General features: G+C 58.8%; 102 protein-coding genes and 1 pseudogene (1 of these 103 running past the window's edge). 47 read left to right on the forward strand and 56 right to left on the reverse strand.

The features are described 5' to 3' along the window. From QZ511_RS00530 to QZ511_RS00600, 15 genes are all read left to right on the forward strand, one after another. Nucleotides 1–252 (forward strand): hypothetical protein (locus QZ511_RS00530; RefSeq protein WP_295797384.1); only part of this gene is annotated, 252 nt, incomplete at its 5' end. An 11-nt stretch (nt 253–263) separates the two neighbouring features. After that, nucleotides 264–734 (forward strand): hypothetical protein, encoded by a 471-nt coding sequence (locus tag QZ511_RS00535; protein ID WP_295797386.1) that lies wholly within the window; start codon nt 264–266, stop codon nt 732–734. After that, a complete protein-coding gene (locus QZ511_RS00540; protein WP_295797390.1) occupies nt 718–1,365 on the forward strand; it encodes a hypothetical protein in 648 nt (215 codons plus the stop codon). The genes QZ511_RS00535 and QZ511_RS00540 overlap by 17 nt, the downstream gene beginning before the upstream one ends. A 133-nt stretch (nt 1,366–1,498) precedes the next feature. Then, complete coding sequence (locus tag QZ511_RS00545; RefSeq protein ID WP_295797393.1) at nt 1,499–1,675, forward strand: hypothetical protein; 177 nt, start codon at nt 1,499–1,501, stop codon at nt 1,673–1,675. After that, nucleotides 1,675–2,490: a major capsid protein P2 gene (locus QZ511_RS00550; protein WP_295797396.1), complete on the forward strand. Its 816-nt coding sequence runs from the start codon at nt 1,675–1,677 to the stop codon at nt 2,488–2,490. Before QZ511_RS00545 ends, QZ511_RS00550 begins: the two co-directional genes overlap by 1 nt. A gap of 11 nt (nt 2,491–2,501) precedes the next feature. Next, entirely contained in the window at nt 2,502–2,810 is a 309-nt protein-coding gene (locus QZ511_RS00555) for a hypothetical protein (protein WP_295797399.1), read from the forward strand. A gap of 3 nt (nt 2,811–2,813) precedes the next feature. Further along, nucleotides 2,814–3,029: a hypothetical protein gene (locus QZ511_RS00560; RefSeq protein WP_295797405.1), complete on the forward strand. Its 216-nt coding sequence runs from the start codon at nt 2,814–2,816 to the stop codon at nt 3,027–3,029. After that, nucleotides 3,017–3,370, forward strand: coding sequence for a hypothetical protein (locus tag QZ511_RS00565; RefSeq protein ID WP_295797408.1), 354 nt, complete (start codon nt 3,017–3,019; stop codon nt 3,368–3,370). The genes QZ511_RS00560 and QZ511_RS00565 overlap by 13 nt, the downstream gene beginning before the upstream one ends. Beyond that, a complete protein-coding gene (locus QZ511_RS00570) occupies nt 3,370–3,885 on the forward strand; it encodes a hypothetical protein (protein ID WP_295797409.1) in 516 nt (171 codons plus the stop codon). The genes QZ511_RS00565 and QZ511_RS00570 overlap by 1 nt, the downstream gene beginning before the upstream one ends. Next, nucleotides 3,885–4,112: a hypothetical protein gene (locus tag QZ511_RS00575; RefSeq protein ID WP_295797411.1), complete on the forward strand. Its 228-nt coding sequence runs from the start codon at nt 3,885–3,887 to the stop codon at nt 4,110–4,112. Before QZ511_RS00570 ends, QZ511_RS00575 begins: the two co-directional genes overlap by 1 nt. Further along, nucleotides 4,109–5,476 carry a hypothetical protein gene (locus QZ511_RS00580; RefSeq protein WP_295797412.1) on the forward strand — a complete coding sequence of 456 codons (1,368 nt, stop codon included), beginning with the start codon at nt 4,109–4,111 and terminating at the stop codon, nt 5,474–5,476. The genes QZ511_RS00575 and QZ511_RS00580 overlap by 4 nt, the downstream gene beginning before the upstream one ends. Beyond that, nucleotides 5,476–6,057, forward strand: coding sequence for a hypothetical protein (locus QZ511_RS00585; RefSeq protein WP_295797415.1), 582 nt, complete (start codon nt 5,476–5,478; stop codon nt 6,055–6,057). The genes QZ511_RS00580 and QZ511_RS00585 overlap by 1 nt, the downstream gene beginning before the upstream one ends. Further along, complete coding sequence (locus QZ511_RS00590; protein WP_295797418.1) at nt 6,048–6,365, forward strand: hypothetical protein; 318 nt, start codon at nt 6,048–6,050, stop codon at nt 6,363–6,365. The genes QZ511_RS00585 and QZ511_RS00590 overlap by 10 nt, the downstream gene beginning before the upstream one ends. A 76-nt stretch (nt 6,366–6,441) precedes the next feature. Further along, nucleotides 6,442–6,762 (forward strand): hypothetical protein, encoded by a 321-nt coding sequence (locus QZ511_RS00595; RefSeq protein WP_295797421.1) that lies wholly within the window; start codon nt 6,442–6,444, stop codon nt 6,760–6,762. Then, entirely contained in the window at nt 6,762–6,908 is a 147-nt protein-coding gene (locus QZ511_RS00600) for a hypothetical protein (RefSeq protein WP_295797424.1), read from the forward strand. Before QZ511_RS00595 ends, QZ511_RS00600 begins: the two co-directional genes overlap by 1 nt. On the opposite strand, the gene QZ511_RS00605 is transcribed toward QZ511_RS00600, so the two are convergent. The 4 genes and pseudogenes from QZ511_RS00605 to QZ511_RS00620 all read right to left on the reverse strand — a co-directional run bounded on the left by QZ511_RS00605 (nt 6,905) and on the right by QZ511_RS00620 (nt 10,200). Further along, entirely contained in the window at nt 6,905–7,393 is a 489-nt protein-coding gene (locus QZ511_RS00605) for a hypothetical protein (protein ID WP_295797426.1), read from the reverse strand. The two genes, QZ511_RS00600 and QZ511_RS00605, sit on opposite strands and share 4 nt — an antisense overlap. 617 nt (nt 7,394–8,010) lie before the next feature. Continuing rightward, nucleotides 8,011–8,421: pseudogene (locus tag QZ511_RS00610) on the reverse strand (DUF1097 family protein); the annotation flags it as partial. Between the two features lie 415 nt (nt 8,422–8,836). Then, entirely contained in the window at nt 8,837–9,316 is a 480-nt protein-coding gene (locus tag QZ511_RS00615) for a DoxX family protein (RefSeq protein ID WP_295797428.1), read from the reverse strand. A 161-nt stretch (nt 9,317–9,477) separates the two neighbouring features. Continuing rightward, nucleotides 9,478–10,200: a pirin-like bicupin family protein gene (locus tag QZ511_RS00620; protein WP_295797432.1), complete on the reverse strand. Its 723-nt coding sequence runs from the start codon at nt 10,198–10,200 to the stop codon at nt 9,478–9,480. 338 nt (nt 10,201–10,538) lie between these two features. Between QZ511_RS00620 and QZ511_RS00625 the strand changes: the two genes are divergently transcribed. Further along, entirely contained in the window at nt 10,539–11,132 is a 594-nt protein-coding gene (locus QZ511_RS00625) for an FMN-dependent NADH-azoreductase (RefSeq protein ID WP_295797435.1), read from the forward strand. Between the two features lie 81 nt (nt 11,133–11,213). On the opposite strand, the gene QZ511_RS00630 is transcribed toward QZ511_RS00625, so the two are convergent. Continuing rightward, nucleotides 11,214–13,373 (reverse strand): transporter substrate-binding domain-containing protein, encoded by a 2,160-nt coding sequence (locus tag QZ511_RS00630; protein ID WP_295797436.1) that lies wholly within the window; start codon nt 13,371–13,373, stop codon nt 11,214–11,216. A gap of 577 nt (nt 13,374–13,950) precedes the next feature. On the opposite strand from QZ511_RS00630, the gene QZ511_RS00635 reads away from it, so the two are divergent. The 4 genes from QZ511_RS00635 to QZ511_RS00650 all read left to right on the forward strand — a co-directional run bounded on the left by QZ511_RS00635 (nt 13,951) and on the right by QZ511_RS00650 (nt 19,837). Further along, entirely contained in the window at nt 13,951–15,714 is a 1,764-nt protein-coding gene (locus QZ511_RS00635; protein ID WP_295797439.1) for an amidohydrolase, read from the forward strand. Between the two features lie 95 nt (nt 15,715–15,809). Continuing rightward, a complete protein-coding gene (ycaC, locus tag QZ511_RS00640; RefSeq protein WP_295797443.1) occupies nt 15,810–16,430 on the forward strand; it encodes an isochorismate family cysteine hydrolase YcaC in 621 nt (206 codons plus the stop codon). 135 nt (nt 16,431–16,565) lie between these two features. Next, nucleotides 16,566–18,224: an MFS transporter gene (locus QZ511_RS00645; RefSeq protein WP_295797446.1), complete on the forward strand. Its 1,659-nt coding sequence runs from the start codon at nt 16,566–16,568 to the stop codon at nt 18,222–18,224. Between the two features lie 275 nt (nt 18,225–18,499). Next, nucleotides 18,500–19,837, forward strand: coding sequence for an alginate export family protein (locus QZ511_RS00650; protein WP_295797449.1), 1,338 nt, complete (start codon nt 18,500–18,502; stop codon nt 19,835–19,837). A gap of 96 nt (nt 19,838–19,933) precedes the next feature. On the opposite strand, the gene QZ511_RS00655 is transcribed toward QZ511_RS00650, so the two are convergent. After that, the gene (locus tag QZ511_RS00655; RefSeq protein WP_295797452.1) at nt 19,934–20,716 is read right to left on the reverse strand and encodes an OmpW family outer membrane protein; all 783 of its coding nucleotides are present in this window, start codon (nt 20,714–20,716) and stop codon (nt 19,934–19,936) included. 337 nt (nt 20,717–21,053) lie between these two features. Between QZ511_RS00655 and QZ511_RS00660 the strand changes: the two genes are divergently transcribed. The 5 genes from QZ511_RS00660 (at nt 21,054) to QZ511_RS00675 (ending at nt 25,788) form a co-directional block, all read left to right on the forward strand. Beyond that, a complete protein-coding gene (locus QZ511_RS00660; protein ID WP_295797454.1) occupies nt 21,054–22,853 on the forward strand; it encodes a copper resistance system multicopper oxidase in 1,800 nt (599 codons plus the stop codon). A gap of 8 nt (nt 22,854–22,861) precedes the next feature. After that, the gene (locus QZ511_RS00665; RefSeq protein ID WP_295797457.1) at nt 22,862–23,728 is read left to right on the forward strand and encodes a copper resistance protein B; all 867 of its coding nucleotides are present in this window, start codon (nt 22,862–22,864) and stop codon (nt 23,726–23,728) included. Nucleotides 23,729–23,825: 97 nt separating this feature from the next. Continuing rightward, nucleotides 23,826–24,824: a type I glyceraldehyde-3-phosphate dehydrogenase gene (gene gap, locus QZ511_RS00670; protein ID WP_295797460.1), complete on the forward strand. Its 999-nt coding sequence runs from the start codon at nt 23,826–23,828 to the stop codon at nt 24,822–24,824. Between the two features lie 48 nt (nt 24,825–24,872). After that, entirely contained in the window at nt 24,873–25,091 is a 219-nt protein-coding gene (locus QZ511_RS16655) for a PfkB family carbohydrate kinase (protein ID WP_366935611.1), read from the forward strand. Then, nucleotides 25,030–25,788 carry a PfkB family carbohydrate kinase gene (locus tag QZ511_RS00675; RefSeq protein ID WP_295797462.1) on the forward strand — a complete coding sequence of 253 codons (759 nt, stop codon included), beginning with the start codon at nt 25,030–25,032 and terminating at the stop codon, nt 25,786–25,788. The genes QZ511_RS16655 and QZ511_RS00675 overlap by 62 nt, the downstream gene beginning before the upstream one ends. A 30-nt stretch (nt 25,789–25,818) precedes the next feature. Here the strand turns inward: QZ511_RS00675 and hypE are convergent, their stop codons facing one another. From hypE to QZ511_RS00730, 11 genes are read right to left on the reverse strand one after another with little or no spacing between them, the layout of a single operon-like run. Then, on the reverse strand, nt 25,819–26,889 hold the full coding sequence (gene hypE / locus QZ511_RS00680) for a hydrogenase expression/formation protein HypE (protein WP_295797465.1): 1,071 nt from the start codon (nt 26,887–26,889) through the stop codon (nt 25,819–25,821). After that, complete coding sequence (gene hypD, locus QZ511_RS00685; protein ID WP_295797468.1) at nt 26,879–27,982, reverse strand: hydrogenase formation protein HypD; 1,104 nt, start codon at nt 27,980–27,982, stop codon at nt 26,879–26,881. The genes hypE and hypD overlap by 11 nt, the downstream gene beginning before the upstream one ends. After that, nucleotides 27,979–28,218, reverse strand: a complete 240-nt coding sequence (locus tag QZ511_RS00690) for a HypC/HybG/HupF family hydrogenase formation chaperone (RefSeq protein ID WP_295797470.1) — start codon at nt 28,216–28,218, stop codon at nt 27,979–27,981. Before QZ511_RS00690 ends, hypD begins: the two co-directional genes overlap by 4 nt. Next, nucleotides 28,209–30,545 (reverse strand): carbamoyltransferase HypF, encoded by a 2,337-nt coding sequence (gene hypF, locus QZ511_RS00695; RefSeq protein WP_295797473.1) that lies wholly within the window; start codon nt 30,543–30,545, stop codon nt 28,209–28,211. The genes QZ511_RS00690 and hypF overlap by 10 nt, the downstream gene beginning before the upstream one ends. Next, on the reverse strand, nt 30,545–30,820 hold the full coding sequence (locus QZ511_RS00700) for a hydrogenase/urease maturation nickel metallochaperone HypA (protein ID WP_295797476.1): 276 nt from the start codon (nt 30,818–30,820) through the stop codon (nt 30,545–30,547). The genes hypF and QZ511_RS00700 overlap by 1 nt, the downstream gene beginning before the upstream one ends. Then, a complete protein-coding gene (locus QZ511_RS00705) occupies nt 30,802–31,302 on the reverse strand; it encodes a hydrogenase maturation protease (RefSeq protein WP_295797479.1) in 501 nt (166 codons plus the stop codon). Before QZ511_RS00705 ends, QZ511_RS00700 begins: the two co-directional genes overlap by 19 nt. Further along, nucleotides 31,292–32,620 (reverse strand): Ni/Fe hydrogenase subunit alpha, encoded by a 1,329-nt coding sequence (locus tag QZ511_RS00710; RefSeq protein ID WP_295797482.1) that lies wholly within the window; start codon nt 32,618–32,620, stop codon nt 31,292–31,294. Before QZ511_RS00710 ends, QZ511_RS00705 begins: the two co-directional genes overlap by 11 nt. Further along, entirely contained in the window at nt 32,607–33,374 is a 768-nt protein-coding gene (locus QZ511_RS00715; protein WP_295797485.1) for an oxidoreductase, read from the reverse strand. Before QZ511_RS00715 ends, QZ511_RS00710 begins: the two co-directional genes overlap by 14 nt. 32 nt (nt 33,375–33,406) lie before the next feature. Further along, nucleotides 33,407–34,222: an FAD/NAD(P)-binding protein gene (locus QZ511_RS00720; protein WP_295797489.1), complete on the reverse strand. Its 816-nt coding sequence runs from the start codon at nt 34,220–34,222 to the stop codon at nt 33,407–33,409. After that, the gene (locus QZ511_RS00725) at nt 34,219–34,701 is read right to left on the reverse strand and encodes a cyclic nucleotide-binding domain-containing protein (RefSeq protein ID WP_295797492.1); all 483 of its coding nucleotides are present in this window, start codon (nt 34,699–34,701) and stop codon (nt 34,219–34,221) included. The genes QZ511_RS00720 and QZ511_RS00725 overlap by 4 nt, the downstream gene beginning before the upstream one ends. After that, entirely contained in the window at nt 34,698–35,822 is a 1,125-nt protein-coding gene (locus QZ511_RS00730; RefSeq protein WP_295797494.1) for a 4Fe-4S dicluster domain-containing protein, read from the reverse strand. Before QZ511_RS00730 ends, QZ511_RS00725 begins: the two co-directional genes overlap by 4 nt. A 132-nt stretch (nt 35,823–35,954) precedes the next feature. Here QZ511_RS00730 and QZ511_RS00735 point away from each other — a divergent pair, with 132 nt between their 5' ends. Next, the gene (locus QZ511_RS00735) at nt 35,955–36,509 is read left to right on the forward strand and encodes a GNAT family N-acetyltransferase (RefSeq protein WP_295797496.1); all 555 of its coding nucleotides are present in this window, start codon (nt 35,955–35,957) and stop codon (nt 36,507–36,509) included. Between the two features lie 39 nt (nt 36,510–36,548). Here the strand turns inward: QZ511_RS00735 and QZ511_RS00740 are convergent, their stop codons facing one another. Both QZ511_RS00740 and QZ511_RS00745 read right to left on the reverse strand, forming a co-directional pair. Next, entirely contained in the window at nt 36,549–45,179 is an 8,631-nt protein-coding gene (locus QZ511_RS00740) for a glucoamylase family protein (RefSeq protein WP_295797497.1), read from the reverse strand. Then, nucleotides 45,176–46,165 (reverse strand): universal stress protein, encoded by a 990-nt coding sequence (locus tag QZ511_RS00745; protein ID WP_295797499.1) that lies wholly within the window; start codon nt 46,163–46,165, stop codon nt 45,176–45,178. The genes QZ511_RS00740 and QZ511_RS00745 overlap by 4 nt, the downstream gene beginning before the upstream one ends. Before the next feature lie 235 nt (nt 46,166–46,400). On the opposite strand from QZ511_RS00745, the gene ppsA reads away from it, so the two are divergent. Then, on the forward strand, nt 46,401–48,830 hold the full coding sequence (gene ppsA / locus QZ511_RS00750; protein ID WP_295797502.1) for a phosphoenolpyruvate synthase: 2,430 nt from the start codon (nt 46,401–46,403) through the stop codon (nt 48,828–48,830). A gap of 37 nt (nt 48,831–48,867) precedes the next feature. On the opposite strand, the gene QZ511_RS00755 is transcribed toward ppsA, so the two are convergent. Next, nucleotides 48,868–51,597 carry an HAD-IC family P-type ATPase gene (locus tag QZ511_RS00755; protein WP_295797507.1) on the reverse strand — a complete coding sequence of 910 codons (2,730 nt, stop codon included), beginning with the start codon at nt 51,595–51,597 and terminating at the stop codon, nt 48,868–48,870. Between the two features lie 131 nt (nt 51,598–51,728). Here QZ511_RS00755 and acsA point away from each other — a divergent pair, with 131 nt between their 5' ends. From acsA to QZ511_RS00785, 6 genes are read left to right on the forward strand one after another with little or no spacing between them, the layout of a single operon-like run. Beyond that, nucleotides 51,729–53,507 (forward strand): acetate--CoA ligase, encoded by a 1,779-nt coding sequence (acsA, locus tag QZ511_RS00760; protein WP_295797510.1) that lies wholly within the window; start codon nt 51,729–51,731, stop codon nt 53,505–53,507. Continuing rightward, entirely contained in the window at nt 53,504–54,487 is a 984-nt protein-coding gene (gene pdhA / locus QZ511_RS00765; RefSeq protein ID WP_295797513.1) for a pyruvate dehydrogenase (acetyl-transferring) E1 component subunit alpha, read from the forward strand. The genes acsA and pdhA overlap by 4 nt, the downstream gene beginning before the upstream one ends. Nucleotides 54,488–54,522: 35 nt before the next feature. Further along, nucleotides 54,523–55,500, forward strand: a complete 978-nt coding sequence (locus tag QZ511_RS00770; RefSeq protein WP_295797516.1) for an alpha-ketoacid dehydrogenase subunit beta — start codon at nt 54,523–54,525, stop codon at nt 55,498–55,500. Then, on the forward strand, nt 55,493–56,632 hold the full coding sequence (locus QZ511_RS00775) for a dihydrolipoamide acetyltransferase family protein (RefSeq protein ID WP_295797519.1): 1,140 nt from the start codon (nt 55,493–55,495) through the stop codon (nt 56,630–56,632). The genes QZ511_RS00770 and QZ511_RS00775 overlap by 8 nt, the downstream gene beginning before the upstream one ends. Further along, nucleotides 56,629–56,892, forward strand: a complete 264-nt coding sequence (locus QZ511_RS00780) for an acyl carrier protein (RefSeq protein ID WP_295797521.1) — start codon at nt 56,629–56,631, stop codon at nt 56,890–56,892. Before QZ511_RS00775 ends, QZ511_RS00780 begins: the two co-directional genes overlap by 4 nt. Next, nucleotides 56,879–58,048, forward strand: a complete 1,170-nt coding sequence (locus QZ511_RS00785; protein ID WP_295797525.1) for a glutaredoxin domain-containing protein — start codon at nt 56,879–56,881, stop codon at nt 58,046–58,048. Before QZ511_RS00780 ends, QZ511_RS00785 begins: the two co-directional genes overlap by 14 nt. A gap of 43 nt (nt 58,049–58,091) precedes the next feature. On the opposite strand, the gene QZ511_RS00790 is transcribed toward QZ511_RS00785, so the two are convergent. From QZ511_RS00790 to atpD, 8 genes are read right to left on the reverse strand one after another with little or no spacing between them, the layout of a single operon-like run. Continuing rightward, the gene (locus QZ511_RS00790; RefSeq protein WP_295797529.1) at nt 58,092–58,952 is read right to left on the reverse strand and encodes a FoF1 ATP synthase subunit gamma; all 861 of its coding nucleotides are present in this window, start codon (nt 58,950–58,952) and stop codon (nt 58,092–58,094) included. Next, nucleotides 58,949–60,436, reverse strand: a complete 1,488-nt coding sequence (locus QZ511_RS00795; protein WP_295797532.1) for a F0F1 ATP synthase subunit alpha — start codon at nt 60,434–60,436, stop codon at nt 58,949–58,951. The genes QZ511_RS00790 and QZ511_RS00795 overlap by 4 nt, the downstream gene beginning before the upstream one ends. Then, nucleotides 60,408–61,166: a F0F1 ATP synthase subunit delta gene (locus QZ511_RS00800; RefSeq protein ID WP_295797536.1), complete on the reverse strand. Its 759-nt coding sequence runs from the start codon at nt 61,164–61,166 to the stop codon at nt 60,408–60,410. Before QZ511_RS00800 ends, QZ511_RS00795 begins: the two co-directional genes overlap by 29 nt. Before the next feature lie 13 nt (nt 61,167–61,179). Then, complete coding sequence (gene atpE / locus QZ511_RS00805; protein WP_295797539.1) at nt 61,180–61,449, reverse strand: ATP synthase F0 subunit C; 270 nt, start codon at nt 61,447–61,449, stop codon at nt 61,180–61,182. Next, complete coding sequence (locus tag QZ511_RS00810; RefSeq protein ID WP_295797543.1) at nt 61,442–62,149, reverse strand: F0F1 ATP synthase subunit A; 708 nt, start codon at nt 62,147–62,149, stop codon at nt 61,442–61,444. Before QZ511_RS00810 ends, atpE begins: the two co-directional genes overlap by 8 nt. Before the next feature lie 6 nt (nt 62,150–62,155). Continuing rightward, on the reverse strand, nt 62,156–62,431 hold the full coding sequence (locus tag QZ511_RS00815; protein WP_295797545.1) for an AtpZ/AtpI family protein: 276 nt from the start codon (nt 62,429–62,431) through the stop codon (nt 62,156–62,158). Nucleotides 62,432–62,451: 20 nt separating this feature from the next. Then, the gene (locus tag QZ511_RS00820) at nt 62,452–62,904 is read right to left on the reverse strand and encodes a hypothetical protein (protein ID WP_366935612.1); all 453 of its coding nucleotides are present in this window, start codon (nt 62,902–62,904) and stop codon (nt 62,452–62,454) included. Beyond that, the gene (gene atpD / locus QZ511_RS00825; RefSeq protein ID WP_295797548.1) at nt 62,853–64,271 is read right to left on the reverse strand and encodes a F0F1 ATP synthase subunit beta; all 1,419 of its coding nucleotides are present in this window, start codon (nt 64,269–64,271) and stop codon (nt 62,853–62,855) included. Before atpD ends, QZ511_RS00820 begins: the two co-directional genes overlap by 52 nt. 137 nt (nt 64,272–64,408) lie before the next feature. On the opposite strand from atpD, the gene QZ511_RS00830 reads away from it, so the two are divergent. The 3 genes from QZ511_RS00830 to QZ511_RS00840 are packed head-to-tail and all read left to right on the forward strand — an operon-like array spanning nt 64,409 to nt 68,729. Continuing rightward, nucleotides 64,409–65,125 carry an ABC transporter ATP-binding protein gene (locus QZ511_RS00830; protein ID WP_295797551.1) on the forward strand — a complete coding sequence of 239 codons (717 nt, stop codon included), beginning with the start codon at nt 64,409–64,411 and terminating at the stop codon, nt 65,123–65,125. 5 nt (nt 65,126–65,130) lie between these two features. After that, nucleotides 65,131–67,506, forward strand: coding sequence for an FtsX-like permease family protein (locus QZ511_RS00835; protein ID WP_295797554.1), 2,376 nt, complete (start codon nt 65,131–65,133; stop codon nt 67,504–67,506). An 11-nt stretch (nt 67,507–67,517) separates the two neighbouring features. Continuing rightward, complete coding sequence (locus tag QZ511_RS00840; RefSeq protein ID WP_295797557.1) at nt 67,518–68,729, forward strand: HlyD family efflux transporter periplasmic adaptor subunit; 1,212 nt, start codon at nt 67,518–67,520, stop codon at nt 68,727–68,729. Nucleotides 68,730–68,751: 22 nt separating this feature from the next. Here the strand turns inward: QZ511_RS00840 and QZ511_RS00845 are convergent, their stop codons facing one another. After that, entirely contained in the window at nt 68,752–69,372 is a 621-nt protein-coding gene (locus tag QZ511_RS00845) for an NAD(P)H-binding protein (RefSeq protein WP_295797696.1), read from the reverse strand. A gap of 179 nt (nt 69,373–69,551) precedes the next feature. Next, nucleotides 69,552–69,872 (reverse strand): DUF202 domain-containing protein, encoded by a 321-nt coding sequence (locus tag QZ511_RS00850; RefSeq protein WP_295797559.1) that lies wholly within the window; start codon nt 69,870–69,872, stop codon nt 69,552–69,554. Between the two features lie 211 nt (nt 69,873–70,083). On the opposite strand from QZ511_RS00850, the gene QZ511_RS00855 reads away from it, so the two are divergent. Genes QZ511_RS00855 through QZ511_RS00865 form a run of 3 tightly spaced genes read left to right on the forward strand, consistent with a single transcriptional unit; the run spans nt 70,084 to nt 75,058 of the window. After that, entirely contained in the window at nt 70,084–71,775 is a 1,692-nt protein-coding gene (locus tag QZ511_RS00855) for a VRR-NUC domain-containing protein (RefSeq protein ID WP_295797562.1), read from the forward strand. Then, nucleotides 71,772–74,258: an ATP-dependent DNA helicase gene (locus tag QZ511_RS00860; RefSeq protein WP_295797565.1), complete on the forward strand. Its 2,487-nt coding sequence runs from the start codon at nt 71,772–71,774 to the stop codon at nt 74,256–74,258. Before QZ511_RS00855 ends, QZ511_RS00860 begins: the two co-directional genes overlap by 4 nt. Next, nucleotides 74,255–75,058, forward strand: coding sequence for a CLCA_X family protein (locus QZ511_RS00865; protein WP_295797566.1), 804 nt, complete (start codon nt 74,255–74,257; stop codon nt 75,056–75,058). Before QZ511_RS00860 ends, QZ511_RS00865 begins: the two co-directional genes overlap by 4 nt. A gap of 32 nt (nt 75,059–75,090) precedes the next feature. Here the strand turns inward: QZ511_RS00865 and QZ511_RS00870 are convergent, their stop codons facing one another. The 5 genes from QZ511_RS00870 to QZ511_RS00890 form a co-directional block, all read right to left on the reverse strand. Next, a complete protein-coding gene (locus QZ511_RS00870; RefSeq protein WP_295797569.1) occupies nt 75,091–75,588 on the reverse strand; it encodes an acyl-CoA thioesterase in 498 nt (165 codons plus the stop codon). Nucleotides 75,589–75,715: 127 nt separating this feature from the next. Beyond that, on the reverse strand, nt 75,716–78,889 hold the full coding sequence (locus tag QZ511_RS00875) for a CusA/CzcA family heavy metal efflux RND transporter (protein ID WP_295797571.1): 3,174 nt from the start codon (nt 78,887–78,889) through the stop codon (nt 75,716–75,718). Between the two features lie 12 nt (nt 78,890–78,901). Further along, complete coding sequence (locus QZ511_RS00880) at nt 78,902–79,819, reverse strand: efflux RND transporter periplasmic adaptor subunit (RefSeq protein ID WP_295797573.1); 918 nt, start codon at nt 79,817–79,819, stop codon at nt 78,902–78,904. A gap of 15 nt (nt 79,820–79,834) precedes the next feature. Beyond that, entirely contained in the window at nt 79,835–81,139 is a 1,305-nt protein-coding gene (locus QZ511_RS00885; protein WP_295797576.1) for a TolC family protein, read from the reverse strand. Nucleotides 81,140–81,205: 66 nt separating this feature from the next. After that, complete coding sequence (locus QZ511_RS00890; RefSeq protein WP_295797579.1) at nt 81,206–81,601, reverse strand: hypothetical protein; 396 nt, start codon at nt 81,599–81,601, stop codon at nt 81,206–81,208. A 216-nt stretch (nt 81,602–81,817) separates the two neighbouring features. Between QZ511_RS00890 and QZ511_RS00895 the strand changes: the two genes are divergently transcribed. Further along, complete coding sequence (locus QZ511_RS00895; protein ID WP_295797583.1) at nt 81,818–82,660, forward strand: mechanosensitive ion channel family protein; 843 nt, start codon at nt 81,818–81,820, stop codon at nt 82,658–82,660. A 22-nt stretch (nt 82,661–82,682) separates the two neighbouring features. On the opposite strand, the gene QZ511_RS00900 is transcribed toward QZ511_RS00895, so the two are convergent. Together QZ511_RS00900 and QZ511_RS00905 are read right to left on the reverse strand one after the other, a co-directional pair. Continuing rightward, entirely contained in the window at nt 82,683–82,916 is a 234-nt protein-coding gene (locus tag QZ511_RS00900) for a zf-HC2 domain-containing protein (RefSeq protein WP_295797586.1), read from the reverse strand. After that, a complete protein-coding gene (locus QZ511_RS00905) occupies nt 82,913–83,572 on the reverse strand; it encodes an RNA polymerase factor sigma-70 (protein ID WP_295797589.1) in 660 nt (219 codons plus the stop codon). The genes QZ511_RS00900 and QZ511_RS00905 overlap by 4 nt, the downstream gene beginning before the upstream one ends. 271 nt (nt 83,573–83,843) lie before the next feature. On the opposite strand from QZ511_RS00905, the gene modA reads away from it, so the two are divergent. From modA to modC, 3 genes are read left to right on the forward strand one after another with little or no spacing between them, the layout of a single operon-like run. After that, entirely contained in the window at nt 83,844–84,674 is an 831-nt protein-coding gene (modA, locus tag QZ511_RS00910) for a molybdate ABC transporter substrate-binding protein (protein WP_295797592.1), read from the forward strand. Next, on the forward strand, nt 84,674–85,366 hold the full coding sequence (modB, locus tag QZ511_RS00915; protein ID WP_295797698.1) for a molybdate ABC transporter permease subunit: 693 nt from the start codon (nt 84,674–84,676) through the stop codon (nt 85,364–85,366). The genes modA and modB overlap by 1 nt, the downstream gene beginning before the upstream one ends. Next, nucleotides 85,356–86,504 (forward strand): molybdenum ABC transporter ATP-binding protein, encoded by a 1,149-nt coding sequence (gene modC, locus QZ511_RS00920; RefSeq protein ID WP_295797595.1) that lies wholly within the window; start codon nt 85,356–85,358, stop codon nt 86,502–86,504. Before modB ends, modC begins: the two co-directional genes overlap by 11 nt. Before the next feature lie 8 nt (nt 86,505–86,512). Here the strand turns inward: modC and QZ511_RS00925 are convergent, their stop codons facing one another. The 3 genes from QZ511_RS00925 to QZ511_RS00935 form a co-directional block, all read right to left on the reverse strand. Further along, complete coding sequence (locus QZ511_RS00925) at nt 86,513–87,331, reverse strand: TOBE domain-containing protein (protein ID WP_295797598.1); 819 nt, start codon at nt 87,329–87,331, stop codon at nt 86,513–86,515. 156 nt (nt 87,332–87,487) lie between these two features. Then, a complete protein-coding gene (locus QZ511_RS00930; protein ID WP_295797601.1) occupies nt 87,488–90,673 on the reverse strand; it encodes an efflux RND transporter permease subunit in 3,186 nt (1,061 codons plus the stop codon). 6 nt (nt 90,674–90,679) lie between these two features. After that, on the reverse strand, nt 90,680–91,894 hold the full coding sequence (locus tag QZ511_RS00935) for an efflux RND transporter periplasmic adaptor subunit (protein ID WP_295797603.1): 1,215 nt from the start codon (nt 91,892–91,894) through the stop codon (nt 90,680–90,682). A 333-nt stretch (nt 91,895–92,227) separates the two neighbouring features. Between QZ511_RS00935 and QZ511_RS00940 the strand changes: the two genes are divergently transcribed. The 3 genes from QZ511_RS00940 (at nt 92,228) to xthA (ending at nt 96,289) form a co-directional block, all read left to right on the forward strand. Next, a complete protein-coding gene (locus tag QZ511_RS00940; protein WP_295797605.1) occupies nt 92,228–92,884 on the forward strand; it encodes a TetR family transcriptional regulator in 657 nt (218 codons plus the stop codon). A 389-nt stretch (nt 92,885–93,273) separates the two neighbouring features. Next, entirely contained in the window at nt 93,274–95,376 is a 2,103-nt protein-coding gene (locus tag QZ511_RS00945; RefSeq protein WP_295797609.1) for a carboxy terminal-processing peptidase, read from the forward strand. 97 nt (nt 95,377–95,473) lie between these two features. Continuing rightward, nucleotides 95,474–96,289 carry an exodeoxyribonuclease III gene (gene xthA, locus QZ511_RS00950; RefSeq protein WP_295797610.1) on the forward strand — a complete coding sequence of 272 codons (816 nt, stop codon included), beginning with the start codon at nt 95,474–95,476 and terminating at the stop codon, nt 96,287–96,289. Between the two features lie 198 nt (nt 96,290–96,487). Here xthA and QZ511_RS00955 read toward each other — a convergent pair whose 3' ends face one another. Continuing rightward, on the reverse strand, nt 96,488–97,288 hold the full coding sequence (locus tag QZ511_RS00955) for a S1/P1 nuclease (protein ID WP_295797613.1): 801 nt from the start codon (nt 97,286–97,288) through the stop codon (nt 96,488–96,490). 257 nt (nt 97,289–97,545) lie between these two features. On the opposite strand from QZ511_RS00955, the gene QZ511_RS00960 reads away from it, so the two are divergent. Then, nucleotides 97,546–100,686, forward strand: a complete 3,141-nt coding sequence (locus QZ511_RS00960; protein ID WP_295797616.1) for a TonB-dependent receptor — start codon at nt 97,546–97,548, stop codon at nt 100,684–100,686. Nucleotides 100,687–100,767: 81 nt separating this feature from the next. Here the strand turns inward: QZ511_RS00960 and QZ511_RS00965 are convergent, their stop codons facing one another. The 15 genes from QZ511_RS00965 to QZ511_RS01035 all read right to left on the reverse strand — a co-directional run. Continuing rightward, nucleotides 100,768–102,987 carry a hybrid sensor histidine kinase/response regulator gene (locus tag QZ511_RS00965; protein ID WP_295797618.1) on the reverse strand — a complete coding sequence of 740 codons (2,220 nt, stop codon included), beginning with the start codon at nt 102,985–102,987 and terminating at the stop codon, nt 100,768–100,770. Nucleotides 102,988–103,028: 41 nt separating this feature from the next. Next, nucleotides 103,029–103,235: a DUF2788 domain-containing protein gene (locus QZ511_RS00970; RefSeq protein ID WP_295797620.1), complete on the reverse strand. Its 207-nt coding sequence runs from the start codon at nt 103,233–103,235 to the stop codon at nt 103,029–103,031. A 289-nt stretch (nt 103,236–103,524) separates the two neighbouring features. Next, nucleotides 103,525–103,794: an acetyltransferase gene (locus QZ511_RS00975; RefSeq protein WP_295797624.1), complete on the reverse strand. Its 270-nt coding sequence runs from the start codon at nt 103,792–103,794 to the stop codon at nt 103,525–103,527. Nucleotides 103,795–104,060: 266 nt separating this feature from the next. Next, nucleotides 104,061–104,549, reverse strand: coding sequence for a type II secretion system protein M (locus QZ511_RS00980; RefSeq protein WP_295797628.1), 489 nt, complete (start codon nt 104,547–104,549; stop codon nt 104,061–104,063). A gap of 11 nt (nt 104,550–104,560) precedes the next feature. Next, nucleotides 104,561–105,904 carry a type II secretion system protein GspL gene (gene gspL / locus QZ511_RS00985; protein WP_295797629.1) on the reverse strand — a complete coding sequence of 448 codons (1,344 nt, stop codon included), beginning with the start codon at nt 105,902–105,904 and terminating at the stop codon, nt 104,561–104,563. Further along, on the reverse strand, nt 105,905–106,891 hold the full coding sequence (gspK, locus tag QZ511_RS00990) for a type II secretion system minor pseudopilin GspK (RefSeq protein ID WP_295797632.1): 987 nt from the start codon (nt 106,889–106,891) through the stop codon (nt 105,905–105,907). It abuts the gene before it with no gap. Beyond that, nucleotides 106,881–107,735 (reverse strand): type II secretion system minor pseudopilin GspJ, encoded by an 855-nt coding sequence (gene gspJ, locus QZ511_RS00995; RefSeq protein WP_295797635.1) that lies wholly within the window; start codon nt 107,733–107,735, stop codon nt 106,881–106,883. The genes gspK and gspJ overlap by 11 nt, the downstream gene beginning before the upstream one ends. Then, a complete protein-coding gene (gene gspI, locus QZ511_RS01000) occupies nt 107,732–108,100 on the reverse strand; it encodes a type II secretion system minor pseudopilin GspI (RefSeq protein WP_295797638.1) in 369 nt (122 codons plus the stop codon). Before gspI ends, gspJ begins: the two co-directional genes overlap by 4 nt. Continuing rightward, on the reverse strand, nt 108,090–108,701 hold the full coding sequence (locus QZ511_RS01005) for a type II secretion system protein (protein WP_295797640.1): 612 nt from the start codon (nt 108,699–108,701) through the stop codon (nt 108,090–108,092). Before QZ511_RS01005 ends, gspI begins: the two co-directional genes overlap by 11 nt. 21 nt (nt 108,702–108,722) lie before the next feature. Beyond that, nucleotides 108,723–109,151, reverse strand: coding sequence for a type II secretion system major pseudopilin GspG (gspG, locus tag QZ511_RS01010; RefSeq protein WP_295797643.1), 429 nt, complete (start codon nt 109,149–109,151; stop codon nt 108,723–108,725). 75 nt (nt 109,152–109,226) lie between these two features. Further along, on the reverse strand, nt 109,227–110,444 hold the full coding sequence (gene gspF / locus QZ511_RS01015) for a type II secretion system inner membrane protein GspF (RefSeq protein ID WP_295797645.1): 1,218 nt from the start codon (nt 110,442–110,444) through the stop codon (nt 109,227–109,229). 1 nt (nt 110,445) lies between these two features. Continuing rightward, nucleotides 110,446–111,924, reverse strand: coding sequence for a type II secretion system ATPase GspE (gene gspE / locus QZ511_RS01020; protein ID WP_295797649.1), 1,479 nt, complete (start codon nt 111,922–111,924; stop codon nt 110,446–110,448). After that, nucleotides 111,924–113,885: a type II secretion system secretin GspD gene (gene gspD, locus QZ511_RS01025; protein ID WP_295797652.1), complete on the reverse strand. Its 1,962-nt coding sequence runs from the start codon at nt 113,883–113,885 to the stop codon at nt 111,924–111,926. Before gspD ends, gspE begins: the two co-directional genes overlap by 1 nt. 88 nt (nt 113,886–113,973) lie before the next feature. Next, nucleotides 113,974–114,657 (reverse strand): type II secretion system protein N, encoded by a 684-nt coding sequence (locus QZ511_RS01030; protein ID WP_295797655.1) that lies wholly within the window; start codon nt 114,655–114,657, stop codon nt 113,974–113,976. Nucleotides 114,658–114,870: 213 nt separating this feature from the next. Continuing rightward, nucleotides 114,871–115,343: the 3' portion of an FAD-binding protein gene (locus tag QZ511_RS01035; RefSeq protein WP_295797657.1), read on the reverse strand. Its footprint extends 457 nt past the window's final position; only the last 473 of its 930 coding nucleotides appear in the window; its start codon lies off the right edge, out of view; the stop codon is at nt 114,871–114,873.

A 115,343-nucleotide genomic window follows, 5' to 3' on the forward strand; every position in this document is an offset into this window, starting at 1 on the left:
ATCTGGCGCGCGGCCAGTTGGAAGGGCGAGCCGCCGACGCCGCCAAGCAATATTGAGGGCGAACTGGTGGCCGGGGAGAAACCGAAACCCAAACCGACCGCCGTGCAAGATGATTGGTCGCCGGAGATGGAACAGGCGGAGCCAGCAGCGGCGCGGGCTGAGGAACCAAAAGCCAAGCCAGCGGCGGGCACAGTTTTGGCCGGGGTTGGCTTGGTGGCCGGCCTCGGTTTGATTATAAAAAGCGCAATTTAAAGGGGGCGCACATGGATCAAGTAGCAGTAGAGCAGCAGGGCGACAATATCGCCGATATAGAAGCCGTAGTGGCCGGAGCCGAAACCGGCGAGACCGAGCAGGGGCAGGAACTGCCGGAAGCACCGAAGGCGGTGGAAGTAGACCCGATGGAAAAAGCGCGCACCAAGGCGCGCAATATCGTCGGCGCGCTGCAAGGCGTGTTCGGGTTTCTGGATAAGCGCATCAAGTACCCGGAAGAGGTGTACAAAGAATCGGAGACCCGGCTGGCGCCGGCGCTGGCCAAGCACCAGCTGGAAGAGTCGGCGGTGCTGAAGTATTCCGAAGAGGCCGACGCGCTCGCCTTTGTCGGGGAACTGGTGTGGCGTTCCGCCGCCGATGTGGTGGGCCTGAAACAGGCCGACCGGGCCAAGGCCGAAGCCGAAGCGGAGCAGGCAGAGGAGACCATACAGCAGGGGGTGCGCCCGGATGGCGACGAATCCTGACCCGTCACTGCCAAACCGCAATACCATCTACCTTGCCCGAAGTGGGCAAGGTAAGTCCCAGGCGGTCAAGCAGAACAGCGAGATACCAAAGCAGGGTGCAAGGGTACTAATATTTGACCCGAACTATGACCACAAGGCGCACCGCTACCACACGCAAAAAGCGTTCGCGGCGGCGGTGCTGCGCGCGGTCAAGTCGGGCCGCGGTTTCCGCATTGCCTACTCGCCAGTATTCCAGAACGAAGAGGAACACGAGTTCTTCTGTCGGCTGGTGTGGGCGGTGCTAAACGGCAGCAAGATCACCTATGTGATCGATGAGGAGCTGACCGGCAGCGGTACCCGCAGCGGCGCGGCCGCGCCGGAGCACATGCGCCTGCTGAATCAGGGGCGCAAATTCGGACTGCGGTATCACGCGGTGGCGCAGAAACCAGAGGAGACATCAAAAACGGTGCTGAATGCCTGCGAGGTAGCCGTGATTGGCTCGATTCTCGGGGATACCTCGGTCAAGGTGGGCAAGCGCTACGGAATCCCGGGCCCTGCCATTGCCGACCAGCAGCCGCTGCAATTCTGGCGATTCGACCCGGCCAACCACCGCGAGCCGCAGCAATACCAGCTCAAATACCAAAAAAATTAACCGAATCCCGACCGAATCCAGACCTTTAGGTTAACCGGCCATTGCGCCGGTTTTTTTGTGCCTGTCGCCCGCCGAATGTGAAGCCTCCGAAAACCGACAACCCGACAAGGGGCAAATCTGAGGACTTCCAATCATGGACCCAGTGAACAAGGCCAAATCGGCCGTTCAGGACAACTTTAACGGCAGTATTGCGTTTTCCGCTGCCGTAGGTATCGCTGGCCTTATGGGCGTGGCGTTCCTGCTCAAAAAATCTGGCATTGCTCCCCTGCAAACCGCCGCGAATGTCGCCACCAAGGGAGCGAAAAAGTAATGCGCCAGACGATTCGACTCGCACCCGCCGAAGGTGTGGCCCCTGGCCAGACCGCGACAATCAAACTGCCAAAGCCGCGCACGTATCACGCGTTCGTGCTGGCAACCAATATCCCCACCAGCAAAATCAATGAAGTGCGCGTGATGGCCAACGCCAAGGCCATCATGTCGTTTTCCGGTGAAGCGTTGGACGTGATGAACGAGTTCGATGGCCTGCAAGCCGGTGACGGTTCCTTTGTTCGCATCTGCATCGACCAGACCGGCCTCAAGCGCCGCGACCTGGAAGAGTTGACCGCACTGAATATCGGCAGCCTGAACCCGAAAACCGGCCAGATTATCGACTCGCTGTCGCTGGAGGTAGATATCGACGGTACCGCCACCACTCCGGCAATTACCAACGCCTACGCAATCCAATCGCCGGTGCGCGAGGGTGGGCCGGGCATGATTCGCTCGCTGCGCCGCCTGTATGCGCAGGGCCTCGCCGGTCGCTGGGACTTTGACAAGCTGCCGAAGGGTACCCGTTCGCACCAGTGGATCAGTCGCATTTTCATCAAGGCCGCAAACATCACAGACCTTGAGATTGAGCGCGACGGTCGCACCGTCTGGGAGCGCACCACCGCCCTGAATGATTTCATGCTCGCCGATTCCGAGCGCAGCCCGCAAGCCGGTTGGGTGGTCGTGGACTTCTCCGAAGATGGCTACGGCGAGAACAAGCTGGACGTGCGCACCGCGCAGGATCTGCGACTCAAGCTGACCAGTTCCGGCGCGGAGACAGTGGAAATTCTCGCGGAGTACCTCGGCGAGCTGGAAGTGTAAGGGGGTAAATCATGGCCTCTTCAGGTTCCAATTTTCTCGACTGGGCCGGGGAGCTGTATCTGGGCAAGCTGGCGGCGGAGAACCCGACGCCGCAAGTGACCCAGGCAGCACCGCAACCCGACAACGCAAACGCTTATGTCGATGCCAGCAGCTCGCCCGCCGCCTACGCGGGCGCAGATGCGCGGCAGGTCAATGCCGGGCAAACCGCAGTCGCCAAAAATACGGTGAGTGTAGGCGGCATTGTCATGGATAAGCGGGTGCTGCAATTCACCGGGGTACTGCTGGCCGGCATGGCGGTGGTGAAACTCGCCAAGGGGTAGAACATGTTTGGTGGTTTGACATCGCTCACGGGCGGCGGCGGTCTGGATATGGGGGGCGGTGGCCCGTCCTCCGCGACAGGCGGCAGCGCAGGCGGCAGCGGCAGCGGCAATAAAACGTTCACGTTTAACAACGCGGGCGGCACTTCCGGGCTGTCAACGCAAACGCTGTTGATTGGCGGCGCGGTACTGCTGGGAGCCGTTTACCTGTGGAAGAAATAACCCGGCTACCGTGGCCACATCAGTCCGCCGCGCTCGCATTCGATGCCGCGCCCGGTGTGCTGTCGCCACTAGTGGAGCGGGAACTGGAGACCGGAGCGGCGCAGCTGTATGCAATCGGCGGCGGCGCGTCCGGTTTTTTTGTCACCAGAATCGAGGGTGAAGAGCTGGTGTTGTGTGCCTGCATCGGCACCGGACTGGTGCGGGGGCTGCGCGCGGTGAAAGCCGGGGCCCTGGGCAAATTCAAGTCGATTCGCTGTCACACAAGAGACTGGCGGATTGAGTCACTTTATCAACGCGTGGGCCTGCAATACGCGGGCAGCGTTTACCGGATGGAACTGTAATGGGCGGAGATTCCAAAAGCAGCAGCTCGCAAAGTTCGTCGCAGGTCGATCAGACGTTCAACTTTGTGGAAGGCACCGGAGACGGTGACCGTGTGAACCTCGCGCTATCCGAAGGCGCGAGCGTCGGCAATATCACAAGCACCGACTACGGCGCAATCGATGCCGCAATAAAAATGAACCAGGGCGCGCTGGACTTGGGGCTGACCGCCACAGAAGAAGCATTTGCAACCGCGCAGAATTTCGGGGCGCTGTCATTCGGTGCCCTGGAAGAAAATAACCAGTTTGCAAGCGACACACTCGCGCAGGCCATCGGCGCAATCACCAAAAGCACCGAATTTGCCAGCAAGCAGAATGTGGAAACCATAGAACGCGGTTTTGAACTGGCCATGCTGAACAGCCGCAGCGAAGGCGAAGCGGTCACCACCGAAGGCATCAAGGCGTTAAAGGTGGTTGGCGGTCTCGCCGCTGCCGGTATCGTCGTCGCCGCCGTGGTCAAAAACCGGAAGGGCAAGTGATGCGCGATTACAAAACAGCAAGCAACGGCATTCCGACCAGTATCATCTGCCCGCCTTCATCGTTCATTCTGAACAAAACCGCCGCCGCCGTGACGGTGGAGTTCGATGGCGGAAAGCTGGAATTGCTGCAAGCCGAAAAGGTCAAGCTGGATCAAAAATTCAAAACACTGCGCGCCACCTCTGCCGGTAACGTGCATTTGGTAGTTGGCAACGGGTGGATGGAATGACCGGCAACAAGCAGCAGCAGACACACACAAAAATTCTGAAAGCGGGCGTACCGCTGAATATCGATCAGCCGTGTGAATTTATTTTCATCGATCAGGGTACCGACCTTGATTTTGTAATTGGCGACTCCCGTTTGTCCGGTCGCAAGGCGGGCGACTTCGCGCGCTTTGATCGACCCGTGCAGTCCGTGCGCGTGGTCAGTCCCTACGATCAGGTGATAAAACTGGTATTGGGCTTTGGCGAGTTTTCCCGATTGATCGTATCCGGTGAGTTGAATGTTTCCGCGTATATTTCCACTCAGTCGGGCGGGGTTGCTGATGCGTTGCCAGCCGATATTACTCGTGAGGTGGGCGCGGTATCGTTGGCCACAGAGGTGATGGTGGGAGGTAATGAGGTTGTAGCATCTGGGATGGATTCGTGCTACGGGGCGACCTATAAGGATGGTAAGTTTTACGCGGTAATCAGCACCGGCGCAATCGTAGAACTGGGTTTGGATACTGTATCTGGGGTTGATTTTACCTATCCAGCAAGCGCCGGGTTTAGTTCAAGCAATATGAACAGTCTCGCAATTACAGACGGTTTCCGCGTATTTATGCGGCACATAGCCGGGGCTATATATAAGGCAGATTATCCGGGCGCGGATTTAGTGCCGATTGCTCCGGCGGGGACGCTCGGAGGTTATATAACAACAACAAGGCGCGGGCTGCATATTTGGGGTGATCGGATTTACTGCCTGCATGGTGACGGAACAAAAATCTTATCATTCGATTTTTTCGGGCAGGATGTGCGAGAGGAAATTGCAATTTCGCACGCGACGGATTCGATTATGTTGTTGGGTGCAGAGGATCGGCTATATAGCAATTTCAACTCGGTGAAAAATTTTGCCGGGTATCGGATTACGGCGAACGGTATTGTTCGTGACGAGTCTTTAGATTTTTCCTATGGAAGTGGGGTGTCTGGCGCGTCGTACTATGAAGCAATAACACCGGATACATTGCACGGTATCCGCTGGACGGGCATACAAGAGACGCGGGATATTACAACCTATGGGGAGCTTTATTCGCAGCCGGTTGGTGACGCGTCGCGGCGAGTCACACAGAAACTATTTGACCGGGTGGCAAGTTTCGACCGTTACGGCGCAACCGTAGTTTCTTTTGATTGGCTGCCGTTTGTTGTTTCCAGTGTCGGCGGAGGTACCGATTACTTGGATTATTTGACAGGGTACAAGTATGACAACGGGCGTGCAGAAATTGCCGTTAATTCCGGCACGCAAACCTTTGCGCGTCGGGGTATGTCGGTGCCGGATTTGACAGTGGTAGACGGAAGCGTTTTTGAGATTAGCATTTTGCCGGCGGCGGTAGCGTGATGCGTGGCGCGGGCGGTTTGGCGCTGGCGGCGCTGACTGCTGGCGCCGTGTTTTTGAGTGCGAGGGCGGGGCGGCAAGTGGTGGTGACCGATTCGCCGCAGAATAAAGAGCCAGAAAAAAATATAAGTATTTTAGAGGTGATGGGATTGGAAAACGTAACCGAAGCGCTGACCACTGAACCGGGGGCCAATTCCACCAAGCGTGGGATTCGCAACAATAACCCGCTGAATATCGAAAAGGGCGACGATTGGCTAGGGCTGGATGCGAGCCAGACCGACCCGCGCTTTGCGCAGTTTATCGATGCCCGCTACGGGTTCCGCGCTGCGACGCGCATCGTCGGCGGTGCCTATCGAAGCCGGGGCGTGGATACGCTCGCGGGCATTCTCGGCGCCTGGGCGCCAAAGAGTGAAAACGACCTGCGCGCGTACATCGACCATGTGTCGAACCGCTCGGGCATTCTGCCGATGCAAACCGTCACCCGGGATCTGTACCCGCAGTTATTCGAGGCAATGACCCTGCACGAAAACGGCGAGCAGCCCTACACACTGGACTTTATTCGCGAGGGCGTATCATGGGCGTAAAAGTAAAAGTTGATGGCCTAATGGTGCTGACCGCCGCGGCGATTGGCGGGGGCCTGTTCCTGTATGCCAAGCGCGGCGCAATCGGGCAGGCGCTGAACCCGACCAGTGACCAGAATATTGCCTACAAGGGTGTAAACGCGGTGGGGTCCACCGTCACGGGTGAAGATGATTTCTCGCTCGGCGTGTGGCTGTATGAGAAAACGCACCCGGAACAGATGGCAGCGGAAAAAGAGCTGTTTCAACCAACGCCGGTAGACGATATTCAGCCGTATACCGGCAGCAACTACAGCGGATGGGGGGCGATGTGAAACAGTATGCAATCACCGTCGCGGCGGGCATCACCGTCGCATTGATCGTGAAGCACATGAACAAGCGGGGCCAGCAGTGAGTGCCGCAGTCGTTACCCTGCTGACAACCATTCTCGGCTGGGGTACCAGTTTTTTTAACAATCGCCAGCAGCTCGGCAGGGCAAAAACCGAGGCAAAAATCGAACTGCAAAAAGCGGGCGCTACCGGCTGGACCGGGCGTATATTGGTGCTGTTCTGGTTCTATCCGGCAATCGCCTGTTACCTGCCGTTTATGCGTGAAAGCGCCGGGGCCGGGTTTCAGCTGCTCATGGCACAGCCGGAGTGGTATTTGGGCCTGCTGGTGACCATCACCGCAACCCTGCTCGGCATTGATAAATTTCAGAGGCTCAAACGGTAATGGAATTTTTGCAGGCATTGCAGGCCACCGGAGATATCGCCACCGTCGCGCTGGTGGTGTGCCTGTGGAAATTCGACCGCCGATTGCTGGCAGTCGAATTGAAGCACGAAGAGACCGCAAGGCTTGTCCGTGCCATTCAGAATTAGCAGCCGCTGGCGCGGTGCTTTTCTCGCTGCCGCAATCGCCATTCCCGCGCTATATGGTCGCGGCTGCGCAGTTCCCCCAGGGCGAGGCGGTGATCCTGTAATTTCTCCCGGTCTGATTCCCGCAGCAGCGGCAGCAGTGCATTGATCTGCTGCTCGGTGCGTGTAATCAGCGCCAGCGCCTCATACCAGCTGTTTTTAACCCAGTGATACGCGGCAATATCCTGTTGCCGTATTGCGTCGCAGTCGCTGCCCGTCTGTAGCGTCCCCAGGGCAAACCGCCAGTGCTCCGGCCAGCCCCCGGGCATCACCCGGCCACCGTGTACCAGTCGCACCAGTTGAATTGCCGAATAGGGCGGGCGGCTGTCGCCGTTCCACCAGCGCTGCGCCGTGCGCAGGCTGACCCGGCAGATATCCGCAACGGTCGCGGCATCGAGCGGCAGATAGAAATGACCAAAGTCCGGGTGATTATTGGTGATGGGTTCCATGCGCTTCTTTTCCTTCTTATTGGTTCACAAAAGCGCCGGGTACTATGTCACAAAAGACGAAACACGCGCCAAATCGGCAAAATTTATTCATGGTATTTTTTTATCGATAACGGCGATTTAGTGTGCAATTGCGGGGTTTGGGGCGTGTGTGGCGCTGGCGGGTATTGACTTTTTGGAAACAGGCGCAGTATTTAACATAATCTATATTATGCGCACTAATATATGGAACGGTGGCTCAATCCTGCAATGTACGCTGTCCTGCATATGGCTTTTGTGCCCCAAGGACTTTTTAACCCCGGCATCAATACCCCGGCATCGAGGTACTCGCGATGCAACCCATCTTTTACATTTGGCTTGTACTGATGTCTAACGGAAGGCCCTCGTCAGATACTACTGGTCCGGTAAAGGCTATTGCAGTAATAAATGAGACCGTGACTACGAATGCCAAGCGCCTAAACATTTTCAGTACCTCCCGGATTTTCTCTGGCGTACTCCTGGTCAAGGTTCCTCATTGTTTCGTGGGCGCGCATCAGGCCAATATCCGTTATTGTGGATCGCACAACATCAGTTAAGTGGCTGTTTAGCGATTCAATTAGCGTGTGTATTGCATTCATCTTTTAATCTCCATCCCAAAATGTTTGATAAAGAACACCCGTGGATAAAGCGATAGCGGCACCTAGGGTCGTAGCGACCGTCAGATACAGATAACTACCGATTGATATATCCAAACCTGCAATGGCAACAACTGATATGCCAATCAAGTAGCTGAGCAAATTCCGTACACCGGTAGCAATATTCATTAACCAGGCACCGCTGACAGCCAAGATTACAGAACTAAGTAAAGGCCACAATTCATATGTGGGATCCCACTGCCCTACTACAGATTGCGCCGCTATTCCGATTCCAAGCCCTGTCACTAGACAGGCATGATTATAGACCCCGTCTCTTATTGAGCTGCCGCGTGAGCAATACGATAACCATCCAGCAATTGCTACCCAGACAGGTAGCGCTATTGAAATACTTGTTGCTGCTGTTACGCCAACCTAGAGAAGAGCTTTACGCTTGAATAAATTCTTACAAAAATGCCTTAAATCTACAAAACACTTAGGAATATCTGTTTGATACACCGGAAACGTCCTCCTGAATTGAATCAGTTTTATTTCGACTTTTGCAGAGCTTCTTACCATCTGCTGATTTAGGGGGAATGCTAATCCAGGATTGACCCATGAAAAATCAGCAAAAATTTGTGAAATTGTTCGACGTTCTAGAATCAAGGTATTGGTGAGAAAAAATGGATGTTCAGTAAACGTGTAAAGAATACACGCTTTGCTATTTCTCAGATGGATTGATGTTCTGTGTTCTATGGAAATTTGGATTTAAAAAAAATGGCCCGCTGTTAAGCGGGCCATTGTGCAAAAAAACATTGGATACTACCTAACCAATCTAGGCTTCTCTAATGTCATTCGATAGCATGGAAGTAAAGTTGTCCTTCTTCGTGAAGGCGCGATCTAATGAGAACGTACCGCCTCCCTGGAATACCAATGCCGTTGTTGACATCAATAGGGCGAGCGCAAATTCGTAGCCGTTATTGCTCATAAATAAACCGTTTTCCAAATGCACCACGAATAGAGCGACCAGCATGGTAAACGCGCTTATAAGTGCGGCCGGCCGAGTCAGCAGACCTAGCACTAGCGCAATTCCGCCAAAAAACTCTGCGTTTCCTGCTAGCAAAGCCATAAGGTATCCGGGTTCCAATCCAATAGACGCCATCCACTGACCGGTACCTTCTAAACCATAGCCTCCAAATGCACCAAACAGTTTCTGTGCCCCGTGGGCAGAAAGTATAATCCCGACGGGAACCCGCAGAATAAGTGCTGCTATATTGCTATTTGTATGCAACACTCTTTCAAGATAAGTATTCATGATTTTCTCCAAATAAAAGTTAAATCCGACAGTTGTCACTGCCATCTTGATGGACGGGTCCATCCTATTTGTATTTGATTCAATATTGAATTGAAAAAAATTGTCCGTATGAACCTAAAATATTGAACGCTCTATTTTCATGATGGGCAGAAAATATACGGTTATCCAGGAAGGTCAAACCAGAGCGCCGAAAATTCGGATCTGGATTTAATAAGTAGTTTCCGTGGCCGAGCACTGCCAATTCCGTCCCCGGAACTTAGTTCGATGCTAGATATTCCGTTGTTTCCGGCTATATCTGACTCAATTTGTGCATCACCAGAAAGAATATGTAAGTACCCTTTTCTCTTTCTATCAATGCTCAATGTAAGCTCTTCATCACGATTTAGTGCCATTCGATACATGCTGGCGTTTTGATTGATACTTAGCGTGCCATGCTCTCCTTTGGGGGTTATTAAGGCTGTCAAGGCTTCGTGTTGTTCAATTTTTTTCTGGGCGTAGTTCGGTGCTATACCTTTTCTATTTGGCTGTATCCAAATTTGCAAGAATCTCAATTCTTGGTGCGTTGAAGGGTTGTACTCTGAGTGAGTGATGCCTGTGCCTGCGCTCATGCGCTGTACTTCACCTGCGGGGATCACAAAGTGGTTTCCCATGCTATCTCTGTGTTCAATCTCCCCTTTTATTACGTAGGAAATTATTTCCATATCCCTGTGTCCATGAGTGCCAAATCCAGCACCCGGGGCCACTCGGTCGTCGTTGAGAACTCGAAGGCTGGATAGGCCCATATGCTCGGAATCGAAATACGAACCGAATGAAAACGTGTGCTGGCTTTTTAGCCAACCGAAGTTCGCGCGACCGCGTTCGTCAGATAGGCGGATGTATTCCATGGTTCTCTCCAATTTAAGCGTTAGCGAAATACCCGCTACGCAACATTGGGGCAGATTCTATGCCTCTCATTTCAATCTGAATATTTGAAAAATCCGATTATGTCATTCGATTTTCATACCTGATGATATTCGAATCAATCTTTGTGGCAGGAATTCAGCGGCCGTAGATGTTAAGTTTTGGCGCTATTGAGCCGCTGTGTAGCCATTGTGCAGTAGCAGTGTGGTCGCATCCGTTCGAGTAATTAGATTGTTTTGCCCTATTTTATTCAATTCCCTATCCATCTCGTAAGTGCTTAAATTCCGCCAACTCAAAACCAACCTTGATTAAAGGTATCGATATGGCAAATTTACTCCAGATCAAAACAAGTATTTTTCAGCAAGATGGACAATCGTCGCAGCTTGTTGAAGAGATCAAAGAGAAATGGCTGTCTGCTCATCCAAATGGGACAGTGACTACCCGTGACCTGGCAGTTGATCCGGTCCCTCACTTAACCCTGCCTCGATTTCAGGCCTTCTCGACCAAATGGTCGGAGAGAACGGTGGATGAGCAGGCGGTCGTTGACTATTCGGACACTTTAATAGATGAGATCCGCAATGCAGATGTGCTGGTACTTGGGGTTCCAATGTACAACTTCAGCGTGCCTTCAAGCCTGCATTCGTATTTCGACCATGTCGCTCGTGTTGGCGAAACGTTTCAATATACACCCGAAGGCCCAGTCGGTCTTTTGACCGGAAAAAAGGCCTATGTGGTAATTACGCGCGGTGGCTTTTACGGAGAAAATCATGGGCAAACGAGCTTTATCCGTCAATTCCTGGGTTTTATCGGGATATCTGATGTTGAGTTCATACATGCAGAGGGGCTCGCTGTGAATGATGAGGCTAAAACTGATAGCTTGCTAGCAGCCAGGAATAGCATTGCTCAAATCGCGTAAGAATTCTCGTGTACCCCTGTTTGGGCGGTGTATTTGCACCGCTCTTTTTTCATATAAATGCATTGACTAACGGCTCAACAATTATTCTTGAATAACTCTTCCCTCAGAGAGGCTGGTATATGCTCTATATAGTTCTCTGATGTTTCTCACGTAGCGAACTGGCTCCGCACCGCGCACAAATCCATACCGGGCAGTGTTGTAATAGCGAGGCTCCGACAGTTTAAGCATTGCTACTTCGACGTTGTTGAACCAAATGTTTGCGTCTAATCCAAGCTTTTCGCAAAGTCGCTTCGCATCCAGAACATGTGCATATCCGGCATTGTAGGCTGCTAGGCTAAACCACAATCTTTCATCTACTGGCATTGTGGTATCAAACCGGTCTCGCACCCAGCTGAGATATTTCACTCCTGCCTGGATACCGCGATCTGGATCAAAGAGTGGTGGCGTAAAACCCATATCCTCCGCTGTGCCAGGCATAACCTGCAATAGACCCTGAGCCCCCACTGGCGAAACGGCACTCGGGTTGAAGCTGCTCTCCTGCCACATCTGAGCGACTATTAGTTTCCAATCGAAATCATAAACTTGTGATGATGATTGTACTAGAGTATCAAACGGTGAAAGGTCGCTATCCGGATCAATGCGCGCTTTCGCACGTTTTCCATACCGGCCACTGGGCTTGAAATAGGCATCGACTTTCTGTCGGTATGCGCTGGTGGTCTTGTAGTCGTTCAAAAAAACATTTACATTTTTTAGTAATACGGTGTTCTTAGGTAGAACCATCCAGGCTTGTGATCTGGGCGCGGTTAGCATGACACCGGCCTGCAGCTCCGGACGTAGCGAAGCTTCAATTTCCACTGCGTGAGAATCTCCTGCAATAGCATCCAGATCCCCTTCCGCAAGCATATTGACAAGTTGTGCAAAAGACACTGGAGCAATTTCCTGCTTTACGTCAATCCCATTTCGGCGAAGGTTCCTTATCACATCGGAGAAGCTAGAACTGTAGCGTACGGTGAGCGTGCGGCCGTCGAGATCTTGTAGCGTTTCAATTGGCCGCTGATTCCTGTTACTTAGGACTTGTCCGGATATTCTCAAGTACGGGATACTGAAAGTGGCGCCCTGCTGTTTGCGTGCCTGAGTAATTGTTGTTGAAGATCCGGCAATATCTCCGCGCCCCTGCTTGAGCCATTCAACAAGATCTTCTCCGTAGGGAACCACGACAACCTGTAGCTCCAGGTTATGGTGATCGGCAAACGCTTTGGCCAGGTCGTAATCAAAACCCATCAGTACGCCTTTCCACAGGTAGTAACTGGTTGCGGTATTGTGGGTCAGCAGGCGGATAACTCCGGAATCCTTGATATCATTCCAGTCTGATGTGCGTACTTCATGCTCTGAAACCAGTCTACGGGTCAGGTAGTTGTTCAGACGGGTACGCAGACGCAATGCGTCCTTGCGCACAGCCCATACGATGCCCTCCTTCTCGCTGACGCGAGCCCCCATCTTAAAATCATTACGGTATTCGAGGATGCCTTGCACGGTGTTGCTATCAAGAATGGTGATGGATCCTGGATGACGGTTCAGGCTATCCATAAGTTCGTCAGGGTTATCTCGTATTTCGATTTCTTTTATGGTCAAACCAGAATTCGGGTACATCTGAGTGAGCTTTTTCGCGGTATCCGAGAAAACGGTTCCACTTATGGCTAAAATGGTGGCTTTTTTAAGATCTTCTGGGTTCTGGATTTCGGGACCATCCGCAGACGTGATCAATACTTGATAGGCTTGGAATATCGCTTGTGTGGTGCCGATCAGATGATGTCGTTGTGGAGTATCCGTAAAATTGTCCGCGATAACATCTGCCAGGCCACTGCGCAATAGTTCAATGCCGTGTGCCGGAGAATTTGCCTGAATCCAAACGGGATGTAATCCTAATCTTTTGGCGAATTGCCTGGCCAAATCACGATGCCGCTGACTGACAACGGAGGCTCGTGGAAGCTGGTCGTCCAACGAGTACGTGTAGGTAGCAAAGCGAATAAACCCACGCCTTTTCAAAGATTCTAAATCGCCGACCTCCCGATAATTCATGAAATCTAGAGAGTCATTGATATCGGTTCGATCGACATCGTACCGCGACTTATCGGAAGACGAATTTTGAGAAATCTGCTGCTCACAACCCAGCACAAACAACAAAAGCGTGACGGCACCGAAAAGTTGAAAAAGCCCCCTGTTTCCTAAGCGGAAAGTCATTTCTATGCTGTATTCCTGAGTTTTAATCCATCGATTTGTTTTTAATTATGTAATTCCCCGAGCAATTCTCGAGATGCCGGACCCAGACTATCGACGTCGGTGTAGCTGACGAAAAATGGCAGAAGGCAATGCCCTCCTCGCTCCAAATTAGTGGCAACAATAGGTTATCGTCGAAGACCTTTTGAATAGAAGGCGGTTACAACCAGACATAACTGGTCCCCTCTACACACCCAATCAATAGAGGCGCACGGGTGGTGTCCAGTACCTCTTCCCACGCTAGCACCGGAATTCTCACAGCTGGTCCCTGTCCCACGAACTACAATGAAATCTTGGCATGACGTCTATTCGGCGGTATAGGTGGGAAAACGGTCTGCCAGTCTCGATCACCAGGTCGTTGATTTCTTCATCGTCGCTTCCGGTCGTGTCAGTAGAGAGGCCTACGGTGTGGCGAAATTGTGCACCATCATTACCGGCGTGCGTTCTTGTTAGAGATGTTTAGCACAAAATTGGGCAGAAAAATGCCAAGACGCCCCGACCCGCGCCGGGGCGTTTTCGGTACTGAAACGCGGAAAACAGCATGAGAGCCTTCCTCTGCTTCCTTCTTGCCGGGTGTATAGGCTGTGCCACCCCGGCGCTGGGGGCCCCGGACTTGATCGTCACAAATGCCAAAGTCACTAGTTTCCACGGTGGCGAAAACCTGACCGCATTTTCCGTCGAAGATGGCGTCTTTACCGCATTGAGTAAGGATGCTGCGAGCCTGTTGGCAGATAAAGACCCGGACACCAAAGTCATCGACGCCGGAGGCCGGCGCGTGATTCCGGGACTCAACGATTCCCATCTACACGTGGTGCGCGGCGGGCGCTTCTACAACAGTGAAACCCGCTGGGAGGGCATCGACAGCCTCGAGGAGGCATTGCACCTCGTCAGCGAACAGGCCAAGCGCACTCCCGAGGACCAGTGGGTGCGAGTGATTGGCGGCTGGTCACCCTATCAATTCAAAGAGAAGCGCATGCCCAGTGTTGACGAGCTCAACACGGCGGCACCGGATACGCCGGTATTCATACTCTTCCTCTACTCGGGTGGTCTACTCAATAATGCCGGCATGAGGGCGCTGGGGATAGACCGCAACAGTGTGGCGCCAGAGGGCAGTCGTTACGAGCGCGATGCGGATGGTAATCCTACCGGGCGCCTGATCGCGGATCCAAACCCGATGATTCTGTATCGCACCATCGGCGCCCTGCCGCCGCTTGATGCGAAGCAACAGTACAACTCCTCCATTCAGTTCTACCGGCACTTGCTGAGCCTTGGCGAAACCAGTGCGGTGGATGCCGGCGGCGGTGGTCACCAGTTCCCCAGGGACTATGCGGCCTCAACAAAGCTGGCGAAGGACGGCGAACTGCCGATACGCATATCGGCTTTCCTTTTTCCACAGAAGCCGGGTGAGGAGCGCAGGCAGTTTGAGGCGTGGATGGCCGACTATCACCATGACCAGAACTTCCACAGCGACCACGACAACGGTTATGTAATAGAGGGCGGCGGGGAGCTACTAGTGTGGTCTGCGTCCGACTATGAAAATTTCACGTCCAGCCGCCCGGACCTCAAGGCGCAAGCGGAAACGGAGCTGGAAGTGGTGGTCCGCCTGCATATTGAAAATGGCTGGCCCTTTCGTATTCACGCAACCTATGATGAATCCATCGGACGCATGCTGGATGTGCTGGAGCGGGTCAACAAGACCCAGCCTCTTGGCAAGGTGCGCTGGTCGTTCGACCACGCAGAAACGGTGTCCGATAAAAACCTGAAGCGGATCAAGGCGCTGGGCGGCGGTATCGCGGTACAGGGACGCATGGCTTTTGCCGGTGAATACTTTATTGAACGTTATGGCGAAGATGCCGCGCGCCGCGCGCCACCGATACGCAAGATGCTCGAATTGGGTATCCCCGTGGGCCTGGGAACGGACGGAACCCGTGTGTCCAGCTTCAATCCCTGGGCCACCTATTACTGGGTTGTATCTGGGCGGACAGTGGGCGGTACCAAACTGTATGATGCCGATAACCGCCTCGATCGGCTTACAGCACTGAAGCTGTTCACCATGGGTTCTGCCTGGTTCTCTGGTGAGGAGCGTAGCAAGGGCGACATAGCACCCGGTATGGTGGCGGACTTCGCTATCCTGGACCGTGACATCCTGAAGGTAAAAGAGCAGGAGCTACTAGGTACCAGCGCCGATCTCACCGTAGTCAACGGCGAAATCGAGCACGCGTCCGCTGCCTATCCGCAATATCGTAAACCGACCCTGCAAGCTATCCCCAACTGGTCGCCAGTAAATTACACAAGCAGTCCTTAGGTCGGTTTCGGTTATGTAGTTGCTAAATGCGGCTTCTAGACTGGTGGTATCCGGGGAAAATATGTCCCCACATTCAACGACAGAGGTGAGTAATCATGGGTTTTGAGTACAAGCGATTGGACAAGGACGATGTAGCCCTTTTGATGGTTGATCATCAGGCAGGGTTGCTTTCCCTCGTTCGCGATTTTTCCCCCGACGACTTCAAGAACAATGTTCTGGCGCTGGCGGATATCGCGAAGTTCTTCAACATACCCACTATCCTGACTACCAGCTTTGAGGATGGACCGAATGGTCCGATGGTGCCCGAAATTAAGGAGGCGTTTCCCGATGCGCCATACTTCGCTCGCCCTGGTCAGATAAATGCGTGGGATAACGAAGATTTCGTGAATGCTGTGAAAGCGACCGGGAAGAAGCAACTGCTTATCGCGGGGGTAGTCACTGAAGTTTGCGTTGCGTTCCCAGCTTTGTCGGCAATCGAAGAAGGCTTCGATGTTTTTGTTGTCACTGATGCCTCCGGGACTTTCAACCCGGTTACTCGTGAAGGAGCGTGGAGCCGAATGCAAGCAGCCGGTGCGCAACTAGTAAACTGGTTCGCCGTTGCGGGTGAACTGCACCGCGACTGGCGAAATGACATAGAGGGATTTGGCGGAATTTTAGCCAACCATTTACCCCACTACGCCAATCTGATGCAGAGTTACGCGTCGCAACAGCAGTAACGTGTGTGAAATGTGCCCTCTTTCGTGGAGGGCTTACTGAGGTAAAAGGATTCCGCCAGTTTCCGATCACCTAGCTCAGATGCGCTGTGACCCGCTCGCACCGCTGCCCGTGTTACACGCTCTGAGAGCTACAAGTTGAAGAAATGTAACAAGCAAGAAAATGAGACGGTCAACAAATCTGCGTGGGGCCCCTTTTCCCATCTTGCCTTCGCAGTTCTGTGGACGGCGACAGTAATATCCAATGTCGGCACATGGATGCACGATGTCGCTTCCGGCTGGTTGATGACTTCCCTTGATCCCTCACCACTGATGGTCGCGCTGGTACAGGCTGCCACCAGCGCACCGGTATTCCTGTTCGCGCTCCCCGCCGGAGCCCTGGCTGACCTGGTGAGCCGGCGCAAATTGCTGATTATCGTGATGGCGATCCTGGCAATAGTCACTGCATTTCTCGCAAGTCTCGTCTTTTCGGACAGGATTACTCCGGTGGGACTCTTACTGTTTACATTGATGTCTGGCACGGGCGCGGCATTTGTTACCCCTGCTTGGCAAGCGATTGTGCCTCAATTGGTCCCCCGTTCGGACCTCGCTTCGGCCATTGCCCTGAATAGTATGGGCATCAATATCAGCCGTGCAATTGGGCCGGCCCTCGCCGGCGCCATCATTGCATCCATCGGTATCGGCTGGCCCTATCTCATTAACGCCGCGAGTTTCCTGGTAGTTATTGCCGCCCTCCTCTGGTGGAAGCCGCCACCGACGAAGAATAGCGACCTGCCGGCGGAGCGCTTCTGGAGTGCGATGCGTACCGGCTTACGCTACGTACGCGCTAGCGGGTCTATGCATTCGGCACTGTTGCGCGCGTTATCATTTTTTCCGTTCGTCAGTGCTTTCTGGGCGCTTCTGCCACTGGTCGCCCGAACGGAGCTACAGGGAGGCCCGCAGCTGTATGGCTCGATACTCACCGCCGTCGGTATTGGCGCCGTGCTGGGAGCGGCGCTCTTACCGCGGCTAGCACGTAAGTACAGTTCCGACCGATTGGTATTTATCGGGACCCTCGGAAGCGCACTGGTTCTCGCCGCTCTGGCGCTGGTCAAACGCACAGATGTAGCTATTATCGCCTGCCTTACGGCGGGATTTTGCTGGATTACGGTGTTATCCCGACTAAACATAGCCGCACAGCTAGCCCTACCCGACTGGGTACGGGCCCGCGGCCTTTCCATTTTTATCATCATTTTCTTTGGTGCCATGACATTCGGCAGCATCCTCTGGGGGCAGGTTGCCAACTATATTGGGATATCTCTGACCCTGCTGGTTGCCGCCACCGGCGCCCTTCTGGCTGCTGTTCTCAGCTGGCGTTTTAAGCTGTTACAGGGAAAAGGTCTTGATCACACTCCCAGTGGATACTGGCCCCAACCACTGGTTGCCAGTGATATCAGCCTCGACCGGGGCCCGGTCATGGTCACGGTAGAATACCGTATTGATATTGCAGATACCGCGGACTTCCTTGCCGCCATGAACAGCCTCAAGGCCTCGCGCGAGCGACATGGCGCATTTGCCTGGGGGCTTTTCGAGGATGTGGCGGAACCGGGTCGCATGATCGAATATTTTATAGAAGACTCCTGGTTATCCCATCTGCGACACCACCAGCGTGTATCAGTACAGGACCGTGAGATTCAACAGCGCGTGGTCAAATTCCATCGCGGCGGTAAACAACCATTGGTGACACATCTACTCTCTCCCGAGCCAGGACAGGCTACCCCAGACAAAAGTATGCCCGGGCGGGGCTCTATACAGTAGCCCGACCCAATAGGTGAAACATTGATAACGGTTCGCAATGACAACCAGCGCGATCAAACAAGAGCTGACTGGCTCATCGGCCGAAACAGATTCCCTTTCGGTGGCGGTGACGATCCGCAGTCCAACGGCTTGTGTAAACTGCAAGCGACCAGCGAAGACCACGCCTTCCCCGCCACCGTGTCACTGCTTTTTGATATCACCCGATGCCATGCTTTGGGAAACGTTTGTGATAGCAGCTGTCGCTATCCTGTTCAGTATGACGGGGGTTGCACAAGATGGAGCCCCCCCCCATCAAGAAGCTGCGCTTCGACGAAGATTATTCATACCTCCGCACTGCTCCGCGCCCTCACTGCTGGCCGTATTGCTGGAAGTACCTCCCACTGAACAATAGCGCCGCCGCCTACCTCACCATCGGCGGCGAGGTGAGGCAGCGCTACGAATATACCAATAACCCGACCTATGGCCAGGATCCGCAAGACGAGCACGGTGTGTGGCTACAGCGGTACTCCGTGCTCGGTGACTTTCACTGGAGTCGCCATCTGCGTATTTTCGGCCAACTTACCAGTGCGCTAGAGGCCGGGCGCGCAGAAGGCCCAAGCCCTGTGGATGAAGACAAGCTTGAGTGGCAGAACGCCTTCGTCGACCTGAGCGCGGGCGAATCGGACGGACGGGAAGCAACATTGCGCCTCGGGCGCCAGGAAATAGTGCTCGGTTCAGGGCGCCTTGTGGACGTCCGCGAGGGACCCAATGTCCGGCGCACCTTCGATGGGGGGCGCGGCTTTGTCACCAGCGAACGTTGGCGGGTCGATGTCATCACCGCTCGACCGCGGCTCGACCGGCGCGGGGTATTCGACGACAAGACCAATAACACTCAGGCACTATGGGGTATTTACAGCGTACTCGAAAAGCCATTGCGCTCTTCTGGAAAACTTCCCGGCAATCTCGATCTTTACTACCTGGGCTACGAGAACGAAGATTCGACCTATGTGCAGGGCTCCGCTCATGAAGACCGGCAATCTTTCGGTGCTCGCTACTGGGGCAAAACGGGTAACTGGTCCTGGAACTGGGAGGTGCTATATCAGTCTGGCCGCTTCGGGCGCGGCGAGATCAGCGCCTGGACCCTGGCGACGGAGTCGAGTTATCAATGGGGGGATACCCTCTGGCAGCCTAGGGTGAAGATCAGTATCAATATCGCCAGCGGTGACGACGATCCGGACGATAGCGATCTGGGTACATTCAATCCATTATATCCCCGCGGGAACTATTTTTCCGAGGCCGCAGTCTTCGGTCCCAGAAACTTTTACAACTTCCACACGTTTCTCTACTTGCAGCCATCAGCGGCACTCTCAATCACCACGGACTTGAATTTTTTCTGGCGCTTGGAAACTGAAGATGGGCTCTATAGCCCCGGTGGCCGGATAGTTCGGGCGCCGGGAGATAGCAATGCTCACTTCGCAGCCACTGCGTTGTCGCTAACCGCCTCATATACTTTCTGTCGCGGTCTGGTATTTACCGCCATACATACATTTGGTAAGCCAGAGAAGTTCCTGCGCGAAACTGGACCTTCAGAGGATCTGAATTTTACCGAATTAACGCTACTGTATCGGTTTTGACGTGAGAAAACGGAATTTCTGAGCTCAATCCTGCGTCAGGCTAGCCCAAAAAAATGGGCGCAGTTGCGCCCAATTGAATCTGCCGAATTCGGAGGTTTAGAAAGAAAACTTGTAGCCTACAGAAAGGTTGAACATCCACGGGTCATAGATGTAATCCCCGGAATAGGATTCGAAGAATGGCTCTACATCCGCGGGCGGTGGGACATCATCAAGTAGCTGCAGCCGCATATCTGTTACGGATCGCGCGTAAACTGCAGCGACATTTACCAGCCAGGAACTGTCACGACCGAAATTGAAGTCAATACCGGCCTGCCACGTATAACCCCAGGAGTATCCCATATCGAAATTCCCCTGCAGACCAACTTCGGCAAGTTCGTCTCGCAGTGAACGCCTAAAGCCGTCTTCACTGAAATCGGTATAGCTAATACCACCACCGATATAGGGCTGTACCATGCAGCTCTCATCCAACGGGTAGAATTTCAAGCTGGCCGTACTGATGTCGGCATCAAAACTGGCAACATCACCAAATTCGACACCGTCGAAAAAGAGAGAAAAGTATCCATCTGCGCTACCGCTGGCATGTTTGTCGCCGTCGGTATAGCTGAGCTCGATGCCCCAATGCTCTATAGGCTTCCACTCCGCGTTTATGTACCAACCCCACTCGGCATCCGGGTCAACTGTGGTGCGGAAGGCATCAAAGTACTGGAATGTTTCGTCGACGAAACTCACCTGGTCTTGCCTTGGCGACATATATGAACCGCCGACACGGACAATAAAGTCTTGGGGACCAGTCAGACCGAGAACGCCCGCAGATGCTGTGCTGGAAAATGCAAGCGCCAACGGAGCTATGATAGGTGAAAATTTAAGTAGTCTTTTCATGATAGGTAAGAACTCCTTGTATACCTGAGAAATGAAAAGCGTCATCAGACCCATCAAAATTGTAGTAAAAGTAACCAGTTTGAGATTTCAAATTAGAACGTTAGGGCAATTTAGTCGCCCATTTATCTTTTGTCTGGCGGTTTGTGGAGAACGCTGAACAGCCGACAGATCGCTAGCCAAAAACGAATTGACCACCAAATATTTGGACGGAATGTCCCTGGAATGACGGTAAAAATTTAGAAGGGGCAGGCCTCAAAGTGCTGTCATTCCGGCCCATGGACTACATTGGCAGGCATCATCCACAAAAAATTGCTTCTGATATCGGGATACGTCGGCCATGGACAAGCGGAAAGAGAGCATGCATGCGCCGCTATTTGGTAGCAGGCGCCGATTTATGCGCATGCTTGGCGCGGGTATGTTCACCAGTGGGATAAACGTCGCATTTCCGCTTGCATCCTGGGCGCTGACTTCACCCAGAAATCTGCATCAGGGTATTGGTGACTACACGCCGCAGAGTTATTTCGACCTGGCCTTCCGCTATGCCCCGTTATCCATTGACGGGCGTACCGCTACCTCCACCGCGATCAATGGCACGGTGCCGGGGCCGTTAATCCGCTGGCGCGAAGGCGATACGGTGACCATGGATGTCACCAACTACCTTGAAGACACCAAGCACGCCTCTATCCATTGGCACGGGATCCTGGTGCCATTCCGTATGGATGGCGTGCCCGGGGTGAATTTTAACGGCATCCAGCCCGGGGAAACCTATCGCTACCGGTTCAAGGTGGTGCAGGCTGGCACCTACTGGTATCACAGTCACTCGCGCTTCCAGGAGCAGACCGGCTCTTATGGGCCACTGGTGATCGATCCAAAGGACGGCGAGCCATTCCACTGCGAACGAGATCACGTCATCGTGCTGTCGGACTGGGCTTTTACCGATCCGGAAACGCTTTTTCGCAACATCAACCTGGCACCGGAGTATTACATCTATTACCAGCGCACGGTGTTTAATTACCTGAAGGACATTCGAAACAAGGGCTTTGCCGAGGCCAATGCGGAATTGCTGCCGTTCCGCAGGATGAATATGAGCCCGCGGGACCTCTCCAACGTCACGGGCTATATCTACACCTACCTGATGAACGGCCATTCGCCGGATATGAACTGGAGTGGCCGTTTTCTGCCCGGCGAAACCGTGCGCCTGCGGATTATCAATGCGTCTTCCATGAGTAATTTCGATGTGCGTATTCCCGGGCTGGATATGGAAGTGGTGATGGCCGATGGCAAGGCGGTTCAACCGGTGCGCTGCCATGAATTCCGCATCGGTGTTGCGGAAACCTACGACGTTCTGATCAGGCCTCGCGAGCAGCGCGCCTATACGGTGTATGCAGAGTCCCTCGACCGCAGTGGCTACGCACGTGGGACCCTCGCACCGGAAATTGGTATGCAGGCGGCGGTGCCGTCACCGCGCCCCACTCCGGACCGCAGGCTTGAAGATATCGGTATGGGCATGATGAAGGGCAAGTACTTCGGTGGCATGAACGACGCGATGAAGAAAAAACTGCACCGCAAACGCATGCGAATGCAGAACGACGCCGTTCCCGGACCCAATGGCCCGACGCCCTTCATACCGGACAAGGACAATCCGAACGTCGCTATGGCGGTGATGAATCCCCAGAACCGGCTCGCGGAGGCAGGGGTCGGCCTTGGCCATGACGGATGGAAGGTGCTTACCTACAAGGACCTGGTTTCGGCAGAGCCGCAACCCTACAAGGCCACGGTAGATCGGGAAATGTGCATCAATATCACCGCCAATATGGAGCGCTTTATCTTCTCCCTGGATGGGAAAAAATTCACCCAGCAACCCGGCCCTTACCTGTTCAGGCACAACGAGCGACTGCGGCTGTTTCTGGTCAACCACACCATGATGGAACACCCGATGCATTTACACGGTATGTGGATGCAACTGGAAAATGGTGCCAGCAACGACAAGATTCCCTACAAACACACCATCCTGATCAAGCCCGGCGAGGCCCTGTCGGTACTGATCACGCCGATCGAGAAAGGGGATTGGGCGTTTCACTGTCACCTCCTTTACCACATGGAAGCGGGGATGTTCCAGGTGGTTCGCGTCGCCTGAATCAGCTTATGAAATACACCAATCTTCTGCTCGTTAGCTCCCTGTTATCGCCCTATGTGGATGCGGGGCAAGGACCGCCCGGAGAAGTAACGATACAGGCATCGCAAGACGGCACCGAGCCGAAGCCGGCAGATTATCGCAGCCCTCCTCTCCCTCCCGAGCCCGGTAAACAGATCCGGAAATATGCCGTTGACGCCGCGGGTAGACCACAGGGCAATTTCGGTGTTATTCCCATCCACGATAACCAGAAGTTCTTCCAGGTGCTGGGTAAGCGGCTCGAATATCAGCAGGACGGCGATCTCGACAAGCAGGTTTGGGAAGTGGACGCCTGGTATGGCGGCGACTACAACCAACTGTACCTGGAGTCCGAGGGCGAGCGGAAAGCCGGCGGCAAGACCGAGTCGGCCTCGCTCGAGGTATTCTGGAACCACACGGTGCGCGCATTCTGGGACCTGCAACTGGGCATGCGACACGACTCCAACCCCAACCAGAGTCGCTCCTTTTTCGCTGGCGGATTCCAGGGAATATTGCCCTACGGGTTCGAAACCGATCTCACCGGATATGTCAGTGAAGATGGCGACGGTTCCTGGAGACTGGAAATCGAACGGGGTTTTCATTTCAGCCAGCGGCTGGAGCTGGAACCGCGCCTGGAAACCGAATTTTCATTTTCGGATGTCCCCCGCTACAACCTCGGTGAGGGTTTTACCGGTATTGAGCTTGGGTTGCGCCTGCGTTACATGATTACCCGGAAATTCGCGCCTTACATCGGTGTGTCCTGGGAGCGTAAGCACGGAGACACGGCGGAGCTGATCGAGGCAGACGGGGAAGACACCGAATTCACCTATATAGTCGCGGGCATACGTTTCTGGTTCTGAAAAGGCTGCAATCTTGCCGCACCAACAGGGCGTAACTACAATTTTTGTTTGTACTTTTTCACTGCCGTTAAAGCAAACGGACGCCAGGATGTAAACCATGAAAATCGGCATAAATGGACTTGGTCGGATTGGCGGACAGGTACTGCGTATTGCATTTGAATCGCATCACGGCGGTCTGGAAGTGGTGCATATAAACGATCTCGCCAGTGCAGAGGACCTCGCCTACCTGCTGGAGTTCGATACCACCTATCACACCCGAGACCTGAAGGTGCACGGTGAAGATGATGTGTTGATGGTTGATGGCCAATCCATTTCCGTCAGCGCGGAAAGTGACCCCGCCAGGATTCCCTGGGGTGAGAAAGGCGTAGATGTGGTGCTCGAGTCTACGGGACAGTTTCGCACCAGGCCCGGCGCCGCGAAACATATTGTCGCAGGCGCCAAAAAGGTGCTGATCTCTGCCCCGGGGAAAAGCATGCTCGATGGCCATTTCGTTGTCGGTATCAACGACCAGCGCTATGACCGGCACCGCCACAATATCATTTCGATGGCCAGCTGTACCACGAATTGTCTTGCGCCCGTGGCGAAGGTACTGAACGACGAATTCGGCATCGAGCATGGAATGATCAACACCATCCATGCGTATACCTCCTCACAGAATCTCGTTGATGGGTGGAACAGCAAGCGCCGGCGCGGTCGTGCGGCGGCGGAAAATCTTGTGCCCACTTCCACCGGCGCGGCAACCACCATCGGACTGGTTCTCCCCGCGCTGGCGGGTAAACTGCACGGCTGCGCGGTGCGTGCGCCGATCAAATGTGGTTCCCTGTTGGACTTCACCTGTACCTTGCAGAAAGGCACCAACGTCGATGAGGTCAACAATGCCTTCCGGCACTGGGCCGGAGGCCCCCTGAAGGGCATCCTCGCGGTGGATGATCGTGAACTGGTGTCCAGCGACATTGTCGGTAAACCCTACAGCGCCATCGTCACCACCAAAGATACCTATATGGTGGGTGACAGGTTCCTCAAGGTGCTCGCCTGGTATGACAACGAGTGGGCCTTTGCGCAACGCTGTGTCGATATGATTACGAGGATGCTGTAGCGGCGATAGATTCCAGATTGGCCGCGAGCATCGCGAGGAATAGACCGCATGAACATCGTGACGGTTACGCTCAATCCATGCATCGACAGGACCGTATCCGTCGAGCAGATCCTCCCCGATTGCAAGCTTTCCTGCAGCGACGTCCACGACTATCCGGGTGGAGGAGGTATCAACGTTGCCCGGGTCATCAGTCGCCTGGGAGGGGATGTTTGCGCCTACTGGAGTTGTGGCGGCGAAAATGGTCGCCGGCTCACAGTTCCTCGATAATGAGCGCGTCCGGCACCAGCCGATCGCGATCGAGGAACCTGTGCGGGAGAACCTGATCGTTCGCGAGACTGCCAGTGGCAACCTGTTCCGTTTTGGGATGCCGGGCCCCCTGCTCCAGGAGATCGAGCGTCAGCAGTGGATACAGCAGGTGCGACAGATCCCCTCTTCCGCCGGCTACGTCATTTTCAGTGGCAGCTTGCCCGCGGGTATACCACCGGAATGGTATGGAGACCTGCTGCACGCGGTACCCGAGGGGGTGCGGATCGTGGTGGACACGAAACAGGCGGCGCTGCGCCACGCACTGGATTTCGGGGTCTATCTGATCAAACCCAATGTACGCGAGATGGAAGAACTGGTGGGCCGGGAGCTGTGCGATGACAGCGCCATCGAGCAGGCGGCCCGGGAGATCATTGATCGCGGCGGCGCGGAAGTCGTCATTCTGTCCCTGGGGCGCGCCGGTGTACTGCTCGCGACCTGCGACACCCTGCAGCGGATACCTGCCCCGTCGGTGCGCTTGCGCAGCAAGGTTGGTGCCGGCGATGCGGTCGTGGGCGGGCTGGTGGCCGCCCTTGCCCGGGGCGAAGCATTGCCGGACGCGGTCAGATTCGGGGTTGCCGCGGGGGCAGCCGCGGTGATGACCGAGGGTACCGAGTTGTGCCGCAAAGAAGACGCAGAGCAGCTTTTCAGAAATATGTAGCGATTGCGCTCGGCAGCCTGTATCGGCCGATTAGCAGATTCTCGGCAACTGTTCCCCGGGCAGGCGATCGAGCAGGCGTTCGCAGCCCAGGGTGTTCTTCAGCACCGCCCGTCCGCGCACTCCAGTCTGTGATCCGGGCTCTGATCCCGGCGGCGTATCGCCCACTACCCCGATAACCTTGCTGTCACTGGAGACACGGATTGCGGCCATGACCGCAAGTGCATGCTGGGCCTGGTGTGCGGGCACAAAGGCGATAAAGCGCCCCTCGTTGGCCACGTATAGCGGGTCCAGGCCGAGCAATTCGCAGGCGCCCTGCACCGGCCCGCTCACCGGGATTTCCGGTTCCTGTACCAGAAAATCCTTGCCGGCACCTTCTGCCAGTTCCGCCAAGGCCGTTGCCAGGCCTCCTCGGGTGAGATCCCGCAGGCAGTGCACCGCAATCCCGGCATCCAGTAATGCGCCGATGGCGCCGTGCAGCAGCGCGCAGTCGCTGTGCAGCGGGCTATCGAATTCCAGTCCCTCGCGCCGGGCCATGATCGCCATGCCGTGGCGACCGATATCTCCGGACAGCAGTATCAGGTCGCCGGCCTGGATCTGTTGTGGCCCGACCGGCAGGGAATGCGACAGCGCGCCGATACCGGCAGTATTGATATACAGGCCGTCGCCCCTCCCCCGCTCCACCACCTTGGTATCACCGGTGACCAGTTTAACCCCGGCCTCCGCGGCGGTCTCGGCCATGGACTGCATGACCCTGCCGAGGGTTTTTACCGGCAGTCCCTCTTCCAGTATCAGGCTGCAGCTCAGGTACAGCGGCATCGCGCCGCTCATGGCAAGATCGTTCACGGTGCCACAGACCGCCAGTTTGCCGATATCACCGCCGGGGAAAAACAGCGGCGACACCACAAATGAATCGGTGGTGAATACCACCCGTTCACTACCCAGGGGAAGTGTCGCGCTGTCGTGCCCCTGGCGAATCCACTCGTTGTCCAGGTGTGGGAATACGTGTTCCCGCAACAGCTTCTGCGTCATCTCACCGCCGCTGCCGTGGCCCAGGCGGACCAGTTCTTCGGTTGCAAGCGGTATTGGGCAGTCAATGTTCATTGGTGCTGACCTGTCTGCTGTAGCGGTGGTAGGCGGCACAGGCGCCTTCGGTCGACACCATAGGCGCCCCCAGCGGATGTTCCGGGCGGCATTCGCGGCCGAAGTGTGGACAGTCGCTGGGTTTGTTGTGACCCAGCATGATCTGCCCGCTGATACAGCCGCTGTCTGTTTCGGGAACCGCAATCACGGGTCGGAATTTTTTCAGCGCATCAAATTCTGCAAATTCGCTGCGCAATTGCAGGCCACTGTTGCCAATGCTTCCCACGCCGCGCCAGTCCTGCGTTGCCACCTCGAACACCTGTTCCAACATGGATCTCGCTGGCATATTGCCGCTGCGCACCACTGCGCGGGCGTACTGATTTTGTACTTCGTGTTTACCCTGCTCCAGTTGCCGCACACACATCAGTATCCCCTCCAGAATATCCAGTGGCTCGAAACCGGTCACCACGATGGGAAAGCGGAATTTGCTGGCCAGTGGCAGGTACTCCTCATAGCCCATTACTGCGCATACATGCCCTGCCGCGAGGAAGCCCTGTACGCGGGAGTCTGCCGCGGAACCGATGGACTCGATGGCCGGCGGCACCAGGAAATGGGAAACCAGCAGGGAAAAATTGCGCAGCCTTTTGCGTCTGGCCAGAAACGCTGCCATGGCGTTGGCCGGTGCCGTGGTCTCGAAACCGATTGCGAAGAAAACCACCTCCCTGTCCGGGTTCTCCTCGGCCAGGCGCACCGCATGCAGGGGGGAGTACACCGCCCGCACATCCGCACCTGCCGCCTTCGCGGACTGCAGGTCGCCGTTGCTTCCCGGTACCCGCAACATATCGCCGAAGGAGCAGAAAACAACCTCGGGCCTGGCGGCGATCGCGATGGCCTTGTCGATAATTTCCAGGGAGGTTACGCATACCGGGCAACCTGGGCCGTGTACCAGTTGCAGCTGTGCCGGCAACAGCTGCTGAAGCCCGTATTTGACGATGGCATGGGTCTGGCCACCGCAGACTTCCATAATGGTCCAAGGCCTGGTGACGGTGTCGTTGACCTGCGCTGCCAGCTTGTGGATGCTGCTGCGCTGCCGGTATTCGTCCAGATATTTCACAGTTGGTCCAGCTCCCCTATTTCCTCCAGGTACCGGAAAATCTGTTGCGCCTCGTCTTCCCGAACCCGGCTGATTGCGAATCCCACATGCACGATGACATAGTCGCCCACTGCGGCCTCCGGTACATAGGCAAGATTGATCTCCCTGGTGATACCGCCAAAACTCACCCGGCCACTACGCTCCAGCGGCGAACCGTCGAGGATGGCCTCGATGCGACCCGGAATACCTAGACACATTGGAGACTGCCCTCGCCAACCGGGCGGCCGCAGGCAGCCATACAGCGCAGGTAGTACAGCTGCCCCAGTGCGATTCCGCCGTCATTTGGCGGTACCTGACTGTGGCAATGGACCCTGAAGCCATGCTCTCGCAACAATCCAATGGCAACCTCGCTTAAGTGGCGGTTCTGGAATACGCCGCCGGACAGGAAAATATTTTCCTGTCCCATCTGAAGCGCCACCGCCAGCATGATTCGCGCCAGTGTATTGTGGAATGCGGCCGCCCGGTCTTCGGCGGAAACGCCGTTTTTGTCTGCTTCCAGCAGTGCGGCCATCAGCGGTGCCCAGTCCACTTCCCACTGCTCGTGCGGTTTGTGTATCTGGAATGGATAAGAAACGCGGGTGCTGGAGCGCTGCGCAGCGTATTCGACCGCCATTGCCGCCTGCCCTTCGAAGCTCGTCTCCCCGGCCAATCCCAGCAATATTGCCACCGCGTCAAACAGGCGGCCGACACTACTGCATCGGGGACTGTTGATTTCCCCTTCCAGCATGCGCACAAGGACATCTGTTTCCCGGGTGGTAAATAGCTCCCGCATTGCGGGAACATAAAGCGCCTCCCGGCCGAATATTTCGAACAGCATGCCGAAGGCGGCACGCCTGGGCTCTCGGACCGCCCGTTCTGCGCCAGGTAGAGAGAAGCTCCGCATCGTCGCGACCCGCTGCACGCTGTCGCCGCCGTCCCAGTGCAGGAACTCACCGCCCCATACTGTCCCGTCGTCACCGTAACCGGTACCGTCCCAACAGATTCCCAGGGCGCTGCCCTGATAACCGTGTTCCGCCATACAGGAGAAAAAATGCGCGAGGTGGTGCTGCACCCCGAGCACCGGCAGTGCGCTGTGCTCGGCCCAGCGAACGGAGCTGTAGCCCGGGTGTTTGTCCGCAACCAGTGTCTGTGCTGCGACCTGGTAGAAGTCGCCCAGGTCTGCTGTGGTCTGTTCAAAGGTGCGCACTGCAACCGCGCTTGCGAGGTCGCCAATATACTGGCTGGGATACACGGTATCAGCGCGACACACGGCTACAGAATTCTTCTGGTCTGCGCCCAGCGCCAGGGTATCCTGGTGTTTTCCGGGGTCGGCGGTAGATACCGGCGGCAGATGAATGGGGAGCGGTGCATAGCCCCGCGCGCGACGCAGCATGAGCGGGTGTCCATCGATAATACGGAGTACCGAATCGTCCAGTGGGCGCACTATCTGGCGGTCGTGCACCAGAAACAGGTCCGCGATATTCGCCAATCGCTCCTGGGCCTCTGCATTGTCAATACAAAGTGGTTCGCCACTCAGGTTGCCACTGGTCGCCACCACGGGTTTTCCCAGCATCTCCATCAGCAGGTGATGGAGCGGCGAAGCGGGTAACATCACCCCGAGGTTCGGATTGTGTGGCGCCACACCCGCGGCGATGGATGTCGAGGCGCTATCCTTTGCTGCAAGCAGCACAATTGGTCTTTCCGCAGAGCACAGTAGTTGTACCTCGATGGTAGATACCCGACAGTGCCGGCGAACACTTTCCAGGTCCGGATAGAGAAGTGCGAAGGGTTTGTGCGGCCGCTGCTTTCTCGCTCGCAGGCGCGCAATCGTTTCCGTATTTGCCGCATCTGCCAGTAACTGAAAGCCGCCAACTCCCTTGAGTGCGACAATTTCCCCGGCTGCGATTGCATCGACGGCCGGTTGCAACGCCCGGTCGCGCTCTGCCAGGGTATTGCCGTACCTGTCCCGCAGACACAACTGTGGCCCGCAATGCGGACAGGCATTCGGTTCGGCGTGGAAGCGACGGTTTGCAGGATTGGTGTATTCTCCACGGCAATTTTCGCACAGCGGGAAATGGCGCATCGCGGTGAATGCACGGTCGTAGGGAAGCTTGCTGACGATACTGTAGCGAGGGCCACAATGGGTGCAGTTGATAAACGGGTAGCGAAAGCGGCGATCACCGGGATCGAATAGTTCCCGCAGGCATTCCGCGCAGGGCGCCAGGTCTGGCAAGACGGTCGCCCCCGGGGCGGTGGCGGTGTCGCTTTCACGAATCAGAAAGCCGGATTCCTGCCGCAGGGCAAGTGACTCGCCCACGATCTTGTCGATCGTCGCCGGTGCCGGCTTGTCAATCTGCAGGCGGCGTTCAAAAGCTGCCAGCTGCTCAGCCGTTCCCTGTACTTCGATATTCACGCCACCGGCGTGGTTGGCTACCCAACCGCTCAGGCCACAGCTTGTCGCCAGGCGGTAGACAAACGGCCGGAAACCGACCCCCTGTACGGTGCCGGTAACCGCAAGTGCACGACGGGAGATGGAATCAGCCATTATGGTCCACCCTTGGCACCTTCGAATTCCAGACTCTCGAGGATGATTTCCTGTGCCTCGACGTGGTGAATATCTGCAACTTCTTCAATCTGCAGCCGCAAGCCCTCTAACGGGGTGCCACTGGTTTCCTGTTCGAAGTGCTCGCGCAGGTGATCGGCAGAAATATGCGCGAGTGCGCCGAGGCGGAGCTTGGCAGCCACCACATTGCCCGGTTCGCGACTGGCCAGCTCATGAATTGTGGCAACCAGGTTTTTGATCAGGGATTGTTCGTGCACTGGTGATCGCCTCCTTGCGGAATCAGTTGTTCAAGAATTTCCTTTTCCACGATCACCGCTGCGTCGATCACCGCGGGAGAGAGTTCTGCACTGGTATTGAAGTTGCGCCCGCAAATTCCAAAGAGTTTGAGTTCCAGGGGTAAGGCCTGCATGATCCGCCCGAGTTCGATCGCCTCGCCCAGGTTCAGTCCGTGGCTCGAGGTCGTGCTGACGCTCTCTGGCATCGGCTCGGCCAGTCCATCGAGACGGAGGATGTCCCCCACCTCGCGGCTGTCATCCACCAGCGCGTCCACCATGCATACCCGCCGACCACTCCAGTCCTCCATCAGTCGGGTCATATCCCCGCTGTTTTCAATACATTCTGCAATGCCGGCAAGTTGACTGCGCAACCGGTGCAGGATGTAGGGTCCGACACTGTCGTCACCGCGGAAGCGGTTGCCGAGGCTGATCACTACCCAGCTGGCCGAATATTCAACTGCCATGATTTGCCCCCCCTGTTGCACGCCGCATGTGCAATTTGAGGAAGTGAGTGGCGCAGGAAATACAGGGATCATAATTCCGAATGGCCTGTTCGCAGCGGGCCCGCAGCTTGTCCTCCGGCAGGTGAAGGAATTTGGGCAACAGTGTACGCAAATCGTCTTCGATGGTTTTCTGGTTCTGGGAAGTCGGCGGAACTATTTTGGCGTCTGTGATCTTGCCCTGGTCACAAATACTGTAGCGATGGTACAGCAACCCCCTCGGCGCCTCGGTGACTGCGTAGCCGGTTCCCGCATGGGGGGCGATCGCCAAATAGGGCTCCCTCGGCTGGCGATAACTGTCGATAATCCGCAGCGCTTCGTCGAACGCATACAGCACTTCAAGGCTCCGTACCACAATGCTCTTGAACGGATTGGCGCAATACGGTGGAAAGCCAACTTCCTCGGCCACCTGCTGTGTCAGCGGCGAAAGCTGTGCGTAGTTAAGGTTGTAGCGCGCCATCGGGCCCACCAGATACGCGCCCCGCGCTACCAGTACGCTGTGCAGCGCGTTGGTGTACTCCACGTGCTCTTCGCGGAAATGGCTATCGTATTCAGCGGGCGCAATGTCCAGTCCGTGGGTGGAGACGATGCGCCCCTCGTTCATCGGATATTCGCTCGGGTGGGAGAGCGACACAAATTCGTATCGGTTGTGATCATCGCGTTCGAATTTCGGAAAAGGCAGAGAGGCGGCCCAGCGCACAGTGTCCGCAGCCATATCCCGCGCTTCAACCAGCTGTTCCCGCAGCGGTCTCAGCTCTCCCGCGCTGGGCACGCGGTAGAAGCCACCCACACGTACATTGATCGGATGGATCTCGCGACCACCGAGCAGGCTAACGATGGCATTCCCGGCCTTCTTGATCTGCAGTCCATTTTGCACGACTTTTGGGTGATCCCTGGCCATATCTACCGCACTGGGATAGCCGAGAAAATCCGGCGCGTGCAACATGTAGATATGCAGGGTGTGGCTCTCGATCCATTCACCACAATAGATAAGCCGGCGCAATGCGCGCAGCTCCGCTGTGGGCTTCAGACCCAGCGCATCTTCCATCGCGTGCACCGCACTCATTTGGTATGCCACCGGGCAGATACCGCAGATGCGCGCGGTAATGTCCGGCGCCTCGAGATAGTCGCGGCCGCGCATAAACCCCTCGAAAAAGCGCGGCGGCTCAAAGATTTTCAGTTTTACATCGTGCACACCACCGTCGTCATAGCGGATATAGAGAGCACCTTCCCCTTCCACCCGCGCCAGGTAATCCACCTTGATGGTTTTATTTTTTGTCACTGCCCTGCTCCAGGCGGCGACTAGCCGCATCAAATACCGGGGCCGATGCATTGAAATTGCGCAGATTTTCGATCAGGGTGGCCTTGTCTGTACCCAGTTCACTGCGCCACCAGTGACACAGCGATTCCGTATTGGGGTTTTCCTTGGGGCCAAAGCACCCGTAGCAACCGCGGTTGTATGTGGGACAGAGGGCGCCGCAGCCCGCATGGGTAACCGGTCCCATGCAGGGCGTGCCGTGGGCCACCCAGACGCAGACATTACCGCGCAATTTGCATTCTATGCACACGGAATGCGGCGGCACCTGGGGCCGGCGCCGGTGCAGGAAGGCGCTGATTACCTCCAGCAACTGTTTCTTGTTGATGGGACAGCCATGCAGTTCAAAGTCCACCGGCACGTGGGCACTGATTGGGGTCGAGGTCTTAAGGGTCGCTATATATTCCGGGTGCGCGTACACCACCGCGATGAACTCATCCACGTCGGCAAAGTTGCGCAGCGCCTGGATGCCACCGGCCGTGGCACAGGCACCGATGGTGACCAGTGCCCGTGATTGCGCGCGCACTTCGCGAATACGCCGCGCATCTTCTGCGGTGGTGATGGAGCCTTCCACCAGGGAAAGATCGTAGGGTCCGGCCTGTTGCCGGCTGGAAGCCTCCATGAAATAGGCGATCTCGACGTGATCTGCCAGCTGCAGCAGCTCATCCTCACAATCGAGCAGACTCAGCTGGCAACCGTCGCAGGATGCGAACTTCCACACCGCGAGCTTTGGCTTTTGGGCCGGGCTGCCTGTTACAGTGCGCGAATGTTGAACCAACTCTGTACTCCCGCAAAGTTGAATACCGGTCCATCCTTGCAGACGAAGTTGGGGCCCCACTGACAGTGTCCGCAGTGCCCGGTGGCGCATTTCATATTGCGCTCCATGGACAGGTAGATTGCGGATTCCGGGACTGCTTTTGCGGTCAGGGTCTGGATACAGAAACGCATCATCACTTCCGGCCCGCACAGGAAAGCGACGGTATTCTGCGGGTCCAGCTCAGCACCCGCGAGCGGCCCGGTAATCACCCCGATATGCCCCGCCCAATCGGCGTCTCCATGATCGACACTCTGCACGATTTCCATGGACCCTGCCCACTGTGCCAGCTCGTCGCGGTAGAGCATCTCATCCGGTCGTCGCGCGCCGTAAAACAGCCGGATATTTCGCACAGACTGCGTGTCGCCCAGGAGGTTGTATATCAACGGCCGCAGTGGCGCCAGCCCCAGGCCTCCGGCGATGATCAGTACTTCCTTGCCCTTGGCTGCGGATAAGGGCCAGCCACAACCGAAGGGGCCGCGCACACCCAGTAAATCCCCCGCTTGCAACCGCTCCAGCGCCTGGCTGACAAAACCGTGGGTACGTATCGTATGCACGTAGCCGTCGCGATCCCGCGGAGATCCGCTGAGGGAAATTGCAATTTCGCCGGCACCGAAGGCATACAGCATGTTGAACTGGCCCGGTTGAAATTCCGCGGGCGATCCATTTTTCGCGCGCTCGCCCCTGATACGCAGAGTAAAGGTGCCGGGAAACTCCTCACGGCGTTGCTCAACCCTGAATACCTCAGGAGTCATTGTCCACTGTCCAGCGGTGGTCGCTGCTGGTTGTAGACGTCCATCAACTGCACCCGGGTGGTGTGCAGGCGATCGGTCACAATACGCGCGAAGCGTTTCATCAGCGCGTATCCCAGTTTCGGATCTTCGTCGCATTTGTCCCGCAGGCACTTGCCGTCGAGACGCACCGCATGCACCTCGTCCAGTGCGCGACCATCAAATGTCCACAGATAAGGCGGGAACAGCCAGGACCAGCCAAAAATATCGCCGCTGTGCAGCGTCTGCAGACACAGCGAGCCGTGGTTCGGCACGTAGGATTCAACCGCCACCTTGCCATCGCGAATCACGTAAAACTGGTCCGCCGGCGCATTCTCACGGGCGATGTATTCACCGCGGTTAAAAATGCAGTTTTGCCCACAGCGGGCGATAAATTCCAGGTGCTCTTCATCCATACCGTGAAAAAATGGATGCTCGCGCAGCAGTTGCGCCAGGTTCTTCATAGTGCTGTTTCCATTGCTTGAATACGCTGCACTTCCTCAGTGATGTCGATGCCCACCGGACACCAGGTAATACAGCGGCCACACCCCACACAGCCGGAGCTGCCGAACTGGTCGTGCCAGGTGGCCAGTTTATGGGTCATCCACTGGCGGTAGCGGGAGCGGGTATCGGGCCTCACCGAACCACCGGTGATATAGCTGAAGTCACCGGTAAAGCAGGAGTCCCAACGCTCCCAGCGCTCGGCGTGCTCGCCGCTGAGGTCGGTGGTATCTTGCACATCCGAACAAAAACAGGTGGGACAGGCCATGGTGCAATTGGCGCAGGATAGACAGCGCTCGGCGACCAGATCCCACGCCGGGCTCTCATAATTCCGGTACAGCAGGTCCTTGACCCCTGCTCTGTCGAGACTCCGCGGCCCCTGTTCCATTTTGTACACTGCGGACTGCACGGCACTTTCCGCTGCTTTCAGGTGTCGTTCCGCTGCCGGAGTCAATGGCAGTTGCTGCAATATCTGGCCGCCGCGATAGGATTCACTGGCAATGAGGAAGTAGTGCTCCTCGTCATTGATCACTTCGGTCAGCGCCAGATCGGTGTTTGCAGTCACTTCTGGGCCAGTGTTCATCGAGGTACAGAAACAGGTTGCCGCAGGTGATGTGCAATTGACAGCGATCATCAGTACACGGTCGCGCCGGTGGGCGTAATCCTCGTTGCAGAATTGGTCATCGACGAACACCCGGTCCTGGATGCCGATGGCGTGCAGTTCGCAACTCCTAATGCCCAAAAATGCCAGTGCCGGCGCTTCCTCGACAATCTGTACGAAATCAAGTCCATCATCGGTTTTCTGTGCCCGCCACACCTGGCGCTGCGGCAGTTGCAGGAATTTTTTCCAGGAGGTCGGGCCCACTGCGTAGCCGAAATATGCGCCCGTATTGCCAGGCTCGACCCGGTAGAATCCTTTTTCCTGGCTATCGGACCAGCCCCGGGGGAGATCTTGGGTGGTGGTTATCTGGTCGTAGACAATGGCGCCGTCCCGCAGGACCGGACCCAACATCTGGTAGCCCTCCCCGCGAATGACCTGGATCAGTTTTTCCAGGTGCTCTGCCTGCAGTACAAATTCACACATTATTGGGATGCCCCCGCCGCTGAATGCTGCGCGTCAATGAATCTGCCTGTTTGGCCGCGAATTCCCAGACAGAACTATTATTGAAAGAGATTGTAGAAACCGGCGGTCAAACTTGAGAGGAGACGGACGACAATGTCGGAAGATCAGCACCACGAAGCACTCACGAGAACTGTCACAGAGAAATTACGTAACGGTCGGGTAGTTACCATTCGACCCATGAGGCGGGAGGATATCGAGCTGGAACGGGAATTTATCAGCAACCTGTCCCAGGAATCCCGTCACCAGCGATTCCTCGGCGGCGTCGGCAAACCGAGCGAACAGTTGATGCGGCAGTTGATGGACGTGGATCACGACAAGCGTGAGGCGTTTATCGCCCTGTTCGATGAAGACGGTACCGAAAAAGAAGTGGGCGTTTCCCGTTACGCACTGGATGCTGATGGAAAAGGCGCCGAATGTGCCGTTGTCGTTGCCGACGACTGGCAGGTCCAGGGGCTCGGCACCCTGCTACTAAAGCGTGTGGTGGAATCTGCCAAGTCGCGGGGCATCGAGTTGCTCTACTCCACAGAATCCGCCAGTAACAATAAATTGCGCGAGGTGGCAGAGCATATGGGCTGGGATTGCCGTACCGATCCCCGGGACGCGACGCAGGTAATCTATTCCCTCAAGGTTTTCCCTCGCTCTCGTTGACCGCGCCTCCGGCGAACGCAAGGCGCGGTGCCGGAAGCGCTAGGTTGAGCGGGCGAATACACAGTGCACCCGGTGGGTAGCGCCATCGTCCGCCAGTGGAACCCGCGCCGCGGCGAGCCGTTCGCCGTCGACTGCCAATTCCACCAGGGTCAGTGGCCCGCCGCCACAATTTTCCACTTCAATATCGTAGCGGCTGTCGCCGTAACGCAGCGACAGGTGGAACCGGTCCCAGGATTCCGGCAGGCAGGGATCAATCTCCAGGCTGTTGCCATCCAGTATTCTGACCCCCAGTAGCGCCTCCAGCGCACCGCGATACAGCCATCCGGATGCGCCGGAGTACCAGGTCCAGCCGCCGCGCCCCGCGTGTGGAGCAACACCATAGACATCCCCTGCAAGCACATAGGGTTCCGTGCGGTAGCGCTGTACTCCCTCGGGGCTGTCGGTGTGGGTGATCGGGTTGATCAGGCTGAACAGGTGGTGCGCGCGCTCGCTGTGGCCGAGGCCTCCCGCCGCCCATACCGACCAGGTTGCGGCGTGGGTGTACTGTCCACCGTTTTCACGGATGCCCGGTGGGTAGCCCTTGATATAGCCCGGATCTTTCTTGGTTTTGTCGAATGCCGGCCTCAGCAGCAACACCTGGCGGGAATCTTCCCGCACCAGGTGCTTGTATGCGGATGCCATTGCGGTACGGGCGCGTTCGGTGGGGGCCTCCTGTGACAGTACCGACCAGGTCTGCGCAATCAGATCGATCTTGCACTCGTCACTCTGCTTGGAGCCCACCGGGGTGCCATCGTCATAGTAGGCGCGGCGGTACCAGTCGCCATCCCAGCCGTTTTCCTCCACCTGCTGGCGGAAATTCTCGCCGAGGCGGCGGTAGTATTCCGCCAGCGCCGGGTCGCCGACAAAGTCGCACAGCGGCGCCATGTCCCGGCATACCCGCAGCAGGAACCACCCCATCCACACACTTTCGCCGCGGCCGGTGGTGCTGATGCGGCTGAAACCGTCGTTCCAGTCGCCATTGCCGATCACCGGCAGACCGTGGGGGCCAACGGCGCTGGCCCGTTCGATGGCGCGGCAGCAGTGCTCGTACAGCGAACCGGATTCCTCGCTGGGATCGAATTCCGCGTAGCGCTCGTGCTCGTCCTTTTGCAGCGGTGTACCGCTCAGGTAGGAAACCGGTTCATGCAATACCTCGTAGTCACCGGTGGTGCGGATGTACTGGGCGGTGACGAACGGCAGCCACAGCAAGTCGTCGGAACAGCGGGTGCGCACACCGCGCAACGGATTTTCGTGCCACCAGTGCAGCACGTCCCCATCCTGAAACTGGCGCGAGGCCGCGCGCAGGATATGTTCGCGGGTCCATTCCGGATGGGTCCACAGCAGAGCCTGCACATCCTGTAGCTGGTCGCGGAACCCGAACGCGCCGCTGGACTGGTAAAAACCGCTGCGGCCCCACAATCGGCAGGCCAGGGTCTGGTATGGCAGCCAGCGATTGACCAGAATCTCGGTGGCCTTGTCGGGAACCTGCACCTGTACCCGCCCCAGATACTCTTCCCAGAAGTTTTCGAAAGTCTCGCGACATTGTTCCGCTCTCTGCGGACTGCGGAACTCCTGTGCCAGCGCAAGCGCCTGCGCGCGGTCCCTGCCCTCACCCATCACGAAATACACCTGTTGGGTTTCGCCGGCGGGCAGGTCGATGTGCACCTGATACGCCGCACAGGGATCGACGCCACACTGCACGCGGCCGGACAACCCGATGCGGGACAGCGCCTCGGGGGACTCGAGCCCGGTACCGTTGCCGATAAATTCATGGCGGTCCGTGGTCAGCCCGTGGGGCGGCAGGCTGGCGGTCAGGAACGCCACTCCCGGTTCGGCATCGGGCACGAAGGCATTGCGGGCCAGCAGCGCGGAACTTTCGGAATCGAATTCGCACACCAGGTGCGGCCAGCTGTTCGCCCGTACCAGTCCCTGCACCCACTCGACGTAATAGGTGGCGGTAAGCCGCCGCGGCCTGTCCCAGCAATTGGTCAGTGTCAGGCGGCCAAACTTCACCGGGGCTTTCAGGTCGGTGAATATCCGCCACGACTGCTCCAGGCCGTGGCTGTTGTGGCGGAACTCGCTGTAGCCGGCACCGTGTCGCACCTGGTATGGCGCAGACGCGGGCCGCGGTGCCGGCGTTGGCGTCCATACTTCGGCGGTCTCCTCGTCACGGAGGTACAGCACCTCGCCACTGGGATCCCGCACCGGGTCGTTGTTCCAGGTGGTGAGGCGGTGCTCGCCACTGTTGCCGGCCCAGGTACAGCAGGAACCGCCTTCGGAAACCAGACAGCCGAAATCCGGATTGGCTATCACATTGACCCAGGGTGCCGGTGGACGCTGCCCCGGTTCGAGATGCAACACATATTCGCGCCCGTCGGCGGAAAACCCGCCCAGGCCGTTGTCGAACAACAGGTCGTCCGGCCGACAGAGTGCCGGCGTCGGCTGCGGTCTGTCATCTGCCGGTGGTACCGGGACAAATGGTGGCAGCGGTTGTTGCTGCGCCCGCAGCGCGCTCGCGGCACCCTGTAGCTGCGACTGCACGGTGCCGCCGCTGGAATCCAGGATTACCCGCGCCGCCGCCAGCAACCGAGTGCGCTCTTCTCCCGGTAACTCCTGGCCGGGCACCATCACCACCGAGCCCGACAGTTTGCGCAGCGTGCGCCCGCGGATTTCCGCAATCATCTCGCGCAGGCGGTCGCGGGTCTGCTGGTCGTAGCCGGCGGATTCCTCGTCGATGATCACCAGGTCGACCGCCACCGCGCGGCCACACCAGTAAGTGTGCGCCTTCAGGATTGGCTCGGCGAAATCCAGTTCCTCTTCCTTGCGGATATGGACCAGCAGGATCGGGTTGTCTCCGGAAATACCGCGGCTCCAGAGTCCGGGCTGAATATGCCGGCTGCGCGCCAGCACCTGGGCGGGCGCGCGCAGCGGCGCGACGGGTGCCAGCACCGCGGACAGCAGGTCCATCATCCAGCGCATTTCCCCCGCGGTAATATGCAGATTGCGCAGTTCCTGTTCCGACTGCATCCGCGCGAGATCGAAAACCCAGCGCGCCTTGGGTCGCGAGCGGTAGGCCCGCAGTGTACTGAGTAGCTCGCTGCGGGATTTGCTCACGCCGGTGAGGTAGATCACCTCGATTTCCGACTGCGGTGGAATGGATATTTCCTGTGCCGCCGCGATCACCGGGTCCAGTACCGGCCCCGTGGTCCCGGAAAAACCCGCAAGTCCCTCGCCCATGGCTCGCGGGCGTGCGGGGGTGCCGCCGCGGCCAAGGAAGCTCGTGCGGTCGGTTTCCCAGCCGAGGCGGTGGCGGACACTGGCTTGCACCAGGACACAGGTCGCCAGGTAGATCGGTTTTTCGTTGTCTCCGCGCGGGCGCCGGCGGTAAATCATCACCTGTTCTTCCGGCAGGTACTGGCTCTCCACAAAGAGTTTCGCAAATGCCGGGTGGCGCTGGTCATCCCGCTCCGGTGCCAGCACCACTTCCGCGAAGTCCGCCAGCAACAGGTGGCGTTCGCGATCACTTTCGTTTTTGATTACCAGCCGGCGGGCCTCGATATCGTGCTGCGAACTGAGCGACACATGCAGGCGACAGAACAGTGCCGCTTCTCGTCGCTGGTACTCCACGCTCTGGGGTGAAAAGTTCACGGTACAGCGACTACTGTCGCCATCACAGGGCGCCATGCCCACGGAAAAGAGCTGTTCGTTGTCGAGGTCGCGCACATAGCAGAAGCGACCCCACTGGTGCCGTGTGGGGTCCGCCTGCCAGCGGGTCAGCGCGATATTGTGCCAGTAGGCCCCGCCGGCACCATCTGCGGCAAGAATCAGCGAATAGTGTCCGTTGGAAAGCAGGTTGTATTGCGGGTAGGGCTGCGACGGCGACACCGTCCAGGTATCCAGTACCACCTCTGCGTGGAAACTGCGCATAACCCCGGGGCGCTTCCAGGGCTTGAGTGCCGGAGGCGCGGTGGGCAGGCGCTCGTGCAGCAGCGGTGTCAGCCCGGCGATGCGCATATCGCTGTGGAAGCGCCGCACCATGACATCGCCGTGCAGAAAATTGTTCAGCGCCAGCAGGATCATGCCCTGGTGGTGGCTCATATAGGAACGCACGGTACGCGCGCGCCGCGGTGCGGGTTTGGCGGTGCGCCCGAAGTCGATCGCCTCGTGCAGGCCGAACTGGCCGTAGCCGCCGTGGTTGCGCAACTGGCGCAGGTTCTCCATCACCGCCTGGGGGTAAAACGGCAGCGCCATCATCGATGCATAGGGGGCAATCACCAGCCGCTCGCCGAGATCGCGGCGAAAACCAATCCCGGGAACGCCAAATGCCCGGTATTGGTAATGCAGGTGGTTGTCCAGTTCGTAGTAGCCGGACTCGGCAATCCCCCAGGGCACCTCGAAGCGGGTGGCAAACTCCCGGTGGACATCGATGGCATTGCGACAGGCGCGGCCGATCAGGCTGTGGTCCGGGGTTTCCATCAGCAGTCGAGGCATCAGGTACTCGAATAGTGTTGCGCTCCAGGACATCATCACAATACGACGCTGGATTCGCCGGAACGGGCGTTCCAGGTGGCGCCAGTGCCGCGCCGGGATGTCGCCCTTGGCGATGGCGAGGAAACCAGTGAGACGCGATTCAGACGCCAGCAGGTCATAGTAATTGGGGTCGAGTGCGGCGTCGTTGACGTTGTAACCGATATGGAACAGGTGGCGCTCGGGGTCATACAGGAACGCGAAGTCCATTTCTGCAACCCAGTTGCGGGCCTTCGCAGCCAGGCGTTGCAGATCGCTGCGGTATTTTTCGCTATTGTCCTGCGCCGTTACCAGCGCTTCCCGCAGGCGACCGATCCACTGGTCGGCCTCCTCCCGCTGTTGGCCGCCGACGGTGTCAATGACCCGCCCCAGCGCCATTGACTGCTGCTGCGCCGCACTGCAGGTCCGGGCCAGTGTTGCCAGGGAAATCGGCGCGTTCAGAATGTCCGCCAGCGCGCGGAAAGCTTCCGCAACCTGGCCGCCCTCTTCCCGACAAATGACCGGTGGTGCTGCCATCAGCCGCTGCCAGGGTTCCAGGTTTTCCTGATAGCGGCGTGCCGCCACAGCGTGCTGATGCAGTTCATCGAGCCAGTGGCGCAAGCGGCCGAGGGATTCCGCACTGAATTTCTCATCGCGCTCGATCAGTGCGATCACCCGGCCCTGCAGCGTCGGCACTTCCTGCTCGTACACATCGTCGATAATCTGCCACCAGTGGTCGCGCTCCGCGCGCGCCTCCAGTCGCTCCCGCAACTGCGCTATCTGTGTGGTGATATCGCGCACTTCTGCAGACGCGCTGTCCGGGTCTTCCGGCTGCAGGGTTTCAGAGACGATCCCGAGGGTATCCGCGATGCCCTGCACCAGTTGCCGGCCGCTCAGGGTTTCCCGGTGCAATGCCTCGAGGCCGTTGGCAACCGTGAGCAGGCTGCCGGCGAGGTTGCCGCTGTCGACGGTGGACACGTAACGGGGATTCAGCGGGTGCAGTTCACGGGTTTCATACCAGTTGAGGAAATGCCCGCGATAGCGTTCGAGGCCACGCATGCGGTCAAAGGTGTTGTTCAGCCGGGCCAGCAATTGGGTCAGGTCCAGGTAGCCGAAGTCATAGGCGCTGAGCGTGGCGAGCACACCCAGGCCAATATTGGTCGGCGAGGTACGCCGCGCCAGCACCGCAAGTGGTTCCTCCTGATAGTTGTCCGGTGGCAGCCAGTGGTCGTCCGGGCTCATGAAATGCTCGAAAAAATACCAGGTGCGCCGGGCGAGCAGCCTGAGCTCGTGGATATCCCCATCGGTTACTGCCTGCTGCTCGATCCGGCGTGGCCGGTCGATGCGTGCAATCAGCGACGGCAGGAACAGCCACGCAAGTAACAGTGCCGCTGCAGGCAGCAGGCTTGCCGGTGCGGTGAACGCCAGCCAGACCGCGGTTGCGACCGCCAGTAGCGGTGCAATCCACAGCTCGCGCCAGCAGCGCCCGATCAAGGACGTTGCGGCAAAACTGCGGTTCACGTGGGCGGCGGAAGTCCACTGCAACAGGTGGCGATGAGAGACCGCGAGACGGAAGAGCGTGCGCAGGATTGCGTCCAGTACGTTCAGCGCCTGTACCGGTAGCAACGCCAGCGACAGCAGCCAGTACTGCGCGCGCTGGCGCAATATCGCGGGACCGCTGCTCAGGTGGCGATGGGCGCGGCGCGGGTTGGCACAGCAGCGCCACAACAGGGAAAGCAACTCCAACCATACCGGCGCGGCCGACAGTGCCAGCAGGCCCGCGGTCCAGCCCCACACACTACCGGAGAGGGCGCCGCCCCAGCACAACAGAAACAAGCCCAAAAGTGCCGGTGCCTCCAGGCTGCGGCGCAGGTTGTCGAGAATTTTCCAGCGGTGGATCGGCGGTAGCGGATTGCGGGTCTGTTCACCATCGTCGAGGGTGACACTGCCGCGCAGCCACGGCAACAGCTGCCAGTCTCCGCGAATCCAGCGATGGGAGCGGCGCAGCAGCGCAAAAATATTCGGCGGGTACTGCTCGTAGAAGATGGTGTCGGAAAGCAGGCCGACACCGCCAATGGCGCCCTCCAGCAGGTCGTGGCTGAGAATGGTGTTTTCCGCCAGATGCCCCGCCAGTGTCTGCGAAAACACCCGCGGATCATAGATGCCCTTGCCGGCAAAAATCGCCTCGCCAAACAGGTCCTGATAGGCATCGGAAACCGCATGGGTATAGAGGTCGACGGTCCGGTCCCCGGCAAAAATCTCGCTGAATAGGGTTTCCCCAGAGCCCGTGGGGTCGACCTCCAGCCGCGGCTGTAGAAACCCGTGCCCGGCGACGACGCGACGGCTGCTGGTGTCGATCACCGCGCGGTTTAGCGGGTGTGCCATGGTGGCGACGAGACGCGCGGCGGTTCCCGGGGGCATCTGGCTGTCGGCGTCCAGGGTGATTACGAAGTGAATATTTTGCAGTGCGTCGCGGTTGCCGAAACAGGTACTGAAGTCGTGGCCGTCATGGCCCTTCAGCAGCCGGTTGAATTCAATCAGTTTGCCCCGCTTGCGCTCCCAGCCCATCCAGCATTTTTCCGCCGGATTCCAGCGGCGCTCGCGGTGCAATAGCAGGAATGGCGCCCGCTCCGTACTGCCGTAGCGGTCATTCAATGATGCCAGCCTGTCGCTGGCAGCCTGCAACAGCGCCGCGTCTTCGGGCTTGCTCTGCGCATCCGCATCAGCAAAATCACTGAGCACCACATACAGCAGGTTGCGGTCGTCGTTGTTGATAAAGTTGATTTCGAGGCACTGCAGGACCTTCTCGATATCCTCGGCATCGGCAAACAGTACCGGCATGACCACCGCCGAGCGGAACCCGAGCGGAACCCCCCGGCTGAAATCCATTTTCGGCAGTTTGCGCGGGGTGAGACTGTGCGTGATCAGGCCGTTGACCAGTGCCAGCGCGATGCCAACCAGCAGCACCGCGGCACAGGCAAGCGCCAGCAGTGCCCCCGCAATGGATGTGCCTCCGGAAAAAACAACGAGTGCAAGCAACAGGAGTGGCGGCACCGAAAACAGGGCGAGCCCGGCAAAATAGACCGACGACGCATTGCCGAACAGTTTGCGGTACAGGCGCTGGAAAAAATTCGCCTTGAAAGCCACGGCCTGTTCCAGTTCCGGGAGCCCGTCACCCACCAGGAAATAGCCGATATGCCGCTCGCGCGTGTCGTCCGGCGCCTGCTCACTGAGCTCCACTACCCGCTGGGCAATGCGGTGCTCTGCACTGTCGCTGCCCCGTGCCAGCTGCTCGATCACGCCGCGGTACTGGTTGCGGGTGGCGAAATCCATATCGCCGTAGGCACCACCGGGGTCGGTGAGCAGAATTCGCTCTACACAGCTCAGTGATTCGACAAACCCCCGCCAGTCATAGGTACGGAGTTCCCGCAGGCTGATGATGCCACTGGCAATGCCAACACTTTCAGCCTCATCGCCGGCCTCCACCTCGGCCAAAGCCGTCTCTGCCAGGTCCGCAAGAATTTCCAGCAGGTGCAGGCGCAACATCGCCGGCAGTGCCCAGAGTTCCCCGGTGGTCAGGATACTTTCTCCCTGGTAGTACTCGACGAGTTCGTGCACCAACTCCATATCCAGCGGCTGCTGCAAATCCGCGATCAAGCTGGCCGCCAGTGATCGCACACGCAGCTCTTTCTGGCCGCCCGCGGTGGCAATCCGGGGTAGTTGCTTGAGGTAATTGCGCGGCAGGGATTCGCGCACCAGTTCCAGTGCTTCCTGAACCACGTGCCGGTTGTCCAGCAGCCACTCCTCGCTGCGGGTGCCCTTTTCCCCGGCTTCCACACGGGCTGCAAGTCGGCGGTAGACGTCCTGGAAATCGTGTTCCAAGTGCCACAGGTGGGCATTCAGTCCAATGCGCTGAGATGTGCCGATGATATGCCGGTGCTGCTTCGCCAGGACCGCGATATCGTCGCGACGCTGTTGCGCATCGCCGGGCGCAGGGTGTTCCTCCGCGCCTTCTCCCGCTGGCGGAGCCGGTATCGGAGTATGTCGGTGGGATGGGGGTTTACGGCGCGACAGAAACTTGCGTGCACGCGCCAGCCTTCCGGAATTTCCACGTCGCAATTTCATCGATGGGTGGCGCCACTATTGGATTGGGTCGGCTGTCGGATCTGGCAGATGTCCGCACCGGCGTGCAGCGCCTGTAATTGGGCTTCCGGCAGGTCCTGAAACACCAGCACCGGCAGGTTCGAATGACACATGACGGTGTGACAGACGGTACCGGTCACCTGCTGGGCGCCGGTCTGCCAGTCATGGGCACTCATGGCAATCAGGTTTACCCCCTCTTCTTCCGCAGTGGCATAAATACCTTCGGCCACCTTCTGCGATACCAGCAACCTGGGCCTGACCTTGATGCCGTTCTGCAACTGGCGGGCCATCTCTTCGAGGTAGGCCTCGGCCGCGCGCCGATTGCATTCGACGAACTTTTCCCGGGTTGCGTGCTCTTCCTGGGTGATTGGCATACGCCGTGGCATTTCCGGTACCGCGATCACCTGCAGCAGGATGATCTCAACCTGCTGGCCGCGCATCATTGATGCCACCTGACAGGCAACCCACTCCGACCGCGGTGATCCGTCCATCGATACCAGAATCTTTGTATAGGTGGTACTGGCGGGATCGGGCGGTGCCTCTCCCGGGCGTACAACCAGAAACGAGCGGCCAGAACCACTCAATACCTTGTGCGCGGTACTGCCAAAATCAAAGCGGCTGATGCCACCTTTGCCATAGGCGGTGATCACGATCAGGTCTATATCTTTTTCCTCACAGTACTCCACGATCTGCTCTGCCGGCCGCCCTTCAAGGATCGACAGGGTTACCGCTATTTCCTGTGCAGAAATTTCTTCGGAAAGCCCGTTGAGGTAACTGCGCAATTCCGCCCGGCGCAGGCGCCAATCCACCGGGTCGGTACAGTGCTCGTCGGCGTGTGAGGGGGACTTCTGGACGTGTAACAGGTGAATGTCGGCGCCGGTATTTCGCGCCAGGGAAATGGCGTGGGCAATGGCCTCCTCTGCCAGAGACGAACTGTCCAGAGGCACCAGAATATGTTTGAACGGCATGACGGCTCCCCCGAAAGGACCGGAAAAGAATCGGAATTAGCAAATTTTGCAGAAAATATTCGGGCGTCATCAGATGTGTCGAGGCGCAGAACGCATCGTTAATACTGACGCTGAATACCTGAGGAATGCGGAATTTAGGGACGCGTTTTCAGCTTAGCTCGGCTATGGTCAAAAATACAAAATGACGACTCAAGTCAGGTTGAAACAAAAGCCAATATACGACAGGAAGTTCCACATGCCCGAACGCAGGTACATTCGCTGGTTTGAGGAAATCGGGTTGAATGATATTGACTCTGTTGGAGGCAAGACCGCTTCCCTTGGGGAAATGTATCGAGCCCTGAACCCCATGGGCATCCGTGTGCCCAACGGGTTTGCCATCACCGCCGATGGCTACCGCGCGGTACTGGAAGACGCCGGTGCACTCGAGCCACTGAAAAGGCTCCTCGCGACATTGGAAAATGCGGACAGCGACCGCCAGGCAACCATCGCGGAACAGGCGCGGCGTATCGTTTATGACGCCGGCCTTCCGCAAGACCTGGAGCAGGAAATTGACGCTGCCTATTCGTCGCTGTGTCGACAGTATGGTGCCGAGCTGCGCCTGGCGGTGCGCAGTTCCGCCACTGCGGAGGATCTGCCGGATGCGAGTTTCGCCGGACAACACGACAGCTTCCTGAATATTGGCAACCGTGACGGCCTGCTGGAAGCCTGCCGGCGGTGCTTTGCGTCGCTGTTTACCGCGCGAGCAATCAGCTACCGCGAACGCAATGGCTTCGACCACTTCAAGGTGGCGCTGGCCATCGCGGTAATGAAAATGGTGCGCGCAGATACCGCGTCGAGTGGCGTGATGTTTACCCTCGACACCGACAGCGGCTTCCGCGATGTAGTGTTCATTACCTCCACCTACGGCCTCGGTGAGAATATCGTACAGGGCGCGGTGGATCCCGATGAATTCTACGTCCACAAACCGACATTTGACCTGGGATATCGCTGCGTGCTGCGCCGGCAACTGGGCGCCAAGCAATTGACCCTGGTGTGTGACGACAACCTCAACAGTCAGGAACTGCACAACATCGAGACGCCGGCGGAACAGCGCGCGCGCTACAGCCTGGGCGACGACGAGATATTGACCCTGGCACACTACGCCATTGCCACCGAAAAACACTACAGCGAACGACGCGGGCAAGCCTGCCCGATGGACCTGGAATGGGCCCGGGATGGGGATGACGGTCAGCTCTACCTGTTACAGGCGCGCCCTGAAACGGTCGCCTCCAGAAAGCCGCGCAATGTGTTGAAGCGCTTCAGCTTTGCGCAAAAGCCGCACAAGTCGGGACTGCTGGCTGAGGGCCGTGCGATCGGCACATCGATTGCCTCCGGCAAACTGCACCGGGTAACCGATGCGCACCAGCTGGCCGCGTTCAACGAGGGCGAAATCCTGTTTGCCGAAAGCACAAGCCCCGACTGGGGGCCGGCAATGCGCCGCGCCGCGGCGGTGGTGACCGAACGCGGCGGGCGCACCTGCCACGCGGCGATTGTGGCGCGGGAATTCGGTATCCCGGCAGTGGTGGGGATCGGCGGCGATCACAGGCTGGAAAATGGTGCGACCGTCACCATCTCCTGTGCCGAAGGCGACGTGGGTCGGGTGTATCGCGATGAAATCCCGTTTGACGTTACCACCACCGAGCTGGATCAGTTGCCGAGTCCCCAAACAAAAATGATGATCAACCTGGGCAGTCCGGAGCAGGCATTCCGCCTGAGTTCCCTGCCCTGTGACGGTGTTGGCCTGGCGCGGATGGAATTTATCGTCAATGAACATATCAAGGCGCACCCTATGGCCCTCGCCTGCCCGGACAGAATTGAGGAGGAAGAGGACCGCAATGCCATTCGCTACCTGACTGCAAACTATCAAAATGGTGCCGAGTTTTTTGTGCAGAAGTTGTCCGAGGGTATCGGTACCATCGCTGCAGCATTTTATCCGCGGCCGGTGATCGTGCGCCTGTCTGACTTCAAAACCAATGAGTACGCGCGGCTGATCGGTGGCCGGTCTTTCGAACCCCACGAGGAAAACCCCATGCTCGGCTTTCGCGGTGCCTCGCGCTATGCCCACGAGGCGTACGCGCAGGGCTTTGCGCTGGAGTGTGCAGCGCTGAAGCGCGCGCGGGAAACCATGGGGCTTAAAAACATCAAGGTAATGGTGCCCTTCTGCCGCCGGGTGCCGGAAGGGGAACAGGTGCTGCAGGCGATGGCGGAACACGACCTGGCCCCGGGCAGCGAAGGCCTGGAAGTCTATGTGATGTGTGAAATTCCCAACAATGTGGTGCAGATCGATGCATTCAGTCGGTTGTTCGACGGTATCTCCATTGGCTCCAATGACCTGACGCAACTGGTGCTGGGGGTCGACCGCGACTCGGATATCGTCGCCTTTGATTTCGACGAGCGCGACCCCGGTGTGCTGCAGATGATCCGGCTGGCGATCGAGGGCGCCCAGCGCAACGGGATACCCGCAGGCATCTGTGGGGAGGCACCGTCGAACTATCCCGAGGTGGCGGAATACCTGGTGAAACTTGGGATAGACTCCATCAGTCTCAGTCCTGATGCGCTGCTGCGTACCATTGAGAAAGTCGTGGCCATTGAACGTGAAGGCAAGACACCGGGTGCCGGGACTTAGGTCCGGACAAATTGCCGCCGGTATCAAGCCCGGATATTCACCGCGGTGGTTTTCGAAACAGCAGCAACAGTTCCATTGCCACCAGTTGTAGCAGTGCGATCGACAGCAACGCGCTCCACTGTGCCGCACTGACCGGGTTCACACCCAGCACCTCCTGCATCAGTGGCGAATACAGACACAGGATATGCAGGGCCTGTGCCGCGAGGGTGCCCAGCAGCAATATCGGATTGGAGAAGAATGGCTGGCGGAAGATGGATCGGCTTTCCGAGCGACTGTTGAAGACCTGCACGTTTTCAAACAGCACCATCAGCAGCAGCACACTGTTGCGTGCGGCATCCAGCTGCCAGCCCGCCTGCATCAGCCAGTAGAAGCAGGTAAATGCCAGCCCGCCCATCACCAGTCCGGAAACCAGCACCCGTCGCAGCATCACCGGATTGAACAGGGATTCCTGCGGTGGGCGCGGTGGCCGCCGCATCTCGTCGCCTTCTCCCGGCTCCAGTGCCAGCCCCACACTTTGCACACTGTTGGTCACCAGGTTGAGCCACAGCAATTGCACCGGAGTGAGCGGCAGTGGCAGGCCGAAACTGGTGGTGAGGACGAACAGCACCACCTCGGCGGCGCCGGTGGAAATAAGAAAGAATATGACCTTGCGGATATTCTGGTAGGCAATGCGCCCTTCCTCGACGCCCGCCACCACCGACGCGAAATTGTCATCGGTGAGTAACAGGTCGGCGGACTCCTTCGCCACTTCCGTGCCCTGCTCACCCATGGCCACGCCCACGTGCGCCCGGCTGAGCGCCGGGGCATCGTTGACCCCATCGCCGGTTACCGCCACAAATTCCCCCTGGCGCTGCAGAGACTGGACGATGGTGAGTTTCTGTTCTGGGGATACGCGCGCGTACACCCGGGTATCCGCGGTCAGTTCGTCCACCGCATGCGGCCCTTCGGCCTCGGCCTTCGCCAACTCGGCACCGGTCACCGGACGGTCGTCCGCATCGGCGAGTTCCAGTTCCCGCGCAATACTGAGCGCCGTACGCGGGTGATCGCCGGTCAACATACTGACGTGAATACCCGCAGCGCGGCATTCGGCCACCGCGGCCTTGGCCTCCGGGCGCAGTGGGTCGAACATGCCAACCAGCCCCAGCAGACACAGGCCCCGGAGATTATCCGGAGCAAAGTTGCCACCATCCGGAAACTCGCCATCGGCAAATGCCAGCACCCTCGCGCCCTGTTCCGCGAGGCTCGCCATTGTCGAATGTGCGGCCTCGCGGTTGATTGGCACATCGCCTGCTGCTGTCGCCATGCGATCGCACATGGGCAACAGTTTTTCCAGTGCACCTTTTATGGAAACCCGCCGTGCTTGTTCCCCGGTGGTGGAATCGCGGTGCAGGGTGCCGGCAAAGCCGAGCGCGGGCTCGTAGTGAATTTCTCCAATCTGCGGGAGCTCGTTCAACAGCTGCTGACGCCGCAATCCCAGCTTGTGCGCCATCACCAGCAGCGCCTGATCCACGGCATCACCACTGCTGTGCCACTGGCCATTGTCCAGCGGCCGCAGTTCAGCCTCATTGCACAGCGCGGCGACTCGGGCGAGGCGTGAAGCCAGACCGTCCGCGCACACCGCAACCTCCTCCTGTGCGGGCAATTTTCCGCCGTCGATGGTCAGCCTGCTGCCGTCACAGAATGCGATTTGCCGTGCGGTGAGCCGGTTTTCCGTGAGAGTTCCGGTCTTGTCCGCGGCAATCACGGTGCAGGAACCGAGGCTTTCCACGGCGACCAGTTTGCGCACGATCACATGGCGCTTGACCATGCGCCGGGTACCGATAGACAGCACCAGGGTAAGCGCCATCGGCAGGCCTTCGGGAATAGCGGACACCGCGAGTGCCACCGCGGTCATAAAAATCACCAGTGGCTCGGTGTCCCGTGCCAGTTCGATGGCGGCCAGCAGTGTCACCGCAATCAGCAGCGCGATGGTAAGTTTTTTGCTGAAGCGCTCGATACGCTGGAACAGGGGCGGCTTGACCGTCTGCGCGGTATCCATGGTCAGGCTGAGACGCCCCATTTCGGTCTGCATGCCGGTGGCGGTCACGACCGCCCGCCCGCGCCCGGCCGCAACCAGGCTACCGGCGAAACAGGAATTGCTGCGCTCCGCGACGGGGGTATCTACGTCGAATAACTCATCGCTGTTTTTGTACACCGGCAGCGATTCCCCGGTGAGCACCGATTCATCCACCTCGAGCCCGACAGATTCCAGCAGCCGGAGATCCGCAGGCACACGGTCGCCGGATCCGAGCAATACCAGGTCGCCGGGGACCAGGTCCTCGGCGTCGATTTCCGTGACCTGACCATCGCGCACCACCCGCACACGGCTGACCATCAACTTGCGCAGTGCCTGTGCGCTCTGATTTGCGTGATTCTCCTGCAGGGCACCGATCAGTGCGTTGAGCAGCAGAATCATGCCGATAAAGGATGCATCGGCCAGCTTCCCCACCACCAGCGAGACCACCATTGCCGCCAGCAGCACATAGATCAACGGGCTGATGAACTGGCGCAGGAACAAGCGTGGAAAGCCGGGCAGCCGTGGCAGTGGCAGAGCGTTGGTGCCATAACTGGATAGACGCCGTTGGGCCTCCGCACCGGTCAACCCGTCGTATCCAGTGTCGAATAGCGAGGCCACTTCCTCGGTGGGCAGGCTGTGCCAATTCCCCGAGCCATCTGCGGGCGCTGTTACGGTTTGTGGTAATTCGGGTTTTATCGGTTCGGTTTGCACGGCTATTGCGGGCCTGTCGAGCAGAAGATCGGTCTCTGATTTTGCAACATTAGCTGAAAAAACTTTATGTCACCGACAGCGTCAGACATCTCATTCAACCATTTTCGCGCACGAACCTCCCTGGCACGCTTATGCCTCAACAAGTCATCCGTAAAAATAGCGACGACTGGGAACTGATTCCCAACCTGCTGGACTACGATGCCGCCCGCGAGCATTTCTCCTGGGAACACGAGCTGGAGATGCTGGACGGTCTGCCCGGTGGCGGGCTGAATATTGCCCACGAGGCCGTCGACCGGCACGCGGCGGATGAAAGGCACAATCATCTGGCGCTGCGTTGGCTTGATCGAAATGGAAGGGCCACGGACTTCACCTACGGTGACCTGTGCGCACTGACCAACCGCTTTGCAAACGTCCTGCGTGACCTGGGCGTGGCGAAGGGCGATCGAGTGTTCGGCCTCAGTGAACGGGTGCCCGAACTGTATATTACCGCCCTCGGCGCGCTGAAGAACGGCAGCGTATTCTGCCCGCTGTTTTCCGCCTTCGGGCCGGAGCCATTGCGCTCACGCCTGTCCATCGGTGAAGCGCGGGTGCTGATGACCACCGAATCACTTTACCAACGCAAGGTGGCACCGCTGCGGGATTCCCTGCCCCATTTACAGTACGTGTTGCTGGTGCGCGATAAAACGGATGCCGAGTGTCCGCACGGCACGCTGGATTTCCGCGCGCTGCTGCAAAGCGCAGCGGAGTCTTTCACCATTGAAAACACCGATCCCGAGGACCCGGCGCTGCTGCATTTCACCAGTGGCACTACCGGCAAGCCCAAGGGCGCGCTGCATGTACATGAAGCGGTGCTCGCCCACCATGCCAGCGCCCGCCTGGCCCTGGACCTGCACCCGCAGGATGTCTTCTGGTGCACCGCCGATCCCGGCTGGGTCACCGGCACCAGCTACGGCATCATTGCGCCGCTGGTGATTGGCGCCACCATGATCGTCGACCGGGAGGAGTTCGATCCCGAGCGCTGGTACGGCATTCTCCGGGACCAGCATGTCAGTGTCTGGTACACCGCACCCACCGCCGTGCGCATGATGATGAAACACGGCAGTGCGCTGGCGCGCCAGTTTGAGCTGCCGGCACTGCGCTTTATGGCCAGTGTCGGCGAACCCCTCAATCCCGAGGCGGTGCGTTGGGGCGAAGAAGCCTTCGGCCTGCCGTTTCACGACAACTGGTGGCAGACAGAAACCGGCGGCATCATGATCGCCAATTACCTGAGCCAGCCAGTCCGGCCGGGCTCCATGGGCCGGCCATTGCCCGGTATCGAAGCGGCGATCGTCAGCGCTGGCGACGACGGCAAACTGGAAGTCATCACGGAAGCGGGCCGCGAGGGTGAGCTGGCACTGAAACGCGGCTGGCCGTCCATGTTCCGAACCTACCTGTACGAAGAAGCGCGCTACCAGAAGTGTTTTCGCGACGGCTGGTACCTGACCGGTGACCTGGCGCGCTGCGACGAGGACGGCTACTTCTGGTTTGTGGGCCGCGCCGATGATGTCATCAAGTCCTCCGGCCATCTGATCGGCCCGTTCGAGGTGGAAAGTGCACTGATGGAGCACCCTGCAGTCGCCGAGGCCGCGGTGATCGGCATACCCGACCCCGTGGCCGGCGAAATCGTCAAGGGATTCGTCTCTCTGCGACCGGACGTTGATGCCACCAGCAAAGCGGCAGTCGAGACCCTGCGCCGGGAAATACTTGCCCTCGCCCGCAAACGCCTCGGCCCGGCGGTGGCGCCGCGACAGATCCAGGTGGAAAACGACCTGCCCCGCACCCGTTCCGGCAAGATCATGCGGCGATTGTTGAAGGCGCGGGAGCTTGGCCTGCCCGAGGGCGACACCTCTACTCTGGAGGGAAAAGAATGAGTGCGCCGACTTCCCAGGTCAGCCGCGAACAAGGACTGCGCTGGCTCAAGGATATGATCCGCGTCCGCCGCATGGAGGAGAAATGTGCGGAACTGTACGGGCAGGAGAAAATACGTGGATTTCTGCACCTGTATATCGGTGAAGAGGCGGTAGCCGCCGGTAGCATGCCCGAACTGAGCGCCGAGGATGCGGTAGTTGCCACCTATCGCGAACACGGCCACGCGTTGCTGCGCGGTATTTCCATGAACGCGATCATGGCGGAAATGTACGGCAAGCGCGAAGGCTGTTCCGGTGGTCGCGGCGGCTCCATGCACCTGTTTGATGCCAAAACCCGTTTTTACGGCGGCAATGCCATCGTCTCGGGTGGCCTGCCCCTGGCGGTGGGCCTGGCACTGGCGGACAAGATGCAGAACCGCCAGCGGATAAGCGTGTGTTTCTTCGGCGAGGGTGCAGTGGCGGAAGGCGAATTCCACGAGTCGCTGAACCTGGCCGCACTCTGGCAGCTGCCGGTGCTGTTTATCTGCGAAAACAATCTGTATGCCATGGGTACCGCGCTGGCCCGGTCGGAATCTGTCACCGACATCCACCGCAAGGCAGAAAGTTACGGTATCTATTCCAGTGCCGCCGATGGCATGGACGTGGTTTCGGTAAATACCGCGGTGCGCGCTGCGGTGACAAGAATCCGCGAAGACAAAAAGCCCGCATTCCTGGAGATGCGCACCTACCGCTTCCGCGCCCACTCTATGTTCGATCCCGAGCTCTACCGCGACCGGGAAGAGGTAGATCAATGGAAACAGCTCTGCCCCATCGCCACACTCACCGCGCAGATGAAAGCGCAGCAGCTGATCGATGATCGGGATATCGACGGGATCGAAAAGGATACTGCGGCTGAGATCCACAGCGCGGTCGAGTTCGCCGAAGGCGGTCACTGGGAGCCGGTGGAGGACCTGACCAGGGATGTGTATACCGAATCCCGCTAACAACAAATGACCTGCAATCAATAGCGAGCAGTTGAATGACCACAACGTACCGTGAAGCGATGCGCGCGGCGCTGCGCCAAGCGCTGCAGGAGGACGAACGCGTCTTTCTGATGGGCGAGGATGTCGGGCGTTACGGCGGCTGTTATGCCATAAGCCAGGGTTTACAGCAGGAGTTCGGCGAAACACGTATCCGCGATACGCCGCTGTCGGAATCCGCCTTTGTGGGTGCGGGTATCGGCGCCGCCCTGGGTGGGATGCGGCCGATCGTGGAAGTGATGACGGTTAACTTCAGCCTGCTGTGCCTGGACCAGATCGTGAATACCGCCGCGACCTTGCGACATATGTCCGGCGGACAGTTCAGTGTACCGCTGGTAATACGCATGACCACCGGCGCCGGGCGCCAGCTCGCCGCCCAGCACTCCCACAGTCTTGAGTGCTGGTATGCCCATGTACCGGGACTGCGGGTGATCGCCCCGGCCACCCTGGAAGATATGCGCGGAATGTTGCGGCTGGCGCTGGAGGATCCGGACCCGGTGATCATCTTCGAGCACAATGCGCTGTACAACCGCGAGGGGGAATTGACAGAAGTTGCGGTCGCCGATATTCGCCGCGCGGCCATCCGCCGCCCGGGGAAGGACATCACCCTGATCTGCTACGGGGGGAACCTGCACAAGACGCTGGAAGCCGCCACTGCCTCGGCGGAATCGGGCATCGACGCCGAGGTCCTGGACCTGCGCTCCCTGCGCCCTCTGGACGACGAAACAATTCTCGCCTCCGTGCGCAAAACCCGCCGCGCGATAATCGTCGACGAGGGCTGGCACAGCGGCAGCCTGGCAGCGGAGATCGGCATGCGCATTGCCGAGCAGGCATTTTATGACCTGGACGCGCCGCTGGCCCGGGTATGCACCGCCGAGGTTCCCATCCCCTACCCCCGGCATCTGGAACAGGCGGCGCTGCCGCAGGTGGAAAGTATCGTCGGCAAAGTGCGCGAGGTGATGGGGCAAAATGTCTGAGTTCCGGCTGCCGTCACTGGGCGCAGATATGGAAGACGCGACCCTGCGTGAATGGTTCGTCAAACCCGGCGACAAGTTCAAAAAAGGCGATATTGTCGTCGCGGTGGAAACCAACAAGGGCATTATCGACGTCGAAATCTATGATGCGGGTACCATCGAAAAAATCCTCGTCGAACCGGATACCCGGGTTCCCGTCGGTGCGGTGCTGGCGAACTATGTCAGTGACTCTACACGCATGCGCATCTCCCCCGCCGCCCGCCGCCGCGCCCGTGAACTCGGTATCGACCCGGTGAATATCCGTGGCACCGGTGCCGACGGCGCCATTACAGTGGAAGACGTACTGGCCGCTGCAGGACCCGCCGCACCGAGCGCCGAAGCAACGCAAGCGTACAAACCCGAGTCAAGTCAAGAGACACGGCGAGAGCCCGGGCGTGAAGCGAAGCCCTCTAGCGCCACAGAATTAGAACCGGCGGCCGGCATGCGCCAGGCCATCGCCGCCGCGATGACGCGCGCCAACAAGGAGATCCCCCACTACTACCTTTCCACCAGTATCGATATGACCGCCGTGCTGCACTGGCTGGAACAACACAATGCCCGGCGTCCACTGCCGGAACGTCTGGTGTACGCGGTGCTGTTGCTGAAGGCAGTGGCTCTCGCACTCAGGAAAGTGCCGGAGATGAACGGATTTTTCACCAATGGCGAAACGCAGGTACACGCGGCGGCACATATAGCAGTTGCGATTTCGCTGCGCGGCGGCGGGCTGGTGGTTCCGGCCCTGCGTGATGTGCAGATGTCATCGCTAGACAAACTGATGACGGATTTTTCCGACCTGGTAAACCGCGCGCGCGGTGGTCACCTGCGTGCTTCGGAATTGCAGGATGCCACCATTACCGTCACCAGCCTGGGTGAACAGGGCGTGGAAACGGTATTTCCGATTATCTACCCGCCGCAACTGGCGATTGTGGGATTCGGTTCCATCGTCGAAAGAGTCCGCGCGGTGGATGGGGAGCCCCGGGTGCGCAGCACCATCAATGCCAGTCTCGCCGCCGACCACCGCGCCAGCGACGGCCACCGCGGTGGCTTGTTTCTCGCCGAGATTGACCGGCTGTTGCAGGAACCGGAAAAGTTATGACAGAAGCAGAACTCAGATCCCGCGCCCTGGAAAAGTTGTTACAGGTAGCACCCGACATCGATCCCGATGCTCTCGATCCACAGGTTCCAATACGCGATCAATACGATTTCGACTCCATGGACTTTCTGAATTTCGCCATTGCCCTGGCAAAGGAATTTCAACTGAACATCCCGGAAAGTGACTATCCACACCTGCAAAGCCTGCAGGATACCGTCGACTACCTGGTGAGGCATACGGGCGAGCAGGATGTATCCAGCTGAGTCACCATCGCGCACCCTGCACCGAAAGCCGCTCTGGCTACTGCGCTTGTTGCTGTTTTTGTCTCTGGTATTGGCGCAGGTATTGGCGCTGGTTGCGGCCGCGGAAAATGCACAGGCACAGCAAACCCGGGTAATGGAAGTCTTTGTGCGCCAGGGCTGCCCACACTGTGCCGATGCAAAAAAGTACCTGCCAACCCTGGCCCGGCAAAATCCCGGCCTGCGTATTGTCTACCGCTCCCTGGATACGGATCCCCGGGCGTCGGCTGACCTGGAACGACACTCCCGTCGCGCCGGCGAGTGGCCGCCGGGGGTCCCCACCTTCGTCATCGACGGGCGGGTACTGGTGGGGTTTGTGAGCCCGGAAGTCACCGGCCCCAAACTACAGCGCCTGATACTGGGAGCTACAGCACCGCCGGGAAAGCATGAGGAGGCCGGGTTTGGCGACCTGAGTGTCGCCAGGCTCGGTCTCCCCCTGTTTACCATCGCCCTCGGGCTGATTGACGGCTTCAACCCTTGTGCCATGTGGGTACTGCTGTTTTTGCTGTCCATTCTGGTGCGGCTGCAAGACCGGTACCGCATGGCGATGATCGCCGGTACTTTTGTGATCGTCAGCGGCTTGATCTATTACGCCTTTATGGCCGCCTGGCTGAACCTGTTTCTGGTGATGGGATTTTCCAGGTGGTTGCGCTGGCTGCTGGCGGCAATTGCGATTGCCATAGGCTTGCTCAATTTGCGGGATTTCCTCGGCGGAGACCGCGGCTATACCCTGGCCATTCCTGATTCTGCCAAACCCGGGATCTACGCGCGGGTCCGCAAGATACTGCGCACGGATACGGTGATTTCATCCATGGTTGGGGTTGCCCTGCTCGCTGTACTGGTCAATTTTATCGAATTGCTGTGTACTGCGGGCCTGCCTGCGGTGTATACCGCAGTGCTCGCGCAGCAGGACTTGAGCCGCCCTGGCTATTATGGCTACCTCGGACTCTATATCCTCGCCTACATTGCTGACGACGCCCTGATGGTCGCCTTAGCGGTCCTCGCTCTCGGGAGTCGCAAATTGTCTGAACGAAGCGGACACTGGCTGAAAGGTATCAGTGGTCTGGTCATGCTGTTGCTGGGGTTGGCTATGCTGCTGTTCCCACAGCTATTGTTCTGATTCAGTTATGACCGCATTTGGAAGGTTTTCCGCTGTCAGTCCCTCATTCGCCCCGCCGTGGGACAAGACTTTTCGCGCTGAGTAATATCACCTCGATTTCTTCGGTGATTTCCTCCTGTCGCAGCTGGTTGCCGCGACGCTGGAGGTCATCGAGATTTTGGTCCAGGTAACGCACGGCCCCCTCCAGGTGTTGCATACGCTGCTGGTTTTCCGCCATCAGCGAGACGTACAGCATTTCGTGCAGGGCCGCGAACAGGTACTGGTCTACCAGCGCCAGCAAAAATTCCCGGGGGGCCAGGTTGATTTGTGGTGGATGGGAAACAGGGACTTGTGCTTCCGGTAGCTTCTGAAACGGTGGCAGTAATTCCCGGGTCACAACCTGGTCCTGCTCCGGGTCGTGAAACAGCGCACTCACGGTGATCTCTCTATCGCCGCGCTGCAGCTCGGTCAGTGTTTCCACCAGTCCGTTCAGGGCCGCCGGAACCTCATCCAGCACCGCCGCCCCCGCCAGGCCAGTGATCAGTCGCGGATGTTCTTCCAGCCTGCTGTAAAGCTTCTGCCCACAGGCAATCACGTCCGGTGTCTGTGGGTGCCCCTCGCGCTCGTCAAGAGCCTCGAGCAGACTTTCATTGAAATTGCCGCAAAACCCGCGCTCGGAGCCCAGCAGCAGGAAAATTTGGCGCTGGGCGCTAGCCTCTGACCGCGGCTGCTCCAGGTACCCGGGATGAAACTTTAAGAAGTCCGCCGCTGCGTTTTCCATGGTGCGCACCACCTGTCGTTGCACCGCGAGAAAACGCGCCAGACGGCGGCTTTCCATAAATGCCAGGGATTTCATCGCCGAGACGATTTCCCGTGCCTCGCCGAGCTTTTTCTGCTGGTGCATCAGCTCGCGGCGGCGACTCATGCCTTTTCCTCAATGCCTAACCAGAGATCCACCTCGCTGCGCCAGCGGTCCCGCTTGTCGTCCAGGGTGAGTCCGGAGGCCGCCACCGCCCGCTGCAGATTTTCCAGCAAGCTCCGTACCTGATCGGTTGGGGTTTTATCCAGCAGGCCCTCGTTGAAGGCCATCATCCACGCCAGCTGGAACTCGATCGGCAGCGGAACCAGTCGTTCCTGTTTGAATATTTCGCGCAGCACCCTGCCCCTTCGGATCGCCTTTTCCATACTGGCCTCCAGTTTGGCGCCGAAACGGGTGAACATTTCCAGTTCGAGGAACTGCAGGTAATCCAGCTTCAGCCGCCCCGCTTCGCGCTTGATCGCCGGGTGTTGCGCGCGGCCGCCGATGCGTGACACAGATTTGCCGATATCGATGGCGGGACGAAATCCGCCGGCAAACAATTCCCGATCCAGATATACCTGGCCGTCGGTGATAGAGATAAGGTTGGTGGGGATATAGGCGGCGATCTCCCCCTGCTGGGTCTCGATGATCGGCAGCGCCGTCATACTGCCGCCGCCGTTGGAGGCATTCAGGCAGGTTGCCCGTTCCAGCAGTCGCGCATGCACTGAAAAGATATCCCCGGGATAGGCTTCGCGCCCCGGTGGACGGCGCAGTAGCAGGGAAAGCTGGCGGTAGTTTTTCGCGTGAGTGGATAGGTCATCGTATACCACCAGGGTGTGCAATCCCTTGCGCATCCAGTATTCCGCAATGGTGCAACCGGCATAGGGGGCCAGGTGTTGCAGGCCCGCTAGCGCGCTGGCTTCAGCGACTACCAGGGTGGTGTAGTCGAGGGCGTCGTAATCCCGCAGCAGTTCAATGGTGGTGATTACCGCTGAGCGTTTCTGGCCGATCAGCACGTAGACACAGTGCACGTCCTTTCCGCGCTGATTGATCACGGTATCCAGTGCCAGGGAACTGCGCCCCAGGCCCTCGTCCCCCACCAGCAATTGCCGCTGGCCGCGGCCAATGGGGATTAGGGTGTCGAGTACCTTGCTGCCGGTATACAGCGGCTGGCTGACAAAGTCCCGTTCGACGATCGCCGGAGATGCGGCTTCCAGTGGCTGCCAGCCGACGCATTCCGGCGCGCCGCCACCGTCCAGTGGATTGCCCAGGGGGTCGATAATGCGACCGCGCAGCGCGTCGCCAACCGCAATACCGAGGGGCTTGCCCCGCAAGCGCGCAGCGGTTCCGGCGGTAAGATCGCCGGTTTCTTCCAACAGTATCGCGCCCACCAGTTCCTCGGTGAGATCGAATACCAGGCCGCGACTGCCGTCGTCGAAATCCAGCAGATCATCCATTGCGGCATTGGGAAGCCCGGCGACCCAGGCGATACCGTCGCCCACGGAAATCACCCGACCCTGTTCGCGAATGCGCAGGCGCGGCCGGTAACTTTTCAGCCAATCCGCGCGGCGTTGCAACAGGTCATCCGTCACGGACAGTTTCCCGCTCAAGGCGAGCAAACCCGTCAAGCTCGTCGCGTACGTTGGTACCCAACACCCAGGGGCCCATGTTGATACGCAGGCCTGCTATCAGCCCGCTGTCTTCAGCAAAATGGCAGTGGACATCGCGCTGCAGTGCCCGCTGCAGTGCCTGGGTAATTTGCCCGCGGCTATCGGCTTCCAGTGGAAAAGCGCTGACGACTTCCACGGTGTCACCGTCGGCCCCGAGCCGGTCTTGCCAGCGGGCCAGTTGCTCGGCGGGAATTTCGCGCAGTGAATCGAGCAATAGTGCCTGCAATCGCGTCTGCAATTCCGGCCCGGCACCTTCCTGCAGCAGACGCGAGGCGAAGCGGCTGCCCTGCTCCAGGGCCGTTTGCTGCTGCTGTCGCTGCAATTCCCGGGCTTGCCGCTGCTCGACAACAGCGGCCTGTTCACGTTTCTTCTGCAGCGACGCCGCCAGCTCCTGCTCCTGTTTTTTACGTTCGTCGCTGATTTCGCGCTGTAATTGTTCCCGTGCAAGTTCCCGCTCGCGCTCCAGAGCTGCCAGATCTTTTTCGTATTGCTGCTGTAACTGCTGTGCGTCCTCCTCCATTTTGCGCGCTTTTTCTATCCGCTGATCGATGGCAGCCTGGCGCCGCGCAATGGCGGCCTGCAGGGGTTTGTAGAAAAAGCGCTTGAGCAGCCACACCAGCACCAGAAAATTGATGATCTCCAGCAGGAATGTGGTCCAGTTGAGTTCCATACGGGACTTGACCCTAGCCCTTGACGATATATTCCAGCAACGGGTTGCGGAACAGGATGATGAGGATAATCACCAGCACGTAGATGGCCAGGGACTCGATCATCGCCAGGCCAATAAACAGAGTGCGCATGATGGACTTTTCCGCCTCCGGCTGACGCGCCATTGCCTCCAGCGCACTGCTGATCGCTTTGCCCATGGCGAAAGCTGGTCCGAGTACGCCGATGGCGATGCCGATAACCGCGGCTACCGTAGAAAGCCCGGTAAACCAGGTCATATCACTCATGGCTCTCTCCTTGTGTTTTTGTCTGTTTGAGTTCCTGCAACTGCAGGCCGCCGGCAACGTAGATCAGCGCCAGCATGCCGAAGATATAGGCCTGCACCAGCGCTTCGACGATATGCAGCATCAGGATGGGTATCGGTGCGAGAAATCCCGCCACCAGCAATACCAGCAGCGCCGCCATTTCCAGGCTCATCATGTTGCCGAACAGGCGCACCGCCAGTGCCACCGTGCGCGTCACTTCACTGAGAAGATGGAACGGTAGCAGTATAGGATTCGGGGTCACGTAGTGGCGCAGGTAGCTGCGCAAGCCCTGGCTGCGAATCCCGAACCAGTGCACTGACAGGAACACCAGTATCGCCAGTGCGGAAGTTGCGGAGAGGTCTCGCGTAGGTGAATGCAGACCGGGGATCAACCCGATCAAATTGGCGACCACCAGGAAGATCCACAGTCCGCCCACAAACGGCAACAGCAGTCTCACGTGGTCCGGTGCCACCGCGCGGATCGCATCTTCCATCGCCAGCACCGCAGTTTCCGCCGCGGTCTGCACCGGGCCCGGCTGATCCCGCAGATGGCGCGTCAGCAACCCCGCCGCCAGCGCAATCCCCACCACGATACCGATGGTGGTGAGTACCGTACTGGTGATCTGCAGCGGCCCGAGCTGGAACAGCACCTCTGGAGACAATTCGCCACCGTTCTCGGCCATCGCTTGCTATTCCCTGATCAGCAGATAGATATTTACACCTCCGACCACCACACCGAGAAAGATCAGGCTCAGGGTCCAGCGCATGGAATAGCCGCTCGCAAAACCGTCGAGCCAGCGTCCGAGGTAGGCACCGCCCACTACGGGAAGCACAAAGACCAGGCCCAGGGTACCGATGTAGATGGTCTGGGCCAGCAGTGTGCGGCGGTCCCGTTCGGCCCGTTTCATACGCCGGGCCTGGCGCCTTACCCGCTCGCGCAGTTCTTCGTCTGTGTCCCTGGTCATGGCTGTCCGCGTCGCATCGGTTATTCGCTACCGGGTCGTCCCAGTTCCCACAGCCGGCGCAGCACCGACTCTTCCATGCGGCGCAGGCTTTCTTTCATCTTGGTGAGTTCCCGCTCTTCCGCCACCAGCTGGCGCTGCAGGGTTTCCGAAATCCGTTCGTAGTCGCTGTCGATCAGGTAGTGGCGGGTACAGATTTTCAGGTGGTTATCGACAAAATAGAGCAGCCCACCCGGCAGCGCCAGATACTGCCAATCGCTATCGACCTGGCGAAAGCGCGCCAGCCCGAACAGCAGCACGGTGATTGCGCGCTCGTGCCCGGCTAGAATGCCAAAGCTGCCTGAAGCATCTTCGCCAACAAATGATGCGACACCGCCAATTTGCTGCTGCTCCGCGGCCGAGAGTAGTTCCAGGGTGAAGGTACTCAGGGTGCCTCCTCCCCCACGGCATCCCGCATTCCGCCGCGCATATAGCAGTCTTCTTCGGAGAGTGCATCGTAGTCACCGCGCAGGAAGCCTTCGCAATCGCCGAGGGTGGTCTCGAGCGGTACCGACACCCCGGCAATGCCGCTCTGGGAAGTGATGACGTTGAACGGCTGGGTGAGGTACCGCTGCAGCTTGCGCGCGCGCTGTACAATCAGGCGATCGCGGGCAGACAGCTCCTCGATACCGAGCATGGCGATGATGTCTTCGAGTTCCCGATAGCGGGCCAGGTGTTCGCGTACACCTTCCGCCACCGCGTAATGCCGGTCGCCGAGGGTATGTCGGTCCATCATCCGGCTACTGGACAGCAGCGGCTCCACCGCGGGATAGATCCCCTTGCCAGCCTGCGCCCGAGAAAGCACCACCGACGAGTCCAGGTGACTGAAGATGGCGCTCACCGCCGGATCGGTCATATCATCCGCGGGTACATACACCGCCTGCACCGCGGTCACCGCGCCCGCCCGGGTAGACAGGATCCGGTCCTGCAGCTCCGCCACTTCGCTGATCAGGGTCGGCTGGTAGCCCACGGTGGCGGGCATGCGCCCCAGTAGGCTGGAAATTTCGCTGCCCGCCTGCACAAAGCGGAAAATGTTATCCATCACGAACAACACTTCTTTCTGCAGGGTATCCCGCAGGTATTCCGCGTAGGACAGTGCCGACAGGCCGATGCGAAAGCGCACTCCCGGTGATTCGTCCATCTGCCCGAAGCACATCAGGGTCTGCTCCATCACCCCCGCTTCGCGCATTTCGTGCCACAGTTCATGCCCCTCGCGGATGCGTTCGCCGACACCGGCAAACACCGACACACCGCTGTGCAGCGATGCCACCGCGTGCATGAACTCCATCACCAGTACCGTCTTGCCCACGCCGGCACCACCGAACAGTCCGGTCTTGCCGCCGCGCACGAACGGACACAGCAGGTCGATGACCTTGATGCCGGTTTGCAGGATATCGCCGGTCCCTATTCCCTCCCACAGCGCCGCCGGCGGCGTGTGAATATTGCGGTACTCTCGCGGCGTCAGGCTCGCGCCCCCGTCCAGTGGCTCACCAAAAATATTCAGCAGGCGGCCCAGGCAATCGGGCGTCGCGGGCACGTGCAGCGGTGCGCCGGTATCGAAAACCGGCATGCCGCGACGCAACCCGGCGGTGCGATGCAGGGTGATGGCGCGCACATGGTGCTGGTCCAGGTGCTGGTGTACCTCGAACAGGTAACTCTCGTGGTCGATGGTAGCCTTGAGTGCCTGGCGCAGGGGCGGCAACTTGGCGCAATGGATAACCACCACCGGCCCGTGTACCTCGGCAATGGTGCCAATGGCGCTCGTGTCGGTGCTTGCCCCCGTCCTATCCGTTGGTTCACTCATCGTATTGCGCGCGGCATCCAAAGTGGCCTGAAGTCTTTCAAGGATAGAAATCTCCAGCCCTTTCGCCACAAATCCTGCACGCTGGCCCGTCAACTAAAATAGGCGCGTCACCCTCACTGCTCGAGGCGTCAGCGCTAATGGACAACAAACAGCTCCCCGCATTTCGCGCCGAGGGCCTGACCAAGGTTTACGGCAGCGGTGAATCTACGGTCTATGCCCTGCGCGGTGTGGACCTGGCGGTGCCGCGGGGGGAAATGGTGGTGCTGCTGGGCCCCTCCGGCAGCGGTAAATCCACGCTGTTGAATATCCTCGGCGGGCTGGACTCCCCCACCGACGGCCGCGTGTTTTTCGACAACCAGGAACTCACCGCTTTCGACGATCGCCACCTGACCCGGTTCCGGCGCGAACACGTGGGCTTTGTATTCCAGTTCTACAACCTGATTCCGAGCCTGACCGCGCGGGAGAATGTGGCCCTGGTGACGGAGATCGCGCAGGATCCCATGTCACCGGAAAAGGCGCTGGAACTGGTGGGGCTGGGACAGCGAATGGATCACTTTCCCGCGCAATTGTCCGGGGGCGAGCAGCAGCGAGTGGCGATCGCCCGCGCCATCGCCAAGCAACCGCGGGTGCTGTTCTGCGACGAGCCCACCGGCGCGCTCGACAGTAAAACCGGGATCGTGGTCCTCGAGGCGATCGCGCGGGTAAACCGCGAGCTTGGTACCACCGCTATGGTGATCACCCATAACGCCGCCATCGCCGGCATGGCGAACCGGGTACTGACCATGGCGGATGGCCAGATTCAGCATACCGAAGTGAATGCCCGTCCCTGCGAACCCCGGGAACTGAGCTGGTAAACCGCATGCTCGAGCTTTTCAAGCCTCTGGATCGCAAACTGCTGCGGGACCTCTGGGCCATCAAGGGGCAGGCGCTGGCCATCGCACTGGTAATCGGCTGTGGCATCGGCATGTATGTAATGTCGAAAGGCATGCTGGTTTCCCTTGCGGAGACCCGTGCGGCCTACTATGAGCGCTATCGCTTCGCCAATGTGTGGGCACCGGTGAAGCGCGCCCCCGATGCGCTGCTGGATACCATCGTCGCCCTCCCCGGGGTGCGCCGCGCCGAAACCCGCATTCGCGCCGGAGTGATCCTCGATGTGGAGGGCGCGGTGGCACCGATCACCGGGGAGATACAGTCCCTCCCCGCCATTCGCGGCCCCCATATCAACGACTTTGTACTGCGCCAGGGGCGCTATCCGGACCCGGTACGGGAAGAGGAAGTCCTGGCGCTGGATGCTTTTGCAGAAGCACACAAGTTGCTCCCCGGCGACCACGTGCACGCAATCCTGAACGGTACCAAGAAAAAGCTCACCATTACCGGCCTGGTGCTGGCACCGGAATATGTGTACGCCATTTCCCCCGGTGAGATAGTCCCGGATAAAAAACGCTTTGGTGTTCTGTGGATGAGCCGCGACGCGCTGGGGCACGCGTTCGACCTGGACGGGGCCTTCAACGAGGCAGTGTTGCTCACCTCTACCGGCAGCCATGAAGAGGCATTGCTCGACCGTCTGGACCGACTGCTGAAACGCTACGGTGCCACCGGTGCCTACGGCCGTGAGCAGCAGATCTCCGACCAGTTCCTCACCAATGAAATCGACCAGCTGGAAACCATGGGCAAATTGTTGCCACCCATTTTCCTGCTGGTTGCGACGTTTCTGCTCAATGTTGTGATCGGGCGCCTGATCGACACGGAGCGGGAACAGATCGGTCTGCTCAAGGCCTTCGGTTACCGCGACACCACCGTTGCCCTGCACTATATGAAAATGATCGGCGCGGTAACGCTGGTGGGGGTCGTTATCGGAATTGTGCTGGGGCTGTGGCTCGGCCACGGCCTGGCGAACATGTACCAGGACTACTTCAAGTTTCCTTTCCTGCTGTTTCGCGCCCCGCCCGACGTCTATCTTGTGGCTGTGGGATTCAGTTTACTGGTGGCGGGAGTCGGCACATTTTCTTCCGTGCGCCGAGTGGTGCAACTGGACCCCGCGGTGGCGATGGTGCCGCCGCCACCGCCGGATTACAGTCGCTCTGCGCGCTGGCTGGAATTGCTCGCGCGCTGGATCGACCAGCCGTCGCGCATGATCCTGCGCCACCTGTATCGCTGGCCCCGGCGCGCAGCCATGACCTGCATCGGCATCGCCATGTCCATGGGATTGCTGATCGGCTCCAGTTTTTCCCTGGATGCGATGATCTACATGGTGGATATCAGTTTCAATGTGATCGACCGCCAGGATGTGACCGTCAGTTTTGTCGAGCCGCGCAATATCCGCGCGATCCAGGACGTGCTGCACGCGCCCGGCGCGATCAGTGCAGAGCCCTTCCGCGCGATACCGGTAGTGCTGCGCAATGGGCCGCGCAGTCGCAGGGAGGCGATCATCGGCCTCGGCCAGAGCCCGGAGCTGAGCCGGGTGGTGGATACACAATTGCGACCGGTGCCTATTCCCGAGCAGGGTATTGTGCTGTCGGACAAGCTCGCGGAACTGTTGCAGGTGCGCGAGGGAGAGCTGCTGCGGGTAGAGGTGCGCACCGGGCGCCGCCCGGAGCTGGACGTTCCGGTGAGCGGCGTCGTAAAAACCTATATGGGGACCGCTGCATATATGGATCTCGAGGCAATGAACCGGATGCTGAAGGAAGATACCGCCATTTCCGGTAGTTACCTGCTGGTTGACCCGGACCATACCGAAGCGTTTTATCAGGCCCTGAAAAATACCCCGGTAGTGGCCGGTGTCAGCCTGCAGGAACAGGCGCAGAAAGCATTTTACGACACCCTCCAGGAAAGCCTCGGCACCTTCGTTTTCTTCAACACCATATTCGCCGGCCTGATTGCCCTGGGAGTGGTGTACAATAGCGCGCGTATTTCCCTATCCGAACGCGGACGGGAGCTGGCAAGTCTGCGGGTGCTGGGCCTCACCCGCGGTGAGGTTTCCTATATCCTGCTGGGCGAACTGGCACTGCTCACCCTGATCGCTTTGCCCATCGGTGCCCTCCTCGGTTACCTGCTGGCCTGGACCCTGGTGCAGTCGTTCAACACCGAGCTGTTCCGTATCCCGCTGATCATCTCCCCATCCACCTACGGTTACGCCGCTCTGGTCGTGGTGCTTTCTGCACTGGCCTCCGGCCTGTTGGTAAATCGACGCGTGCAGAAGCTCGACCTGATTGCCGTCCTGAAGACACGGGAGTAGCCGAGGGACATATGGGCCGCAAACTCGTCAAACGCATTGTCGCACTCGGCCTGCTCGCCGCACTGCTGGCGTTTTTTATCTATGCGTTTATGCCTCAGCCGGTACCGGTGGATATGGCCGCGGTGAGTCGCGGCCCCATGCAGGTAGCGGTGAGCGATGAAGGGTATACCCGGGTACACGATGTATACGTGGTTTCCGCCCCGGTCACCGGTTACCTGTTGCGTATCGATGGTGAGGTAGGCGATACGGTAACCGCGGCGAAAACGCAACTCGCCGAACTGCTGCCCACCCATCCGCAGTTTCTCGATGAACGCACCCGCAATCAGGCCGAGGCCGCCATCCGCAGTGCCGAGGCCGCACTCAAGCTTGCGGCAGCCGAGCGTCGCGATGCAGAGGCGCAGCTGAAATTTGCCAGCGCGGACGCGAAGCGCGCGCGCAAACTGGCGGAGAAGGGACACATTTCCAAGGTGGAACTCGAGCGCAATGAACTGGCCCTGGACAGCGCCAAAGCCGCGCTGGATACCGCCCACGCGGCCGAACGGGTACGCCTGGGAGAGCTGGATAATGCCCGCGCAGCATTGATCAGGCCGGCACGTGGTGCGCCCCGGAGTGGGGATGCCGATACCGTCGCGATTACCGCACCGGTCAGCGGACGCATTCTCAGGTTGTTGCAGGAAAGTGAGCGCGTGGTGCCGGTTGGCACCCCACTGCTGGAAATTGGCAACCCCGGTGAACTGGAAATAGTCATCGACCTGCTGTCCCGGGATGCGGTCAAGGTGCAGCCGGGCGCGTCCGTCGTTATCAGCAACTGGGGCGGTGATCGCCCTCTCAATGGCAGCGTACGACTGGTGGAACCCTACGGATTTACCAAGATTTCCGCGCTGGGGATTGAGGAGCAGCGGGTCAATGTGATCGTCGACATCACCGATCCCGCACAGACCTGGTCACGCCTCGGACACGGCTACCGGGTGGATGCGGCGATCGAGACCTGGCGCGCAGACGATGTCATGCAGGTGCCCACCGGTGCCCTCTTCCGCCATCAGAAAGCCTGGGCGCTGTTCCGGGTGATCGGTGATCGCGCGGTGCGCACGGAAATCGAGATCGGGCACAACAATGGCCAGACCGCAGAAATCCTGTCGGGGGTAAAGCCCGGAGAGGTCATCGTACTTCATCCCAGTGAGCGGATTGCCGACGGGGTAAAACTGACTAAACGGGCGCTTTAATCCGGCAGCGCACGTAACATATTCAAATTAGGTGCTGGGATTCCACCGTATGAATACCTGGATCGTGTTCGAGTGCTGCCGTCAGCAGCGCAGCGGCAATATTTTTCGCGGGATTGATCCGCCAGCGTCGCGGCAGCACCGGGCCGAGCAGGCCGAGACACACAGCCAGCACCCGTTCACCCGGGCGGAACTCCTCCCGGTGTCCGCCGATGAGTCCCGGGCGTACCAGCGTCAGCGATTCAAACCTGACCCGTTGCAGGTCTCGCTCAAGCTGGCCCTTTACGCGGTTGTAGAAGAAGCGTGAATTCGGATCCGCGCCGAGGGCTGAATTCAGCACATAGGTTGTAACGCCATTGCGATGGGCCAGTTGCGCAATGGCCAGCGGATAATCGTGGTCCACCCGGGCAAATGCCTCCCGCGATCCAGCCTTGCCCATGGTGGTACCCAGTGCACAGATCACCGCATCTACTTGCCACCAGTCCGCTCCGGAAGGCAACCGATCAAAATCCACCTTAGGTGTAAGGAGCTTTGGACGCGCAGAAAGCGGCTGCCGCACGGGTGCGACTACCTGCTCCACAGATTCGTCCGCCAGCGCCAGATCCAGTACATGGCCACCCACCAGGCCGGTGGCGCCCACAATCATCAATCTCACAATTCAGCTTTCCGTATTTAACCCGGCAATGACATTTTTCACGAATTTCCCCTCTTATAGCCGACAGCACTCATTGCAGCAGCCCAGCCCAAGGAGTCTCTTCTTCTTTCCCAAATGAGGTAGTGCGGCGATTAGTTTCCCGGAATTGAATGATTGTAAAAGAAGAATGGCTAAACAAGATGCAGGGTGAAGAAAGCCATCAATGCAAACATGCTGCAGACCAGGGCGAGTAGCAGCAGATCAAACGGCCGCTCTTCGGCCGAAAATTCCCCCGGAGTATCGATCTCCTTTTGCTTGGCGCGCATCCGCAGGTAAGACAGGAAAACCACAACCCCGCCAGTTACAAACAGCGCAACTTCTGTCCAAGGAGAAGGTATCCGGCTGCCCAGCCGCCCGATCGCAATGCCAAAGCCTACCACAGCAATGGCGGTACGAATCCAGGCGAGGAAAGTGCGCTCATTGGCCGCATGCTCCTGAAAGTTACGAATCATATGCGGTTCCGGTAAGGGTTGGTGCTGTTTCGAAGTAGAAGTCTAGACTCCGACCGGCGATCCATTCATGGTCTATGCAGGCCGCTCGGGGATTGTCGCGAATACACGGTCGCATCCGCGTTTGTTCCTCGCATCGAAGTGCTGTATAACCATACAGCTCACAGTACGATCCCGAGTTTGCCCACTAGCCGCGCACGCGAATCAGACCATCATGCCCTCGCCCACCCCAATTGAACTTGCTCCGGATTATTATCTGGTCAATTTCTGCGCATTGCTGGAATTCGTGATGTCCCGCTACCAGCCACTGTTGTCACCAGATGAGCGGGCACTTTTCGACCACTTCCATGCTGCGGCGCCGGACAGTCAGCGGCTCTATGTGAGGCTGCTGTCCCGCAAGGGCGTGCCGTCCTCTGCAGGTGCCCTGTTTCGGCAGGACAAGCTCGCGTACCCGGAAATCGACGACCTGGCCGCGGCTACAGAAGAGCTGCGGGGTGTCGGGCTCTTGCAGCACAACCCCGCCCTTCCCCTGGCAGAAATACTCCCGCTGTTCACGAAAGCCGAACTGATGCCCCGGAGCCTGGTTCCCCTGCCCCGGTCCATCAAACGTCCGGCGCTGGAACAGGCGTTGCTGGACCAGGCGCAAGATCCCGCAGTTTTTGCTGATGGCGAGACCGTACTTGCAGTCCAGGGCGCGGAACACTTTGAAACCTTCAAGTTGTGCTTCTTCGGCAACCTGAACCAGGACCTGACCGACTGGGTGCTGCGGGACCTGGGCCTGTACCAGTACGAACGCTACCCCCTCGACAAGCACAACCTGCCATTCCAGAGCCGCGCCCAGATCGAACGGCACCAGAGATATTACGCGTGTCTGGCACAGCAGGATGAGGCCGTGGAAAGCGGTTGTGAAGCCATACTTGGGCTGGCGTTGCAACTCCCCACGGTGCCGGATAGCGACACCACCCTGCGCCGCCGGGTGGACCGCCTGCGGCTGGCCCTGGGGCGACAGCTCGAACGCCTTGAAGCACTGGATGCGGCGGAGCGGTTATACCGGGAATGTATCCACCCTCCGGCCCGTGAGCGCCGCGCGCGCATCGCGGTCAAGTCAGGGGAAATCGACAGGGGCCTGTCGCTGTGTCGCGAAATCCTGGCTGCCCCCTCCAGTGAAGCGGAGCAGGTGTTTGCGGAAAGCTTTGGCTACCGCACGGCAAAACGCGAGAAGCGGCTGGAAGACTGGGCTGCACCTGAGCGCTACCAGCCACCCACGGAAACCGTCACCGTGCCCCCGATGCAGGAATGCGTGGAATTGCTGGCGGCGGACTGGTTGCAGCAGACTGGCGGTAACTCGACACAGTGTTTTTACGTGGAGAACTGCCTGTTTAACGGCGTGTTGGGACTCTATGTCTGGGACATTCTTTTTGCCCCGCTTCCCGGGGCCTTCTTCAATCCGTTTCAGGTGGCCCCGAGCGACTTCCGCTCGCCGGATTTTTACTCCGCGCGCCGGGAGGCTTTCGAACAGCGGCTGGCGGAACTCGACGAAAGTACCCTCGCCCAGCGCGTGTGGGGTACCTACCGGGAAAAACATGGCATAGCCAATCCCCTGGTTGCCTGGGACGCACTATCAGAATCCCTGCTGGCATTGGCACTGCAGCGCATTCCCGCTTGCCACTGGCACCGATTGTTCGAGCGCCTGTTGCGGGATATCACCCACTACCGCAGCGGACTGCCGGATCTGATCCTGTTTCCGGCAACGGGCGGCTACGAACTGGTGGAGGTCAAAGGCCCCGGTGACCGGCTGCAGCAAAACCAGCAGCGCTGGCTGGCATTTTTTGCGCGCAACCACATACCCCACCGGGTGCTACATGTGGAATGGGCCCAGGCCCCGGCGGATGAGGTGGTGACTTGAGTCCGCCCGACACACAGATACCCGCCGAGCCAGTCGAAAACGCCGAACAGCGTGCCCCCGCCCCACTGCACCTGTCCGTGGGCGAGCTGGTGGATTTTGCCTGTCGCTGCGGCGATCTGGTGAGTGACTCGGCACCCGGCCCCAGCGCCCAGGAAGGCATCCGCGCGCACCAAAAGTTGCAAAAAAAGCGCCCCAAAACCAGTGAGGCGGAATATCGCCTGCAGGTAGAGTACGAATGGCTTGGACAACCGGTACAGCTCAATGGACGCGTGGACATCCTGCATCCCCGGTGCGACCTCCATCACCCGGTACAGCTCGATGAGATCAAGACCACCTATTGCTCCCCGGACAACCTGAACCCGTCGCTGCGTGCACTGCACTGGGCGCAGCTCAAGATTTACGGCTTCTGCTATCTGCTGCAACATGGGACAGCGTGCCTTGTGGATGATCGCATCGCCCTGCAGATGTTGTGGCACAATCTCAAAGACAAAAAGACCTACCCCGAGTTGCGCGAATTTGCCTGGCCGGAGCTGGAAGCCTTCGCCCGCGAAGCGTTGGGAATATATATCCGCTGGCGCCGGCAGTGGCAGCAACATCGGCAGCGCTTGCGTGCCTCGGCAAAGGCATTGCCATTTCCGTTTCCCGAATACCGCGCGGGACAGCGATACCTTTCCGTTGCCGCCTATCGCTGCCTGCGCGACGGCGGTGAACTGGTAGTGGAAGCGCCCACCGGAATCGGTAAAACCATCAGCACCCTGTTTCCCGCAGTCAAGGCGGTGGGGGAAGAGCAGATTGATCAGGTGGTCTACCTCACGGCCAAAAACTCCGGTCGCGCGGTGGTACGGGAGTCTATTTCGCGCCTGCAACAGAATGGACTCAAACTGTCGCTATTGGAAATCCAGGCCCGCGACAGAACCTGCGCCTGCAGCCTCGGCCTGTGCAGCAAAGATGCGGAGGGCATCTGCCCGCGCACCCGCGGATTTTACGACCGTCTGCCAGACGCACGGCAGCAGCTACTGGGAACGCCGCTGCTGACACCGGATGCTATCGCAGAGGTGGCAGACAAGCTGCGCCTGTGCCCGTTCGAGCTGTCCCTGCAGATGCTGCCGTGGGCGGACCTGGTGGTTTGCGATTTCAACTATGTATTCGACCCGCTGGTAAGGCTCAATGTTCTACTCGACCAGGGGCAGCGCCGCGCGCTGCTGATCGATGAGGCGCACAACCTCGGCGACCGCGCGCGCGGTATGTACAGTGCGAGCCTCAGCCGCAAGGAAAGTCGCCGATCGGCTGCGGAGTGCAAAGACTCCCACCCCGCCCTCCGCCGCAGCATTCAGTCTCTGGTACGCGCCGTCGATCAATGGGTGTCCCGGTGCCGGCAAGATCGGAAGTTAGCTGCGACCCGCAGCGAACCGGGCAGCGAGCACTGGGTGTTGCCAAATAGTGAACCAGAGGCCTACCCAACCGCAGTTTCCCGCGCGGCGGAAAAGGTGGCGACAACCATCAGCCTGTTATCGGAGCAATCAAAGTCCGCCCCGGACGCTATCGGCGAATGGCTGAAAAACCTGTATCGCTATCTCTGTATCGAGCAATTGCAGGCTGACCAGCACCGCTGCATCACGCGTACGGAAAACCCGGGCGCGCCCTGGGAGGAACAGCAGATCAAGCTCCTGTGCCTGAACCCCGCGAGCTACCTAGCCCAGTGCTTCCGGCAGTTTCACGGGCTTATCGCATTTTCCGCGACCCTGCGGCCCGCGGGGTATTTCTATCAGCAACTGGGATTCCGCTCGGAAACCCCCTATCTGCAGTTACCCTCGCCGTTCGACAGTGAACAGTTGGGCGTATTCCTCTGTCCGTTTATAGACACCCGCTACCGTGCGCGGCAGCACGCATTTTCAGCGCTCTGTGATCTGATCGGCCGGGTATATTGCAGCCGCCCGGGCAACTACCTGGTGTTCTTCCCGTCATACCAGTTTATGCAGCAGGTAGCGGAGAAATTTACGGAGTTTTTCCCGGATATTGCGCTGCTCCAGCAGCGACCCAATGCCAGCGAAAACGAGCGCGCTGCTTTTTTGCACCGGTTTAATGAGGGGCAGCGGACGTTGGGGTTTGCCATTATGGGGGGGATTTTTGGCGAAGGTGTGGACTATGTTGGCGAGCGCCTTGTGGGTACCATCGTTGTCGGCATTGGCCTGCCACAGGTCAACCTGGAACAGGAGCTGTTACGCGCAGGCTGCGAAAATACCCTGCCGGGAAATGACAGTGGTTTCGATGCTGCCTACCGCTATCCCGGCATGACCCGGGTATTGCAGACGGCCGGACGGGTAATTCGAACCGAGTCAGATCGCGGTGTGCTGATACTGGCAGATGACCGATTTATGGACCCCTTCTATTACAACCTGTTTCCCGAGCACTGGCGGCCGCATGTCTGTCGTGACGGGAATGCCCTTTCCACCGCCCTGCACAATTTTTGGGGGAACCAGTGAGCAAGGTGTTGGCGCGGGAATTTTACCGCCGTGGAGCCAGCCCGCGAACCCAACCGGTAAGCTTCGCGGACGTGCGCAAGCGTTTTGGGTTCAGCTCGATCCGTATCGGCCGCTGGGTAACCCGGGAAGAACGGGACCGCGCTGCCGGCCTGTTTTACGATGCGCTGGTGGATCTGATGAGTATCCTGCAGGGGCCGGAAATACTGATCTCGTTGCGCGAGACACTGTCATTCCAGTACGGTATCGGCGGCCGCCCCGGTATGATGGCATTTTACGAACCCGCCACCCGCAGTTTTTCCCTGGCCAAAAATGCCGGCCCCGGTTCCATTGCTCACGAGTGGTTTCACGCACTGGACCATTACCTGGCCGACAAGGCCTTTAGTGATGTCGGTTCGACAACCCGCGGCTCCGGCCGCTACGCCTCGGAAGCCTGGTTGAAAGGCGCCACACCGGTACCCCACCCGATCAATGACCGCCTGTTTGCCTGCTTCAGGGCGATAATGCTGGATCAGAGCGGGGAAAACCCCAGCGAACTGTTCCGTATATCCTGTACTGCAGACAAGGCAAATGGCTGCATCTATTACAGCGACCCTGCGGAAATCAGCGCCCGTGCCTTCGAGGCCTTTGTACAGGACGCCAGCATCAGCAACAATTTCCTGGTGTCCGGCACCAAGGCATCAGATGAAGCGCGCATGGGGCTCTACCCCACGGGCGAACATCGCCAGCGTATCAACCGGGCGTTTTCCGAATACTTCCGGCTACTCGGCCAGGCCCTAAAAAGCCAGGTTCAGGGCAATTAAAAGCCGGCAAAACGAAGCTCGCGCAACTAAAATCAGGCCGGCACACCGCGCACCCTGGCCTTGATAGCTTCGTGTGCGGCCTCCTGTTGCTGCTGCAGTTTGCGCCGCAGTACTGCCGCTTCAAAGCGCTGTTTTTCCACCTCGGTTTTCGGTACCAGTTTTGGCACCGGGACCGGGCGCCCCTCGTCACCCACCGCCACCATGGTGAAGTAGCAACTATTGGTGTGACGCACGACCTTGTTGCGAATGTCTTCGGTCACCACCTTGATCCCCACTTCCAGGGAAGTATTGCCGGTATAGTTGACCGACGCCAGGAAGGTCACCAGTTCACCCACATTGATCGGCTGTCGAAACAATACCCGATCCACCGACATGGTGACCACGTAGGTCCCGGCATAGCGGCTCCCGCAGGCGTAGGCCACTTTATCCAGATAGGACAACAGCTCGCCGCCGTGTACCTTGCCGGTAAAGTTGGCCATATCCGGCGTCATCAAAACACTCATTCGCAGCTGGTGATCAGGAGTATCCATAACTCAGGTTCCTTATCCGTACGGTAACATCAGGTCCGGCGGGACCCGCTTTGCCCCGCCTAACTTCAGCCGCTGCAATTTCCGTACACAAAGCGGCAAATAATCGTGAATCGCTCTCGGCTACTGGTCATTCAACTTGGTAAGAAGCCGGTGAGTCATCAGCCGTGAAATCCGCTGGCGCGGACTCTTCGCCCCGATGCACGATCCGATACAGTATCGGTAGCACGAACAGCGTCAGCAGTGTGGAAGACAGGATTCCTCCTATCACCACGGTGGCCAGCGGTCTCTGTACCTCGGCGCCAGTGCCGGTATTCAGCGCCATCGGCACAAAGCCCAGGCTTGCCACCAGCGCCGTCATCAACACCGGGCGTAACCGGGTCATGGCGCCATCGATGATCGCAGCAATCAGTGCACTTCCCTCCTGCCGTAACTGGCGGATAAACGACAGCATTACCAGGCCGTTCAATACTGCCACACCGGACAGTGCAATAAAGCCGACGCCGGCGGAAATAGACAGCGGCATATCCCGCAACCACAGCGCCAGAACGCCACCGGTCAGTGCCAGCGGCACCCCGGTAAAGATGATCAGCGCATCCTTGAGTGAGCCGAAAGCCATTACCAGCAGTCCCAGGATGATTGCCAGTGTCAGCGGTACCACCAGTGACAACCGCTTGCTCGCGGACTCCAGCTGCTCAAAGGTGCCGCCATAATCCAGCCAGTAACCCGGCGGTAGTGGTGCCTCTTCTGCGATTCGCCTGCGCGCCTCATCGACGAACGAGCCCAGGTCCCTCTCCCGCACATTGGCGGTGACCACTATCCGGCGCTTGCCATTTTCCCGGCTGACCTGGTTGGGAGCTGGCACAAACTCCAGCCGCGCCACCTCAGACAGCGGTACATAGCGGCCGAGCTGGCTGCCATCGGGCAAGGGGACCGGCAGATCCTTAAGGCCATCGATATCCCGGCGCAATGTTTCCGGCAGGCGCAGCACCAGTTCAAAACGCCGGTCGCCCTCGTAGATCAGTCCAACGGAAGCACCGCCAATTGCGGTTGCCACCAGCTCCTGCAACGAGTCGACATCCAGACCATAGCGGGCCAGTGCCGTGCGCCGGGGTACAACCTGCAGCACCGGCAATCCCTCCACCTGCTCCATCCGCGCATCGGCGACTCCCTCTATGGTTTGCAGCACCGCGAGTATTTTTCCGGCCGAGGCCACCAGCTGGTCCAGGTTATCGCCAAAAATCTTGATGCCGAGATCTGCGCGCACCCCGGAAATCAGTTCGTTGAAACGCATCTGAATCGGCTGTGTGAACTCGTAGTTGTTGCCGGGCAATTGACTTACCGCCTGTTCAATTTGCGCCACCAGCTCCGCTTTCGGGAGCCCTGGATCCGGCCACTGCTCGCGGGGCTTCAGGATCAAAAAATTGTCAGTGACATTCGGCGGCATCGGGTCGGTAGCCACTTCCGGGGTACCGGTCTTGGCGAACACCTTGTCGACCTGGGGAAATTCGGCAAGTTTCTTTTCGAGTAGCGCCTGCATTTCCACCGCCTGCTCGAGCCCGGTGCCGGGAATGCGCAGTGCGTGCAGGGCAATATCTCCCTCGTTCAGTTGCGGAATAAACTCGGTACCTAGGGTCGTGGCGAGCCAACTGCAAAACAGTACCAGCGCAAACGCACCCGACAGCAACAGCCAGCGCACTTTTAACGCCGCAAGCAGCAGGGGGCGATACAGGGATTTGGCCGCAGTGATTGCGCGGTTTTCCCGTTCACTGATCTTGCCGGTAAGAAAGATTGCCACCGCTGCAGGTACCACAGTGAGCGATAGCACCAGCGCAGACAGCAGAGCCATTACCACGGTTATCGCCATCGGGTGGAACATTTTGCCCTCCACCCCCGTAAGGGTGAATAGCGGGATGTACACCACGGTAATGATCAGCACACCGAACAGGCTCGGGCGGATTACCTCATTGGTTGCCCTGAATACAAGGTCGAGCCGCTCATCCAGCGGCAGCGGTGCCTGCCTCGTACGCTGTGCCTCTCCCAGCCGGCGAATCGCGTTTTCCACCACGATGACCGCGCCGTCCACTATCAGCCCGAAGTCCAGCGCGCCGAGGCTCATAAGATTGGCGGACACTCCGGTTTTTACCATGCCGAAAATCGTTGCCAGCATCGCCAGCGGTATTACCGCCGCGGTGATGATGGCTGCGCGCAAGTTTCCCAGTAACAGGAAAAGCACCGCAATCACCAGCAACGCGCCTTCTAACAGGTTTTTCTGCACAGTCGCGATGGCCTTGTCCACCAGTGTGGTGCGGTCGTAGACGGCTTCAACCCTGACACCCGGCGGCAGTGATCCCTGCACCTGTTGCAAAGCGTTGGCAACATTCCTGGCCACCGCGCGGGAGTTTTCACCCACCAGCATCATGGCCGTACCGAGTACGGTTTCCCGGCCATCCCTGGTCGCTGCGCCAGTACGCAGTTCCTTGCCGATGGCGACTTCCGCAATATCACGTATTTTCACCGGCACTCCGCCGCGGTTGGTGACCACGACATTGTCTATCTGCTCGATCTTTTCGAGCTGTCCAGGGGAACGAACCAGCAGTTGCCGGCCATCGCGCTCAACGAAACCCGCTCCGCGGTTGGTATTGTTGCGCCGCAGGGCCTCCGCAACATCCGCCATGGAAATCCCGAAGTTGAGCATTTTCTGCGGATCGGGTGTCACGTGGTATTGCTTGTTGTATCCACCGATCGTATTCAGCTCGGTGACGCCGCGCACCAACGAGAGCTGCGGTTTGATTATCCAGTCCTGGATTTCGCGCAAGGCCATTGCGTCGTAGAGCTTGCCATCAGGCCCGCGAGCACCGGGCAATGCTTCCACGGTGTACATGAATATTTCCCCGAGACCGGTCGCCAGAGGGCCCATTTCCGGCTCCAGGCCCGGCGGCAAGGCACCCTTGATCACGGCAAGCCGGGTATTGATCAGGTTGCGGGCAAAATAGAGGTCGGTGCCCTCCTCGAACACCACAGTAACCTGCGACAGCCCGTAGCGGGAAAGCGACCGGGTGTACGCCAGCTTTGGCAGCCCGGACAGTGCGGTCTCCACCGGATAGGTAATACGCTGTTCGACCTCCAGCGGCGAATACCCGGGCGCTTTGGTATTGATCTGTACCTGTACGTTGGTGATATCCGGTACCGCATCGATGGAAAGTCGCTGGTAACTCCAGATACCGATGCCGATCAGCACCAGTGTCAGTGACAGCACCAGGTAGCGCCGCTCGATCGAAAGGCGCAAAATGGATTCAATCATTGCAAGCCTCCCTCAGTGATGGTGTCCGGCACCGGACTTTTCGATATCTGCCTTGATCAGGTAACTATTTGCAGTGACATAGCGTTCCCCTGCGTTGAGCCCACTGACGATCTCGGTAACCGTGCGGCCTCGACGGCCAAGCTCTACACTTTGCGCCCGGTAGCGATCACCGTTTTTCACGAACACTACCGTCGCGCCCCGCAGTGGCTGCAACGCGCGGTTGTCGACCACAACCGGCGCCGCAAACGCCCCCACAACCACATCCCCCTGCACCATCATGTCCGTGGTCCACTGGTTGTCGCGGTTGTCCAGCGCCACCCGGGCGATGGCATATGGCTGGCCGCTAGCGGCCGGCGCAAGACTGGCGATGCTGGAATCCACCTGGAGATTTCCCGCGCTTATTCGCACCCTTTGACCGCGTGTAATTTCCGGCCGGTGGCCGGCGAACACCTGCAGCTCCACCCACAGCTCGTCATAGTTGGCGATGGTAAAAAGCTCGCGGTCACCGCTGTACTCTCCCGCGCTGGCCGCCTTGTCGATGATCTGTCCGCTGATGGGCGCGAGCAGTGAATAGCGCTGCAGACTGTCATTGGACTCGATTACCGCGAGCTGCTGCCCCTTTTGCACCTGATCGCCGAGTTTTACTTGAACGGAGACTACCGGCCCCGGATACCGGGCACGGAGATGTGCAATAGCGCTGTGATCTGCCGCAGTTTTTCCATACAAAGTCACGCTGCGCCGGACATCCCCGGGGCCCGCCACCGCTGTTTCGATACCCGCCTCCCGTGCGGTTTTTTCCGGAATGCGTACCTCATGCGTATCCTGGTGGTCAGAGGGAGTTTTTGCCTGGGTCTCTGCTCCGTAGGCCTGCGCAATCTGTACCGCCAGGGCCAGTGCTGCCGCTCCGGCATATCTCAAAATCTTTTTCATGGTATTTCTCAAATTCTATTTGCTGTCCGAGGGCGCCGACATCGGCAGCGCCGGGGCCGCGGTCAGCTGCTCAATATCGGCACCGAAGCGCAATGCGGCGCGGGCGGCATCGATACGTGCCCGCCGGGCCTGTAACAGTTCATCCCGGGCGGCAATCCACTCCAGGTACGAATAGCGCCCGCGCCGATAGGCCCGCTCGACTTCGGCGAGGGCGGATTCGAGCGCGGGAACAATGGATTGTTGGAGGACGTTCACCGTGGTCACAGCCTGCTCCCTGCCGCTGACAGCGCGGAACAATTGTGTGTTGAGTTGTAGCAATGCGGTTTCGCGCTCCAGCGCCACCTGCGCGCGCTCCGCCTCAGCGGCCACTCTGGCACCGGCATTGCGCCGGTCCGAAAACAACGGCACTTCAACGCCCGCCACCAGTGTCGTTTCGTCCAGTTCACGGGACTGGCGCAGCCCTACAGACCAGGCCAGGTCCAGGCTCGACTGGGTTTCCACCAGCCGCAATTCCGCCGCCCGCAAACGCTCCTTTGATGCAAACTTCGCGATCGCGGGGTTGTGTTCCGCCGCGGCATAAAGTTCTTCGAAACCGGCGATAGGAGGCAGTTTGTAGAGCGCGGCACTGTCGACGTAGAAGTCGTCGTCCGGACTACCCCACAGGGTCGCCAGTGCGCGTTTGCGCACCTGCAACTGACGCGATTCGGATTGCAAGGAAAGGCGGGCCTCGGCCAGTGCCGCCTGCGCCCGCAGCCGTTCTGATTTTGGCGCCGCGGCGGCATCCACCCGGCGGTCTACCGCAGAGAGTGTCTCCCGCGCAAGCGACACAGCGTCGTCCGCCAGCGCCAGACGCTCTTTGGCCGCAAGTACATCGGTATAGCGGCGCAGCACTTCTCCCATCAGGGTCAGCGCTTCCGCCTGTTCTTCCGCCATCAGCAGCGCCCGCGCAGCTTCGACCCGGCTTATACGGGCCTCCCGTTTGCCGCCCAGTTCGATCACCGATGACAGGGAAACCGTCAGCTCCGCCGCTTCCGCACCGTTGGTGCCGGCAAAGTTTTCCAGTTCGGCACCGAGGTATGCCGGCGGCCGCAACGCTGCCGACTGCGCCTCGCCCACCAGTGCACTATCGCGCAGGCGGTACACCGCCAGTCGTGGATTTTGCGCCAGAGTGTGCTGTATGGCTTCTGCCAGGGTAAGCAATCTTGACGATCGGGCAATTGTGTCCTGCGCCAGCAATAGCATCAGGCAGAACAGCAGTGTCACCGCAACCAGCGCACGGCGATTCGGCGCGCCGATAAAGCGCGCACAGTAATACATCATGGGGTTCTCCCGGGTCACATCTCAGGGAAGCGGGTACAGGAAAGCTGTGCCCACAGGGTCAGAGACTCAGGCCGGGAAAATGGGAGGGCGGTAAAGGGCTTTGAGATAGCGACTTGGATTCGGGGGATTCTGCGGCCCCGCGTGGATACCGGCACCATACGCCAGCGACGGGAGATGATCGCCGGGCACACCGGCGAAACCACAGCCGTGACAGTGACAGCAGTGGTGGCAGAAATCGAGGTCGGGCCCGTCAGCGGAAAAATCTGCTTTCACAAATGACGGCTGCTGAGGGGATACTGGGTCGGGATTCGCAGTGTCGTTCGACTCATCCTCACTGTCGAGGTGGTGTGGCGACACGTGGGTACTGATGTCCTGAACTTCCTCGTGGCTATCGTAAAACGCCACTGCGGTCTGGAATAACAGCAGTGCGATCAGCAAATAGCTCAGGCGCAAAACGTTCACGGCAGGTACCGATACCCATTTACTCGATTCAGGTGTGGTGAATGTATCAGACTGAACGCCGGCTTTCCAATTCCTCCAGGGGGAAGGTTTGACCGCTGTCTGCATCCGGTTCTGAGACGTGATCTTCACACAAAGGTTCAATTTGCCCTCTAATGCTACTATCCTTCCTCTCGCCGGTAGTCACCGGTCCAAGGCACTGTATTAGCTGGATTGCCCATGCCCACCGAGTTGCTCCACACCCTGATTCAACACAAGTTCGTACTCAGCCTGATTCTGGTATCGGGGCTGATACTGGTACGTATTCTGCTCACTACCCTGTTTCGTAAATCCAGCTGGTCTCGGCAGGATATCCGTCGCCGGGTGCATATGGTGCACAATGCCGGCAACCTGCTGATGGTGATCGGCCTGTTTGCGATCTGGGGTTCCGAGCTGCGCGACTTCGCCCTGTCCATTGCGGCCTTCTCCGTGGCCATCGTGATTGCCCTGCGGGATGTGGTGCAGTGTCTGGTTGGGGGAATTTACCAGGCCAGCATGCGCTCGTTCACCATCGGTGACTGGGTAAAGATCGGCGAGCAGTTCGGCGAGGTGATCGACAACAACTGGCTCAGCACCACCCTACTGGAAATCGACCCCCATGGCTTGGGCAATGGCTATACCGGTACCACCCTGTATGTACCCAACAGCGTGTTCTTTTCCCAGCCGGTAAAAAATTACAACTTCATGCGGCGCTATATCGAGCACAATTTCTCCATCGTGCGCGAGAACAAGGGCGGCAACCCGTTTATCGCCAAGGCGTACATTGAAGAGCGGGTGCGAGAGCACTGCGATTCATTCAAAGAAGTAGCGGAACGCTACTGCAAGCTGATTGAAAACCGCATGGGTGTGGAACTGGCCAGTACCGAGCCGAAGATCTGTATCTCCACCAACGAACTGGGGCACGATGTGCTCACCGTCACCCTGTTCTGCCCGCGGGAAGATGCCACCAACATCGAACAGAAGGTGACCGAAGACTTCTACCACTTCTGGTACGGCAAGACTTCGGGTGACCCAGTTTCCTAGATCGATGTATCAGTAAGCAGCCCTACTCTTCCGGGCTGCTTTTGCCGGCGTCTTGCGGTTGATCTTGTGGCGGAGCCTTCTCTTCTCCCCGTGCATAGTCCCTCGCCAGTCCGCGCAAGATACCCACCTGGTGGGCAAAGTTTCGGCAACCGGAACAGATCGCCAGGTGCAGTTTCAACTCAAGCTTCTCACCGGTTTTCAGTTTGCGCTCCTGTGACTCTGAAGCCAGGCGCGTAGCCTTTTTACAATCCATCATTTGCGCCCCTCCTTCCTCAGGGTCTTGCGCTCATCGGGCGAAAACCAGCTGCTTTCAAGACATTTCCGCAGGCGCATTCGCGCCCGGTAGAGGATTACATACAGATTGCTGGTAGTGAGATCCAGTTGCGAGCAGATCTCCTCGGACTCCAGCTCGATGAACTCACGCATCATAAATACCCGCGCCTGCTTTTCCGGCAGCCCGTTCAGGCAGGCATCGAAGACGCGCCAGAAATGTTCACTCTGCACCCCGCCCTGGGGGCCGGACCAGCTGGTGGGGCGCTCGGCTTTATGCCAGTGCCCATTAGTCTTGAACAGGGCATCCATAAACGCCTGCTCACGGTGCTCGTCATCGCCCAATTCACTGCTGGCAATGACCCGCTGGCGGTGGCGCAATGCATCCGCGATTTTGTATTTGAGAATGGAAAAGACCCAGGTACGCAGTGCCGATTGCCGGGCAAAGGAATCCGCATTTTTAAGCGCGCCCGCCAGCGCTTCCTGTACTGCGTCTTCCGCCAGGTCCTCATCCCGCAACTGCAGACGGGCGAATTTCACCATCTGCTGGCGCAGATTCTGCAAAAAGTGCGGATCCTGCAGTGATTCCAGCGGAACTTCGCCACCCTGGCTTTTCTGTGCGGTAACGGCGTCGTCGGGCATGACTCGAATCTCATCTCGGATACGGCGGATATTTCCGGATTACACTACGTTAGTAGCGCAAGCCGCTGCGAATCTTACACCAGGCGGGCGGATTTAGCGCTGCAGCCACAGAACCAGCGCTTTGCGGCCAAATGCGACAGGGACAGCGAGAAGAATCGGTAAGCACTATCAACCCCGACTTGCAAAAACGCGCTATATACCCAACTATATAGCGCATAAATGTCGCAGCCCCGAGAGCAGGTCTTGCGGGAGTAAAAGCCGAACCCTGGTAATGAACATGCGTTGCATCCTGCAGCCAAAACCTCTGGCGATGATGTGGAGACTGCTCCCGCTTCTGGCGCTATTGCTACCGACCAGCTTTGTCCGGGCAGAAGAGCTGACCATCGCCGTCGCCTCAAACTTCACCGCGCCAATGCGGGAAATTGCCGCCCGCTTCGAGGCCCAAAGCGACCACCGGGTAGCACTGGTTTTTGGCTCCTCCGGCAAGATATTCGCGCAGATCAGTCACGGCGCGCCCTATCAGGCGTTCTTTTCCGCGGACCAGAGTAAACCCGCGCGCCTGGTTGAACTCGGGCTGGCGAATGGCGACAGTCGCTTTACCTACGCCGAGGGCAAACTCGCGCTCTGGTCGAGGCAGCCAGATTATGTGGACGATCAAGGGAAGGTATTGAAACAGGGCAAATTCAACCGGCTCGCCCTTGCCAACCCGAAACTCGCGCCGTACGGTGCCGCGGCACTGGAGGTACTGCAGAATTTGCAGCTGGCGGAACAAAACCGCAGCCGCTGGGTATTCGGCGAAAACATTGCCCAGACCTACCAATTTGTCGCCAGTGGGAACGCCGAACTCGGGTTCGTTGCATTGTCACAGATACTGCGTGACGGCCGGGTATCTCAAGGATCCGCATGGGTGGTACCGGAAGAGCTCTACAACCCGATCCGCCAGGATGCCGTGATACTGAAAAGCGCGGAAAAGCAGTCGGTATTGCGAGAATTCTGGCGCTTTATCCAGGGGCCTGAGGCGCGCAAGATTATCGAGTCCTACGGCTACGGTATCGTTGCGCAGCTGCCGGAGAAATCTTCCCAGAGTGGTGATGCTGAGTGATGCTGAGTGATGCCGACCTTACCGCCATCTGGCTGACGCTGCGGCTGGCAACTACGGTCACCCTACTGCTACTGATTCTGGGCACGCCGCTGGCATTGTGGCTGGCGAAAACCCGTTCGTTTTTCAAGGGGCCGGTCAGTGCAGTGGTCGCGCTGCCGCTGGTGCTGCCCCCTACGGTGCTCGGTTTCTACCTGCTGGTATTTATGGGGCCAAGTGGCCCCATGGGTCGGCTGACCGAAGCCCTGGGGCTCGGCACCCTGCCCTTCACCTTCTGGGGTTTGGTGATAGCCTCACTGCTCTATTCGCTGCCGTTTGTGGTGCAGCCCATTCAGAATGCGATCGAGGCCCAGGGCGGGCGCCCGTCGGAAGTGGCTGCCACCTTGCGCGCGGGCCCCTGGGACCGTTTCTGGCACGTTACCCTGCCGCTGGCTAAGCCCGGTATTCTCACTGCTTCAGTTCTGGGCTTTGCCCATACCGTGGGGGAATTCGGGGTGGTGTTGATGATCGGCGGCAATATTCCCGGGGAAACCCGCGTGGTCTCGGTGCAGATCTACGACCATGTGGAGGCTCTCGAATACACCCAGGCGCACTGGCTTTCCGCCGCGATGATCGGGTTCTCGTTTGTTGTGCTGCTGTTGCTGTACCTGCTGCAACATCGCAAAGCTGCCGCGGGGATGCGCTATGGCACCTAGTGCGGAATCGAGCCGCCGGATAAGCGGCCACTTTCACCTGCCTCTCTCCCGCAACGGCGGTTCTGACCACTTTGCCCTCGACGTAAAACTGGATCTTCCCGGCAGCGGGATCAGCGGGATTTTCGGCGCTTCCGGCTGTGGCAAGACCACGCTGCTGCGCTGCATTGCGGGACTACAGCGCTGTGACAATGGCAGCCTCAGCGTCAACGGCGAGGTCTGGCAGGCGCCGGGCAACCGCCGCAATACCCTGCCGGTTCACCGGCGGCCCCTGGGATTTGTATTCCAGCAACCGAGCCTGTTTCCCCACCTCAGCGCCGGCGGCAACCTGGAATTCGCGCGCAAGCGCGCCCGCGAAAAAGTCTCCGTGCAGGAGTACCGCCGGGTTGTCGAACTGATGGGCGTCGGCCATCTGCTAGCGCAATACCCGGCGGCGCTGTCCGGCGGTGAGCAACAGCGTATCGCTATCGCCCGCGCGCTGCTGATCAAACCCCGGTTGCTACTGATGGATGAGCCCCTGGCGGCACTGGATCAGATGCGCAAGCGCGAAATCCTACCGTACCTGGAAACCCTGCACCGGACCCTGGATATCCCGATTCTCTACGTCAGCCATTCAGTGGAAGAGATTGCGCGGTTGGCGGATCATCTGCTGTTGATGGAAAACGGCAGAATTGTCAGCAGCGGCCCTGCCCCGGAATTACTTTCGCGTACCGACTTCCCGGTACAACTGGGTGACGATCTGGGGGTAGTGCTGGAGGCGAACATTGCCGAACGGGACTCTCGATGGCACTTGCAGCGGGCACAGTTTGACGGCGGCGACCTCTGGCTGCGGGACAGTGGAGAAGCGCTGGGTGAATCTATCCGCGTACGCATACTGGCGCGGGATATCAGCCTTACACGGGATGTAAACAGCGAATCCAGTATTCTCAACCGGTTGCCAGTACGGGTTCAGGAGATCCGGGCGGACCGCGACCCGGCAATGGTGCTGGTACAGCTGCAGCTTCTACACGGAGACGATTCCCGGCGCGCCGCCGCGACCAGCCTGATCGCCCGTATCACCCGCCGTTCGCAGCACCAGTTAGCACTGGATACTGGAAGCGAGCTGTGGGCGCAAATCAAGTCCGTTGCCATCGTGCGCTGAAAACCCCGTCAGTCCACCATCAGGATCACACTGGACGCCTTGAACAGGGCACAGGCTTCGTCGCCAACGGCCAATGTCAGTTCTTTCACACTCTCATTGGTAATGATGGCACTGATGGATTTTCCCGGGCCAATGGCGATGGTTACATCACTGTTCACCGCACCGGATTCAATTCTGCTTACCTGTCCGCGCAACTGATTGCGGGCACTGGTTTTCAGCGCATCGCCTTTCGCGAGGATGACCCAGGAGGCCTTGATGAGCGCGACCGCAATTGCGCCGGGCTGCAAACCCAGTGCATCCACGCTGTCGTTGGTGATAATCGCTGCCAGTGGCTGATCGGTGCCGATATCCAGAATGACTTCCGCGTTGACCGCGCCGGGCTTGACGGCTGTTATCTCGCCGCGAAACTGGTTGCGTGCACTGGTATTCATGGTTCCTGCCCCGACAAAATCTGCGATATCGGAAAATTCCCGCACCCTGCGCCCGATCCGTTGCAGAAACAGTGCGTGTTCCTCTTCCAGTGCGGAAAACCCCCATAAAACCTTTTGCCCCAGTTCCGTCAGTGCGGTGCCTCCGCCTTGTGTGCCACCGGCACTGCGCACCACCAGCGGCGCGGAGGAAAGGTTGTTCATGGCATCGATCCGGTCCCATGCGGTTTTGTAGCTGATGCCGACCGCCTTGGCCGCGGCGGAAATGGAGCCGCACTCGCCAATGGCGCGGAGCAACTGCGCCTGCGCAGCGGCGAACGACGCCTTGCCGCCGCCCGTAAACGACACACTGCCCTGCAGCCGGCTGTCGCGCCGAGGTTTGAGGGAAGAATCCGGCATAAATCAATCCGCATGGGTTTCGGAGTCAAAAGTCTAGCGGTTGTCACTGTCCGGCTACAAGCGCACATAAAAAAGGCCGGGCTGCTTGCGCATCACCCGGCCAAGGTTTACAGACGGTTGTAACTGACTGGTTGCTGTGACAGACAGGGTTCCGGATTACGCCGGGTCTGTCGACGCTACCCTGCGGACTTCACCTTTTGCCTCGACGGCCGGTGACTCCGCAAACACAACGTCTTCCTGGGCGGAGGCACGCTTGCCCCCGAACAGCCGCTGCACCACAACAAAGAACAGCGGAATGAAGAAAATACCCAACAGCGTGCCGACAATCATGCCGCCCAGCACACCGGTACCGATGGCCTGCTGAGCGCCGGAACCGGCGCCGGCGGCAATGGCCAGCGGCAGTACGCCGAGGCCGAACGCCAGCGAGGTCATGACAATCGGGCGCAGGCGGTCGCGCACCGCGGTCATGGTGGCCTGTACCAGCTCCATGCCCGCTTCGAGGTTCTGCTTGGCGAACTCCACGATCAGGATCGCGTTCTTGCTGGTGAGACCCACGGTAGTGAGCATCGCCACCTGGAAGTAGATGTCGCGCTCGAAGCCGCGCAGGTTGCTCGCCAGCACTGCGCCGAGAATACCCAGCGGCGCCACCAGCAGTACTGCGGTGGGTACGGTCCAGCTTTCGTACAGTGCGGCCAGGCACAGGAACACGATCAGGATCGATAGCGCATACAACAGCGTCGTCTGGGAACCGGCCTGCTGCTCTTGATAAGACAGCGCGGTCCACTCCAGGCCGAAACCAGCCGGCAACTGGCTCACCAGGCGTTCCATTTCCGCCATTGCATCACCGGAGCTCACGCCGGGGGCGCCCTGCCCCTGGATCTGCACCGCGGGTACGCCGTTGTAGCGTTCCAGGCGCGGTGAGCCGTATTCCCAGTCAAAAGTGGCGAAGGACGAAACCGGTACCATTTCACCGTTGTTGTTGCGCACCGACCACAGGCGGAAGTCTTCCGGGTTCATGCGGAACGGCGCATCCGCCTGCATGTACACGCGCTTGATACGACCGCGGTCAATAAAGTCGTCGATATACTGGCCGCCCCAGGCAACACCGAGGGTGCTGTTGATACTGCCGATGGACACGCCGAGCGCGGACGCTTTGGCGTTGTTCACTTTCAACTTGAACTGCGGCGTATCTTCCTGGCCATTGGGGCGCACACCGGTCAGCAGCGGGCTCTGCGCCGCCATACCCAGCAGCTGGTTGCGCGCGTTGATCAGCGCTTCGTGTCCGTGGTTGGCGTTGTCCTGCAGGTACATGGCGAAACCGGCAGAGGTGCCCAGTTCCGGCAGTGCCGGCGGTGAGAAGGCGTAGGCGATCGCATCCTTGATCCGGCTCAGGGCACCCATACCGCGCATGGCGACCGACTTGGCCTGCTCGGACTCCTCCTCGCGCTCATCCCAGTCCTTCAGTTTGATGAATGCCATGGCATTGTTCTGGCCACTACCGGCAAAACTGAAGCCCTGTACCGAGAACACCGACTCAACCAGCGCACTTTCATTGTTGAGGAAGTGGTCTTCCACTTTCTGCACCGATTCCATGGTGCGCTCCTGGGTTGCCCCCACCGGTGTCTGAATCAGGGAAAACAGCACACCCTGGTCCTCTTCCGGCAGGAAGGAACTGGGGGAACGCACGAACAGGAACACCATCACTGCGGCAAGCACCACAAACAGCAGCATAAAGCGGCCGCTGCGGGCGAGGATGCCGCGCACCCCGCGCTGGTAGGAGGCCGCACTGCGGTCAAAGTTGCGGTTGAACCAGCCAAAGAAACCTTTCTGACTCCCGTGGGACCCGGGCTTCAGCATGGTGGCACACAGCGCCGGCGTCAGCACGATGGCGACGAGGACCGAGAACGCCATGGCCGCAACAATGGTGGCGGAGAACTGGCGATAGATTACCCCGGTAGAGCCATCCATAAACGCCATGGGCACGAACACCGCGGACAGCACCACACCGATGCCCACGAGTGCGCCGGTTATCTGTTTCATGGATTTTTTGGTGGCTTCCCTGGGCGAGAGGTTTTCCTCGTGCATCACCCGCTCCACGTTTTCCACCACCACGATAGCGTCGTCCACCAGCAGACCGATCGCGAGCACCATGGCAAACATGGTGAGCATATTCACGGAAAAACCGAGCAGAGCCAGCACACCAAAGGTGCCGAGCAGTACCACCGGTACCGCAATGGTGGGGATGATGGTCGCACGCAGGTTCTGCAGGAACAGCAGCATCACCAGGAAAACCAGGATGACCGCCTCCACCAGCGTCTGCAGCACGCCCTTGATGGACACTTCCACAAACGGCGTGGTGTCGAACGGCACCACACTTTTCAGTCCGGTAGGGAAATTGGGGCTCAATTCCGCAAGCTTGGCTTTCACCGCTTCCGAGGTTGCCAGCGCATTGGCACCGGTCGCCAGCGAAATCGCCACACCGGATGCCGGTGAGCGGTTGTAGCGGGTCAGGAAATCATAGCTTTCTGTACCCATTTCCACCCGCGCCACATCGCCGAGCTTCAGCATCGACCCGTCGGGATTTGCCCGCAGGATCACATTGCGAAACTCTTCCGGAGTCTGCATACGGCTCTGCGCGGTAATACTCGCGTTGAGCTGCTGGCCGTCGATTGCCGGCGTTCCGCCGAGACTGCCGATGGCCACCTGCTGGTTCTGGTTATTTACCGCCGCAATAATATCCGTCGGCGTTACCTTGTAGGCGTCGAGTTTGTTCGGGTCCAGCCAGATACGCATGGCGTACTTGGAGCCGAAGACCTGCACCCCGCCGACACCGGGAACGCGGCTGAGCGGATCGACCAGGTTGGACACCACGTAATCCGCGATATCCTCTTTTTTCATCCCGCCATCGGTGGAGACGAAGCCCAGCACCATCAGAAAGCCGGCGCGGCCTTTACCAACGGTCAGGCCCTGGCGCTGGACGATTTCCGGCAACAGCGGCAGCGCCAGCTGCAATTTGTTCTGCACCTGCACCTGGGCGATATCCGGGTCGGTACCGGTGGCGAAGGTCAGGGTGACTTCGGCACTGCCGGTAGACTGACTGGTAGCCGACATGTACAGGAGGCCGTCCAGCCCCTTCATGTTCTGCTCGATCACCTGGGTAACCGAGTCCTCGATCACCTTGGCGGAGGCGCCGGGATAGGCCGCACTGATGGACACCACTGGCGGCGCAATATCGGGATAGCGCTCCACCGGCAGCTTGGTAATCGCAAGGCCGCCGAACAGCATCACGACGATGGCAATCACCCAGGCAAAAATCGGGCGATCAATAAAGAAACCTGCCATGAACTGTTACCCCTTGTTGGCGTCGCCGTCTTGCGTACTGCTGTTGCTGGATTCTGCGGTCTGGCTCGGTGCCGGCAGGTCCACCGCGGCGGGTGCCGCTGCCTCACCAGCATTGACCACCGCACCCGGGCGGACCTTCTGCAGGCCTTCCACAATCACGCGATCACCCGCTTTCAGACCACTTTCCACCAGCCAGGCGCTGCCCACAGTCTGGGAAACCTGTACCGGGCGCACTTCCACGGTGTTGCCCTCGCCCACCACCATTGCGGTGGTATTCCCTTTGGGATCCCGTGCGATGCCCTGCTGCGGCACCAGAATTGCATTTTCCCGCTGGCCGCTGCCAACGGAGGCGCGTACATACATGCCCGGCAGCAGTACGTGGTCCGGATTGGGAACCACCACACGCAGACGCACACTGCCGGTGGTCGGATCGACACTCACTTCAGAGAATGCGAGTTTGCCAGCGTGGGGATAAGGGCTGCCGTCTTCCAGCAGAATGGTCACCGGCAGGTCGTCGGTCTTTTCCATGGTGCCCGCCGCCAGCGCCTTGCGCAGGGACAGCATTTCGCTCACCGACTGGGTCAAGTCCACGTAGATTGGGTCCAGCTGCTGCACCGTGGCCAGCGCCTCGGACTGGTTTGCGGTGACCAGCGCCCCCTGCGTTACCGCAGAAATACCAATACGACCGGAGATCGGTGAGCTGATGCGGGCAAAATCCAGCTCCACCTTGCTGCCCTGTACCGTCGCCCTGGCTGCCGCCACGTCGGCCTTCGCCTGTTGCAGTGAGGCAATTGCGGTATCGTATTCCTGCTTGCTCACAGCACCGGTCTTTACCAGTTCAGCGGACCGGTCTGCATTGAGTTTGGATATCTTGAGCTGCGCTTCCGCGCGGGCCAGGCTCGCCTTTGCGCTGTCGTAATTCGCCTCGTAACGGCGATCATCCAGCTGGTACAGCGCCTCCCCGGCCTCCACCAGGCCGCCTTCCTTGAACAGCTGCTCCCGGACCACACCATTTACCTGAGGGCGCACCTCGGCAACCTTGAATGGATTGGTGCGCCCCGGCAGCTGACGAGTAAGGGTCACCGGTTGACTCTCAAGAGTCACCACCGTGACCTCGGGGGTCGGTCCCTGCATCTGCTGCTGCTTGTCGCCACAGGCGGACAACAGCAATGCAGCCAGCAGCAGACTGCCGGGAACCAGGGATTTCTTTTTCTGCAACATGACAACCTCTTTGAGCGGGTCGGGGAATTGCGCTAACGGTCAAAGCGCCAGCCGAGAAGGTGAAAACTGATGTGCGACTGAAGGGTCAGCATACCGAGTAAATCTTCGCCAGGACTAACCTGACTTTCTGTTGAGGTGATTTAAATACATTCATGCATGAATATCAATATTTATTCACGCTTGAATATGAATTAGAATGTGCGCACAAACTATGGGATGAGATGGACGCCACCATTGCAACAAAGCATTGTGGAGGCCGCAGCCCGGCTGCCGGACACCACTTGCATACCACCCACCGCGCGACGCGGCGAAAACAGATTTCAGGTACAGACCATGGCCAGACGGCGTAAAGAAGATGCTTTGGAAACACGGGAGCGCATCCTGGATGCGGCAATCGAAGTGTTCCACAAGCGCGGCGTTTCCCGCCCTTCCCTTACCGAAATTGCCGAACTCGCTGGTGTTACCCGGGGGGCGGTATACGGCCACTTCCAGAACAAGGCCGACCTGTTTATCGCCCTTACCGACCGCATCCAGCTCCCGGATGAATCCCTGTGCCAGGCGCCCCTGCATGGCGGTTGCGATCCCCTGGGCGAGCTGCGCAAGCGCTCCCTGTTCCTGTTCCGGGAAGTAATGAACGACGAGCAATACCGCCGTGTGTTCGAAATCATTCTGATGCGCTGTGAATTGGTCACCGAAAACGGCGAAATTCTCAAACGTTGCACCGAGAGCCACGCCGAAGGCGACCGGCGCCTGCGCAAGCTGGTGGAGGCTGCAATCACAGCCGGGCAACTACCAGAAGATCTCGACCCGAATATCGCCGTGCCCATCCTGCACGGCAGCGTCATCGGGCTGTTGAACGACTGGCTGATCAACCCCGCTTACGACCTGGTTGAGGTGGGCACCAGGCAAGTGGATGCCCTGCTGGAAATGTTGCAGTCGTCGCCACACCTGAAGCGGAGCGGTACGCTGCAGGCACCAGCTTCTGCCTGATCATCACCCAAGTGTGTTACCGGGATTTTACGTCCGCACAGTAACGACGCGCTTGACCCTGCCGCACCTGCGGCTCGCTTCATCCGATTAGAACGGTTTTCAGCCTCCTGAACCCCGTCCGTTCGAGTGTCACGACAGCAAGCCGTTAAAAACTGTAGAAATTTTGTTCACCTACTGTAGGTTGACGGAAAAATCATCCCTCACAATAGCTTGGCAGGGGCACCTTTCACCTTGTAACGGAAGCATTTCATGCCTTTCGGAGCTTTCAGCCTTTATACTTGTCCTAAGCTATAAGTCGCCACTGCATGGCTGGCGGTCCTTAAGGCCCGCAGCCGCCCGATTCAACGACAGTGGGGCGCCTTGAAGTAGGACGTATAAAGAGACTCCTTATGCTTAGCAATCGAATAGCCGCACTCCTTTCCGGCCTCTCCTTCACCCTGTTGGTCCTCGTATCCCCCGCCAGCCTGGCTGAGGTCGAGACGCTCAAGCCCCATGAAGATCAGGGTGGCACGGCCCGGGAAATCGTCAGTAAGCTGGAGATGCTCCACTACAACAAGCTCAAGGTCAGCGATGAGATGTCATCTGGCCTGTGGGATGAGTACATCGACAGCCTCGACCCGTCAAAGAGCTATTTTCTCGCCTCCGATATCAGCGAGTTCCGCCAGTGGCGCAACAAACTCGATGACGATCTGAAGGCGGGCAACGTGGATCGTGGCTTCGAAATCTACAACCGCTACCGCCTGCGGGTGTCCGATCGCCTGAACAACATCCTCTCCCAGTTCGAAAACGGCCTGCCGAAGTTCGACTTCACCAAGGAGGAGTCACTGGAGCTGGATCGCGAAAATGCCCAGTGGCCGCAGTCCATCAGTGCCGCCGACGACCTGTGGCGCAAGCGCCTCAAGTCCAGCGTGCTCAACCTGCGCCTGACCGGCAAGAGTGATGAAGAAATCAGCGACCTGCTGGTGCGCCGCTACAAGGGCCAACTGAAGCGACTCGGCCAGCAGAATTCCGACGACGTGTTCGAGTTGTACATGAATTCCCTCACCCGCCTGTACGACCCGCACAGCAACTATCTGTCACCGCGCTCACTGGAAAACTTCAACATGAGCATGTCCCTGTCTCTGGAAGGGATCGGTGCGGTGCTGCAGGTGGAAGATGAATACACCAAGGTTGCCCGCCTGGTTGCCGGCGGCCCTGCTGACCGCTCCGGCAAGATCAAGCCCAATGACAAGATCGTTGCCGTGGGTCAGGACCAGGAAGGAGAGATGGTCGACGTGGTGGGCTGGCGCCTGGACGATGTGGTCGACCTGATCCGCGGCTCGGCCGGCACCTTTGTACGCCTGGAAACCATTCCCACTGGGGGTGACGGCACCCATCGCACCGTGCTGATCAAGCGCAGCAAGGTGAAGCTGGAAGACCAGGCGGCGAAGAAAGCCACCTTCGAGTTTTCCGATGGCGAAAAGAACTACAAGATCGGCGTGATCAACCTGCCGACCTTCTACATCGATTTCGAGGCCTACCGTCGCCGCGACCCGAACTACAAGAGCACCACCCGCGATGTGGCGCGCCTGCTGGATGAACTGCAGAAAGAAGGCGTCGATGGCGTGATCCTCGACCTGCGTAACAACGGCGGTGGCTCCCTGCAGGAAGCAACCATGCTGACCGACCTGTTTATCGACCAGGGTCCGGTTGTGCAGATCCGCCATGCCAACGAGCAGATTTCCCGCCACAACCGCTCCCGCTCCCGGGCGATGTACCGCGGACCACTGATGGTGCTCATCAACCGCCTGTCTGCCTCCGCTTCGGAAATTTTTGCCGGCGCCATCCAGGACTACAACCGCGGTCTGGTGGTCGGCAACCAGTCCTTCGGCAAAGGCACGGTACAGACCATGGCACCGCTGAAAGAGGGCCAGCTGAAAATCACCCAGTCCAAGTTCTACCGGGTTTCCGGTGACAGTACCCAGCATGCGGGCGTCTCTCCGGACATCGCCATGCCGCAGTTGATCGACTCGGAGGAAGTGGGTGAAAGTGCCTATGACACCGCCCTGCCCTGGGATCGCATTCACGCGGTACCCCATGCGAAATACTTCAACCTGAAGGACCTGCTGCCGGACCTGTCGCGCAAGCATGAGCAGCGCACCGCCAGCGACCCGGATTTCGTGTTCCTGCGCGAGCAGTTCAAATACCAGGTCGAGCAGACCAATCGCAAGTCCGTATCCCTGAATGAAGAAGCCCGCAATAACGAGCGCGAAGCACTCAACAGCGAACTGCTAACCATGGAAAACAAGCGCAGACAGGCCAAGGGACTCGAGCCTTACGAGAACTTCGAGGCGATGGAAAAGAGCGAGTCTGAAGATACCGCTCCGGTGGGCGGTCCGGTGGAAATCACCCTGGAAGACGATCCAGTGCTGAATGAAGCCGGCTTTATCATGGCCGATTTTATCGGCCTCAAGGATCGCGTGACACGTGCACCACAGGTCGCGAACTTTTAAATAAGCGGCGGCCGTTGCGGCCGCCTGACAATGCCAATACACGATGGCCCGGTATTCTCCTGAATAGCGGGCCTCGCATTTTATAACCGGGGGAAAAATGAAAGTCGTATCGTTCAACGTCAACAGTATTCGCGCACGGCTGCATCAGCTGGAAGCACTGGTAGAAACCCACGCGCCGGACATTATCGGCCTGCAGGAAACCAAAGTGACCGATGAAGAGTTCCCTGCAGATGTGGTGCGGGATCTCGGTTACGAGGTCATTTTCTTCGGACAGAAGACCCACTACGGCGTTGCCCTGCTCTCCCGCTACCCTTTCCTCAAGTCCCAGTACGGTTTCCCGGGCGATGCTGAAGACGCCCAGCGCCGCCTGGTCGCGGGTCAGTTCGACATTGGCGGCAAGGAGCCGTTGACGGTGATCAACGGCTACTTCCCCCAGGGCGAGAGCCGCGAACATCCGACCAAGTTTCCCGCTAAACAGAAGTATTACGCGGACCTGGATAATTACCTGAACAGCGAATGCAGCAAGGATGCGCCAGTACTGGTGATCGGTGACATGAACATTTCCCCGACCGACCTGGATATCGGTATCGGCGAGCCCAACCGCAAGCGCTGGCTGCGGGATGGCAAGTGCAGCTTCCTGCCGGAGGAACGCGAATGGTTGGAGAAAATCCAGAACTGGGGACTGGTGGATACCTTCCGCCAGAAGAACCCGGAAACCAACGATATTTTCAGCTGGTTTGACTACCGCAGCCGCGGTTTTGATCGCGAGCCCAAGCGCGGCCTGCGCATTGATCTGATTCTCGCCAGCCAGTCGCTGGCGGACACCTGTGTGGATACCGGCGTGGATTACAGCATCCGCGGGATGGAACGGCCTTCGGACCACGCGCCGGTGTGGGCCGAGTTCAAGATCTAAAAATTATAGTTCGGCGATAAGCTGTACTAAATGATTGATGGTCATAACAAACTGAGATCTCGCTGCGAAGGCGGTGATGCCGGGTACAGTCTTGCGAGACCTTCGAAAACAGGGACGTTTTCGAAGAGCCCCCAGGGATGGGTTCACGGCGTGTCTCGCAAGACTGTGCCCGGCAGCGGCGCCGCCACCGGGGCCGATTTACTTCCCACCCCCTGCAAAGGCACTGTTAATTATTCCCGCTAATCGCACTCCCGCCTGTTGCAGGCGCAGCGCAACCACTTCCCGATTTTTCAGGTAATAATCTTCACCCAGTGCGGCTTGCTTTGGATAGGCGTTGGCGTGGGCCAGCTGATGGGATTCCTTTGCCCACTGTTCCGGTGTTGCCTGCAGCCACTCGGTACGCTGGCTCGCAGTAATGTTTGCAGGCTGCGCGCGGGAATACTGTTGCCAGTCCGAAACAAACCCTGCGGGCAGAAATACATCCCACAGTGCATGCAGATTGGTGGTAAAACCATAAAACTGCACTTCCACATCATTGCCACCGCGATCTTCACGCAAACCCGTATGCATTGGCTGATGGATATCTTCGACAAAATGCACAAGCAACAGTAATGCCTCCGCACGCTGGGCATCGCTCAGGGTGGTGTCCGCCAGTTGCCGCTGGTAGGTGTTGATGGCCTCCAGAATACATCCCTGCTTTGGGCAATCCCGTTGCTTGCGATAGCCGTTCCACTGTACCGGCAGGTTGATGTAGTGCAGCGGTGCAACCCAGTCATAGCTGCTGTTACTGCGCATACGGTCGGCCCAGGTACCCGCTTCCGCCAAGCTTGGCTCACCCTTGATTGCCAGCAGGCGCGTTACTTCCTCCCGCACTTCTGGGTTGAGGTATTGCCAGGCAATCTCACCTCCCACGCGGTGTCCGTCAGGACCCCAGGCGTAGCTGCTTGCCGACAGAAAGCTTAAAAGAATCAGAACGGTGCTGATAACAAAGTTGCGCATAGTCGCCCCCTTTCAGTTTTGATACCAGCGCACCCTACTCTCCAATTGTGACATTTCTAAAAAGGGAACACGCTGTAATCTGTTAGCGATATTACTGCAACCTCCCCTTAACTCTCCTGAAAAACTTTGCACTAACAATGGGCGCGCCGAAATTCCAGCATTTCGGCACAAAAGGAAAAACATAAAGCGCATTTCGGGCAAGTGGTACCACGGTGCCAAGTGCTTCTCCAGCGCTGACATACGACCAGGAGAATTCAATGAAACGCTACCAGTTCTCTCGCGCGCTGCTATCTGCTGCGATCATTTCCACACTGGGTACGGCGCCTGTTGCGCTCGCGCAGCAAACAACATCCACCATTCGCGGCATGGTTACCGCAGACGGCGAGACACCGGTCAACAATGCCACCGTGACCATCGTGCACCAGCCTTCCAACAGCCGCAGTGTTATTCAGAGCAACGAGTCAGGCCGCTTCAACGCAAGCGGTCTTCGCGTGGGTGGCCCCTATACGATTCGCATTAACTCCCCGCAGGGAGAGGAAGTTCTCGAAGGCATTTACCTGAGCTTGGACGAGCCGCTTACACTTCCAATCAACCTGGCTGATTCGGAAATCACCGTAAACAGTATCGAGGAAGTCATTGTCACCGGCGAGGCTCAAGTCTATTCAAACCGCGGTTCCAACGGCGTGTTCGGTGAAGAGCAGATTGCCAATGCCGCTACCTTCAACCGCGACCTGAAGGATGTGATCCGCGCTAATCCGCTGGCAGTCGTCAGCCCGGATGGCACCGAGCTCAGCATTGCCGGCACCAACCCCAAGTACAACTCACTTACCATTGACGGCGTTGGCATCAATGATACCTTCGGGCTGCAGTCCAACGGCTACCCCAACAACCGCACGCCGATCTCTCTGGATGCGGTAGAGCAGATTTCCGTATCCTATGCACCGTTCGATGCACGCAAGGGTAGATTTACCGGCGGCAATGTCAATGCGGTAACCAAATCCGGCACCAATGAATTCCATGGCAGCGCCTATTTCGAGTCCGCGCCCTGGGCCGGCACCGCGGAAGATGACAAGCTGTCGAACGATGGCTCTGTTGCTGAATTTGATATCGAGAATGAAGAGGAAACCTACGGCGGCACGTTCAGTGGTGCCCTGATTCAGGACAAGCTGTTCTTGTTCAGTTCCTATGAGAAATGGGAAGAGGAAATCAGCTTTAATTACGACCTCAATACCCTCGCCAATCACGATGTGACCACAGCAGAAGTGTCCCGTGTGCTCGATATCATGCAGGATGTCTATGGACTTTCCGACTCGGTGGGTTCTGCTCCGGCACCGGATAGCGATGAAAAGACGCTGGTAAAACTCGACTGGAACATCAGCGACAATCACCGCGCAGATTTCACCTACAGCAGCCAGGAAACCCGCTCCGCGCGCAACTTTACCGACAGCGACAGCACCCTCAATCTGGCATCCAACCTGTGGACCATGGCCCAGGACACCACCTATTACACCTCGCACCTGTTCTCCGACTGGTCCGATGTGTTCAGCACGGAAATAAACCTCTCGTACAAGGAATATGAGCAGGCCTCCCTCACCGCGTCCGACTGGGGGGAAATCAATATCCGGACGGCCGCAGGCACCATTGTTGCCGGCGCGGACGAAAACCGGCATGCCAACGTGCTGGCGAACGAGGTGTGGAATTTCGGTGCCCACGGTATATACAGTCATGGCGACACCCAGTTCCGTTTTGGCGCGGAAGTGGAAGACACCTGGAACTACAATCTCTACGGCCGCGATGCTTCCGGCACCTGGACCTTCCCGGGCATCGACGAGTTCGAACAGCGGCAGATTGACAGTTTCGAATACAGTAATGCCTACACCAACGATATCCAGGATATCGCCTACGACGTCAACGGCACCACCTACTCCCTGTACGGGGATGCGACGCTGGAACCGTTCGCCGGCTTCGAACTGGTGGCGGGCTTGCGCTATGAAATGCTGAATATCGACAGCGCGCCGAATCGCAACAGTAACTTCGAGCAGACCTATGGCTACGCCAACACCGAGAATCTGGACGGCCGTGATATCTGGCTACCCCGCGTCGGCTTCAACTGGGACCTGCGCGACGACCTGACCCTGCGAGGCGGTGTCGGGCGCTTCAGTGGTGGCATGCCGCTGGTCTGGGTGTCCAATGCCTACACCAACGACGGCACCACCAAGGATTCGGTCTATCTGCCCGGCCTGGATCCGGCCGATGTCAATCTGAACGGAATCCCCCAGAGTGCCCTGGATGCACTGGCTCCCGGTGCTGGCAGCACCAACAATATCGACCCGGATTTCGAGCTGCCCTCAGACTGGCGTTACCAGCTCGCCGCGGACTACACCTTCGATGTTCCGGGCGTGGGTGAAGATTTCAGTTGGAATACCGAGTTGACCTACGTGGACCGGGAAAATGCCGTTTTCTGGCGCGACCTGTCCCGAGTCGATAACGGCAGGCGCACGGTGGACGGCCGCATCATCTGGGACAGTATCTATGACGGCACCGAGTTCGAGGGCAATTACGACCTGGAACTGACCAACGTGGACAACGGCGGCCGCAGTGTTATCTGGTCAACGGCACTGGACAAGGCGTTCGACAACGGCGTGTCGGTGAACCTCTCATATACCCACCAGGACATTACCGAGGTAAACCCGGGCACCAGCTCCACCGCAGAATCCAATTACCAGTATGAGGTAGTGGAAAACCGCAACCAGCCGCTGGAAGGCACCGCCTACTACGAGATAGAGCACCGCTTCGTGCTCAACCTGAGTTTCCGCACAGAGTTTGTTTCCGGATACGCCACCAACTTTAACCTGTTCCTGGAACGCCGCTCCGGTCGTCCCTTCTCCTGGACCCTCGGCGCCTATCAGGATGGCGACCTGGGTGACCAGACCAGTTTCGACGACTCCGACGTCTATCTGGCTTACATTCCGTCCGGTGCGGACGATGCCGCGGTGGATTTCGAAAGCGGGCTGAGTTACGCGGAAATCATGGATATTGCACAGGCCGCCGGGGTGGCCGGTTCCGCGGGTGGTTACGTCGGCAAGTACTCCGACCGCATGCCCTGGGTAACCACCATGGACCTGGCGATTACCCAAGAAGTGCCCGGTTTCCTGCCGGAGCATCGCGGGCTGGTTTACCTCACTATCGACAATTTCGCCAACCTGCTGAACGATGACTGGGGCAAGGTTTATGACATCCAGTACCCGCAGCAAATCCTGTTCGATTACGATGTCAACGAAGACGGCCAATACGTTTACTACGAGCCGTTTGGCGGGCTCAATACCGAAAATTACACCCGTTTCGAGGCGGAACAATCCACCTGGCGTGTAAAGATGGGACTGAAATACAATTTCTGATCGCCCATCCGGCACAATAGAAATCACAATAAAAAAGGGAGCCTCGGCTCCCTTTTTTACATGGCGGCTTTCTGGAAATACTCAGGCATCCCCCAGCCAGCGCTCCAGAGTTTCCGCCAGACTGTCTTTGCTCAACGGCTTAGTAAGGAAGTCATCCATCCCGGCGGCGAGGCAGCGGCCTTCAAACTGTTCTTCCGTTGTACTGGTGAGCGCCACAATTGGCAAATGATCATCCGGTGCATGATCGCTTTCCCACAAGCGCAGTTGCTCGATGATTTCCGCACTGTGCGTCGTGTTCTGCTGGCAGTCGACCAGCACCAGATCGAAATTATTGTTCGGCAACAGACCCAGGGCGGATTCCACCGAAGGTACCACTTCAACCCGGTATCCCAGCGCCTGCAGCATTTCCTCGGTAACCCCCAGGTGCTGGCGGGACTCCTCGATCAACAGCAGCTGGCGTTTGCGGTTCACTTCACTACTGCTACTGACCACCCGCCGGCTGGTTTTTTTGGCTCCGCCGAACAACCGGGTTACCAGCGCTTCATGCAGTTCCTTGCGGGTTGCCGGGCGCGACAGGTATTGCGCATCCGGGTTCAGCGCCGCCAGCCCGGCGAACTGGGCCTTGCTGCCATAGGCGCCAAGGCAGATCAACGGAAAGCCCGGACTCGCGCCATTGTCGCCAGAGGAATGCGCTGACAGCAGCGCGCGGATGTCACCAATCAGGCTGGTATCGCCCATCGCCGGCACCAGCATCACCAGATGCCGTCGCTCTATGGCCTGGGCAAAGGCATCCCTGGCTTCCTCGTTGTCATCCACCCAGGGAAAGCTGGAAACCTCCATTCCAAATGAGCGCAATACCTTGACCGTGCCCCCGACAAACAGCCCCTTCTGGTGCAGTACCACAACCTCGGTATCCTGCAGGCGACGATCGGGTGTCAGGTAATTGCGCTGATTCGGTTCTATTTCAAATTTGATCACTGCCTGATAGCGGTTGCCATCGTCGGACGAGTGCAGCTGCAGGTAACCACCCATGGCTTCCGCCAGGCCCTTGGCAATACTGAGGCCAAGCCCGGTAGTCACCTGCGTGGTGTCCATACGGGAAAAGGCCCCGAACAACTCCGACTCGTCCGGAAGAATTTCTCCCTGGCCGTTATCCTTGAGCTTTATTGTCAGCTGCCCTTCCCCGGTGCCGATCTGCTCGAAACTGGCCTCGCCCCACAATTCTCCGGTCTGCGCGATCACCGTGGCAGAGTCCACCAGGTTGCGGATCAGTTGCGCGGTCTTGCGGTTGTCGCCGGTTACCATAAAGGGCAGAGCATCGTCGATCAGGAAGTTGAATTCCAGACGCTGGCGATGGGCGTGCTTGGCGGCGAACATAAACGCCTTCTCGATCGTGCGGACCAGGTTGAATGGTGCCCGGCGCAACTGGATATCCTTGCGCGCCACCCGCGTGAACATGCCGACATTGTCCACCAGCTTCAGCTGCTGGTTATTTGCGTTCTTGGCCAGGCGCACCCATTCCCGCTGACGCTCGTTCAACCGGTCTCCTTCGAGCAGGGCCAGTGCCCCCAGCGAGTCCGACAGCTGGCTACGGAATTCTTGGCCGACATTGGCGAGGAATTCATTGGTTACCTCAACCGCCGCTTCGGAGTGCTTGCGCGCCGCGGCGAGATTGCTGGCTTTCTGTTGCAGCGCCTGCATCGCAGACACCCGGTCCCAGTAGTTTTCCGATTCCTTGCGCGCCTGGTGCGCCATCAACCAGACAAAGGTGATCGTCAACGCGCCGTAAATCGCACCGAGAATATCTCCGGTCAGGAAGCCCTCTACCGCAGCCGGTATCAGGGAACAGAAAAGGAACCAGGTCAGGAAGCGATGGTAGGGGGAAAATACCGTGGCCACACTCGCGCAGAAAACCACCGTATAGAGCCACAGAAACTGGGTAACCGGGGTAAAACCCAGCAGCAACACATGGCAAAAGAGAATCCCGCCCCACCAGGCGGCACCTAGGGTAGAGGCGAGGAAATAGCGGCGCCGCCAGCGCTTTGGACCGGTGGCGTAGATGCTATCGAAACGGAATACATAATAGCCCCGCCACATGGTTACCAGCACGAGTACGATGCCAAGCACCATCAGCAGCTCGGGGTGTAAACTGCGCAACTCCCCCATTGCCACCGCAACCGTGAACGCCACAAGGGTCAGCAACATGCCCCGGCGGCTGTACTTGGCAATGCGGGTATCGGTATTGCGACAGACCCGGCGGTCTTTCTGTACCTTGAGTTCGGGGTGATCAAATAGCGGCATATAGAGTTCTTCCCGGCATCCCTGATCGGCAGCAACGCCGACTACTGGCCAAGTCCCATGATCTCAACAAGTACAGTCTTGATGAGAAATCCCAGCAAACCGAGTCCGAGGGCGGTAAAAAGAATAAAGGTGCCGAACCGACCAGCCTTCGACTCTTTGGCCAGATTCCACACGATAAAGATCATAAACAGAATCAGGCCGCCGACGCCCAGGTACAGCGAATACTCTTCAAACAACTCAAAGCTCATGACTCAGCAGCCCCGAAATACGCTATTGGCGAAGCCTGGCCCCGCGCTGAAGAATTCCGGCAGGTCCCCAGAACCCACCACGACATCCGGACTTAGCTGGCGAACACTGGGCACCCAAACGGCCAAAGCATTCCCGTCGCTACAAGCAACCGGTGAAAAATTGGCGCGTATTGTATAGGAGGTATAGGTACGAAACCACGAAATGGGATGCGGGCCGCCCTATTGATAAAAAGACCCGCAAATTGACCGCTATTTCATCAAAAAATGGCGTCTGACGCGTAATAAACGATCACGCCCCCTGATAATAGTCTGCGTCATTGATCCGGGTGCCGCATTTGATACGACGCACCTCGCGATCGCGATAGCGACTGTCGTGCCAGCACCGCGGCAGGGGCTCACCGGAGAGAAAGCGTAGATCCGCCTTGTCGAACACTTCCGGGTCCTGCACTTCCTCACCCCACAGGTAGCGCCCCACCACCGTCAGTTCATAGGGATTGGCCAGGGTAACCACGTCCGCCACCTCGATCAGATGATTGCTTTCGGCATTTCTGAATAACATCGCTGACACCTGTTTCAACCGTCACTCCACAGAGTATAGGAAGAAAATACCGCCATACGGTGAGGTACCCAAGGAAAATCAGCTAGTTCTGTCGGGAAATAATGGGGCTTTGACGACAGCCGTATTCGTTATATTCGTATGATCCTCATGTAAATTACAAAAACTATTCGAATACAGGAAAAGATTGACTGATTATTGCACTTCAGGGTTCGAAAACACCTGAAAGCCGGAGATGACGCCATATGGACGCCACCACCGCCGCCGCCTCAACGCTCCAGGGTCAAACGCGCGGATACCATCCCCTCTTCTGCCAGCGCGTCCACGCTGACCGACTGCACCACAAAGCGTTGCTGCAACAGCGTGTTCAGCCATGGCTGAAGATCCTGGTAACGAGCCTGATCAATCCACAGGCGGATGCGCCCATCGCCTTCCGGCTCAAAACGTTTGATCGTGACGTTGTGGTTCTTCGCCGCCGCCGTCACCCGTTGCAACAGGGTTCCCTGGGCCTGGTTGTTGCCGCCGCTGGAACGGGAGATGCGCTCCAGCTGGGGCCGCTGTCGATTGACCCACTCTACCAGCTCCCGCGAGGCCTGCGCTTCTTCCCGGGCGTTTTCAAAGAAGCTGTGCGCCGGCTTGAACAAACCGAATACGATAAAAATAGCGCCCAGGAAAAGTGACAACATACCCAGGGCCCGCTGATCGTTGGCGGGCAGCGCATTCCACTTTTGCTGCCATTGTAATAGCTGTTGTTTCATTGAATTCTCACTCAGCGCAGGCGGATCCGGCCGGAAACACCGTCTTCCAGTTCATTCGCGGCAAGCAACTCGGCCTGGTACTGGCCACTGGACAATTTGCCGACCACCGCGTCCAGCTGCCCCAGATTGGCGGCGCGCAACTGCAGCACAAGTTCCCCACGGCTACCGTCGAAGCGCAGGGACTGCAGGCTCAGGTCCCCGGGCTTGCCGGTTTTCCAGACGTCCGCCAGTTGTTGCAGCTGACGGGCAAAATCGCCACTGCCACCGCTTGACTGATTCAGGTAACCGGTGATCTGGCGGCGCAGATCGGCTCGCGGGGTGTCACCGGGAAAAATTTCGCTGAACGCTGTCCGCGCCTGCGCATCCGCCTTGTTCGCCTGAATCTTGAAATATGTCCCGGCCCCCAGGAAAAACAGCAGCTGCAGTACAAAACAGACCGCAACCGCAATCGCGGGCTTTCGCCACCAGGGGCCCTCATGGGATCCGAGTACCAGCTGGTATTCACCGCTGAGTAGGTTGCCCGCGGCTCCCGGGGATAGCTTCCCGAGCAGCTCTGACTCCGCACCGGGGTGCGCAGCGAGCTCACCCAGTTGCGACAGCCCCCCTGTCTCCAGCTCTTCCGGCGCACCGAACAGGTTGATTGCTGTAGTCGCGGTGTTCAGCGGGCCCTCGATCTCCTCGGCTTCCTCATTTTCCGGAGCAAACAGGCTCTCGGCCACAGGCAACAGCAGTGGACGACTAACGGTCAGGCCGCGTCCCGGCAGCTGCCACATATGTGCCCGTGTACCATCCAGCCAGATGCTCGACTGCCCCGCGGCCCCGCTCAACAGGCCAAACTCCGGAATCGCCGCCACAATCGCCCAGCCAAGCCGGCTCAACTGGGCGTGCAGCGTTTGTATTTTGCGCCGGGCAACCGCAAACACACTACACAGGTCGCCCTCTACCGGGTGGCAGACAAAGTGCAGATCCTCGACGTCTTCTGCCAGCTGGTCCTCGAGCATGTAGCCCACCGCAGTACTCTGGCGGCGCGCAGCCCGCGGAATCACCTCCAGACCACTCCAGACCCAGCTACCCGGCAACAGCAACAACCCGCGCTCGCCGTCGGCAAAGGTCAGTTCAACTGCGCCTTCTGCGCCGCTTGTATCGGCATTTTCCGGCTCGGCCGCCTGTTCATCCTCGCTGCCGGCAGCCACAGTAACCGAATCCGTCGTTTCACCGGGCGCAAAAGCGTGTGCCAGGTCGTCATCGATAGCAACAGGCTGCCACTGGCCGTCCTGCCAGAACTGCACGGAGATCCGCCCCGCTGCGCTGAGCGATTCGTCCACCAACCGCAATAGCTTGATATTCTGGTCCAATTAATCCCCCAGTAATTCCTGCAAATACTGCCCGGAAAATTCGCGTCGCTGACGCTGTATTACTTTTACTTTACCGGTAGTGGCGTCGAGCTTGAGTATCGACTCCCAGTACTGTCGGTGTTCCAGGCCAAGTTGCACCGCAATATGCGCCACAAAATAGGTGCTGTTGAAGTCCAGATTGCCGCCCGCGCCCGTCACGCCAAAGGAAGTCAGGTCGGAAGACTGCGCAAACGGTGTTCCCGACTCCCGCTGGTTGACCAGTCCGGCCACATTTGCCCCGGGCAGCAACGCTTCCAGCAGGTCCTGGGATGCGGTATTCACATTGATGCGGGTCCCGTTCTCCGGCAGCGCACACAGCTCCGGCGCAATCTGCTCCCAGGACTCCGCATCCATACCCTGCACCGAACGCAACTCAGACACATCGGTGATCAATGTATCCGGGGTCCGGTAGGCCTCTTCCAGACCCAGGTAACCATTGTCTTCCGTACCGGACCCCAGGGGCGTATCCCCCGGATCCAGCCAGTCTTCAATCGCCAGTGCTACATCGGCGTTGGCACCGACATTGCGCACCAGATTTCGCAACAGGGTGGAATTGTCACTGGCAGCGCTGCCCCCACCGCCAGAACCTCGCCCCAGAGTTAAATTATTGACATTAAAACAAGACTGCAAGTCTTTGATTTGTATGCGAATCTTTCCGTTGTCCGGATTGAATTCTGTCAGTTTCCGCGCCCAGGCTTCCGCCGTATTGTCACTGCTGTTGCCCGCGGCTTCATCTTCCTCAAAGTCCTTTTCCAGCGCGATGATGGCCCAGGCCTCGGCACCGTGGACAAACTCCGCCAGCTGGGTGTTCGCCAGAATGGCGCTGGTGCGGGAAATCGCGAGCCGGTTGCGGGTCACCGCGTGGGTCACCGCGGCAATCGCGATGACCATCACCAGCAGTACCGTAATCAGTGCAACACCGCGTTGTTTGCGGAGGTTACTGCCCATCGCGCGCGTCCCCCTGACTGCCTTCTTCCCCGCTTCCCGCATCGCTACCGCCAGAACTGCCGGAAGATCCCGAGGAACCGCTACTGGAGCCTTCGTCGCCGCCCCGGCTGTCATCTCCACCGGAACCGGAACCGGAACCACCTGTCGAGGTGGTTACCGCGTAGTCCGGCATGGAAAACAGGCGTCGCATTTCGCCACCGGTGCGGGTGGTCAGGGTTATCTCAATGGCCCGCGGCAGGCGCAGGTCCACTTCGCCGGGGGTGGTGGTGCTCGATGCCGGCGGCCACTGGGCCAACCACACCTCGGTGTCACTGTCGTAATAACGCACCGACAGGTCGATCACCCCATCCAGGATGGGCTCGGTAACCGGCTGGGAGTCCGGCCCGCGATCGAGGATCCGCCAGCGGCTGCGAAGCAACAGTGCGGTGTCATCCTCATCGTCGTAGCGACCGCTCCGCGAGTCTTCCTCGGGATAGCCGATGCCGTAGTGCAGCCGCTGCAGCAACCCGCGGGGTTCGCCGGTGAGGTTGGCGGCACCCAGGCGGGTAAATTCAAATTCGTTGGATACGCCCTGGAAGGCCGGCTCGTATCCGCTATAGGCATTTTTCACCGGGCGCACGGTAAGCTGGCGCAGGTCGTCATCCAGCCGGTACATCGCCATCGACAGGCGCCGCATTTCCTCGGCGCGGCCGGTCAGCACGCGGTCGGTAGTGAAGAAGGTTTCCAGCAGTGAATAGGAACCGACGCTGATGATCGACACGATCACCAGCACGACCAGCAACTCGAGCAGCGTAAAGCCGCGCTCGCTGGCAGGGGCACAATGGAGAGAGTGAGCGGGCGTCACGGCTGCGCCATCCACGAGTCGATGGTAAGGATGGGAGTTTGGTCCGGCCAACCCACCTGCACGATCAGATGGCGCATTCGCGGTTCGCTGGTGGACTTCACTTCGGCGGCGACCTGCCACTCCCGCTCACCCACGATCACGCGCTCGGTATTCTTGCCCAGCGGCGGCCAGTCGGTGCGCATGCGAATTTCGGAGAGAGTCTGCTGTGCAACCCAGTTTGCGGCCAGCCGCTCTTCCAGCGCGGTTTGCTGGCGCACGCTGTCCTGCAGCGTCTTCAGCACGCTGGCTGCAATGACCCCGAAGATGACCAGCGCCACAAGCACTTCAATAAGGGTAAAGCCGCGCTGGTATCGCCTACAGCTCATCGCCCAGCCACTCCAGCTGCATACCCTGCAGGCTACTGTAGGAAATGACCGCACTGCGGCCAATATCGCGGTTGCCGTTTGTCAGCAGGTGCACGGCAATCTCCACCGGCAAAACCTCGCCGCTGGAAAGCGCGGCAAATTGCGGCAACACCTCTTCTTCGTCCTTGCTGCCGGCTCGTTCGTCACTTCCGGAGCGGCGACCGAACTCCGCCTGGTTGTCGTCCGCCCCGGGCAGCTCGGTCTGCGAGAGCACTTCCAGGCGCATGTTGGGGGGCAGCTCGTGGGCGGTGAAGCGGCGCGCGTTGGGCGCATCGGGGGTACCGGAGAAGTCCATCTCCTCCCATTTCATCAGGCCGGTATCGTAACGCACGATGGTGTAGCGGTTTTCTTCTACCACCACACCCAGGTGGGTCTTGTCGATCAGCGCGCGATCCGCCACCAGCTGCAGCAGGTTCGCCAGCCGCTGCACCTCGCCGGTCCACTTGCGACCGTCTGCGCTGCCGAGAGAAAGGGTCGCCATACCCGCCAGCGTGGCGATGATTACCATCACCACCAGCAGCTCGATCAGTGTGAAGCCCCGTTGGCGGGATACGGCTTTCATGGGATTGGGGGTCGCTCAACCTCAGAGTTCGGACGCGAACAGATCCGAAGCCTCGCCCTCGCCACCGGGCTTGCCGTCGGCACCGAGGCTGAACAGATCGTAGGGACCGCTGCTGCCCGGGCTGATGTACTGATAGGCGTTACCCCAGGGATCTTTGGCTTCGCGCTTCAGGTAGGGCTGGGTCCAGTTCTTCGCTTCGGGAAAACCGGATGGTTTGGTCAGCAGCGCTTCCAGTCCCTGCTCGGAGCTCGGATAGACGAAGTTGTCCATGCGATACATATCCAGTGCGGTTTCGATGGTACGCAGGTCGGATTTCGCCGCTTTCATGCGCGCCTCCCCGGTCTTGCCCAGGATACTCGGTACCACCATCGCACCCAGCACGCCCAGGATCACGATCACCACCATGATCTCGATCAGGGTAAAGCCCCCGTTCTTGCGCAGATTGTTCATTTCTTACCTCGCAGTTTCGAATTCCAGGCGGTACTTTGCCGCACTGGCGCTTTTTTAACCAGTGGAAAATTCGCCTCAGCCCACCAGCTGGTTCATGTTCATGATCGGCATCATGATCGCCATCACGATAAACAGCACGATGGCTGCCATCACCAGCAGCATGATCGGCTCAAACAGGCTGACAAAAGCAGTCACCGCACCCTGCAGGTCCTGCTCCTGGTTCTCCGCCGCCCGCACCAGCATCTGGTCGAGGGTGCCGGAGGATTCGCCGCTGGCAATCATGTAGATCATCATCGGCGGAAAATACTCTGCATCTTCAAGCGCCTTGCGCAGGCTGCCGCCCTCGCGCACGAACTTCTGCGCAAACTGCAGGCGCTCCTTCAGGTAGTCATTGGTCATCACGCCACTGGCGATGCCCATGGCCTGCACCAGCGGCACACTGCTGCCGGTCAGGATCGCCAGGGTGCCAATATAGCGGGCGCTCTGGCCACCGCGCACCAGCCAGCCGATCACCGGCATTTCCAGCAGCCGGTGGTGGTATTGATAGCGGAAACCCGGGCGCCGCAACAGCAGAACCCAGCCCACCACCAGCAGTACCAGCACCGGGGGAATCATCCAGCCCCAGGCGGCAATAAAATCGCTGATGGACACCAGAATACGGGTCGCCAGCGGCAGTTGCTGGCCGGTACCGGTGAAGACTTCGATCACGTCCGGCACCACGTACACCATCAGGCCGGTCACCACCAGCACGCAGACCACCACCAGCACGATCGGGTAGATCAGCGCCAGCTGGACCTTCTGCCGGAACTGCTGCTGGTTTTCGGTGTAATCCCCGAGCCGTTCCAGCACTTCATCGAGATGCCCGGAGTACTCTCCGGCCTCCACCGTGGCGCGGTAAAGCTTGGGAAATGCGCGGGGGAAACTACCCAGGGCCTGGGCAAAGCTGTGACCTTCGAGCACCTTGGCGCGCACAGCAAGGACAATGCGGCGCACCTTCTGGTTGCGCGATTGATTGGCAATGGCGCCCAGGGTCTCTTCCAGGGGAATACCGGCGCGCAGGAGCGTGGCGATCTGTCTGGTCAGTAGCGCCAGCTGCTTGATACCGAGGCCCGGACTGCCGGTCAGAATGCTGCCGCCGCCCTGCCCCGATGACTCGGTTGCGGCACTCACTTCCAGCGGAATCAGGCCTTTGGCCCGCAATTGCTGGCGCGCGGCCTTGGCACTGTCAGCCTCCAGCGTACCGCGGCTCTTGCGCCCGCCGTTGTTTAGCGCCGTGTACTCGAATGCACCCATGTCAGGACTCCTGGGTTACCCGCAGTACTTCTTCCAGTGAAGTGACTCCAGACAGCACTTTTGCCATGCCGTCGTCGCGAATGCTCGGCGCGAGCGTGCGCGCCTCCTTAACCAGCGCGCTTTCCGACGCGCGGTCGTGAATCAACTGCCGCAATTTCTCGTTCACCGGCACCAGCTCGTAGATACCGACGCGGCCGAGATAGCCGGTGTGGTTGCAGTGTTCGCAACCGCCCGGGCGATAAATCGTGGTGTCACTGTCTTCCGGCAGCCCCAGCATGCGGCATTCAAAGGCATCCGCCTTGTGCGCTTCGCGGCAATCCGGACACAGCACCCGCACCAGGCGCTGGGCGAGCACGCCAATGACGCTGGAAGACAGCAGGAACGGTTCGATGCCCATGTCCACCAGACGGGTAACCGCGCCGAGAGCGGTATTGGTGTGCAGGGTCGAAAGTACCAGGTGACCGGTCAAGCTCGCCTGAATGGCGATCTGCATGGTCTCCAGGTCGCGGATCTCACCCACCATCACCACATCCGGGTCCTGACGCAGGATTGCGCGCAGGCCGCGGGCGAAGGTCATATCTGCCTTGGTATTCACCTGGGTCTGGCCCACGCCCTCCAGGTTGTATTCCACCGGGTCCTCGACGGTGAGAATGTTCTTCTCCCGGTGGTTGATGCTGGCGAGGCCCGCGTACAGGGTGGTGGTTTTACCGGAACCCGTTGGCCCGGTGACCAGCAGGATACCGTGGGGGCGGCCGAGCAGCTCGGTCATCACCTTGAGATCCCGCTCGGACATACCCAGCTGGCGCATATCCATCTTGCCCGCCTGCTTGTCCAGCAGGCGCATTACCACCCGCTCCCCGGCCGAGGACGGCATGGTGGACACGCGCACGTCGACCTCGCGACCGCCCATCAGCAGCGAAATGCGGCCATCCTGGGGCACCCGCTTCTCGGCGATATCGAGTTTCGCCATTACCTTGATCCGCGACACCAGCAGCGGCGCCAGCGCGCGGCGGGGCTGCAGGACTTCCCGCAGAACGCCGTCGACACGGAAGCGCACTACCAGGCGTTTCTCGAATGTTTCAATATGGATATCCGAAGCGCCCTGCTTGAGCGATTCGGCGAAGATGGCGTTGATCAACTTGACGATCGGTGCGTCGTCTTCCTGCTCCAGCAGGTCTTCGGTTTCCGGCAGCGAATCGGCCACTGCCGCCAGGTCCAGGTCTTCGCCCAGGCCTTCCACATCCGAAAGGTTGCCGCCTTCCCGGTTTTCGTACTGTTGCTGCAGCGCCTGCTGGAAGGTTTCCGCGTCAACCACGGCGGCCCCCAGGGGCAGTGCGCACAGGCGCTGGACTTCCGCCAGCACCGCTGGATTCAGCGGCGCCACATACTGGCATACCGGTGCGCCATCCACTTCCGCCAGCAGCACCTGGTGCCGCTTGGCGAAGGCATATGGCAGTCGTTTTACCGCGAGTTCCGTCATTACTTGAACGCCTCGGGCTCCACCGGCACCGCTTCTTCCTGCTCGTAGCTGGTCGCGGGGGGCAGCAGGTCCGGCAGGGTATCGCCGCGCTCCCAGTCCCAGATGCGGCTGGTGTTGTCACGCAACTGCAACTGTTTCTCCTGCATGTCGCGATAGCGCTTGCGGGTTTCCTCGTAGCCGGCAATCTGGCTGCTGAGGATTTTCGGGCGCAGGAACACCATCAGGTTGGTCTTGTCCACGGACTTGTCCGAGTTGCGGAACAGGCGGCCGACGCCGGGAATATCGCCCAGCAAAGGCACCTTCTGATTGATTTCGGTAACTTTGTCCTCGATCAGGCCGCCCAGCACCAGGATGGCGCCGTCGTCGATCAGTACCTTGGTACGGATTTCCCGCTTGCTGGTCACGATATCCGCAGCACCCTCGGAAGAAGGCAGCACGTTTTCCACCGTCTGCTCGATTTCCAGGGTCACGGAATTGTTGTTGTTCACCCGCGGCGTCACCTTGAGGGTGGTACCCACGTCCTGGCGCTGAATGGTGGTAAACGGGTCATTGTTGCTGCCGGACAGCAACTGTTCGCCGGTAATGAACGGTACGTTCTGCCCCACCAGGATTTCGGCTTCCTCGTTGTCCAGCGCCATAATGGTCGGCGTGGACAGGATATTGGCGTTGCTCTCACTGGCCATGGCATTGATCGCCACACGCACGTCGGTACCACTCAGGAAGCCCAGGTTCAGGCCGCTGCGGATCAGGTTCGCGGGGTTCAGAGAAGTAGGATTGATAAGCGCGCCGTCCACCGGAATACCGACATCCTCGTCATCGGTCAGCGCCACATCATTCTCAAAACCGGCAAACACATCGTCATTGTTGCCGGCGATCCACTTGACCCCCAGCTTGTTGCCGGTGCCTTCGGTCACTTCCACGATAATTGCTTCGATCAGCACCTGGGCGCGGCGCACGTCCAGCTTCGCAATCACGCCCTTCATGGTTTCGAGCAGCGACGGCGGCGCGGTCAGAATCAGCGCGTTCAGTTCTTCGTTGACCTGGATGCTGACTTCCACATCGGCAACCTGCTGGTCCTTCTCGGTCTTCTGGATACTACCGCTCATGCCCTCGAGAATGGGCTTCAGGTCCGCAGCACTGGCGTACTGCACATAGACCACCGCGGTGTTGCCTTCGCCGGTCAGCGGCTGATCCAGGCGTTGAATGACCTTTTTAAGCTGCTGGCGGGTTACCGGGTCGCCGGTAAGCAGGATGGCGTTTGAGCGCTCGTCCACCGCAATGCGCAACGGCTGTACATCATTGCCGGCGCTTTTGCCGCCGCCCTGCAACAGTTCGGTGATCACCTGCTTCACTTCTTTCGCGGAAGCGAACTCCAGCGGCACCAGCTCGATATCGATGGCGCCGGCGCGGTCCAGCTGCTTGATCAAACGCACGATCTGATCGATGTTGGCCGCACGATCGGCGACGATCAGGGTATTTGTGTCGGCATAGGCGGCCAGGTGACCGGTCTGGGGAATCAGCGGGCGCAGCATCGCGATCAATTGCGCCGCAGAGATGTTCTCGACTTTGACGGTGCGGACAACCAGCGCTTCACCCGGGGCGCGCGTCTGGTCATCAATTACCGGTATGGCCTGCTGTTTGGCGAGGGCGTCGGGCACCACTTTCCAGGCGTCCCCCTGCTCCACCAGGCTGAAACCGTTCACCTGCAGCACCGACATAAATACATCGAAAGCCTGCTGGTGGGTCATGGGGTCACCGGCCACAACGGTAACCTTACCCTTGACGTTGGGGTGTACGATGATGTTCTTGCCGGTGAAGTCCGCCGCCCAGTTGATCAAATCGCGGATATCGGCGTTATCCAGGGAAAGGGTCACCCGCTCCGGGGCCTGAGCCAGTACCGAAAAGGACATCAAAAAACCCAGGGCGACCGCTAGCAGCCGTCGGTGAAACAAGCTCGTCATTGTAAATCTGGCTCTAATTCTTATGTATTCGTTGAATTAATGGTCTTGGCAATAATGTGGAAGCCCGCGTGCGGGCACTTCGCTTGAATCAGCGAAGGTCGCGCCCCCCCTGACGCTGGCGGGCCATTTCCCGCAGTTGCTCCAGCCGGTCGCGAATGGACTGCTGCTTGTCCGCACGTTGCGCGGAGGCGCTGGCACTGACCGCTCGCGCAGCCTGCTGGGTGTAATTTGCGTACTGCTTTGGCACAGTCGGACGGCCATCCGCGTCCGGATAGGTCAGTTTTTCCATCTGACCGTTGCGGCGGAGAATTATGTGGTCGACCTCAACGGAATAGACTTCCGCGCCCCCGGCCAGGGTCTGCCCCACATAAATACGTTCTGCGGGCTTGCCCCGCTCTGCCACCAGGGCACTGGCGCGGTCATTCACGCTGCTGCTCAGCACACCGGAAAGCACAAGATTCAATTGGGTGATCGGGATATTGGCCAGGTCAATCTCGGGCTCTGCTTCCTGCTTGACTTCAGCGACGCCGAAAAACGGTGTTGTCGGCAGGCTGGCCTGGGCCTGATTGGCGGTAGTACGGGGGCCACGCTCGACCAGCAGGCTGTCGCCACTGCCTGGGGGAAATGCCAGGCTGCCGTAGGCGAGCAGATTCACAGACAGCCAGCCGCCGACCACCGCCACGGTAGCCAGGAGGCTGCGGGAAATACCCTTTGACGATGCGCCGCCGGACTTGTTGGCGACGGACGCAATAGTGCGATTTACCAAAGACATCTCAAAACCCGTCTCTGCTGTACCACATACAGCTCGTTTTCATTATTGGCCGCCTATTCTCGTGGCTCAAACCCAGAAAGGCAATCTCAAGCGCCGAAAAGGTCACAAAATAACCAGTGCGACCCGACAGCCAACAATACGAACCGATAAAGAACCAACAAAAAGGGCGACCGAAGTCGCCCCTTTCGTTGCCCGCAGTATATGAACTGGATGTTACAACTTTGTTTCCAGCTCAGGTACCGCGTCAAACAGATCCGCAACCAGGCCGTAATCGGCGACGGAGAAGATCGGTGCCTCTTCATCCTTGTTGATGGCCACAATCACCTTGGAATCTTTCATGCCCGCCAGGTGCTGGATGGCACCGGAGATGCCCACGGCGATATACAGGTCGGGAGCGACGATCTTACCAGTCTGGCCTACCTGCATATCATTGGGTACGAAACCGGCGTCAACCGCAGCGCGGGATGCACCCACCGCAGCGCCCAGCTTGTCTGCCACCTTGTACAGCAGCTCGAAGTTGTCGCCATTCTGCATGCCGCGACCACCGGAAATCACCACCTTGGCGGCAGTCAGCTCGGGGCGATCGGACTCGGCCAGCTCTTCGCCGACAAACTTGGAAACACCCGCATCATCCGCGATATCCACAGACTCAACCGCCGCACTGCCACCCTCGGCCGCCACTGCGT

This window comes from uncultured Microbulbifer sp. (assembly GCF_913055755.1).
Classification (GTDB): domain Bacteria; phylum Pseudomonadota; class Gammaproteobacteria; order Pseudomonadales; family Cellvibrionaceae; genus Microbulbifer.

Excerpts from the sequence above, each read along its gene's own strand:
- QZ511_RS00535 (WP_295797386.1), top strand. The coding sequence starts at position 264 with ATGGATCAAGTAGCAGTAGAGCAGCAGGGCGACAATATCGCCGATATA.
- QZ511_RS00540 (WP_295797390.1), top strand. The coding sequence starts at position 718 with ATGGCGACGAATCCTGACCCGTCACTGCCAAACCGCAATACCATCTAC.
- QZ511_RS00545 (WP_295797393.1), top strand. The coding sequence starts at position 1,499 with ATGGACCCAGTGAACAAGGCCAAATCGGCCGTTCAGGACAACTTTAAC.
- QZ511_RS00550 (WP_295797396.1), top strand. The coding sequence starts at position 1,675 with ATGCGCCAGACGATTCGACTCGCACCCGCCGAAGGTGTGGCCCCTGGC.
- QZ511_RS00555 (WP_295797399.1), top strand. The coding sequence starts at position 2,502 with ATGGCCTCTTCAGGTTCCAATTTTCTCGACTGGGCCGGGGAGCTGTAT.
- QZ511_RS00560 (WP_295797405.1), top strand. The coding sequence starts at position 2,814 with ATGTTTGGTGGTTTGACATCGCTCACGGGCGGCGGCGGTCTGGATATG.
- QZ511_RS00570 (WP_295797409.1), top strand. The coding sequence starts at position 3,370 with ATGGGCGGAGATTCCAAAAGCAGCAGCTCGCAAAGTTCGTCGCAGGTC.
- QZ511_RS00575 (WP_295797411.1), top strand. The coding sequence starts at position 3,885 with ATGCGCGATTACAAAACAGCAAGCAACGGCATTCCGACCAGTATCATC.
- QZ511_RS00580 (WP_295797412.1), top strand. The coding sequence starts at position 4,109 with ATGACCGGCAACAAGCAGCAGCAGACACACACAAAAATTCTGAAAGCG.
- QZ511_RS00585 (WP_295797415.1), top strand. The coding sequence starts at position 5,476 with ATGCGTGGCGCGGGCGGTTTGGCGCTGGCGGCGCTGACTGCTGGCGCC.
- QZ511_RS00590 (WP_295797418.1), top strand. The coding sequence starts at position 6,048 with ATGGGCGTAAAAGTAAAAGTTGATGGCCTAATGGTGCTGACCGCCGCG.
- QZ511_RS00600 (WP_295797424.1), top strand. The coding sequence starts at position 6,762 with ATGGAATTTTTGCAGGCATTGCAGGCCACCGGAGATATCGCCACCGTC.
- QZ511_RS00605 (WP_295797426.1), bottom strand. The coding sequence starts at position 7,393 with ATGGAACCCATCACCAATAATCACCCGGACTTTGGTCATTTCTATCTG.
- QZ511_RS00615 (WP_295797428.1), bottom strand. The coding sequence starts at position 9,316 with ATGAATACTTATCTTGAAAGAGTGTTGCATACAAATAGCAATATAGCA.
- QZ511_RS00620 (WP_295797432.1), bottom strand. The coding sequence starts at position 10,200 with ATGGAATACATCCGCCTATCTGACGAACGCGGTCGCGCGAACTTCGGT.
- QZ511_RS00625 (WP_295797435.1), top strand. The coding sequence starts at position 10,539 with ATGGCAAATTTACTCCAGATCAAAACAAGTATTTTTCAGCAAGATGGA.
- QZ511_RS00630 (WP_295797436.1), bottom strand. The coding sequence starts at position 13,373 with ATGACTTTCCGCTTAGGAAACAGGGGGCTTTTTCAACTTTTCGGTGCC.
- QZ511_RS00635 (WP_295797439.1), top strand. The coding sequence starts at position 13,951 with ATGAGAGCCTTCCTCTGCTTCCTTCTTGCCGGGTGTATAGGCTGTGCC.
- ycaC (WP_295797443.1), top strand. The coding sequence starts at position 15,810 with ATGGGTTTTGAGTACAAGCGATTGGACAAGGACGATGTAGCCCTTTTG.
- QZ511_RS00650 (WP_295797449.1), top strand. The coding sequence starts at position 18,500 with ATGGAGCCCCCCCCCATCAAGAAGCTGCGCTTCGACGAAGATTATTCA.
- QZ511_RS00655 (WP_295797452.1), bottom strand. The coding sequence starts at position 20,716 with ATGAAAAGACTACTTAAATTTTCACCTATCATAGCTCCGTTGGCGCTT.
- QZ511_RS00660 (WP_295797454.1), top strand. The coding sequence starts at position 21,054 with ATGGACAAGCGGAAAGAGAGCATGCATGCGCCGCTATTTGGTAGCAGG.
- QZ511_RS00665 (WP_295797457.1), top strand. The coding sequence starts at position 22,862 with ATGAAATACACCAATCTTCTGCTCGTTAGCTCCCTGTTATCGCCCTAT.
- gap (WP_295797460.1), top strand. The coding sequence starts at position 23,826 with ATGAAAATCGGCATAAATGGACTTGGTCGGATTGGCGGACAGGTACTG.
- QZ511_RS16655 (WP_366935611.1), top strand. The coding sequence starts at position 24,873 with ATGAACATCGTGACGGTTACGCTCAATCCATGCATCGACAGGACCGTA.
- QZ511_RS00675 (WP_295797462.1), top strand. The coding sequence starts at position 25,030 with ATGTTTGCGCCTACTGGAGTTGTGGCGGCGAAAATGGTCGCCGGCTCA.
- hypE (WP_295797465.1), bottom strand. The coding sequence starts at position 26,889 with ATGAACATTGACTGCCCAATACCGCTTGCAACCGAAGAACTGGTCCGC.
- QZ511_RS00690 (WP_295797470.1), bottom strand. The coding sequence starts at position 28,218 with ATGTGTCTAGGTATTCCGGGTCGCATCGAGGCCATCCTCGACGGTTCG.
- hypF (WP_295797473.1), bottom strand. The coding sequence starts at position 30,545 with ATGGCTGATTCCATCTCCCGTCGTGCACTTGCGGTTACCGGCACCGTA.
- QZ511_RS00705 (WP_295797479.1), bottom strand. The coding sequence starts at position 31,302 with ATGGCAGTTGAATATTCGGCCAGCTGGGTAGTGATCAGCCTCGGCAAC.
- QZ511_RS00720 (WP_295797489.1), bottom strand. The coding sequence starts at position 34,222 with ATGACTCCTGAGGTATTCAGGGTTGAGCAACGCCGTGAGGAGTTTCCC.
- QZ511_RS00725 (WP_295797492.1), bottom strand. The coding sequence starts at position 34,701 with ATGAAGAACCTGGCGCAACTGCTGCGCGAGCATCCATTTTTTCACGGT.
- QZ511_RS00730 (WP_295797494.1), bottom strand. The coding sequence starts at position 35,822 with ATGTGTGAATTTGTACTGCAGGCAGAGCACCTGGAAAAACTGATCCAG.
- QZ511_RS00735 (WP_295797496.1), top strand. The coding sequence starts at position 35,955 with ATGTCGGAAGATCAGCACCACGAAGCACTCACGAGAACTGTCACAGAG.
- QZ511_RS00740 (WP_295797497.1), bottom strand. The coding sequence starts at position 45,179 with ATGAAATTGCGACGTGGAAATTCCGGAAGGCTGGCGCGTGCACGCAAG.
- QZ511_RS00745 (WP_295797499.1), bottom strand. The coding sequence starts at position 46,165 with ATGCCGTTCAAACATATTCTGGTGCCTCTGGACAGTTCGTCTCTGGCA.
- ppsA (WP_295797502.1), top strand. The coding sequence starts at position 46,401 with ATGCCCGAACGCAGGTACATTCGCTGGTTTGAGGAAATCGGGTTGAAT.
- acsA (WP_295797510.1), top strand. The coding sequence starts at position 51,729 with ATGCCTCAACAAGTCATCCGTAAAAATAGCGACGACTGGGAACTGATT.
- pdhA (WP_295797513.1), top strand. The coding sequence starts at position 53,504 with ATGAGTGCGCCGACTTCCCAGGTCAGCCGCGAACAAGGACTGCGCTGG.
- QZ511_RS00770 (WP_295797516.1), top strand. The coding sequence starts at position 54,523 with ATGACCACAACGTACCGTGAAGCGATGCGCGCGGCGCTGCGCCAAGCG.
- QZ511_RS00775 (WP_295797519.1), top strand. The coding sequence starts at position 55,493 with ATGTCTGAGTTCCGGCTGCCGTCACTGGGCGCAGATATGGAAGACGCG.
- QZ511_RS00780 (WP_295797521.1), top strand. The coding sequence starts at position 56,629 with ATGACAGAAGCAGAACTCAGATCCCGCGCCCTGGAAAAGTTGTTACAG.
- QZ511_RS00785 (WP_295797525.1), top strand. The coding sequence starts at position 56,879 with ATGTATCCAGCTGAGTCACCATCGCGCACCCTGCACCGAAAGCCGCTC.
- QZ511_RS00790 (WP_295797529.1), bottom strand. The coding sequence starts at position 58,952 with ATGAGTCGCCGCCGCGAGCTGATGCACCAGCAGAAAAAGCTCGGCGAG.
- QZ511_RS00800 (WP_295797536.1), bottom strand. The coding sequence starts at position 61,166 with ATGGAACTCAACTGGACCACATTCCTGCTGGAGATCATCAATTTTCTG.
- atpE (WP_295797539.1), bottom strand. The coding sequence starts at position 61,449 with ATGAGTGATATGACCTGGTTTACCGGGCTTTCTACGGTAGCCGCGGTT.
- QZ511_RS00810 (WP_295797543.1), bottom strand. The coding sequence starts at position 62,149 with ATGGCCGAGAACGGTGGCGAATTGTCTCCAGAGGTGCTGTTCCAGCTC.
- QZ511_RS00815 (WP_295797545.1), bottom strand. The coding sequence starts at position 62,431 with ATGACCAGGGACACAGACGAAGAACTGCGCGAGCGGGTAAGGCGCCAG.
- atpD (WP_295797548.1), bottom strand. The coding sequence starts at position 64,271 with ATGAGTGAACCAACGGATAGGACGGGGGCAAGCACCGACACGAGCGCC.
- QZ511_RS00830 (WP_295797551.1), top strand. The coding sequence starts at position 64,409 with ATGGACAACAAACAGCTCCCCGCATTTCGCGCCGAGGGCCTGACCAAG.
- QZ511_RS00835 (WP_295797554.1), top strand. The coding sequence starts at position 65,131 with ATGCTCGAGCTTTTCAAGCCTCTGGATCGCAAACTGCTGCGGGACCTC.
- QZ511_RS00840 (WP_295797557.1), top strand. The coding sequence starts at position 67,518 with ATGGGCCGCAAACTCGTCAAACGCATTGTCGCACTCGGCCTGCTCGCC.
- QZ511_RS00845 (WP_295797696.1), bottom strand. The coding sequence starts at position 69,372 with ATGATTGTGGGCGCCACCGGCCTGGTGGGTGGCCATGTACTGGATCTG.
- QZ511_RS00850 (WP_295797559.1), bottom strand. The coding sequence starts at position 69,872 with ATGATTCGTAACTTTCAGGAGCATGCGGCCAATGAGCGCACTTTCCTC.
- QZ511_RS00855 (WP_295797562.1), top strand. The coding sequence starts at position 70,084 with ATGCCCTCGCCCACCCCAATTGAACTTGCTCCGGATTATTATCTGGTC.
- QZ511_RS00870 (WP_295797569.1), bottom strand. The coding sequence starts at position 75,588 with ATGGATACTCCTGATCACCAGCTGCGAATGAGTGTTTTGATGACGCCG.
- QZ511_RS00875 (WP_295797571.1), bottom strand. The coding sequence starts at position 78,889 with ATGATTGAATCCATTTTGCGCCTTTCGATCGAGCGGCGCTACCTGGTG.
- QZ511_RS00880 (WP_295797573.1), bottom strand. The coding sequence starts at position 79,819 with ATGAAAAAGATTTTGAGATATGCCGGAGCGGCAGCACTGGCCCTGGCG.
- QZ511_RS00885 (WP_295797576.1), bottom strand. The coding sequence starts at position 81,139 with ATGATGTATTACTGTGCGCGCTTTATCGGCGCGCCGAATCGCCGTGCG.
- QZ511_RS00895 (WP_295797583.1), top strand. The coding sequence starts at position 81,818 with ATGCCCACCGAGTTGCTCCACACCCTGATTCAACACAAGTTCGTACTC.
- QZ511_RS00900 (WP_295797586.1), bottom strand. The coding sequence starts at position 82,916 with ATGATGGATTGTAAAAAGGCTACGCGCCTGGCTTCAGAGTCACAGGAG.
- QZ511_RS00905 (WP_295797589.1), bottom strand. The coding sequence starts at position 83,572 with ATGCCCGACGACGCCGTTACCGCACAGAAAAGCCAGGGTGGCGAAGTT.
- modA (WP_295797592.1), top strand. The coding sequence starts at position 83,844 with ATGAACATGCGTTGCATCCTGCAGCCAAAACCTCTGGCGATGATGTGG.
- modB (WP_295797698.1), top strand. The coding sequence starts at position 84,674 with ATGCTGAGTGATGCCGACCTTACCGCCATCTGGCTGACGCTGCGGCTG.
- modC (WP_295797595.1), top strand. The coding sequence starts at position 85,356 with ATGGCACCTAGTGCGGAATCGAGCCGCCGGATAAGCGGCCACTTTCAC.
- QZ511_RS00925 (WP_295797598.1), bottom strand. The coding sequence starts at position 87,331 with ATGCCGGATTCTTCCCTCAAACCTCGGCGCGACAGCCGGCTGCAGGGC.
- QZ511_RS00930 (WP_295797601.1), bottom strand. The coding sequence starts at position 90,673 with ATGGCAGGTTTCTTTATTGATCGCCCGATTTTTGCCTGGGTGATTGCC.
- QZ511_RS00935 (WP_295797603.1), bottom strand. The coding sequence starts at position 91,894 with ATGTTGCAGAAAAAGAAATCCCTGGTTCCCGGCAGTCTGCTGCTGGCT.
- QZ511_RS00940 (WP_295797605.1), top strand. The coding sequence starts at position 92,228 with ATGGCCAGACGGCGTAAAGAAGATGCTTTGGAAACACGGGAGCGCATC.
- QZ511_RS00945 (WP_295797609.1), top strand. The coding sequence starts at position 93,274 with ATGCTTAGCAATCGAATAGCCGCACTCCTTTCCGGCCTCTCCTTCACC.
- xthA (WP_295797610.1), top strand. The coding sequence starts at position 95,474 with ATGAAAGTCGTATCGTTCAACGTCAACAGTATTCGCGCACGGCTGCAT.
- QZ511_RS00955 (WP_295797613.1), bottom strand. The coding sequence starts at position 97,288 with ATGCGCAACTTTGTTATCAGCACCGTTCTGATTCTTTTAAGCTTTCTG.
- QZ511_RS00960 (WP_295797616.1), top strand. The coding sequence starts at position 97,546 with ATGAAACGCTACCAGTTCTCTCGCGCGCTGCTATCTGCTGCGATCATT.
- QZ511_RS00965 (WP_295797618.1), bottom strand. The coding sequence starts at position 102,987 with ATGCCGCTATTTGATCACCCCGAACTCAAGGTACAGAAAGACCGCCGG.
- QZ511_RS00970 (WP_295797620.1), bottom strand. The coding sequence starts at position 103,235 with ATGAGCTTTGAGTTGTTTGAAGAGTATTCGCTGTACCTGGGCGTCGGC.
- QZ511_RS00975 (WP_295797624.1), bottom strand. The coding sequence starts at position 103,794 with ATGTTATTCAGAAATGCCGAAAGCAATCATCTGATCGAGGTGGCGGAC.
- QZ511_RS00980 (WP_295797628.1), bottom strand. The coding sequence starts at position 104,549 with ATGAAACAACAGCTATTACAATGGCAGCAAAAGTGGAATGCGCTGCCC.
- gspK (WP_295797632.1), bottom strand. The coding sequence starts at position 106,891 with ATGGGCAGTAACCTCCGCAAACAACGCGGTGTTGCACTGATTACGGTA.
- gspI (WP_295797638.1), bottom strand. The coding sequence starts at position 108,100 with ATGAGCTGTAGGCGATACCAGCGCGGCTTTACCCTTATTGAAGTGCTT.
- QZ511_RS01005 (WP_295797640.1), bottom strand. The coding sequence starts at position 108,701 with ATGAAAGCCGTATCCCGCCAACGGGGCTTCACACTGATCGAGCTGCTG.
- gspG (WP_295797643.1), bottom strand. The coding sequence starts at position 109,151 with ATGAACAATCTGCGCAAGAACGGGGGCTTTACCCTGATCGAGATCATG.
- gspF (WP_295797645.1), bottom strand. The coding sequence starts at position 110,444 with ATGGGTGCATTCGAGTACACGGCGCTAAACAACGGCGGGCGCAAGAGC.
- gspE (WP_295797649.1), bottom strand. The coding sequence starts at position 111,924 with ATGACGGAACTCGCGGTAAAACGACTGCCATATGCCTTCGCCAAGCGG.
- gspD (WP_295797652.1), bottom strand. The coding sequence starts at position 113,885 with ATGACGAGCTTGTTTCACCGACGGCTGCTAGCGGTCGCCCTGGGTTTT.
- QZ511_RS01030 (WP_295797655.1), bottom strand. The coding sequence starts at position 114,657 with ATGTCTTTGGTAAATCGCACTATTGCGTCCGTCGCCAACAAGTCCGGC.